This is a genomic window from Actomonas spartinae (assembly GCF_051209155.1).
In the GTDB taxonomy this organism is placed as follows: Bacteria; Verrucomicrobiota; Verrucomicrobiia; order Opitutales; family Opitutaceae; genus Actomonas.
Map to the genome: position 1 here is coordinate 420172 of NZ_JBPJGB010000002.1, position 115343 is coordinate 535514.

At 65.7% G+C, this 115343-nt stretch carries 77 protein-coding genes and 1 tRNA gene (2 of these 78 only partly in view); 40 read left to right on the top strand and 38 right to left on the bottom strand.

Annotated elements, in window-relative coordinates; translation table 11 throughout:
- A protein-coding gene (locus AC0MRV_RS09760) for a CRTAC1 family protein (protein ID WP_472764273.1) crosses the window boundary here: on the top strand, positions 1 to 1996 show its 3' portion. The gene continues 320 nt to the left of window position 1, outside the view; the window shows 1996 of its 2316 coding nt (coding positions 321-2316); its start codon lies off the left edge, out of view; the stop codon is at positions 1994 to 1996.
- A gap of 12 nt (positions 1997 to 2008) precedes the next feature.
- Here the strand turns inward: AC0MRV_RS09760 and AC0MRV_RS09765 are convergent, their stop codons facing one another.
- From AC0MRV_RS09765 to AC0MRV_RS09775, 3 genes are read right to left on the bottom strand one after another with little or no spacing between them, the layout of a single operon-like run.
- Positions 2009 to 3793: a tetratricopeptide repeat protein gene (locus AC0MRV_RS09765; protein ID WP_472764274.1), complete on the bottom strand. Its 1785-nt coding sequence runs from the start codon at positions 3791 to 3793 to the stop codon at positions 2009 to 2011.
- Positions 3778 to 5085 (bottom strand): FG-GAP repeat domain-containing protein, encoded by a 1308-nt coding sequence (locus AC0MRV_RS09770; protein WP_472764275.1) that lies wholly within the window; start codon positions 5083 to 5085, stop codon positions 3778 to 3780. The genes AC0MRV_RS09765 and AC0MRV_RS09770 overlap by 16 nt, the downstream gene beginning before the upstream one ends.
- 6 nt (positions 5086 to 5091) lie before the next feature.
- Entirely contained in the window at positions 5092 to 7539 is a 2448-nt protein-coding gene (locus AC0MRV_RS09775) for a hypothetical protein (RefSeq protein WP_472764276.1), read from the bottom strand.
- Between the two features lie 155 nt (positions 7540 to 7694).
- Between AC0MRV_RS09775 and AC0MRV_RS09780 the strand changes: the two genes are divergently transcribed.
- The 13 genes from AC0MRV_RS09780 to AC0MRV_RS09840 all read left to right on the top strand — a co-directional run bounded on the left by AC0MRV_RS09780 (position 7695) and on the right by AC0MRV_RS09840 (position 30027).
- Entirely contained in the window at positions 7695 to 11336 is a 3642-nt protein-coding gene (locus AC0MRV_RS09780; RefSeq protein WP_472764277.1) for a CRTAC1 family protein, read from the top strand.
- Complete coding sequence (locus tag AC0MRV_RS09785) at positions 11333 to 14596, top strand: VCBS repeat-containing protein (RefSeq protein ID WP_472764278.1); 3264 nt, start codon at positions 11333 to 11335, stop codon at positions 14594 to 14596. Before AC0MRV_RS09780 ends, AC0MRV_RS09785 begins: the two co-directional genes overlap by 4 nt.
- Positions 14597 to 14678: 82 nt before the next feature.
- Positions 14679 to 16457: an ankyrin repeat domain-containing protein gene (locus AC0MRV_RS09790; RefSeq protein WP_472764279.1), complete on the top strand. Its 1779-nt coding sequence runs from the start codon at positions 14679 to 14681 to the stop codon at positions 16455 to 16457.
- 216 nt (positions 16458 to 16673) lie between these two features.
- Complete coding sequence (locus AC0MRV_RS09795) at positions 16674 to 19013, top strand: ATP-binding response regulator (RefSeq protein ID WP_472764280.1); 2340 nt, start codon at positions 16674 to 16676, stop codon at positions 19011 to 19013.
- 36 nt (positions 19014 to 19049) lie between these two features.
- Positions 19050 to 19427: a response regulator gene (locus tag AC0MRV_RS09800; protein ID WP_472764281.1), complete on the top strand. Its 378-nt coding sequence runs from the start codon at positions 19050 to 19052 to the stop codon at positions 19425 to 19427.
- Positions 19424 to 20368 carry an ATP-binding response regulator gene (locus tag AC0MRV_RS09805; protein ID WP_472764282.1) on the top strand — a complete coding sequence of 315 codons (945 nt, stop codon included), beginning with the start codon at positions 19424 to 19426 and terminating at the stop codon, positions 20366 to 20368. The genes AC0MRV_RS09800 and AC0MRV_RS09805 overlap by 4 nt, the downstream gene beginning before the upstream one ends.
- A gap of 202 nt (positions 20369 to 20570) precedes the next feature.
- Complete coding sequence (locus AC0MRV_RS09810; protein ID WP_472764283.1) at positions 20571 to 22100, top strand: DegQ family serine endoprotease; 1530 nt, start codon at positions 20571 to 20573, stop codon at positions 22098 to 22100.
- Positions 22101 to 22261: 161 nt separating this feature from the next.
- Positions 22262 to 22939: a response regulator transcription factor gene (locus AC0MRV_RS09815; protein ID WP_472764284.1), complete on the top strand. Its 678-nt coding sequence runs from the start codon at positions 22262 to 22264 to the stop codon at positions 22937 to 22939.
- A complete protein-coding gene (locus AC0MRV_RS09820; RefSeq protein ID WP_472764285.1) occupies positions 22926 to 24338 on the top strand; it encodes a sensor histidine kinase in 1413 nt (470 codons plus the stop codon). The genes AC0MRV_RS09815 and AC0MRV_RS09820 overlap by 14 nt, the downstream gene beginning before the upstream one ends.
- Before the next feature lie 255 nt (positions 24339 to 24593).
- Entirely contained in the window at positions 24594 to 26600 is a 2007-nt protein-coding gene (locus AC0MRV_RS09825; protein WP_472764286.1) for a glycosyltransferase family 2 protein, read from the top strand.
- A complete protein-coding gene (locus AC0MRV_RS09830; protein ID WP_472764287.1) occupies positions 26597 to 27208 on the top strand; it encodes a TIGR04282 family arsenosugar biosynthesis glycosyltransferase in 612 nt (203 codons plus the stop codon). The genes AC0MRV_RS09825 and AC0MRV_RS09830 overlap by 4 nt, the downstream gene beginning before the upstream one ends.
- Before the next feature lie 30 nt (positions 27209 to 27238).
- A complete protein-coding gene (locus AC0MRV_RS09835; RefSeq protein ID WP_472764288.1) occupies positions 27239 to 28723 on the top strand; it encodes an adenylate/guanylate cyclase domain-containing protein in 1485 nt (494 codons plus the stop codon).
- Positions 28720 to 30027: a hypothetical protein gene (locus AC0MRV_RS09840; RefSeq protein WP_472764289.1), complete on the top strand. Its 1308-nt coding sequence runs from the start codon at positions 28720 to 28722 to the stop codon at positions 30025 to 30027. Before AC0MRV_RS09835 ends, AC0MRV_RS09840 begins: the two co-directional genes overlap by 4 nt.
- Here AC0MRV_RS09840 and AC0MRV_RS09845 read toward each other — a convergent pair.
- From AC0MRV_RS09845 to AC0MRV_RS09860, 4 genes are all read right to left on the bottom strand, one after another.
- Entirely contained in the window at positions 30013 to 30870 is an 858-nt protein-coding gene (locus tag AC0MRV_RS09845) for a hypothetical protein (protein WP_472764290.1), read from the bottom strand. The two genes, AC0MRV_RS09840 and AC0MRV_RS09845, sit on opposite strands and share 15 nt — an antisense overlap.
- The gene (locus AC0MRV_RS09850) at positions 30870 to 31262 is read right to left on the bottom strand and encodes a hypothetical protein (protein ID WP_472764291.1); all 393 of its coding nucleotides are present in this window, start codon (positions 31260 to 31262) and stop codon (positions 30870 to 30872) included. Before AC0MRV_RS09850 ends, AC0MRV_RS09845 begins: the two co-directional genes overlap by 1 nt.
- Before the next feature lie 77 nt (positions 31263 to 31339).
- Positions 31340 to 32776, bottom strand: a complete 1437-nt coding sequence (pyk, locus tag AC0MRV_RS09855) for a pyruvate kinase (RefSeq protein WP_472764292.1) — start codon at positions 32774 to 32776, stop codon at positions 31340 to 31342.
- A gap of 98 nt (positions 32777 to 32874) precedes the next feature.
- Positions 32875 to 33717, bottom strand: a complete 843-nt coding sequence (locus tag AC0MRV_RS09860; protein ID WP_472764293.1) for an MBL fold metallo-hydrolase — start codon at positions 33715 to 33717, stop codon at positions 32875 to 32877.
- 362 nt (positions 33718 to 34079) lie between these two features.
- On the opposite strand from AC0MRV_RS09860, the gene AC0MRV_RS09865 reads away from it, so the two are divergent.
- The 4 genes from AC0MRV_RS09865 to AC0MRV_RS09880 all read left to right on the top strand — a co-directional run bounded on the left by AC0MRV_RS09865 (position 34080) and on the right by AC0MRV_RS09880 (position 37461).
- Complete coding sequence (locus AC0MRV_RS09865; protein ID WP_472764294.1) at positions 34080 to 35054, top strand: DUF6807 domain-containing protein; 975 nt, start codon at positions 34080 to 34082, stop codon at positions 35052 to 35054.
- A 34-nt stretch (positions 35055 to 35088) separates the two neighbouring features.
- On the top strand, positions 35089 to 35562 hold the full coding sequence (locus tag AC0MRV_RS09870) for a 6-pyruvoyl trahydropterin synthase family protein (protein ID WP_472764295.1): 474 nt from the start codon (positions 35089 to 35091) through the stop codon (positions 35560 to 35562).
- A 65-nt stretch (positions 35563 to 35627) separates the two neighbouring features.
- A complete protein-coding gene (folE2, locus tag AC0MRV_RS09875; protein WP_472764296.1) occupies positions 35628 to 36608 on the top strand; it encodes a GTP cyclohydrolase FolE2 in 981 nt (326 codons plus the stop codon).
- Between the two features lie 139 nt (positions 36609 to 36747).
- Complete coding sequence (locus AC0MRV_RS09880) at positions 36748 to 37461, top strand: SDR family oxidoreductase (protein WP_472764297.1); 714 nt, start codon at positions 36748 to 36750, stop codon at positions 37459 to 37461.
- On the opposite strand, the gene AC0MRV_RS09885 is transcribed toward AC0MRV_RS09880, so the two are convergent.
- The 10 genes from AC0MRV_RS09885 to AC0MRV_RS09930 all read right to left on the bottom strand — a co-directional run bounded on the left by AC0MRV_RS09885 (position 37462) and on the right by AC0MRV_RS09930 (position 50836).
- Positions 37462 to 40785: a UTP--glucose-1-phosphate uridylyltransferase gene (locus AC0MRV_RS09885; protein WP_472764298.1), complete on the bottom strand. Its 3324-nt coding sequence runs from the start codon at positions 40783 to 40785 to the stop codon at positions 37462 to 37464. It lies immediately after the preceding gene.
- Between the two features lie 12 nt (positions 40786 to 40797).
- Complete coding sequence (locus AC0MRV_RS09890; RefSeq protein ID WP_472764299.1) at positions 40798 to 41640, bottom strand: sugar phosphate nucleotidyltransferase; 843 nt, start codon at positions 41638 to 41640, stop codon at positions 40798 to 40800.
- 43 nt (positions 41641 to 41683) lie between these two features.
- Positions 41684 to 41896, bottom strand: coding sequence for a hypothetical protein (locus AC0MRV_RS09895; RefSeq protein ID WP_472764300.1), 213 nt, complete (start codon positions 41894 to 41896; stop codon positions 41684 to 41686).
- A gap of 18 nt (positions 41897 to 41914) precedes the next feature.
- Positions 41915 to 42610, bottom strand: a complete 696-nt coding sequence (locus tag AC0MRV_RS09900) for a mechanosensitive ion channel family protein (RefSeq protein ID WP_472764301.1) — start codon at positions 42608 to 42610, stop codon at positions 41915 to 41917.
- Between the two features lie 67 nt (positions 42611 to 42677).
- Positions 42678 to 43544, bottom strand: a complete 867-nt coding sequence (locus AC0MRV_RS09905; RefSeq protein WP_472764302.1) for a PfkB family carbohydrate kinase — start codon at positions 43542 to 43544, stop codon at positions 42678 to 42680.
- 23 nt (positions 43545 to 43567) lie between these two features.
- On the bottom strand, positions 43568 to 45670 hold the full coding sequence (locus AC0MRV_RS09910; RefSeq protein ID WP_472764303.1) for an HAD-IIB family hydrolase: 2103 nt from the start codon (positions 45668 to 45670) through the stop codon (positions 43568 to 43570).
- 128 nt (positions 45671 to 45798) lie between these two features.
- A complete protein-coding gene (locus AC0MRV_RS09915) occupies positions 45799 to 47136 on the bottom strand; it encodes a glycosyltransferase (protein ID WP_472764304.1) in 1338 nt (445 codons plus the stop codon).
- 92 nt (positions 47137 to 47228) lie between these two features.
- The gene (gene ruvB / locus AC0MRV_RS09920) at positions 47229 to 48260 is read right to left on the bottom strand and encodes a Holliday junction branch migration DNA helicase RuvB (protein ID WP_472764305.1); all 1032 of its coding nucleotides are present in this window, start codon (positions 48258 to 48260) and stop codon (positions 47229 to 47231) included.
- A 41-nt stretch (positions 48261 to 48301) separates the two neighbouring features.
- The gene (locus tag AC0MRV_RS09925; RefSeq protein ID WP_472764306.1) at positions 48302 to 49597 is read right to left on the bottom strand and encodes a UDP-N-acetylglucosamine 1-carboxyvinyltransferase; all 1296 of its coding nucleotides are present in this window, start codon (positions 49595 to 49597) and stop codon (positions 48302 to 48304) included.
- A 138-nt stretch (positions 49598 to 49735) separates the two neighbouring features.
- Positions 49736 to 50836, bottom strand: a complete 1101-nt coding sequence (locus AC0MRV_RS09930) for a hypothetical protein (RefSeq protein WP_472764307.1) — start codon at positions 50834 to 50836, stop codon at positions 49736 to 49738.
- Between the two features lie 201 nt (positions 50837 to 51037).
- Between AC0MRV_RS09930 and AC0MRV_RS09935 the strand changes: the two genes are divergently transcribed.
- The 3 genes from AC0MRV_RS09935 to AC0MRV_RS09945 all read left to right on the top strand — a co-directional run bounded on the left by AC0MRV_RS09935 (position 51038) and on the right by AC0MRV_RS09945 (position 55113).
- The gene (locus AC0MRV_RS09935; protein WP_472764308.1) at positions 51038 to 51409 is read left to right on the top strand and encodes a dUTPase; all 372 of its coding nucleotides are present in this window, start codon (positions 51038 to 51040) and stop codon (positions 51407 to 51409) included.
- Between the two features lie 51 nt (positions 51410 to 51460).
- Positions 51461 to 51940 (top strand): redoxin domain-containing protein, encoded by a 480-nt coding sequence (locus tag AC0MRV_RS09940; protein ID WP_472764309.1) that lies wholly within the window; start codon positions 51461 to 51463, stop codon positions 51938 to 51940.
- 86 nt (positions 51941 to 52026) lie between these two features.
- A complete protein-coding gene (locus AC0MRV_RS09945) occupies positions 52027 to 55113 on the top strand; it encodes a DUF748 domain-containing protein (RefSeq protein ID WP_472764310.1) in 3087 nt (1028 codons plus the stop codon).
- 9 nt (positions 55114 to 55122) lie between these two features.
- Here AC0MRV_RS09945 and AC0MRV_RS09950 read toward each other — a convergent pair whose 3' ends face one another.
- Positions 55123 to 59106, bottom strand: a complete 3984-nt coding sequence (locus tag AC0MRV_RS09950) for a PAS domain-containing hybrid sensor histidine kinase/response regulator (RefSeq protein ID WP_472764311.1) — start codon at positions 59104 to 59106, stop codon at positions 55123 to 55125.
- A 169-nt stretch (positions 59107 to 59275) separates the two neighbouring features.
- Here AC0MRV_RS09950 and AC0MRV_RS09955 point away from each other — a divergent pair, with 169 nt between their 5' ends.
- The 5 genes from AC0MRV_RS09955 to AC0MRV_RS09975 all read left to right on the top strand — a co-directional run bounded on the left by AC0MRV_RS09955 (position 59276) and on the right by AC0MRV_RS09975 (position 65373).
- On the top strand, positions 59276 to 59530 hold the full coding sequence (locus tag AC0MRV_RS09955) for a YkgJ family cysteine cluster protein (protein WP_472764312.1): 255 nt from the start codon (positions 59276 to 59278) through the stop codon (positions 59528 to 59530).
- A 12-nt stretch (positions 59531 to 59542) separates the two neighbouring features.
- Positions 59543 to 61228: an energy-dependent translational throttle protein EttA gene (gene ettA, locus AC0MRV_RS09960; protein WP_472764313.1), complete on the top strand. Its 1686-nt coding sequence runs from the start codon at positions 59543 to 59545 to the stop codon at positions 61226 to 61228.
- Positions 61225 to 62034, top strand: a complete 810-nt coding sequence (locus AC0MRV_RS09965) for a hypothetical protein (protein ID WP_472764314.1) — start codon at positions 61225 to 61227, stop codon at positions 62032 to 62034. The genes ettA and AC0MRV_RS09965 overlap by 4 nt, the downstream gene beginning before the upstream one ends.
- Positions 62031 to 62555: a peptide-methionine (S)-S-oxide reductase MsrA gene (msrA, locus tag AC0MRV_RS09970; RefSeq protein WP_472764316.1), complete on the top strand. Its 525-nt coding sequence runs from the start codon at positions 62031 to 62033 to the stop codon at positions 62553 to 62555. The genes AC0MRV_RS09965 and msrA overlap by 4 nt, the downstream gene beginning before the upstream one ends.
- A gap of 130 nt (positions 62556 to 62685) precedes the next feature.
- Positions 62686 to 65373 (top strand): hypothetical protein, encoded by a 2688-nt coding sequence (locus AC0MRV_RS09975; protein WP_472764317.1) that lies wholly within the window; start codon positions 62686 to 62688, stop codon positions 65371 to 65373.
- A gap of 27 nt (positions 65374 to 65400) precedes the next feature.
- On the opposite strand, the gene AC0MRV_RS09980 is transcribed toward AC0MRV_RS09975, so the two are convergent.
- A complete protein-coding gene (locus tag AC0MRV_RS09980) occupies positions 65401 to 65946 on the bottom strand; it encodes an isochorismatase family protein (RefSeq protein ID WP_472764318.1) in 546 nt (181 codons plus the stop codon).
- 54 nt (positions 65947 to 66000) lie between these two features.
- Here AC0MRV_RS09980 and AC0MRV_RS09985 point away from each other — a divergent pair, with 54 nt between their 5' ends.
- The 3 genes from AC0MRV_RS09985 (at position 66001) to AC0MRV_RS09995 (ending at position 69287) form a co-directional block, all read left to right on the top strand.
- Complete coding sequence (locus tag AC0MRV_RS09985) at positions 66001 to 67020, top strand: glycosyltransferase family 2 protein (RefSeq protein WP_472764319.1); 1020 nt, start codon at positions 66001 to 66003, stop codon at positions 67018 to 67020.
- Between the two features lie 216 nt (positions 67021 to 67236).
- Positions 67237 to 67914 (top strand): response regulator, encoded by a 678-nt coding sequence (locus AC0MRV_RS09990; protein ID WP_472764320.1) that lies wholly within the window; start codon positions 67237 to 67239, stop codon positions 67912 to 67914.
- A 5-nt stretch (positions 67915 to 67919) separates the two neighbouring features.
- A complete protein-coding gene (locus tag AC0MRV_RS09995) occupies positions 67920 to 69287 on the top strand; it encodes a sensor histidine kinase (RefSeq protein ID WP_472764321.1) in 1368 nt (455 codons plus the stop codon).
- Between the two features lie 15 nt (positions 69288 to 69302).
- Here the strand turns inward: AC0MRV_RS09995 and AC0MRV_RS10000 are convergent, their stop codons facing one another.
- From AC0MRV_RS10000 to AC0MRV_RS10010, 3 genes are all read right to left on the bottom strand, one after another.
- The gene (locus tag AC0MRV_RS10000) at positions 69303 to 69554 is read right to left on the bottom strand and encodes a hypothetical protein (RefSeq protein ID WP_472764322.1); all 252 of its coding nucleotides are present in this window, start codon (positions 69552 to 69554) and stop codon (positions 69303 to 69305) included.
- 217 nt (positions 69555 to 69771) lie between these two features.
- A complete protein-coding gene (locus tag AC0MRV_RS10005) occupies positions 69772 to 70233 on the bottom strand; it encodes a response regulator (RefSeq protein ID WP_472764323.1) in 462 nt (153 codons plus the stop codon).
- A 42-nt stretch (positions 70234 to 70275) separates the two neighbouring features.
- Positions 70276 to 79020 (bottom strand): beta strand repeat-containing protein, encoded by an 8745-nt coding sequence (locus AC0MRV_RS10010; protein WP_472764324.1) that lies wholly within the window; start codon positions 79018 to 79020, stop codon positions 70276 to 70278.
- A gap of 309 nt (positions 79021 to 79329) precedes the next feature.
- Here AC0MRV_RS10010 and AC0MRV_RS10015 point away from each other — a divergent pair, with 309 nt between their 5' ends.
- The gene (locus AC0MRV_RS10015; RefSeq protein ID WP_472764325.1) at positions 79330 to 81600 is read left to right on the top strand and encodes a response regulator; all 2271 of its coding nucleotides are present in this window, start codon (positions 79330 to 79332) and stop codon (positions 81598 to 81600) included.
- Positions 81601 to 81616: 16 nt separating this feature from the next.
- On the opposite strand, the gene AC0MRV_RS10020 is transcribed toward AC0MRV_RS10015, so the two are convergent.
- Together AC0MRV_RS10020 and AC0MRV_RS10025 are read right to left on the bottom strand one after the other, a co-directional pair.
- A complete protein-coding gene (locus tag AC0MRV_RS10020) occupies positions 81617 to 82162 on the bottom strand; it encodes a hypothetical protein (RefSeq protein WP_472764326.1) in 546 nt (181 codons plus the stop codon).
- Between the two features lie 79 nt (positions 82163 to 82241).
- The gene (locus AC0MRV_RS10025) at positions 82242 to 83210 is read right to left on the bottom strand and encodes a sugar phosphate isomerase/epimerase family protein (protein ID WP_472764327.1); all 969 of its coding nucleotides are present in this window, start codon (positions 83208 to 83210) and stop codon (positions 82242 to 82244) included.
- Between the two features lie 95 nt (positions 83211 to 83305).
- Here AC0MRV_RS10025 and AC0MRV_RS10030 point away from each other — a divergent pair, with 95 nt between their 5' ends.
- Genes AC0MRV_RS10030 through AC0MRV_RS10040 form a run of 3 tightly spaced genes read left to right on the top strand, consistent with a single transcriptional unit; the run spans position 83306 to position 87957 of the window.
- Positions 83306 to 86548 (top strand): hypothetical protein, encoded by a 3243-nt coding sequence (locus tag AC0MRV_RS10030; protein WP_472764328.1) that lies wholly within the window; start codon positions 83306 to 83308, stop codon positions 86546 to 86548.
- A 12-nt stretch (positions 86549 to 86560) separates the two neighbouring features.
- Positions 86561 to 87244, top strand: coding sequence for a hypothetical protein (locus AC0MRV_RS10035; RefSeq protein ID WP_472764329.1), 684 nt, complete (start codon positions 86561 to 86563; stop codon positions 87242 to 87244).
- Positions 87241 to 87957 (top strand): DUF1826 domain-containing protein, encoded by a 717-nt coding sequence (locus AC0MRV_RS10040; protein WP_472764330.1) that lies wholly within the window; start codon positions 87241 to 87243, stop codon positions 87955 to 87957. Before AC0MRV_RS10035 ends, AC0MRV_RS10040 begins: the two co-directional genes overlap by 4 nt.
- A 61-nt stretch (positions 87958 to 88018) precedes the next feature.
- Here AC0MRV_RS10040 and AC0MRV_RS10045 read toward each other — a convergent pair.
- The 13 genes from AC0MRV_RS10045 to AC0MRV_RS10105 all read right to left on the bottom strand — a co-directional run bounded on the left by AC0MRV_RS10045 (position 88019) and on the right by AC0MRV_RS10105 (position 103377).
- Positions 88019 to 88093, bottom strand: a tRNA-Arg gene (locus AC0MRV_RS10045).
- 89 nt (positions 88094 to 88182) lie between these two features.
- Positions 88183 to 88905, bottom strand: a complete 723-nt coding sequence (locus AC0MRV_RS10050; protein ID WP_472764331.1) for a DUF6090 family protein — start codon at positions 88903 to 88905, stop codon at positions 88183 to 88185.
- Positions 88906 to 89305: 400 nt separating this feature from the next.
- Positions 89306 to 92560 (bottom strand): VCBS repeat-containing protein, encoded by a 3255-nt coding sequence (locus AC0MRV_RS10055; protein ID WP_472764332.1) that lies wholly within the window; start codon positions 92558 to 92560, stop codon positions 89306 to 89308.
- A gap of 38 nt (positions 92561 to 92598) precedes the next feature.
- Complete coding sequence (locus tag AC0MRV_RS10060; RefSeq protein ID WP_472764333.1) at positions 92599 to 93450, bottom strand: hypothetical protein; 852 nt, start codon at positions 93448 to 93450, stop codon at positions 92599 to 92601.
- Positions 93451 to 93582: 132 nt separating this feature from the next.
- On the bottom strand, positions 93583 to 94857 hold the full coding sequence (locus AC0MRV_RS10065; protein ID WP_472764334.1) for a vanadium-dependent haloperoxidase: 1275 nt from the start codon (positions 94855 to 94857) through the stop codon (positions 93583 to 93585).
- 269 nt (positions 94858 to 95126) lie between these two features.
- On the bottom strand, positions 95127 to 96395 hold the full coding sequence (locus tag AC0MRV_RS10070) for a vanadium-dependent haloperoxidase (protein WP_472764335.1): 1269 nt from the start codon (positions 96393 to 96395) through the stop codon (positions 95127 to 95129).
- 97 nt (positions 96396 to 96492) lie between these two features.
- Complete coding sequence (locus AC0MRV_RS10075; protein WP_472764336.1) at positions 96493 to 97422, bottom strand: hypothetical protein; 930 nt, start codon at positions 97420 to 97422, stop codon at positions 96493 to 96495.
- 129 nt (positions 97423 to 97551) lie between these two features.
- Complete coding sequence (locus tag AC0MRV_RS10080) at positions 97552 to 98361, bottom strand: fumarylacetoacetate hydrolase family protein (protein ID WP_472764337.1); 810 nt, start codon at positions 98359 to 98361, stop codon at positions 97552 to 97554.
- A 137-nt stretch (positions 98362 to 98498) separates the two neighbouring features.
- Positions 98499 to 99830, bottom strand: a complete 1332-nt coding sequence (locus tag AC0MRV_RS10085; protein ID WP_472764338.1) for an L-fuconate dehydratase — start codon at positions 99828 to 99830, stop codon at positions 98499 to 98501.
- A gap of 153 nt (positions 99831 to 99983) precedes the next feature.
- Positions 99984 to 100739 (bottom strand): SDR family NAD(P)-dependent oxidoreductase, encoded by a 756-nt coding sequence (locus AC0MRV_RS10090; RefSeq protein ID WP_472764339.1) that lies wholly within the window; start codon positions 100737 to 100739, stop codon positions 99984 to 99986.
- Positions 100740 to 100748: 9 nt separating this feature from the next.
- On the bottom strand, positions 100749 to 101540 hold the full coding sequence (locus AC0MRV_RS10095; protein WP_472764340.1) for an L-fucose dehydrogenase: 792 nt from the start codon (positions 101538 to 101540) through the stop codon (positions 100749 to 100751).
- Complete coding sequence (locus tag AC0MRV_RS10100; protein WP_472764341.1) at positions 101537 to 101788, bottom strand: YdeI/OmpD-associated family protein; 252 nt, start codon at positions 101786 to 101788, stop codon at positions 101537 to 101539. The genes AC0MRV_RS10095 and AC0MRV_RS10100 overlap by 4 nt, the downstream gene beginning before the upstream one ends.
- An 8-nt stretch (positions 101789 to 101796) precedes the next feature.
- Complete coding sequence (locus AC0MRV_RS10105) at positions 101797 to 103377, bottom strand: glycoside hydrolase family 43 protein (RefSeq protein WP_472764342.1); 1581 nt, start codon at positions 103375 to 103377, stop codon at positions 101797 to 101799.
- A gap of 197 nt (positions 103378 to 103574) precedes the next feature.
- On the opposite strand from AC0MRV_RS10105, the gene AC0MRV_RS10110 reads away from it, so the two are divergent.
- The 3 genes from AC0MRV_RS10110 to AC0MRV_RS10120 all read left to right on the top strand — a co-directional run bounded on the left by AC0MRV_RS10110 (position 103575) and on the right by AC0MRV_RS10120 (position 108302).
- Entirely contained in the window at positions 103575 to 104186 is a 612-nt protein-coding gene (locus AC0MRV_RS10110) for a hypothetical protein (RefSeq protein WP_472764343.1), read from the top strand.
- Positions 104187 to 104227: 41 nt separating this feature from the next.
- The gene (locus tag AC0MRV_RS10115; RefSeq protein ID WP_472764344.1) at positions 104228 to 106078 is read left to right on the top strand and encodes a hypothetical protein; all 1851 of its coding nucleotides are present in this window, start codon (positions 104228 to 104230) and stop codon (positions 106076 to 106078) included.
- Between the two features lie 142 nt (positions 106079 to 106220).
- On the top strand, positions 106221 to 108302 hold the full coding sequence (locus AC0MRV_RS10120) for a YgiQ family radical SAM protein (RefSeq protein ID WP_472764345.1): 2082 nt from the start codon (positions 106221 to 106223) through the stop codon (positions 108300 to 108302).
- A 115-nt stretch (positions 108303 to 108417) separates the two neighbouring features.
- Here the strand turns inward: AC0MRV_RS10120 and AC0MRV_RS10125 are convergent, their stop codons facing one another.
- The gene (locus tag AC0MRV_RS10125; protein WP_472764346.1) at positions 108418 to 110847 is read right to left on the bottom strand and encodes an ABC transporter permease; all 2430 of its coding nucleotides are present in this window, start codon (positions 110845 to 110847) and stop codon (positions 108418 to 108420) included.
- Positions 110848 to 110930: 83 nt separating this feature from the next.
- Here AC0MRV_RS10125 and AC0MRV_RS10130 point away from each other — a divergent pair, with 83 nt between their 5' ends.
- The 4 genes from AC0MRV_RS10130 to AC0MRV_RS10145 form a co-directional block, all read left to right on the top strand.
- Positions 110931 to 111716, top strand: a complete 786-nt coding sequence (locus tag AC0MRV_RS10130) for a dienelactone hydrolase family protein (protein WP_472764347.1) — start codon at positions 110931 to 110933, stop codon at positions 111714 to 111716.
- An 84-nt stretch (positions 111717 to 111800) separates the two neighbouring features.
- The gene (locus tag AC0MRV_RS10135; RefSeq protein WP_472764348.1) at positions 111801 to 112760 is read left to right on the top strand and encodes a glycoside hydrolase family 43 protein; all 960 of its coding nucleotides are present in this window, start codon (positions 111801 to 111803) and stop codon (positions 112758 to 112760) included.
- Positions 112761 to 112828: 68 nt separating this feature from the next.
- Positions 112829 to 113830 (top strand): 3-dehydro-L-gulonate 2-dehydrogenase, encoded by a 1002-nt coding sequence (yiaK, locus tag AC0MRV_RS10140; RefSeq protein ID WP_472764349.1) that lies wholly within the window; start codon positions 112829 to 112831, stop codon positions 113828 to 113830.
- A gap of 65 nt (positions 113831 to 113895) precedes the next feature.
- Positions 113896 to 115343: the 5' portion of a type IV pilus twitching motility protein PilT gene (locus AC0MRV_RS10145; RefSeq protein ID WP_472764350.1), read on the top strand. It continues 130 nt past the right edge of the window; the window shows 1448 of its 1578 coding nt (coding positions 1-1448); it begins with the start codon at positions 113896 to 113898; its stop codon lies beyond the right edge, outside the window.

Here is a 115343-nt window from a genome sequence, read left to right on the forward strand (position 1 = left end):
GTTTGCCGGCCAGACCGCGGACGCGCTGGCTGAGTTTGAGTCGCTGCAGCAACAACTCGTCGCTTCGGGACGGGAGGTCCCGGCGGGGCTGCGTCGGGAAATGCTCATGTTTGAGGCCATCTGTCACCTGCGTCTCGGCGAGCAACAGAACTGCCTCAACAATCACAACGCCGACTCCTGCCTGTTTCCGATTCAAGGCGGCGGGGTGCACCAACAGCAGGAGGGCTCACGCAATGCCATCAAACTTTTGCGGCAGGTGTTGCGGGAGGATCAAAACGATCTCGAAGCCCGTTGGCTGCTGAACATCGCCTACATGACCCTCGGTGAGTATCCCGACCAGGTTCCGGCGGACTGGCTCATCGCGCCGGAAACCTTCGCTTCGGATTATCCCTTGCCGCGATTTCCCGATGTCGCCGGCGCGTTGGGGCTGGCAGTTGATGATTTGTCGGGCGGTGTGGTGCTGGACGACTTCGACAATGACGGGTTCCTCGACTTGTTCGTTTCCGCATCCGGGCCGCAGAGCCAAGTGCGCCTGTTTCGCAATCGTGGCGATGGCACCTTTGTCGATCGCACCGCCGAAGCTGGACTATCGGGCGTCACGGGCGGGCTGAATCTGGTGCATGCCGACTATGACAACGACGGATATGTCGATGTGCTGCTCCTGCGCACCGGTTGGCTGCGCGGCGAAGGGCTGCACCCCAACTCGCTCTTCCGTAACAACGGCGATTTCACCTTCACCGATGTCACCGAAGCCGCTGGTCTCTTGAGTTACCATCCCACCCAGACGGCGGCCTGGTTCGACTACAATGGCGACGGTTGGATCGACCTGTTCATCGGCAACGAGACCTGGACGACGGGTAACGACCAGCCGTGTGAACTTTACCGCAACAACGGGGACGGCACCTTCACTGAGGTGGCCCGCCAGTTTCGTCTCAATGTCGAACAATACGTCAAAGCCGCCGTTGCCGGCGACTACGACAACGACGGCCGCCCGGACCTTTACCTGTCGCTCATGGGCGGCCGCAACATCCTGCTGCACAACGAAGGCCCGGCCCGTGGCCAGGAGGGCCCGGAGGCGCGGTGGCGCTTTCGCAACGCCGCCAACCGGGCCGGCGTCGTCGCGCCCATGGTGAGTTTTCCCAGCTGGTGGTTCGACTACGATAACGACGGTTGGCTCGATCTCTTCGTCTCGGGCTACAACATTTCCAGCGTCGGTGACGTTGCGGCCGATTATCTCGGACTGCCGCACAATGCCGAGCTGCCAAAATTGTATCGAAACCTTGGTGACGAGACCTTTGCCGACGTCACCGAGGAGGCGGGGGTGGCCACCGTGCTCCTCACCATGGGCTGCAACTTTGGCGACCTCGACAATGACGGTTGGCTCGATTTTTACGCGGCCACCGGGGACCCGGAATACGAATCACTCACCCCTTCTCGCATGTTTCGCAACGACGGTGCCGGGCACTTTCAGGATGTCACCACCGCCGGCGGGTTCGGGCAGTTGCAGAAGGGGCATGGGATCGCCTTCGGTGATATCGATAACGACGGCGACCAGGACATCTATTCCGTCGTGGGCGGCGTGCTCGCGGGGGATCATTACCCCAACCAACTTTTCGCCAATCCGGGCAACGCCAACCACTGGGTGACGCTCCGCCTCGAGGGCGTCACGTCCAACCGTGCCGCGATAGGCGCCCGCCTGACGCTGACCGTCGCCGATGCGGTGGGGCGCACCCGCAAGATCCATCGTGAGGTCAACAGCGGCGGTAGTTTTGGTGGTTCGCCGTTCCGGCAGGAAATCGGTCTGGGCGAATCGAGTGATATTCGATCTGTCGAAATTTTCTGGCCCGTGACGGGACAAACCCAGCGGGTCGAAGGTGTGGCCGCGGACGGGTTTTATCGCATTCGCGAAGACAGTTCTGTGGCCGAGCGACTCAACCTTGGAACCTTCGCCTTGCCGGAGGCCGGGATGGCGGGTGGTGGCCACCACCACCATTGATCGATCCAGCGCCTAGCGGCGCGGGAGTTGGCCGAGGATCTCGCGGCAAAAGGCGGCCAGTTTCTCGTCGCCAGCGGCGGCGGCGGTGTCGGCCGCCTGGGTGAGCAGTTGGCGGGCTTCGGCGAATCGTCGGGTGCGGGCGTAAGCCTGGGCCAGGAGCATGGCGGCTCGCGGTGTGTTGGGCTCCTGGGCGTGATAGGCCTCCAAGGGTGCGACGGCTTGGGCGAACTGACCGGCTTCCAGATAGAGGCCGCCCAGCCGCGGTGCGAGGCCGGGCAACGCGGCGTCGATCTCAAAGGCCTTGGCGAACGCCGCGAGCGCGGCGGACGCATTGCCGGCTCGCTCGGCCCCGAGACCGCGTTGCAGGTGCCATTGCGCCGTGATGCGTCGGACCTCGGGCACGCCGGAGTAGGCGTCAAAGAGTCGTTCGATCCACGGCTGGGCCGCGTCGAGATTGCCGGCCGAAAGTTCGCGGGTGGCCAGGAAGAGCAGCGTCTGCGGATAGGTGGGTTTCCGCTTCAGGGATTGGTGGTAATGGAACAGAGCTTCTTCCTCGGCGCCACGATTGTAGAGCAGGGTGGCGAGGTTGAAGTTGGTGTCGGGGTCGAGCGGGTTGATTTCCAGCGCTGCGCGGAAAGCCTCGATCGCGGCGGTCGATTGATCGGTCATGCGGAGCGCGACGCCCAGGGTGTTGAGCAGTTCGAAAGATTCCGGATGGGTCCTCAAACCTTCCTGCAGGATGGTCACCGCTTCGCCGGCGCGGTCGGTTTCCTGCAGGGCTTGCGCGAGGTTGCTGAAGACGGCGATCGGCACGACTTGCCCGGTTTGGGCGTAGCGAACTTTGGCCTCCTGCGTCAGTTGGGCGGCTTGCGCCGGTTGGCCCGTGTTGAGGTGCACATTGCCCAGCAGTTCATAACCGTTGGGGTCGGTGGGCTGGATCGCGATGGCTCGCTGGAGCATTTCTCGGGCGTTGTCGTAGCGCCGATTCTGGTATTCGCGCATGCCCAGAATGCGCAGGCGACCGGGGTCGTAGCACTCGGCTTCGATCTCCAGCATCCACGGGTCCCGCGCTTGCTCAAAGCGGCCGGCTTGGTGTCCGAGCCAGCGGTGGTGCTGGGCGAGGGCGGTGTTGCCGTCCTCGGTCGCCAGCTGGGCGAAGAGATTGTGGGCGGCGGAGAATTGAGGATGATCGCCGATGATGGCCAGCAACTGGGCCTTGGCGGCGTCGCGATCAAAATCAATCAGGGCCAGCCGGGCCAATCCGAGCCGGGCGTGGGCATCGCCGGGTTCGAGTGCCAGGCGGCGTTCGTAGCTCTGGCGGGCGAGGGCATAGCGGCTGCGCTTGAACGCGAGGTCGGCCTGTTGCAGCCAGGCCGGAGAATAGTCGGGGGACCGACGCACCGTGGCCGCCAGTTGGCGTGAGATTTCGTCTTGGTCGCTGCGAATGCGCGCCAGTTGGGCCAGATAGTGCGTCCAGTGGCCGTCGGTTTCATCTTCTCTGGCCAGCAGGCGCCAGCAGCGGGCGGCGGCCTGGTCGTAACCATTGGCGTGATACAGTCGGCCCAGGGCGGCCACCTTCGCGAGGGTCGGGCTCTCACGCGCGGCCTGCTCGGCGCCCTCAATTTCTTCGTTGAGCCGGGGATTGTTGACCGCCGGCTGAACGGGCTTTGGCAGGCCTTCCCGCAGACGGTCGGTCTGGCGGGGCAGGCTGATGGCCAAAGCCAGTGCCGCGCCGACGACGGCGGCCAGCAGGTGGGCGAGCAGTGCCCGGGAGGTTGAGGCTACTTTCTGCGCCATAGCATGATGCTGCTCATGTTTTCGTAGGGCGGGAAGGCGTGGAAGCCGCCCGTGACCAGCTCTGGCACGCCGTCGCCATCGAGATCGCCGGCGGCGACCGTGATCATCTGGATGGGCGTGCGGGCCAGCACGACGGGGGTGAAGTTTTCCGAGCCGTCGTTGATGAAGGCCATGAGGGCTGGAGTCTGCGGGTCGGACCAATCACCGAATCCGCTGACGGCGACGAGGTCGGTGGCGCCGTCGCCGTTCAGGTCGGCGGGGGCCGGGGCGTAGGCGCCGCCCATGTCACCGATCCGCTGATACGTGAAGGCTCCGTTGCCGTCGTTGCGCAGCCATTGCAGGCCGTGCCAGGGGCGGGGGCCGCGCACCGCGTAATCGAAGCCATCGCCGTTGCTCACCAGCAGGTCGGGCCGGCCGTCGCGATTGAGATCATGCACCCGCATGCCGCTGCCCCCGAAGTCCTCGTTGGTCGATCCCCAGAGGATGCGTTCTTCGAACCGGCCTCCTCCTTGGTTGCTGAACAGGTGCACTTCTTCCCATTCCTGGGTGATGAAAGCGGCGAAGTCCGGGCGGCCGTCGCCGTCGAAATCCGCCACCGGCGTGTGCACGCAACCGGATTGTTCGTTCACGAGGTGGCTGGTGAATGCCCAGTCGCCGTGGTTTTCGAGCCAGCGGGACTCTCCTTGGTCGTAGCCGAACTGGCCGACGATCAGGTCGAGTCGACCGTCTGGATGCGCCATGAGGTTGGCGGCCCGCACATCGGTGACCCGGGCCACGTTCTCGAGCAGGACCCGCGGCTGAAAGCGTTGGTTGTCGAGGTTCTCCAGCACCACCACCGAGCCGATGCGGTCATTGTTGGGCGTGATCTGCCCCATGCTGGCCACGAGCACGTCGAGGCGACCGTTCCCGTAGATGTCGGCCGCGGCGACATGGGCCGGTCCGGCAATGTCCTCGCCGATGATGGCCTCCACGAAGGCGCCTGTTTCATCCTGGCGAATCCAGCGCACGGTGTTGGTCGAGCCTTCGCAGTAGAGCACGTCGAGCCGCCCGTCCTGGTCGAGGTCGATGAGGTCAACATGCGTGACATAGGGCCGACCAAATTCCTCCACCGGGGCACCGATTGGCTCGGGAACAAAGGCCAAGTCTCCCGAACTCAGCCGGGCCAGGCTGGTATTGTCGGCCGGGGCGATGTCAGCCGGTGTCATGAACTTGGCGATACCGAGTCCCACCGCGGCGCCGAGCAGGGCGCTCAGGGACAGGGTGCCGATTCGTTTTCCGCGCGCCGAGGCCATGTCGACTTACTCCTGCGGCTTGAGGTGCAACTTGCGGAGCTCCGGTGTGAGTTGGCGCAAGGCCTCCTCGCGCAGGTAGTCTTCCGGAAAGGGTTCGCCCACAATGTCGCAGAGGATGAGGAAACGGTGCAGGGTGGGCGGGGTGACGGTGCGCAGCAGGTATTCATCGACTTCGTCCATGCAGAACTGCACCTGCTCGGTCGCGTAGTCCTCTTCTTTGGCGAGCATGAGCAGGTTGGCCAGGTTGACGCGGCGATCCCAGATGAGGTCACCGTCGCGGGCGTCCTCGAGATAGGGTAGAATCTGCGCCATGATTTTTTCGAAGGCCGCGCGGTCGCTCATCGCGACTGCGATCTGAGCGCGGGCCACCAAGCCACCGAGGTCGGACGGGAAGGACTCTGCCAGCGTGGTGCTGATCCCATAGGCGAAGCGCATCTGGCCGGTTTCGATGAAATACTCGCCCAAGCGGCTGAGCGCGGTGGCGTTGTCCTGCACGTCCACCACTTCGAAGATGACGGCGCCGCTGTCTTCGAAACCTTCGATTTTGGGCAGGACATGATTGACGGCGCGCAACCAGCGTGGCGGCAACCATTGATGCAGCAGGGCGACGAGGGTGTATTCAGGTTGGGCTGCACCGAGGCGGGCGTATTCGGCGAGAAAGCCATCCCAGTTGGGCATGATGACGTGGGACAGTTCACGCTGGGTAGCCAAGGCTTCCGCTTCGTCCGGCGAGGTCGCGGCCGAGATGCGCAAGGCGGCGCCGAAGCCGTCTTCGTTGCCTTGGAAGGGGGAACCGAGACCGCGCACGCTGCCGTAGTAGTAGAGCGCGGGCACCGATTCCGGCGGGGCGAGCACGACCGAGCGGTAGTCGTCGATGCGCTTCGTGAGCCAATAGGCGAGGTCACGTTCTGTCAGCGCGCGCTGCTCGGCCGTGGTCAGCTGCGCGATGGCTTGGGGGGTCGTTAGCGGCAATACCCGCAGGAGGCTGGGCAGGAGCGCGATGGCAAGGGCGATGGCGAAGCGGCGGCGGGTGCGGCCGGCCGGTTGGTTGGCCGCGAGGGCGCAAAGAAGGAGGGCGGCCAGCGCGCCGACCGTCATCCACCAGGCGACCTGTTTCCAGGCGATCACGATGCCGATGATGACCGGGCCGATGAGCAGCAGCACCGCTTGCGCGCGATCTGGTGAAAGCCTGCGCTGCAGGACCTGCCAGAGGCCGCTGCCCAGGGCGATCAGGATGGGCAGCATCAGGGCCCAGAACGACAGGCGCACGCCCTCCTGCTTTAACCAGTCACCAAAGTCGGCCGCGCGTTCGGAGCCGGGGATTGGCGACATCTGCGCGCTCATGGCATCGCCGGCGAGAAAGCCCGGTTGGTCGGCCAGGTGCATGGCGACCGGCAGGGCGGCCAGGGCGAGGGCGCCCAGCAGCAATTCGACCCAGCCGTTCCATTTCAGGGCTTTACGACCTTCCGCCCAGGCGTGGGACAGCCGGGCGAGCAGCAGGCCGAGCCCGAGCCACGAAACGGCGTAGAGAGGGTGCACGGTGCGCAGCAGCAGGGTCGTGGGGTCGAGCCGGTCCGGCATGTTCTCCACGACCCAGACCAGAACCGTCGCCGCCGCTCCGGTGATGGCCCACCAGCGCCATGGTAAACGCACCAAGGTTTGGGTGGCCTGATCCTCGCCCTCTTTGGCCGACTGGCGGTTCAGCCACCATGCGGCGAACAAGCCCCCCAACCCGACGCCGCCGATCACCGGCGCCAAGCGGTTCGCGTCGAACCACAGACCAAGGGCCGCGAGGAAGCCGGCGATCACGAAGGAGGTGCGCGGCCGCCAACCGGTCGCGCCAACCAGGAGGGCCAACAGGCTCCAGACCACACTCACGGTCGCCAAACCTCGATCATTGGGAGATCCGGGATAAAACGCGCTCAACAGCGGAAACGAAATCGCCAGCAATGGCGCGGCCATGGCCGCGCTGAAGAGTCCGAAACGCCAGGCCACCACCACGACGACACCGACCAGCATCAGCCAGTGCAGCACCGGATCGGCCCACAACAGCCCGTCTTCGATCGCGGCGCCGAGTGGACGGTCTTCGCCGGCGCGCAGTTTGCCGAGGCCCGCCAGCCACCAGCGGTAGGGCGAGGGCGAATAAACCGGCCGGGTGCGGGGAGCGTTGTCGTAGTCCACCTCGCGCAGACGCCATGAGTCGGACGCGGCCATCAACTGGGCCTGGACGATCCATTGAAAACTCTCGGCGTTGTGGTCCAGCGGCACGAGGTAACGTTTGCCGTCAACGTAGCCCGTGGGGGACTCCTCGTCGTAGGCCGGACGCTCGCCGAACTGACTGGAGACCGTCTTGACGTGCTTGACGGCCGCCAGGTCGATCCAGGCGAGCAGAGCCGCCGCCAGCAAAATGAAGGCGAGCCAAACGAGGGAGCGGGGCTGAGAACTCGGGGTCATGGCGAAAATCGGAGCGGGGCAGGGAGGGAAACGCTCACTCAAGGTGGGTGTCGGAAACGAGGCAAGCGCAGTCCCGGTCCGGCTGCCAGCGGGGCTCGTCTACTTTTAGCCTTACCTTGACTCCCCTTGCCGTCGACTCTCCCTTTTTCGCTCCCATGCCCCCTGTCGTTGCCCCCAGTTCCCCGATGGAGTGGATCCTTCCGGGCCGCTTGATTGGTCCTTTGCTCGCGTCCGCCGTGCTCGGTTTGGCCCAGGCGCAGCCCGTCGCCACGCCTTTCAATGCTCGCAGCGCGCGGAGTGGTGACACGATGTTCACCGAATTGCCCGCCTCGCAGACCGGCATCGTGACGGAAAACAACTACGCCGACCCGCGCATGTGGGGCGACCGTTACCAGGAATTTGCGCTGGGTGGCATGGGCACCGGCGTGGCGATCGGGGACTACGACGGTGATGGCCGCCCCGATGTTTTCACGGTCAGCAAGACCGAGTCCTGCCGCCTCTTTCGTAACCTCGGCAATTGGCGCTTCGAGGACGTCACCGATGCCAGCGGCATCACCGCCGGTTCCGCCCCCAAACCCGGCACCGGCTACCTGGGCGGCACCGATGGCAACGGCGCCGATCCCGGCGTCGGCGCTTGGAAACAGGGCGCCACCTTTGCCGACATCGACAACGACGGCGACCTCGACCTCTACGTCTGCCGCTGGGGCGTGCCCAACTGGCTCTTCGTCAACCAGGGTGACGGCACCTTTCGCGAGGAAGCCGCCCAACGCGGACTCGCCCTCGTCGACGCCTCCGGCGTGGGCGCCTTTGCCGACTACGACCGGGACGGCTGGCTCGATGTCTACGTGCAGACCAACATGCTCAATGCCGGCGCCAGTCACGATGGTCAGCGCGACCACCTCATGCGCAATAACGGCGACGGCACCTTTAGCGATGTGAGCGATGCGGCCGGCATTGCGGGCAACAACCTCGCCCACTCCACCACCTGGTGGGATTACAACGAGGACGGCTGGCCCGATATCTACGTCGCCAACGATTTCGCGCTGCCGGATCATCTGTATCGAAATAATGGTGACGGCACCTTCACGGATGTGATTCACGAGGTCATTCCCACCATGGCCTATTCCGCCATGGGCGCCGACATCGGTGATGTGAACAACGATGGTCGCATCGACTTCCTCGTCGCCGACATGGCGACGACCAGCCACGAAAAGGACCAGCGCGGCATGGCCAGTTCCCGCGAGCTCAGCCGCGAGGACGCCGACAGTCCCACCCTCGCGCCGCAGACCCTGCGCAATACGCTCTACCTCAACACCGGCATGGCGCACTTCCAGGAAGCGGCCAACCTCGCCGGACTCGCCCGCACCGACTGGACCTGGTCGATCCGCTTTGAGGATTTCGACAACGACGGTCGGCTCGACCTGCATGTCACCAACGGGATGAATCGTGAATACCAGAACGCGGACCTGCGCGAGAAGATCATCCTGGCCGAGAACCCCATCGTGCGACTGCGCACGATGAAGGACAGCGCGATGCTGAATGAGGCGAACCTAGCCTATCGCAACCGGGGCGACTTGGACTTCGAAGAAGTCGGCGCCGACTGGGGGCTCGACCAAGTCGGAGTGTCCTTTGGTGCCGCCACGGGTGACCTCGACGGCGACGGCGACCTCGATATTGTTTACAGCAACTACGGCGCGGGCGTTACCGTCCTGCGCAACGACAGTGATACCGGCAATGCGATCCAGTTCGTCCTGCGCGGCACTCAATCCAACCGTGAGGGCGTTGGCGCCAAGGTCCGCCTTGCGTCGGAAACCGGGCGACAGGCGCGCGAGTTGGTGCTCGTGCGCGGTTATCTCTCGACCAGCGAACCCATCCTGCACTTTGGCCTGGGCAAAACGGACACGGTGCGCGAGGTCACAATCGAGTGGCCCAGCGGTATCACTCAGCAACTGCCCGAGTTGGCGGCAGGTCACCGCTACGAAATCGTCGAGCCCACCGAATCCACCTCGCTGCCCGGCCCGCCGGTATCCGCGGCGCCCTCGCTCTTCGCCGAGGTCACGGAGACGGCGGGGCTGAAGTTCACCTCCCGGGAGGGCGCTTTCCGCGAGAACTCCCGCCAGCCGCTTGTCCCGACCCGCTTTGGCCGGCTAGGTCCGGCCCTGGCGGTTGGCGATCTCAACGGTGATGGCCTCGACGACCTGGTCATGGGTGGCACCACTGAATCGCCCGCCCGCATCATCGCCGCAACCGGCGAGGGCAAATTCACTTCGGGCTCCATCGCCCAGCTCACCGCTCATTCGACGCTCAACGACGGACCGCTCCTGCTGTTCGACGCCGATGGCGACAACGACCTCGATTTGCTCGTCACCCGCGCGACCGACAGCCTGCCGGCCGGCGATGCCGCCTACCAACCGCTGTTGCTGCTCAACGCGGGCAATGGCGGCCTGAGTCCCGCACCAGCGGGGGTGTTGCCCACCTTGCCGATCAGCGTGGGCGCCGCCGCCGCGGCGGATTTCGACCGCGACGGTCGTTTGGACTTCTTCCTCGGCGGTCGCGTCCAGCCGGGCGATTACCCGCAGTCGCCGCAGAGCGCGCTCCTGCGCAATGAAGGTGGTCGCTTTGCCGACGTTTCCGGCGCGCTGGCTAGCATCGGCATGGTCACGTCGGCCCTGTGGACCGATCTGGATGAAGATGGCTGGCTCGACCTGCTGGTCACGACGGAGTGGGGCCCGGTCCGTGCCTTCCGCAACGACGCTGGCCGCGGCTTCACCGACCAATCCGCCGCGTGGGGCTTTGCCGCCGCCGGCTCCGGCTGGTGGAGCTCGCTGGTGGCCGGAGACTTCAACGGCGACGGTCGCATGGACTACGTCGCGGGTAATGCCGGTCTGAATACACCTTACCCGGCCACTCCGGACGCCCCGGCCGTGCTTTTTCACGGCGACTTTCGCGGGCGTGGGCGTGGCGCCAAGCGCATCATTGAGGCCTATTACGAGGACGGCCGCCTGCTGCCGCGCCGCACCAGCAAGGTGCTGGGGGCGGTGATCCCGACCATTCGCCGCCAGTTTCGCAGCAACAATGATTACGCCGCCGCGACCCTCGCCGAAATCGTGGGCGAGGACAAACTCGAGGCGGCGGATCGCTTCGTTGCCACGGAGCTGCGCAGCGGCGTTTTCCTCAGTCAGCCGTCGGGCGGCTGGGCCTTCACCCCGTTGCCCCGCATCGCCCAGATCGCGCCGGCACAGGGCATGATCGTTTTTGATTACGATGGGGACGGTCACGCCGATCTGCTCATGATGCAGAACAGTTTTGCGCCCATGCCTTTCGTCGGCCGTTTCGATGGCGGCGTGGGGCAGTTGCTCCGGGGTGATGGCGCGGGCGGATTTGTGCCCGTGCCGCCGGCCCAAAGCCTCATCGATCTCAAGGGCGACGCCAAGGCGCTCGTGCGGCTTAACCTGGTCGGGGACGGTCTGCCCGGCTTCGTGGCGACGCGAAACAATGGGGAAACCCTGGCCATGAGGACAGTCGGATCCGTGGCGAAGCTGATGGCGCCGCGTTTGGAAGTGCGGTTGCGCGGCGTCGGTGCGGCGGGCGCGCGAGTGACCCTCGTGGCGCCGGATGGCACCCGCCAAACCGAGGAGATTCATTTTGGCTCGGGCTACTTCAGCCAGTCCAGCGCCAGTGCGTTCTTCACCAAGGTGCCGGGTGCCGGTGGACGGCTGTCCGTGCGCTGGGCCGACGGCACCGTGACCGAACAAGCCGTGCCGGCTGGCGAAACGGTCGTCACCCTGTCGCCATGAAACACGGGCGGCGAACGGGGCGTGCGATTCTCGGGGCGTGGCTGCTCGGCGCCGCCGGTGCGGCGGCTCAGATCGAATCCTTCCCACTCGCCCCGCGTTCCCAACCGGCGGGAGCGACGCTGTTCAGCGCCGTGCCGACCGAACGCTCCGGCATCCTCACCACGAACCATTACGACGACCCGCGCATGTGGGGGGAGTTCTACCGTGAGCTGACCTTCGGCGGCATGGGCACGGGGGTCGCCATCGGCGACGTCGACGGCGATGGCCGGCCGGATGTGTTTGTGGTCAGCAAGACCGAGACCTCCCGCCTGTTTCGCAACCTGGGTGACTGGCGTTTTGAGGACATCACCGCTCGCGCGGGTCTGCCGGCGGCGGAGCCGTCCGACCGCAAACCGTGGGAGCAGGGCGCTTCGTTTGCCGACGTCGACAATGACGGTGACCTCGATCTCTACGTCTGCCGCTACGCCGCGCCCAATCGCCTTTATATCAACCGCGGTGACGGCACCTTCACCGAAGAGGCCGCCGCGCGCGGACTCGCGGTGGTCGATGGTTCCGGGGTGGGTGCCTTTTGCGACTATGACCGCGATGGTTGGCTCGATGTCTACGTCATCACCAACATGATGAACTACGTCGACAATCCGGAAGGGCGGCGTGACTACCTGTTTCGCAACAATGGCGACGGCACCTTCACTGATGTCACGGTGAAGGCGGGGATCCGGGGCGACACCGCCTGCCACGCCGCCACCTGGTTTGATTTCGACGCCGACGGCTGGCCCGACCTGTGGGTCGACAATGACTTTGCCACGCCGGACCGGGTGTATCGAAACAATGGAGACGGAACCTTCGCCGACGCGACCGCGCGGGCGGATCACCAGTCGTTTTACTCCATGGGCGCCGACTTTGCCGATGTGGACAACAACGGCACCTTTGACCTGTTCGTGGCCGACATGGCGACGACCAGTCACGCCAAGGATCAGCGCAGCATGGCCGGCTCGCGGGTGCGCGGGCAGAAGATCGATCCCAACTCGCCCGTGCCGCCGCAGCTCATGCGCAACGCGCTGCACCTCAACCTCGGCGACGGGCAATTCCGCGAAGCGGCCATCCTCGCCGGCCTGCGCGCGACGGACTGGACCTGGTCGGCGCGTTTCGAGGACTTCGACGAGGACGGTCGCGTCGATCTGCACGTGACCAACGGCATGAATCGGGAATACCACGGGGCCGATTTGTTGGAGCGGATCATGATCTCCGAAAACCCCGGCGAGCCGATCCGCATCATGCGCGACAGCCCGGTGATGGCGGAGCAAAATTTCGCCTTTCGCAACGAAGGGGACCTGCGCTTCGCGCCCGTATCCAAGGACTGGGGACTTGACCACGTGGGGGTGAGCTTCGGCTCCGCCACCGGCGACCTCGATGGCGACGGCGACCTCGACCTTGTTTACGGCAACTACCAGGCGGCGCCTTCGGTTTGGCGCAACGACAGCAGCGCCGGCCATCGCGTGACCCTCTCGTTGCGTGGCACCAAATCGAACCGGACGGGCATCGGTGCAACCGTGGTTTTGCGCACGACCGACGGGGAGCAACGGCGGCAACTCATCGCCAATCGCGGTTACCTTTCCGCCAGCCAGCCACTGGTGCACTTCGGGCTCGGGGAAGCGACGCAGATCATCGCCCTGGAGGTGCGTTGGCCGAGTGGCGCGGTGCAGCGTTTTCAGGACCTCGCGGCGGACCGGCACTATGTGATCACCGAAGCCGCCACGGGTGAAGTGATCTCCCCGCGCGAACGGCCGCTCATGTGGCGTGATCGCTCGAGCGAAATGGGATTCGCCTTTTCCACTCGCGAAAACGACGTCGAGGAGCCGAGCCGCCAGCCCTTGCTGCCGTTTCGTTTCAACCGCTCCGGCCCGGACCTCGCGGTGGGTAACTTGAACGGCGATACGCATCCCGACCTGGTGCTGGCGGCGACCTCGAAGGAGCCGGCGCGCATTCTGATCGGCACGGCGGAGGGCCGGTTCAACTCCATCGCCGCTCCGGCCCTCGAATGGTCCAGCTCGCTCGCGATGGGGCCGATCCTCTTGTTCGACGCCGACGGCGACGGATTGGACGACCTGCTCGTCACCCGCACCGGTGCCAATGCGCGGGTGCGCGAAGCGGAATACCAGCCGCGGCTTTATCTCAATCAGGGCGGTTTCAACGTGGCGCCGGAGGACAGCCTGCCGGAGTTGCCGATCAGTGCGGGAGCGGTGGTCGCGGCGGACTTTGACGGTGATGGCGACCAAGACCTTTTCATCGGCGGGCGCGTCATGCCCGGCAGCTATCCGGAAAGCCCGCGCAGTGCGCTGCTGCGCAATGACGCGGGCCGTTTCGTCGACGTGACCCCCGATGCGCTGTCGCGCACCGGCATGGTGACGGCGGCGCAGGTGGTGGATCTGGACGGCGACGACCGTCTTGACCTGGTGTTGGCAACGGATTGGGGCACCGTGCGCTGGTGGCGCAACGAAGGCGGCGGGCACTTCGCCGATGCGACCGAGTCGGCTGGATTTGCGGCGGCGGGGGCGGGCTGGTGGCGTTCGCTGGCAGTGGGAGACTTCAATGGCGATGGTCGTCCCGATGTGGCCGCCGGAAATGTTGGCTTGAATACAGTCTACAGTCCGGGACCGGCGGTGGCGATCCTGGGCAATTTCAGCGGGCGTCGCCGTGGCAGCCCGACCTTGGTCGAGGCCTACTACGAGGACGGCGCGTTGTATCCGCGCCGGGAGCGCAAGGATCTCTCCGCGCAGGTGCGGAGCTTGCAGCGTAAATTCCGCTTCACGGTTGACTATGCGGATAAGCCAATCGAAGCGCTGTTCGACGCCGAAGAACTCGCCGCCGCGCAGCGTTGGGAGGCGACCCAGTTTCAGAGTGGGGTGTTCTTGAGTCAGGCCGATGGAACGTGGCGCTTCCAAGCATGGCCGCGCATTGCGCAGATCGCCCCGACGATGGCTTTGGCGGCAGGCGATCTCGATGGCGACGGGCACCTCGATTTGATTGCCGGGCACAACGACCACAGCCCGGCCGACCTGGTGGGCCCCTTCAGTGGCGGCGTCGGTCAAATCCTGCGCGGTGATGGTCACGGTGATTTTGAGGCCGTGGATCCGGCAACAAACGGTTTCGTTGTGCGCGGCGCGGTGCGGGCCCTGAAATTGATCGACGTGGATGGGGACAAGCGCCCCGAGATTCTGCTCACACGCAGCAACGGCGAGACGCTCTTGTTGGGGCGTTGAAGGGCAAGGGGAACAACCCCTCCTCGCGGGTAGTCCCACCGGGTCATCCGGTCGGTTTGTTTTCCGTCTACCCCGCTCCCCAATGAAGCCTCTGCTGTTTGCCCCGCTGGCCTGTTTGTGCACTTCCGCTGTCATGGCGGTGGAAGGTCCGACCTTTCACATCGCGCCAGTGGAAGTGACGGTGCAGCGGGAAGGTGTTTGGTCGCTGCAGGACCGGTTGTTGGAGGAGTTCGATTTGTTTTTGGTGTCGCCATCGTATTCGGTCACGCACCGGCGTTTTCGCGACACCTCGCAGTCGGAATCCGACCTGCTCATGGTCGACTTCTCCTTGAGCCGCTTGCGGCCGTGGAGCGAAGCCGATCTCGATGGGGCGCAGGTGCACTTCGTGTGGTTGCGGGAAGGTCGCATCGAATGGGTGCACGAAGTCGACGCGGTGGGAAAGTTTCACGCCTCCGGGGCTTATGCCGCGCTGGCGGTGCGGACACTCGAGGGCGGGCAGCAATTGGAGGGCAGTCCCGCGGTGCTGGTGTCCAAGGGCGGTGAATTCATCCCGCCCCGCGCTTGGTTCGGCGGCAATGTGCTCGCCAATCGAGTGGCGTTCAAAATCGCGGCCGGCATCCAAGCTGGTTTGGCGGAGGATATCGCCGCCTTGCCTGACCCCGATGTGCAGTCGGCCCTGTTCCAAGGCGGCACCTTGGCGCATATCGCGGCCGAAGCGGGCAACATCCCGGCGCTGGTTGCCTTGGCTGATGCCGGGGCGAATCTCGACGTTGAGAACAGCAATCGATTCACACCGCTGTGGTGGGCCGTGGACAAAAACCGTGTCGCGGCGGTGGAGTGGTTGTTGGACCGCGGGGTCCGGGCCCGGTCGAATCTCGATGGTGAGCACCTGATTGAGGTGGCGGTGAATCAAGGGCACATTGAGGCGGCGGCGGCGATCTACCGGCGCCAAAGCAGCACCGTGTGGCGCGACGAGATGTTGGGTGGTGCGGCCTTTGCGGGAAATCGGGAGCTGAGTCGGGAGCTGCTCGCCGATTACAGTGATTTTGGTCTCCGCTGGATTGATGCCGAACCGCTTTGGTGGGTGGCGCAGTCGGGCGATGTCGACCTGATGCGACTGATGCTCGATCGCGGCGTGAGTGCCCGTCGCCATCCGCACAGCGTGCCGATGTTGAGTTTGGCAGCCCGGGCCGGCGACCCGGCGATGGTGGAACTTTTGATTGAGCGGGGAGCCAGGCTCAATGCGCGGGATCCGCGTGGGCGCACGGCGCTCATTGAAGCCACCTTCGGCGGTCATGCCGACGTGGCCGCCGCGCTCCTGAAACTCGGCGCCGAACTCGGCCGCGAAGACAAGGAGGGCTTGAGTGCGCTCGACTACGCCGAATTGCGCCACGACGCGCGCCTGCTGGCGGTATTGACCGGAGAGGGTGACGAGGAGGCTCTGCGGGCGGCGGACGAAAAGGTCTTTGCCGAATGGCAGGTGGATTCGCGGCCGCGCCTGCGTCAGCGGCCGGAGTTTCGGCTCATGCGCGAGGACGACCTGGCGTTGCAGGAGAACTATCGGGCGCAGGTGCTGGTCAGCAATCCCCTGGCCTTGGGCGGCGGCCAGGTGTTGGGCGAGTCACCCTCGATCAATTTTTCGCATTCCATCGTCTCGGCGGAGAGCACCGAACATTTTGCCTACTGGACCGGGATCGTGGAAACCGACGGCACTCTTTCGCACGCCCGGGTGCTGAGCGCGGGCCCGGCGCGTTTCCGCACGCAGGTTGAGCGTGCGATGGGGGACTACCGCTTCGAACCGGCCCGGCGCAATGGCGAGGCGGTGCGCACGCGCGTCGTGTGGCTCGAGGACCTGCGCTAGGACCCCGGGGCGGTGTGAAGCGCGCCGGGCCTGCCCGGCCAGTCGTAGCCTGCGCTGCCGATCGCCTGCCAATTCGGTCGAGCGCTAAGTGCATTCCCCCATGAGAAGTTGGCTTGTTGTGTTCAAGGCGGTGTGCAAACCTATGCAAATTGCTCGCTGCCCGCCGGTTTCGGCGCGAAGCGACACGCCAGCCACAGCCTCAGCTCTTCGACTCCGTTGCTAAAATCCCTCCCATTCCGTTGGCGGATCACGCTCTTGGTGACCTCCGTTTCGCTGCTGTCCTTGTGCGCAGCGTTCGGCGGTTTTCTCTTTTGGGAAGTGTTGCGCTACCGTGCGGAAGTGGCGGCGCAGTTGGAATCCACCCAAGCCCTGCTGGTGGAGCGGGTCACGACCCGGCTGGCTGATCGGCCGGACGGTTCCACGCTTTCGTTGGATGACCTCGCGGCGTCTGACTCGATTCTGGCAGGTGCGGTCTACTCGCTGGATTATAAGATTCTCGCCCGCTACGTGAAAGAGGGGCGGGAGGAGTTCATCCCCCGACCGTTTCGCACCAACGTTTATCCGAATGCGGTCACGACCTTTAAGTTTCTTACCCATGAGGGGGAAAACATCGGCATCATTTACCTGAAGGCCGACACCTCGGGACTCGCCCGTGAGCGGCTCGTTGAGCCGTTGCGAGGCATGGTCTTCATCGGCCTTTTCTCGATGCTGTTGGGGATGGTCGCCGCGCGTTTCCTGCAACGCTCGATCACGCGGCCGATCGATGAACTCGCGCGGGTGGCCGACCGGGTGGTGACCGCGGGTGATTACAGTGTGCGGGCCAACCAAGACCGCGCCAGCGGTGAGCTCGGCGCCATGATCGGAGCCTTCAACGCCATGCTGGCCACCGTCGAGAAGCGCACCGCCGAGCTCGACAAGGCCAAACGCGAACTCGAATCCGCCAATCGCAATCTCGAGGCCAAGGTGCAGGAGCGCACCGTTGAGCTCGAGCACGCCATGATCGCGGCCAACGACGCCAACCAGGCCAAGAGCGCGTTTCTCGCCAAGATGAGCCATGAGCTGCGCACGCCGATGAACGCCATCATTGGCTACTCCGAAATCCTGCTCGAAGACGCGGAGGACGATGACAACGAGGACGCCGCCGCCGACCTCAACAAGATCCTCGCCGCCGCCCGTCACCTGCTCGGTCTCATCAATGACGTGCTCGATCTCTCCAAGATCGAAGCCGGGCGCATGGACCTCTTCATCGAAGAGCAGGCCGTCGAAGGCTTGGTGGAACAGGTCCGCAGCACCACCGCGCCGTTGGTCGCCAAGCGCGCCAACGAATTCCAGGTCGTTTTTGCCAGCGAGGTTGGCGTCATCCGCACCGACGCCACCAAACTCCGCCAGATTCTGCTCAACCTCATCAGCAACGCCGCCAAATTCACCGAGCAAGGCACCGTCACGCTGAAGGTTGCCCGCGACGGCGACGGCGACGACGGTCACGTGCATTTCGCCGTGAGCGACACGGGCATCGGCATGACGCCCGAGCAGTGCGAACGCGTATTCGAAGCCTTTTCCCAAGCGGACGCCTCCACCGCCTCCAAATACGGGGGCACCGGTCTCGGTCTTACCATTTCCCGCCAGTTCGCGCGACTGATGGGCGGCGAGATCTCACTCACCAGCGAAGTGGGCAAAGGCACGACCTTTACGCTCACGCTCCCCATCGCCGCCGACGGCGAGGCGGCCAAAAAAGCCGGCGCGTCCGCGGTGAGCGAAGACCACCCGGTGGCCAAGGCCAAAGCCGAGCTCGTTTCGGCGGTCGTGCGCGTCCTGCTGGTCGCCGAGGACGAATCCCTCGCCGCGGGCGTGCAGGCCCAGCTCGCCAATGAGTCCTACGACGTGACCCATGCACGCAGCCGCGCAGATGCTTTCGAGTTTGCCCGGCGCGAGCCGCCCGACGTCATCCTGGTCGATGTTTTGATGGAATCAGAGTCGGCAGAGAGCCTCACTTCGCGTCTCAAGCAGGAGTCATCGCTGGCCACCATCCCGGTGGTGCTGCTCACCCGCGTCGAGGATGGTTCCAAACCCGGCCTCGCGCTCGGCGCGCAGGATTACCTGAGCAAGAACGAGGTCGAAACCGCGCTTGCTCCCATCCTGCAGCGCAACCTTTCCGATCGCTCCAATCTCCGTGTGCTCGTGGCGGAGGACGACGACACGATTCGCCACATGGTTGGCCGTCTGCTCTCCCGGGAAGGTTGGGAAGTTGTGCTCGCGCCCAACGGCCGCGCCGCCATGGAAGCGATGCGTGACACCGCTCCGGCGCTCGTCCTGCTTGATCTCATGATGCCGGAGCTCGACGGCTTTGGCGTGCTGCGTGAGATGCGGGCCGACGAACTCCTGCGCCACGTGCCGGTGGTCGTTCTCACCTCGCTCGACCTCACCGGCAGCGTGCGGCAATTGCTCAAGCAGCAGACCGACCGCGTCCTGCAAAAGGGCAGCTACTCCAAGGAACAACTGCTGGCCGAGGTGCGCGACGCCGTGAGCGAACTCAGTCGACGGCGCGAATCGAAATAACGTGGCAAAATGCCTGATCAACCCTAGGAGATTCCCATGCCCAAGATCCTGCTGGTAGAAGACAACGAGATGAATCGCGACATGCTGAGCCGGCGCCTCAAGAAGCGTGGCTTCGAGGTCGACATCGCGGTGGACGGCATCGCCGGCGCGGAGGCGGGTCTCTCTGGTGCGCACGATCTCATCCTGCTCGATATGAGCCTGCCGGGCCTGACCGGCTGGGAGGTGGCCAAGAAACTCAAGGCCGAACCCGCCGTTGCCGGCGTTCCCATCATTGCGCTCACCGCGCACGCCATGGAGTCCGACCGCCAGCAGGCCCTCGCGGCCGGCTGCGACGAGTTCGAGACCAAGCCGGTCGACCTCAAGGCGCTCCTGGCCAAGATCAACTCCTTGCTCGGCCTGGAGGCGGCGGAGTGAGTGAGGGGGCGGCAGACTCGCCGTCGACGGAGTCGGTTTCCGAACTCGCCAAGTTGCGCCATGACCTGCGCACGCCGCTGAATCAGATTCTTGGATACAGCGAACTTATTTTGGAGACCGTCGAGGATGACGATCTGCCCGATCTCGAGAGTCCGCTCAAGCAGATCAACAAGCTGGGCAACACCCTGCTCACCCGGCTCAACGAGTCGATGAGCCCCTACCGCATCTCCGCCGGCCGCTTCAACTTGGCGGACCTCCAGGAGGAGCTGGCCGGTCCGCTCGATTCCATCGCGCCATTTCACGCATCCTGCCGCGATCGCGCCGCCGGGCTCGGCCGCGAAGACATTGTCGCCGACCTGCACAAGATCATGTCGGCGGTGAGCAACCTGCGGGTGACGCTCGCCAAGGCCATCATGCCCGCTCCGCCCGAGCGCGCCGATGCCGCCCGCGCGGCGACGACGGTTCCGCGCGCCGCTGCTCCCAGCGCGGCCCCGGCCGAACGCCTCAATGGCATGCTCCTGGTGGTCGACGACGACATGATCAACCGCGAGATGATGTCCCGGCGGCTGGAGCACATGGGCTTCGACGTCGTTTTGGCCGAGAGCGGCGCGCAGGCGCTGGAGCTGTTGGCTGACTCCGCTCCGGATCTCATTCTGCTCGATATTCTCATGCCGGAGATGGACGGCTTCGAGACCTTGGAACGCATCAAGGCCAACCCGGCCTGGTCGTTCCTGCCGGTGATCATGCTGACCGCACTCGACGATGCCGAAAGCACCGGCCGCTGCATCGCGGCGGGCGCCGAGGACTACGCCGCCAAACCTTTCAACGCGACCGTGCTGCGGGCGCGTATCAGCTCGGCGCTGGAAAAAAAACGCCTACGCGAAAACGAGGCCCGTCTTCTCGCACGCATCCACGAGCTCGAAGCGAAGCTCGCAGGGTAGTTGCCTGTCGTTCTCCCGGCCTGCTGGTGGGATCGAGAGAACGAGAAGGAGATCGTTGTAGCCGGGGTCGTTGATCCCGGTTCGCCGCCTCACTTCGTCACCCCAAACCTTTCACACGTGTAAGGTTGGCGAAAGGAAGTGGTAAGCGACCTGTGCTATTGTCGTCGGCATACCACGGGAAAACCCACTTTCAACCATCGCCATGAACACTTCTTACCAACGCCACCCCCAGCGCGGTCGGGCCCTGCGGGCCTCCGTGATCGTTTTCGCCGCCGCCGCCCTCGGCTGGACCGGCGCCGCCATTGCTTCCTCCGGCGACAAGGCGGAAACCAAGGTCGTCGTGAAAGTCGACGAGACGCCCCTCAACCGCGAAGCCGACGGCGGCCTGCGCGTCAGCTTTTCACCCATCGTCAAAAAGGTCGCGCCCGCCGTGGTGCAGGTCGAGGTGACCGATGAGGTGCAGAAGGTGTCCGCCGCCCAGTTGCCGCCCTTCCTGCGCGACCCGCGTATGCGCCGCTATTTCGGTCTGCCCGATGGCGACGAGTTTGAGCTCCCCCGCGCCGAACCGCAGCGCGGCGCCGGCTCCGGCGTAATCGTGAGCGAGGATGGCTACATCCTCACCAACAACCACGTCGTGCAGAATGCCGATAAGATCGAGGTCACGCTCGACAACGGTAAGACCCACAAGGCCACCGTCGTGGGCACCGACCCCGACACCGATCTCGCCGTGATCAAGATCGAGGCCGAAAACCTGCCGGCGCTCACCTTCGCCGATTCCAACGCCATCGAAGTCGGCGACACCGTGCTCGCGGTCGGCAATCCCTTTGGCCTCGGTCAGACCGTCACCAGCGGCATGGTCAGCGCGCTCGGCCGCGCCACCATGGGCCTCGCCTACGAAGATTTTATTCAGACCGACGCCGCCATCAATCCCGGCAACTCCGGGGGCGCGCTCGTCGATACCAACGGTCGCCTTGTCGGCATCAACACCGCCATCCTTTCCCGCTCCGGCGGCTTCCAGGGCATCGGCTTCGCCATCCCGGCCAACCTCGCCCGCAACGTCATGCAGCAGCTTGCCACCGACGGCAAAGTCACCCGCGGGTTCCTCGGCGTGTTCCTCGACGAACTCACACCGGAACTGGCTGAACAGTTCGGCCTCGAGGAAAACACCAAGGGCGTGCTCATCAGCGACGTCAGCGAAGACACCCCGGCGGAGAAAGCCGGCCTGGAGCACGGTGACATCATCGTCTCGGTCAATGGTCGCTCCTACAACTCGCTGCGCGAACTGCGCTTCGCGGTCGCGAACCTGCGGCCGGGCGAGGAAGCCGAGTTTAAGATCATCCGCGATGGTGACGAGAAGACCATCGACGTGGAAATCGGCAGCCGCGACGGCGACGTCGCCGCGTTGAATCCCAACGTGGACAAGGCCGATGAAGGCTCCCTCAACGGCGTTCAGGTCGCCAACCTCGATCCGCGTCTGCGCCGCCAGTATGGGGTCCAGTCGCGCACGCAAGGAGCCTTGATCGTCGAGGTCGACCCGGAGTCCGCCTCCTACGAAGCCGGCCTGCGCCCGGGTATGGTGATTCTCGAAATCAATCGCCAGCGCGTGACGGATGCCGACGAGGCCGTGCAGCTCACCGAGAAGTCCTCGCCCGACGGCAAGACCCTCGTGCGAGTCTGGAGTGCCCGCTACGGCTTTGGCTACGTCGTGGTCGACGAATCCGGCGACGAGTAAGCGCCGCGCCCATTTTGCATAGGTATTATCAGTGTTGTGTTAGGTAAGTCAGAGCCCGCCCCGGCGGCGACCGATGCTTCAGGTCATCCGGTTCGCCCCGGGGCGGTTTCTTTTTCCGCCGGGCTTTACGCCCGCGGTCCCTCCGCCCAATCATGGAATCCGTGCGCATACTCGTAGTCGAAGACGACGCCAAGATCGCCTCCTTTGTGGTCAAAGGCCTCAAGCAGGAGGGCTACGCCGTGGACCATGCGCCCGATGGCGACACCGGCCTCACGCTCATCACCACGACGCCCTACGATGCCGCCATCGTCGACATCATGTTACCGGGCCTTGATGGCCTGTCGCTGGTCAAGCGCCTGCGCCTCAACCTGCCGGACTTGCCGGTGCTGTTTCTGAGCGCGCGCTCAAGCGTGGAGGATCGCGTCAAAGGCCTGCAGGCCGGCGGCGACGACTACCTCACCAAACCCTTTGCCTTTGCCGAACTTTCGGCCCGACTCCAAGCGCTGCTGCGGCGGGCGGTGCGCACCCCGGAAACCACCCGCCTTACGGTCGGGGACGTTTCGCTCGATCTGGTTTCGCGGGTCGTGACCGTGGGCGAGAACTCGATCGAGCTGCAGCCGCGCGAGTTCACTTTGCTGGCTTACCTCATGCGCCACCCTGACCGGCCCGTCACCAAGACCATGATCCTCGAGCACGTGTGGGACTACAGTTTTGATCCGCAGACCAACGTGGTCGATGTATTGGTTTCACGCTTACGCGCCAAGGTGGATCCCGACAAGTCGCGCATCGAGACGGTGCGCGGGGTCGGTTACGTGTTGCATGGCCATGGCCGGACTTGAGCAGATTCGTCGCTCGCTGGCGCTGCGTTTCACCCTGTGGTTCGCCGGCTGGTTCACCGTCGGCTTCGTGGCGATCTTCGCCGGGCTTTATTGGTTGCTCGGCCAACAGATCGAGGCCCGCGACTACGAGGACCTGCAGCAGCGGCTGCAGCAGTATTCCAATGTCTATGTCTCCAGCGGCCTGCGTGGACTGCAGCGCCGTATCGCCGAGGACAGCCAGCAGCCCAATGTGCGCTCACTTTTTCTGCGGCTTGTCGGGCCCAACGGCAGCCAGGTCTGGGGCAAGATTCCGCCGGATTGGTTGGAGTCAGACCAAGCGGTCGTCGTCGTGCCCGACGGCTGGGGCCGCTGGCGGGAGCAGACGGTCGAGCGCGTGCGTATCAAGCGCAGTGCCGAGCGGGACATCGCCATCGTTTCACAGGCCCTGTCGGACACGGTGCTGTTGCAGATCGGTCGCTCGACCGACAGCCGCGAAGCCTTGCTGGAGCCCCTGCGGCGGACCTTCGCGTGGGTGGCGGGGGCGGTGGTCCTGATCGGCATCGGCGGCGGTTACCTTTCGGCCCGGCGCACGACCCGACCGCTGCGTGAAGTGGTGGCCATCGCTCGCGGGATCATCGAGACAGGCAGGATCGACGCCCGCGTGCCGGCGCCGCGTAACAACGACGAGGTCGCGGAATTGGTGCGCCACTTCAACAGTGTGCTCGATAAGAACGCCGGGCTCCTCCGCGCGATGCGTGAGGCGCTTGATAACGTCGCGCATGACCTGCGCACGCCGCTGACCGGCCTGCGGCTTTCCGCCGAGACCTCCCTGCAGCGGGGGGGGGTGGATGCGGATACGGCCGAAACGCTGGGCGACGTGATTGAGCGCAGCGATCAATTGCTCGCACTCTTGCGGGCGCTGATGGAAATCTCCGAAGCCGAGGCCGGCATGCTCAAACTCGAGCCTGTCGTGTGTGACTTGGGCGAAATCGCGCGCAACGCGGCCGAGCTTTACGAAGAAGTCGCGGAGGCCGCCGAAGTCAGTCTCACCATCGCCGCCGGTGCCCCCGTGCCGGTGACGGCCGACCCCACGCGTATGCGGCAAGCCGTCGCGAACCTCGTCGACAACGCCATCAAATACACGCCGGCGGGCGGCAGTGTGACGGTGTGGGCCGGCCGCGAAGGCGACGAGCGCGTGGTGCGGGTGAGCGACACGGGCCCCGGCGTGCCGGTGGCCGAACACGGCAAGGTATGGGAGCGGCTTTATCGTTGTGACCAGAGTCGCACTGCCAGCGGCCTGGGCCTCGGCCTCAGTATGGTGCGGGCAATCCTCCGGGCCCACGGCGGCGACGCGACGGTGCAAAACGCCAAAAACGGTGGTGCCGTCTTCGAACTCCGCCTGCCGGGTAACGCGGCCTAGAGGCACAGTTGGATTTAACAGGAGGGAACAGAGGGCAACGGAGCCGTCAGCCTGACGAGTTTTTACAGAAGGCAACAAAGTGAACGAAGGGTTCATCCGGTGAGCTTTCTTACCTTCGTTCCCTTCTGTGAAAACTTCAGTGGAGTGGCTCTGTTGCCCTCTGTTTTCTCCTGTAAAAACAGAACCTTGCGAATGTAGCGATGGTTGCGCCGGGCGGGAAGAAAGGGGACGGTTGGGGCCTCTTGTCTCCGGCCCATGCTCGATACCGTCCAAGTCATCATTCCCGCACTCGATGAAGCGGAAACGATCGGCGGTGTCGTATCCGCTTTGCGGGCACAGGGTCTCACTCGCATCCGGGTGGTCGACAACGGCAGCTCCGACGCCACGGCGCAGGTCGCACGTGAGGCCGGCGCCGAGGTTTTGGCCGAACCGCGGCGCGGTTACGGGCAAGCCTGCTGGACGGGTTACCAACAGCTCGACAAGGCGGTGGAGTGGGTGCTCTTCGCCGACGCTGACGGCAGCGACGACTTGCGGGATGTGGCGCGATTGATCGCGGCGGCGCGCGACGGCGCGGACTTTGTATTGGGTGATCGCCGTGCCCGTCCGGAAGGGCGCGCCGTGATGACGCCGGTGCAACACTTCGGCAACGGTCTGGCGACGACGTTGATGCGGTTGGGCTGGGGACAACGCTACGGCGACCTCGGCCCGCTGCGCCTGATCCGGCGCGCGGTGCTCGAACGCATCGGCATGCGTGATCGTGGTTTCGGTTGGACGATCGAGATGCAGGTGCGGGCGGCAGAGGAAGGTGCCCGCATCGTCGAACTGCCGGTTGGCTATAAGCGCCGCGGGGGCGGCCGCTCCAAGATTTCCGGCACCGTGCGCGGCAGCATCGCCGCCGGCACCATCATCCTGAGCACCCTCGCCACGCTCTGGTGGCGGCGCCTCACTTGTCACGTCCTGCGTGACAAAGGGGCGGGCGCGCTTGTGCTTTTGGGGGCGGGTTTGCTGATGCCGTGGGGGGACTTTGCTGCAGCGGGGACGGTGCCGTGGTTCTTGGCGGCGGTGGCGGTGATGGCCTTGGGGTGGCTGGCGAGCCTCTCGTTGCCATCGGTTTCAGCGGCCTGGTTCTGGGGGGTGGCGATCGGCGCGCGGGTGCTGTTGTTGCCGATGGCGCCGGGCGATGATGTGTGGCGCTACCTGTGGGAAGGGCGCATGCAATCGGCGGGCTTTTCGCCTTACCTGCATGCCCCCGACGATCCTTATCTCGTGACCTGGCGTGATGCCACTTGGGCGTTCATCAACCACAAGGAATTTTCGGCGATCTATCCGCCGCTGGCGCAGATCGCCTTGCGGCTGATCACCGCGGTTTCGACCACGGTGTTGGCGATGAAACTCGCCTTCATTGTTGCGGATCTCGCGGTGTGTCGGCTGTTGGCAAAACGCTTCGGTCTGCCGGCAACCTTGGTCTACGCGTGGAATCCACTGGTCATCTACGTCGGCGCCGGCGGCGCGCACTACGAATCGTTGCTCGTGCTCGCGCTGGTGGCCGGCTGGTTGGCCTGGCCCGAACCAAAGTGTCACCCATTAGGTGACACTTTGGCCGAGGAATCGGGTTGGGGAGGTGGTGCGGCGGGCCGGGGGCGGCGATGGGCGGCGGCCTGGTGGCTGGGGGTGTCGGTGGGCTTGAAGTGGATTTCGGCGCCGCTGGTGGCGTGGTGTGTTTGGGCGCGGCTGCGAGCGCGGGATTGGAAGGGCGCAAGCCAGGTGGGCACGATCGCGGGGGTGCCGTTGATGCTCGGTTTGGCGTGGTTTCACGTGGATTTTGGACGGATCGGCGAGCTGTGGCCACGGGATTATGTGGCGTGGGCGCGCACGGCGGAGTTGGTGCCGTGGTTGGTGGAGCTGGCGTGGCCGGCGAGTGCCTCGCGCAATGGGGTGGCTTTGCTGATCTTTGCCCCGGTGGCGGCGTGGATCTTTTTCCGGGCGCGTTCGCTGACCGGATTCGGTGAGACGTTCCTGTTGGCGGTGCTGGCCTTTTCGCCGTCGGTGCACCCGTGGTATTTCGTGTGGGTGGTGCCTTTTGCGGTGGCGACGCGGAATCGGGGCATCCTGGCGGTGAGCGTGAGTGTGTTTGTTTATTTTTGGCTGTGGGAGCGACAGGCGGTGACCGGTGAATGGCACCAAACTTGGATCGAAAAGGGGATGATGTGGGCGCCCTTGTTGCTCGGCTGGGCGTGGTCACGACGGAGGCTAAAGGCATGAAACCCACGGTGTTGATCTTCCTGAAGGTGCCGGAGGCCGGTGCGGTGAAGACGCGCCTGGCGGCGGTGGTGGGAGAGGTTCGGGCGCTGGCGATTTATCGATGGCTGGTGGAACGGCAGGTCGCGGCGATCCCGCGCGACTGGCCGGTCGAGGTGCATTACGCGCCGGGCACGGCGGCGGCGGAGGCGGCGATGCGGGGGTGGTTGGGTGAGGCGTTGGGGCGCTCGTTCTGGCCGCAGTCGGAGGGCGATCTCGGTGAGCGCTTGCAGAGCGCGACGCAGGCGGCGTTTGGGCGCGGGGCGGAGGCCGTGTTTTTGATTGGAGGGGATTGTCCGGATTTGGATGAAACGCGGTTGCGAGAGGCCGCCGCGGCGATGGTGGCGGCGGATGTAGCGATGGCGCCGGCACGCGATGGAGGGTATTGTTTGCTGGGGATGCGCGCACCGCAGCTCGAGCTGCTGACCGGCATCGCTTGGAGCACAGCGCGGGTGGCGGCGCAAACGCGGGAGCGGGCGCAGGCGGCCGGTCTTGCTCTGGTGGAGCTGGCGGAAATGGCCGATGTGGATACGGCGGAAGATTGGGCGCCGTGGGACTCGCGTTTGCCTTAGTCGCAATATCAGTCGAGCTTGAGCGCGTTCGTGGCTCCTCCCTTTGCCAACACCTCCCCCTTCTCGCACCAGATCAAGTGGTGGCGGCAGCTGCGTTTTCGCGCGACGATGGCAATGGTGGGTCTGTCGCTGCTGGTGACCGGCGCCTTGTTTGTGACCAACTACCTGATGGGGCGGCGGGAGTTGCTCGAGGAGTTTCAGCGCCGCGTGGAAACCATTGCGGGCACGGGTGCGGTGGCGATCGGTGGCGATGGGCTCGAAGTGATTGAATTCCAGCTCGATTACCTGACGGACGAGTTTCAGGCGGCGCGTGATATTTTGAAGCAGATCCAGGTGCGCAATGGCCTGAATGAGCAGGAGATCTACGTGCTGCGGCCCGTGAACGAAGAGGATCCGTTTGAGACCGAGTTTGTCGTGATGACGGCGGCGGAGCCCTACATCGCAAATCGGTATAGTATTCGGGAGCAGAATCGGCAGGCTTACCTCGCCGCGCTCAATGCCGGTGCCATCACGTCGACCGACATTTACGAATCCGATGTGGGCGAGTGGATCAGCGGTTATGCGCCCATTCGCGATTCGTTCGGCGAAATCGTGGCCGTGCTTGAGGTCGATCAACAGGTGCAGCGCTACGATCGGGCCCTGAAGGAGAAGCTGCTCATCGAAGCGCTGGTCACGGCGGCGGCGCTGGCGATTGCGTTGACCGCCATCCTGTTCCTCACCGGGCGGCTGATGCGAGGGATCGAGCAACTCGCGGTGGCGATGAAGCGCTTCGAGCGTGGCGATACCGAGGTGCAGCTCGACCTGAAGTCGGAGGACGAGATCGCGGCGATGGCCGAGACCTTCAACAGCATGGCCTATTCGGTGGGGGAAAAGTTAAAGCTGCTGCCGTTCGTATCCCGATTCACGGCGTCGGCGGTCGAAAAAAGCCGCTACGTGGAGAACTGGCTCGATGGTCAGGAAACCGAGGCGGCGGTGCTGATCACGGATGTGCGCGGTTTCACCTCCTCGGCCGCCGATATGGCGCCGGCCGATCTGCTGCGTCAGCTCAACGACCTCCTCACCCTGCAGACCGAGGTCGTGCATGCCCACGACGGCGATGTGGACAAGTTCATGGGCGACGCCGTTCTGGCCGTGTTCACGGGGGGAGATCCGTTGGAGCGGGCGGTGCGTTGTGCCCGTGAATTGATGTCGCGGGTGCAAAAGCAGACCCACGACTGGCCGCAGGGTTGGGCGCTCGGTGCGGCGGTAAACCGGGGCAAGGTGGTCGTCGGTGCCGTCGGTTCGCCGGCCCGCCGCGACTATACGGTGATCGGCAACACGGTGAATCGGGCGGCCCACCTGTGTGGTGCGGCGCGACCGTGGGAGGTCTTGTTGCCGCCGGACCAGTGGGCTGAGCTCTCGCCCGAGCTGCAGGCGTTGTTTCCGCATGAGGTGCCGGTGAAGACCAAGCATCAGGTGCAGCCCGAGCCGATGCGCTCCCACCGGCGTGACGCGTTGACCGAGACTCCGTGGTGAACCTGGTTGCGCGGAGCACTTGGGTGGTGGGGCTGGCCGGAGGACTGGCCGCGTTGGCCTATGCGTGGCTGGCGTGGTGGGCGGAGGCGACGGACGCACGGGTCTGGCTCGGCACGGCGCATCTGATTGGCTGGTTGGCGATGGCGGCGGTGCTTTGGCGGGGGCGGGACTCGCGGCGGACCTGGTGGCTGATCGCGGGATTTGGGCTGGGTTTCCGGTTGCTCGGGCTGGGGGCGGCGCCGAGTTGGGAGGATGACTACCATCGGTATCTGTGGGACGGATACGTGACCACCACGACTGGCAACCCCTATGCCTTCCCGCCCCTGGCGGGATTTCAGACCGAGGGGGAAGTGCCGGCGGGAGTCGCGGACGCCTTGGATGGCATCAATAATCCGGACCTGACCACGATTTACGGGCCGGTTTCGCAGGGAGTGTTCGCGCTGGCGGCGAGCATGGCGCCGGGGTCCCTGGTTGCCTTGAAGCTCTGGTTGTTGCTGGCCGAGTGCGTGGGGTGGTGGGTGTTGCGCCCGCACCTGGGTTGGCGCGGCTGGCTGCTGGTGTGGTGGTGCCCGCTGGCGGTGACGGAGTTTGCGTTTGCCGGACACCCCGAAGCGGTCGGCGTCGCGCTCGGGGCCGTGGCTTTGGCGGCGTGGCAACGGGCGCGCGGCGGTGGGTCGGCCCTCGCGGTGGCGCTGGCCACGGCGGTGAAACCCTTCGGGGCGGTGCTGGCCCCGTTTGTGGTCTGGCGATTTGGTTGGCGAGCGGTGGCGGTGGGCTTGCTGGGCTGGGTCGCGTGTTACCTACCGTTTTGGCTGCAGGGATCGATGGGCGAATGGCCGGCGGTGCGGGCCATGTCACAGAGTTTCGAATACAACTCGACCGGTTTCGCGGTGTTGGTGGCGGTGCTGCCGGGGAGCTGGGCAAGGGGCGTGGCCGGAGGTTTGACGGTGGGCATCGCGGCGTGGCTGGGGTGGCGGTGGTCACGCGGGCCGCGGGCCGCGTTGCCGCCGGTGGCGCCGATCCTGGGGGTGGCGCTGTTGTTGTCGCCGGTGGTGAATCCCTGGTATGCGCTGTGGTTGCTGCCTTGGCTGGGAGTGCAGCCGCGAGCGTGGGGGATCGGGGTGCTGCTGGCGGTGCCGTTGGCCTACACCCACGGTTGGGGCGGGACGATGGGGGCGGGCGTGGACTACACGCACCCCTGGTGGACGCGGCCGCTGGAGGTGGCGGTGGTGGTTGCGGCGGTGGTGGTGGGCCACTCGCTGACGCTCGCGGCGATGCGGCGACGCGGCTCAGAAGTTGAGTGACGCGGCGCCGACGATGACGTTCTTCTTGGGGGTGTTTTCGCCGTCGAGGGTGCGGGCGTAGCCGAGACTGAGCGTGGAATCCGGGCGCCAGGCCCAGGTGAGCCCGACTTCGATGGTGCGGTTCTTCTCCCGCACATCGGTGAAGCGGGGCAGGCTGAAGCCAGGACCGAGGATGTCGATGCCGCCGACCGATTGTTTCTCGCGCAGGCCCAGCGAGAAGGTGAAAGCGTCGATGGTCTTGTAGGCGCCGAGGCTGGCCTCCCATTCGTCGGGGACTGAGCTGCTGAGGAAGCGATAGGTGAGGTCACCGTAAAGACCGGCGTTGGCGGCGATGAGTTGCTTGCCGAACTTCACGCCGAATTCCCAGCCGTCGGCGCCGTCGGAGACGGCATTAAGGAAGCCGGTGTCGTAGGTGCCGGCAATGATGGCGCCGAGGCGGAGGGTGACCGTGGGGGTGGCCTCGTTGAGGCTGCGGTATTCGTCAATGATGCGCCAGGAGGCGCCGAGGCGGATGTCGGCCAGGCCACTGCGGGTTTCCTTGCCGTTGGTGGTGAGCACGTAGGGGCCGAGGGGGCCGCCTTGGTAGTTTACATTTGAATACGCAAGCGTGGCGTCGAGCCCGAGGTTGGGCGTGAGGCCGTATTCGATTTCGGCGCCGGCGGTGACTTGGGTCAGGTGGCCGGGCAGGGTGGCTTTGTTGTCATCGAACCAGAAGTCCCTGGCCCATTGCACGGAGGCGGTCGGGCGCAGATTGCCGGTGCCGGGGCTGGGAATGTAGGCCGAGGAGGCAAAGCCCGTGGCCGCGGTGATGAGACCGGTGACGGAAAGGAGTAGGTGTCGCATCAGGATACGCCCTCCGTGAGACGGAAGCGAAGTTCCAGGTAGTAAATCAGGGCGTCGACGCCCGAAGCATCGAGGCTGCGGGCGAGTTGGGGCACGTCGAGTTTGGCGCGGGCACGGTCGGGAATCTGGTCCACGACGGCGGAAATTCGTTGTTCGTTGGCCGACGTGGCGGCACTTGCCCTGGCCCCCGACGCGGCGAGGTTGGCGCGACCATTGTAGATGGACTTGCCGAGATTGTAGGCCTCGGGATCGATGCTGCGCACCACGTCGGATCGCAGGCGGGGCGGAGCGGGAGGGTAGGTGCCGGAGGCAATCGCGCTGCAGCTGGAGGCAAGGGCACCGAGCAGGATCAGCGAGAAGAGTCGGGAGTTGGCTCGTAGTCGCGAGGGCATTCGCGGCAAGGGACTCAGCGGGTTGAGCGCCGTCAACCGAGGGATCTACTTATTGCCCGCGTTGGGCCCGTTCGAGCCTACCTGACTGTGCGCAATTGCACGCTGTCGACGAAACGGTCGTTGGAGAGAATGTCGGTGGCGACGATGAGTTTGTCACCGGTCTGCACGCGCCCGTGGCGTTGGAGCATCTTGATCGCGTTTTCAATCGTGTCGTTGGGGTCGGAGGCGAGCGGCATGACGAAGGGATCGACGCCACGCAGGATGCGCAGGTGGCGCAGCGTCTGCACGCTGTTGGTCATGGCGTAGATCGGGGCGCGGGCGGGGCGCAGCGCGGAGAGGGCGGCGGCGTTGAAACCGCGGCGGGTGAAGGTGAGCAGGGCGCTGTTGGGCAACTCGTTGGCGAGGACGACGGCGGATTGCAGGACCTTGACCTTCTCGCCTTCGAGCAAGGCGGGCTCCTCGAAGACCAGGTCGCCCTCTTCCTCGATGCGGCGGGCGATGCGGTCGAGCGTGTTGACGCACTCCAGCGGATATTTGCCGATGGTGGTTTCACCGGAGAGCATGACGCAGTCGGCCTCCTCGTAGACGGCGTTGGCGACATCGGTGATCTCGGCGCGGGTGGGCACGGGGGAGCCGATCATCGATTCGAGCATGTGGGTGGCGATGATGACGGAGCGGCCACGGTCGAAACAGGCGCGAACGGCGCGGCGTTGGATCACGGGCAGGTCTTCGATGGGGCATTCGATGCCGAGGTCGCCACGCGCGACCATGAGGGCGTCGCACTCCTCGATGATTTCCTCGAGGTTGGTGATGGCGGACTGGTCCTCGATCTTGGCGATGATACGGGCCTTGGAGCGGTTCTCCTGCAGGAAGCTGCGCAGCGAGGTGATGTCCTTGCCTTCGCGCACGAAGGAGAGCGCCACGAAGTCGATGCCTTCCTCGATGCCGACGAGGGTGTCGCGGCGGTCTTTTTCGGTGAAGGCCGGCAGGCTGACGCGCACGCCGGGCAGGTTGATGTGGCGGCGGGACGTGAGCTGGCCGTCGATGAGCACCTTGCACCGGATGCGGGGACCGAGCTTTTCGAGGACCTCGAAGCGCATGAGGCCGTTGTCGACGAGCACGATGTCGCCGACGGAGATATCATCGATGAGTTTCTCGTAGTTGACCCCGACGGAGCGGATTTCTTCGGGGCTTTCGCCGGGGGCGCCGGGGCGGACTTTAAAATCGAAGGTTTCGCCGGCCTTGAGTTCGATAGGCGCTTCGACGTCGCCGGTGCGGATCTCCGGGCCCTTGATGTCCATCATGATGGCGATCTCGCGGCCGACCTTTTGCGACACCTTGCGGATGCGCTGGATGATCATGCGGGTCCACTCGTGGTTGGCGTGGGCCATGTTCAAACGGGCGACATCGACGCCGGCGCGCAGCAGTTTTTCGAGGATCTCTTCGCTTTCGGTGGCGGGACCGAGGGTGAAGACGATCTTGGTGCAACGGGGACGGTTGGGCGGGAGATCCATGGGCGGCTCGGATGTTGGCGGCGCCGGTCGGGCCTGCAAATGGCAATCTAAGGCTAACGGGTGACGATTGCTTGCCCGTTAGGTGACCGTTTGCCGGCTCAGGCCAGTTCCAGGGTCGGGGTGCCTTCGCCGGGAGGCACGATGGAAAACATGCAGGAGGCGAGGCGGGTGCGCAGGTCGGCGAAGGTGCGTTCGACGGCGTCGAGGCTGTTGCAGTCGCGCGAGAGATGGGTGAGGCAGATGTGACGCCAGCGCGGGCTCGCGATCTCGGCGAGGATCTCGAGGGCGCCATCGTTGGAGAGGTGGCCGTGGCGGCCGGAGATGCGTTGTTTGGTGGACCAGGGGCGGCGATGGTCGGCTTCGAGGAGTTGGGCGCAGTGGTTGGACTCGATGGCGACAAGATCGACCTCGGCGAGACGGTGACGCACGTGGTGGGGAATGTGCCCGAGGTCGGTCAACCAGGCGAGGGCACGGCGGGGCGAAAACAGATCGCCGTCGTCGCCGGTGCTGAAGGTGAAACCGACCGGCTCCTGGGCGTCGTGGGGCACGGAGAAGGCGTCGACCTCGAGATCGCGAAAGCGGAAACGGGTGCCGGTTTGGAAGACCTGCCAGTTCGCCTTTTGCCGGAGTTTGCCCTGCACGGCGCGCGCGGTGGCGGCATTGGCGAAGAGGGCGAGGTGCGGGTGTTTTTTGGTGAGGGTGTCGAGGCCGGCGGTGTGATCACCGTGTTCGTGGGTGATGAAGACGGCGGAAATCTCGTCAAAACGGGTGCCCGCTTCGTGGAGCAGTTGCGTGAGTTTGCGCGCGGAGAATCCGGCATCGATCAGCACCTGCGCGGACTCGGTCTGCAGCAGGGCCGCATTGCCCGAACTGCCACTGCCAAGAATCCGAAACCGCATCGCCATGCAGAGGGATTGATGGGGCGGGTCGGGCGGCGGCAAGGGTTTTTACGCTAGGGGTGTGTCTGGGAAAGCCGAGGGGCCAGCGTGAGTGGGAAGAGAGCCTCGCGCCAGGCGGGCGCAACGAAGGAGGCCCAGCGGGCCTTGCCGTCGCGGACAACGCCGGGCCAGGCTCTCCTCCTGCTCACCCTTCGGGCTGGGACGGAGCCGGCGGCATGCGGCGTTGTCACCGAACCACTGTGTCCACGGGCACATCCAGCCCGGTTCCGCCTTGCCTGCCTCCGACTGCGTTCCCAGCGATGGCCCCTCGGCTTTCCCAGACACACCCCAGAGCGCGGCGGCGATGCTTGAGAGTGGACGCCAAAGCCGGTGGGGGCTCACTGTGTGGGTCCCCCTTGACCCCTATGAAAACCTTTTGCTGGCGTTCGAGCGGTGTGTTGGCCGCGTTGTGTGTGATGACTCCGCTGCTGGCGCAGCCGCTGCAAGTGCGCGAGGACGCGGCCACGATCACGGTGCGCCGCGGCGACCAGGCCGTGTTGTCTTACCGGAAACTGCCGATCCCGCTGCCAGAGGGCGTCGATCCGGTGTTTGCGCGCACGGGCTACATCCACCCGCTGCGCACTCCGGCGGGCGGCGTCGTCACGAGTATCTATGCACCCGATCACTGGCATCACCTCGGCCTGTGGCACGCGTGGGTGAAGACGCAACATCGTGAGCGGTCGCTTGATTTCTGGAACATTGGCGGGAAAGGCGCAGGCATGCGCTACGTGAAAACCTTGGCGCTGGACCCGGACGGCGAAGAGGTCGGCTTCGCCGTCGAGCAGGAGAGTTTTGCGGCCGACGGCACCACCGGTGTGCCGGTGGAGACGATCCTGCGGGAACGACTCGAGGTGCGGGTGCGGGCTGCGCATGACGTTTACCTCGTCGACTACGATTTTACCCAAACCAATGTCACCGCCGCCCCGCTCGAGTTGGAGGCCTATCGTTACGGTGGCGGCATTGCCTACCGGGGACCGGACAACTGGAACGCGGAGAACAGCCGCTATCTGACCTCTGACGGCTATGGTCGTGCCGACGGCCACACCACTCGCGCGCGTTGGGTTGAAATGGCGGGCGCGCTCGAAGACACCGGGGCGCGCGGCGGGGTGGTGATCCTGTGTCATCCGGCCAACCGCGACGCGCCGCAACACGTGCGCATCTGGGACGATGGTCACGTCTTCTTCAACTATGTGCCGGCGCAGGAACACGCCTTCACGGTGGCGCCGGGTGAGACCATGACCTGGCGTTACCGCGTGGTCACCTTCGACGGTGAGCTCTCCGTTGAACGGATGGATGCGCTCTGGGCCGCCTACGCGGCGGAATCTACGTCCGGCCATTGACGGCGGGGCGGTTGCGATCAGGTTGCGCGCCCTCATGGCCCGCGCATCCCGTCAATCCCGCCCTCCCCAACGCTCGTTGCCCGGCACGGTTTACGTGACGCGGCAGGTGCATTTCAACGCGGCGCACCGGCTGCACAATCCGGACAAAAGCGCGGCCTGGAACAGGCAGACCTTCGGCCCGTGCAACAACGCCAAGTGGCACGGGCACAACTACGTGCTCGAAGTCACCGTCGCGGGCGAAACCGATCCCGAGACCGGCTATGTGATTGATCTGGGCGATTTGAAAAACGTGTTGCAGGAACGCATCCTCAAAGCCTGCGACCACCGTAATCTGAACGAAGAAGTGCCGTGGTTGCGCGGACTCATCCCTTCGGCTGAAAACCTCGCCATCGCGTTCTGGCGCCGCTTGGAACCGGCGCTGCCCGCCGGTCGCTTGCACCGCGTGAGGCTCTTCGAGACGCCGCGCAACTTTGTGGATTATTACGGACCGGAAGGCCGGCCGGACTGATTAACCGTCCGCGCCCGCCCAGGTTTTCGTTCCAACCGGCCGGCGCCCGAAATGTGAAAAACGAAATGAAAAAAAAGCCTCGGAAGACCATGTATCTGCACCGCGCCGGCGGCGAAGCGCCGCGGATGTCGCGCAGCTACGACGCGAAATTCAAGCTGACGCCCGCCTACCGCGACAGCCTGCCCGACATGATGGAGGCGGAGGATGCGATCCAGGGCGCGGTGGTGCCGATCCAGCAGGTGGGCGTATCCAATTTTCGCCTACCCTTGAAATTCAAGACCAAGGCGGGCGAGGTCCATACTTTGGAGACGGCGGTGACTGGCAGCGTGTCGCTCGAGGCGACGCTCAAGGGCATCAACATGAGCCGCATCGTGCGCTCGTTCTACGAGCATCAGGACGAGGTGTTTACGCTCGATCGGCTGAAGCGCATCCTCACGAAATACCAACGCAAGGTCGAAGCGCTCAATGCCCGGATCAAGCTGAGCTTTTCCTATCCGATGCTGCAGCCTTCGCTGCGCAGCGGACTCGAAGGCTGGCAGTATTACCAGGTCGCCTTCGAGGGGGTGATGGATGCGAAGGGCGTCTTCCGGAAGTTTATCGAGTTCGATTTCGTCTACTCGTCGGCCTGCCCATGCAGCGCGGAACTGAGCGAGCACGCCCGCGATGTGCGCGGGGCTTACGCAGTGCCGCACAACCAGCGCTCGAAAGCGCGGGTGCGCATTGAGGTCGCGCCGGGCAAGCGGCTGGCAATCGAGGACCTGCAGCGGCACTGCGCCAACGCGCTCAAGACCGAGACGCAGGTGATGGTGAAGCGCGAGGACGAGCAGGCCTTTGCCGAGCTCAACGGCGCGCACATCAAGTTTGTGGAGGACGCCGCGCGCTTGCTCTACGCGGAGCTGAACGCGGACGCGCGCATCGCCGATTTTGAAGTCGCCTGCTCGCACCTCGAATCGCTGCACTCGCACGACGCGGTGAGTGTCATCTGCAAGGGCGTGCCCGGCGGCATGCGCGCCGACTTCATGAACTTCCGCGACCTAGTTTGTTGAGGAACCGGGAGGTGAAGTTTATCAACCACGAACGGACACGAAGGGCTTCGGCCACCGCCTACGCACCGGACCTGGTTCAATTTGATTGGGCGAAACGGTAGTGTAGCCATTCGTGTCCATTCGTGGTTAATAATGAATCATGCCTAAGCCTGTTGTTTTGATCACTGGCGCCTCGCAGGGAATCGGGGCGCAGATTGCGAAAACCTTTGCCACCGAAATGGGGACCGGCGTGCGGCTCGCTCTCGTGGCCCGCAACGAGAAGAACCTGCAACGCATCGCAGCAGTGTGCGCCCGACGCGGCGCGGAGGTGGAGACCTTCAAGAGCGACGTGAGCAACGAAACCTCGGTCGCGACCATGGCCGTGGCGGTGAATAAGCGCTTCAAGGCCGTGGATGTGTTGATCAACAACGCCGGGCGTTTTCTGCCGACGGAGTTTCTGAGCATGAGCGTCGAGGACTTCGACGGTTTGTTGAATGCCAACCTACGCAGCCTCTTTCTCGTCTCGCGGGCGATCGTGCCCGGCATGGTCAAACGCGGCAAAGGCGACGTCTTCAACATGAGCTCGATTGCGGGGCTCAACGCCTATCCGGGCGGCGCCGGTTACTGCGCGGCGAAGTTCGGCGTGACCGGCTTGTCCAAGGTCATGCGCGAGGAGTTGAAAGACAAAGGCGTGCGGGTGACGACGGTGTATCCCGGCGCGACGGTTTCGCCGTCGTGGGATGGCAGCGGAGCGGACCCCAAGCGCATGATGCCGACCGCCGATGTCGCGCGAGCGTTTTACGACATGTATCGCCTATCGCGCAGCACGGTCGTGGAAGACATCGTGCTGCGGCCGATCGGCGGAGACCTCTGATCAATCGTTCCAGTCGCACAGGCTGGCCACGTGGGCGGCGCTGCCGTCGCGTTGCCAGCCGTCGAGTTGGGCCTGGTCTTTGAGCTGCTGACCGCGTTGGCGGGGCACGAGGGCGAAGACGCTGGGCACGTCGGGCAGGGCGGTCATGTCGCCCCAGAGTTTTTCAAACTGCATGACCGGGAAGATGTCTTCCTGGCCGGCGCCCCAACGCTTCTTGACCTCCTTGATGGTCACGTAGGTGGGCATGCGGGCGGCGACGGCGCGCACGGCCTCGGCGGTGCGTTCGGCGTTGCCCACTTCGTCGCGGGTGAGGCCGAAGAGTGCGAGCAGGCGGTCGATGTCCACCCAGCAGGTGTTGGCGTTGTAGTAGGAGAGGCGGAACTCGTCCTCCTCCTTGGGCAGGGCGAGACCCTCGACGAGGCGCACGCGGCCGTCGATGCGGGCGAGGCCGCCGCCGTGGTCCTCGAGGCGTTTGGTGATGACCTCGCCGCCGAGCGTGGCACCGCTGGCTTGGAACCAGCCGAGCATGGCGGGATCGGCGGTGACGCCGAGGGTGTCGATATTGTGCACCATGAGGGTGCGCAGATTGGGTTGCTGCTGCAGCAGGGCGGCCAGGATGCCGTTCTTGAGCAGGTTGGGGAGTTCGAACCAGTGGCCCACCGGGTGCAGGCATTGGCTCGGCAGGTTGTCGGTGTAGTCGCTCGCCTCTCCGACGGTGCGGGCCCAGTTGGTGAGCGCAGCCCGCACGCTCTCCCGCATCTTTTCCTTCTGCTCGTCGAGTTTTTGCTGGGCGGTTTCCTGCCAGGCGAACTGCAAGTCGCGGACGGTTGGCACGAGGCGCAGGCCGATGGAGCGGCCGGGCGAGAGAAACACGTCGCGTTCCCAAGCCTCGCCGATGAGGGGCCGCAGGTAGCGCTCGGTCGCGCCGTGGGTCAGGTAGCTCGTGGTGAAGACGTGCGGGATCGACGTGCCGGCGGCGCGGGCGATTTGGCGCGTTTTGGCAAGTTGCACTTCAATGAAGCTGCGATGGCGGCCGGCGAATTTGGCGAAGGGGTACAGGCCTTTGACGACGCCGGCGCCCTGTGTCCAGCGACTGCCCACGCCGGCGGCGTAGGTCACGACCGCGAGTTCACCGCGAGCGAGCGCGGCTTCGCCGGCGGCACGAAAGTCGGCGCCACTGGCGGCGAGGTTCCACACGTCTTCGGGAGCAACGTCGCCGATTTGCGTGGTCGAGGGCAGGCGGTTGAGCGCGAGGCCGATGCGGCCGTCGCGCAGGTCGGCGCGGATTTGCTCGTGCTGGGCGCGATCGAAGCCGTTGGCGGCGAGCAGGGCCGGGAGGTTGGAGGTCTTGTCGTCGGCATCGTCGACCTCGGGCAGCAGGCGGTCGAGCAGGCTCGGCAGCGCGGCGGCGAAGTCGGGCCGGTCGCGGGCGGCGCGGGTGAATTGATTGATATCGACCTGCTCGCGGTGGGTCAGCTCCCGCGCGTCGCGGCGCAGGATGCCGGGCGTGACCTGACGGTAGTAAGCGGCGGGCAGGAGGGCTTCGTCGTCGGTGAGCAAGGTGCCGGTGGAGCCGTTCTCGTTGATGGTGAAATCGTAGACCACCGGGTCCATCGCGAAGGGCAGCGAGGCCTCAAGGTCGCGTTTGGCGGCCAGCATGATCTCGAGGAGCTTGGCCTGGCCCTCGGCCTTGCGGTGGGGGGCGAAGATGAAACCCATGCCGCCGCCGGACATGCCGCCGAGCATCCAAAAACCCCAGAAATCCTCGCCGAACGCGGCGCGGGTCTCGGCGATGAGGCGCTCGGTGTAACGGTTGCTGACCCACGGGATGATGGTTTGCAGCGGGCCGGTGAAGTTGGCCTCGAGCTCGGCGCCGAGCGCGCGAATGTCGCCGGCGGCGAGCAGCTCAAGGATGCGGTCGAGGGTGGCGTTGGTGGTCTGGCGGGCGGTCCACTCGGCGGCGCCGCGCAGCAGGTATTTTTCGGTCACCATCTCCAGGATGGGGCCGACGTTTTGCGCCATGCCGCCGTGCACGAGCACGAGCGAGTCCTGCAGGGCTTGGCGTGCGGACGGCGGAATCCGGTCGGCGCCGAGGATGGTGTGGCGGGGCAGCAGGGTGCCGCGGGAAATGCCGTATTCAGCATCCGATGACGAAGCGGGGGCGCCCTCGATGAGTTTGATGCCGGGCCAGAGTCCGCCGGAGTCCTGCCAGCCGCCGCCGGAGCCGCCGATCCATTCGCCGAGGATGGCGCGGGCGGCGACGATGCGGCGTTCGTCCTCGGTCATGGGGCCGTCGAGGGTGGCGATCTGGCCGGTGGCGCGCATGCAGGCGGCGATGAGCGCGCCGAGCAGATTGGTCGAGACGGCGAGGCGCGAGCCCTTCGGGATGCCGTTGACGTTGGACACCAGTTCGAAACCGCGGCCCTTGCCAAAAACGCGCCCGAGCAGGTGGCCCAGCGACGCGCCGGAACGTTCGATGCCGGGCGGCACGATGCCCGCGGCGATGACGGCGGCCTTCAGCAATCCGAGATAGTCACGACCGAAGTCGAAGACCTCGTCGAGGTCGGAGATGCAGACGCTCGCCTCAAGGTCGACCGAGGCGAGGCGGATGACCGGCTCGTCGATGACGCGGAAGAAGGCTTCGACCGGTGGGCGGGTGGTTTCGTCGCGGCCGTGAACGCCGAGGTCGATGGAGACGTTGAGGACGCGAGCGCCCTCGGGGTAGTCCATACCGAGGAAAAAGATGTCGCTCCAGGCGCAGTGGGTGAGGTCCATGCGGACGGCGGTGCGTTCGAGCAGCAGCGAATAGGGCGCGCGGGGCGAGGCGCGCGCGAGCATTTCGCGGCGGACCTTGAGCGGCTGGTCGAGGGGATGACCGAGGCGGAACATCCAGGCATTGCCGCGGGTGGAGCGCACGGTGCGGCGCACTTGCCCGGCGAGGGTTTCGAAGGCCAGCGCGTGGTAACCGGCGGCCAGGGCGGAGCTGAGCGATTCGGACGGCCCGTCCTCGGTCTGGGCGCGGCGCAGGCGGGTAAGGGCCTCCTCGAAGCGGCGCTCAAGTAGGTGCTTGAAAGCTGAATACGGCACGCGGCCGGAGCGGGGCAGGTCGGCGCGGGCGGGCAGGTGGTAGCGGTGGATGGCGCTGAGGAAAAACAGCGCGCGCACGCGGTGGTAGAGGTTGGCGTCGCGCCGGCGGTAGGCCTCGAGCTCCTCGCCGGCGGCGAGCAGGTCGGCGACGGATTTACCGTCGCACCAGGCGTCGAGCGCGGTGTCGCGTGTGGCGGCGTCTTCGCTGCCGATGATGGCGGTGAGGGGGGCGGTCATCGGACGAGCGGCTTAGCGGCCGGTTTGGGCAAGGAGCTCGATGATCTGGGTGAGCACGAGGTCGCGGTCGCGGCCGCCGAGCGAGAGGGCGAGCTGGGCGGTGAGCAGGCCGTAGTCGGCGCCGATGTCGTAGCGGCGGCCGCTGATGTTGAGCGCAAGGTAACGACGGCGGGTGGCGAGGGCAGCCAGAGCCGGCGAGAGACCAAGCGGGGCGTCGGGCAGAGCGGCACGTTGTTCGTCAAGGATAGCGAAGACCTCGGCGTCGAGCACATGCAGGCCGAAGAAGCAGAGGTAGAAGCCGGCGCGCATGCCGGGCACGAGCAGTTCCTGCTCGGCGACGGTCGGGGTGGGCTTTTCGAGCACGGCCTCGATTTCGTAAAGCGGACGGTCACCGCCGAGGAGTTTGCCGCCGACGGCGCCGAAGGAGGTGAGCTGGCTTTCGCGGGTGGGTTGCACGGCGGAGACGGGAGCCTGCTCGGCGGCGGCGATGTCGAGCAATTGACGGGCGCAAGACAGGTCGGTGTCGCTCAGGTGAAGGTGGTCGCCGACGAGGTGAAGGAAAGGTTGATCACCGATGGCGGCGCGACCTTGGAGGATGGCGTCACCGTAGCCGCGGGGTTCGGGTTGCACGGCGAACTGCACCCGCGACTTAAACTCGCCGCAGGCGGCGGCGTAGGCTTGCTCGTCGCCGGGGCAGACCACGACCACGAAGTCCTCGATGCCGGCGCCGTCGGCTTCGCGCAGGATGATTTCGAGCGCGGTGCGCGGCGTGCCGTCGCGATCGATGAGCGACTGGAGGGGGAGGGTGCGCTGGCGCGGGTTGGCCGCGGTGATGAGGGCGTGGCGGACGTTCATGGACGGGCGCCAAGCTCAGGGGCGCCGGACGGCGCGGGCAACTTCAATTACCGGCGGGTGGCGCCTTGAACATGGCGGCATCGATGATCGACCAGAGGTGAATGATCCAGCCCATGAAGATGAACCAAAGCGCAAAGGCGGCGACGAACATGATGCCGGCCTTGAGGGCCCGACCTTGGATGAGTTGACCCAGGCCGGGGATGAAGAAACTGGCGAGGGCGGCGATGACGTTTCCGGCGGAGCCTTGTTGGGACATGGCGGAAATGAAGTGGATTCAGCGCTTCGGCGTCAAGGTGGCGGGATCCGGGATGGCGCGGGCGGCGTCGTCCTCGCTGGCGGGCTTGGGCTTCGGTTCTTCATCCGCATCGTCATCGGGTTTGGGTGGAGGCGGCAGGTCGGCGGGCTGGGGGTTGTTGAGCTGTTGCGCGAGCGTGGTGTGGCGGTCCTGGCGGATGCGGTGAATGACCTTCTGGAAGAACAGGTTGTTGGGAATGCGCCATTGCGACCCCTGGTGATCGAGCACCGTTGTGAAGAAGAAATTGATGTCGATGACACGGCCGGAAACGTTCTCCGACGGCAGCGCGATGTCGTCGCCGACATGGAAGGGGCGCAGGATCACCAGAATCACGGTGGCGGAGGTGTGACTGAGGAGCGACCAGACGGCGACGAAGCCGATCGCGACCATGGCGAGCACGGTGGAGATCATTGCCCACAGACCGCCGAGTTCGAAGCCAAAGACGCCCAGGACGAGCACGAAGGTGATGACCCGCACCAGCCAGCGCAGCACGTTGCGGGCGGGCGCGGTGTCGGTGTTCGTCAGGTGGGTGCGGCGGGCGAGGATGGTCAGGCCGCGGCCGATGAGCAGGTTGACGATGATGCCGCCAAGGATCACGGCGGCGGCGACGGGCAGCGCGGCGAGCAGCTTGGGCAGGATTGAACTGATTTCGTTCCAGAGTTCGTCGAAGGTCATAAGGGTGATGACAGCGGATCGCGTGCCCGGTTTGCGGGCAGGCGGGATAAGACTCGCGGGGACGCGTTCAGTAGGCGGGGGTGGCGCCGCGTTGTGTCGCGACCCATTCGCCGTGGCGGCAGGCGCTCACGAGCGCCTCCGCCGGGGAGCAATCTTCCTTCAGCAGGTGGGAAACGAGTCGGGCCAGGAACGCATCGCCGGCCCCGATGGTGTCGGCCACCTCAACTTTTTTACCGGATTCCCAATGCCAGTCGCCGTCGATGAGCAGACCCGCGCCGCGTTCGGCGGCGGTGATGCACACCATGCGGGCGCCGCGGTCTTGGGCGAGAGTGCGGGCCATGGCCTCCTCGGAACCGGGTTCCTCGGCGTCGGCTCCCAGCACGATGCGCGCGGCCTCCTCGGCGTTGAGTTTGATGAGGGTGGCGGATTTGGCCAACTCGCGGACGAGTTGCAGATCGTCGTGCGGGGGGCGGAGATTGACGTCGAAGATGCGCCAGGCCGTGGGCGGCAGGACGGCCAGCAGGCGGTCCAGTGCGGCGCGGTTGAACTGCGCGCGCTGGGCGAGGGAACCGAAAACGATGGCCTGCGCGTTCATGGCGGCGCGGGTGGCGTCCTCGGCCACGAGAATCTGGTCCCAGGCCACGCTCTGGGTGATTTCGTATCTGGCGTCACCGGAGTCGCCGAGCGAGGCGATGACCGTGCCGGTGGGCAGGCCCTGATGGGTGGCGAGGGTGTCGGTGTTGAGGCCCCAGTATTTGAGCCGCCGCAGCAGTTCGTCGCCCAGCCGGTCGCGGCCGATGCCGGAAATGAGGCGGACGTCGGTATCCAGTTTATGGAGATGGTAGCCGACGTTGAAGGGAGCGCCGCCGGGGAAGAGTCCCTCCGGCAGGAAGTCCCAGAGAATTTCGCCAAAGCAGAGAATGGTGGGACGCATGAGTCGAGTTGGGGTTGGAGGGTTCAGTCGCTGCCGTTCTTGGGGTCGGCCTCGACTTCCTGACAGGCCCGAATGAAGCAGGCGGCGGACCAAGCCTGATAGGCTTTGCCCATCGGGCGGCCGGTCTGGCCGTGAACCCATTCATTGAACTCCCATTCGTGGTCGCGCCCAAGGCGGTTGACCTCGGCGAGGCGGTGGAGTTCGCGGCAGGCCACCTCATGCAAGCCGAGGCGATGAATGAAGCGCACCCACATGCCACCGACGAAGGGCCAGATGCCACCGTTGTGGTAGTGGTGGGGCAGGTTGAGCAGGTTGACGGTGTAGTAGGCGCGCCAATCGGGGTCGCCGGCCTGCACGACCGGATAGAGGTTGGCGACGGGGAAGGGTTCGTTGACGCCGACCCCCCACATGAAGCGAAAGGCTTCGCGGGCGCGGTCGATGTCGAGCAGGTTCATGAGGAAGGCCAATACGTTGCCGAACACATCGCAGCGCCAGTTGAAGGCGAAGGGGGTGATTTCCGCGAGCAGGTAGTGGGTGTCGCCGAGGTTGAACTGGCGGTCGGCGAAGTCGCGGTGCGGGCCGCCGTTGGTCTGCTCCTTGGTGGTGGGCCAGAACATCGAGAGCAGCTTGGCGCGGATGTGTTGCGACCAGCGCAGGTAGTCGGCGGCGCGGGCGTGGTCGCCGCGAAACTCCAGCAGCCGACCGTAGCAGATGTTGGTGCGGAACCAGAGAACTTCGTCGTAGAGCACGTTGTAGCTGCGGCCGAAGAGATCGGTCCAGTCGCCGGCCTCGGGGATTTCGAGCAGGCCGTCGTTGTTGCTGTCGTGGGCGGCCAGCCAGTCCATCGCCCGTTGCAGGGCGGCGGCGTGTGTATTCAGAAAATCAATATCCCCGGTGCGGTCGACGTAGTTGTAGGCGGCGATGATGAGCCAGAGGCCGGAGTCGATGGCGCAGATGTTGCCCACGCCGGAGTAGTCGGGCGTGCCGTCGTCGATGCGGACGTTGGCGGGGATCTGGCCGGTGGGGGAGATGGCGCCGATGAGGGTTTCGAGGGTGCGGCGGGAGCAGGCGCGCACCTCCTCGTCGTCCAAGTCGAGTGAGTTGATGACGGTGATGGCGCCGTCGCGGCCCCAGACGGAGCGGTAGTTCACGTCGGTGCCGGTGACGGAGTTGTCGGCGAGGGAGCAGGCGGAGAAGCCGAGCGGGGTGATGTTGCGTTTCAGCGCCTCGACGGCCTTGCCGTAGGCGGTGTGGACGAAGGCCTTCTCCTCCTCGTTGAGGCCGCCGAGTTTCGTGCCGGTGAAGAGCATCTTGAAGTCGGTGCTCATCTTCCCCTTGGGGATGGCGGTCTCGTTGGCGCCAGGGGGCAGGCAGGCGACGCCGAAATGGCACAGACCTTCGACCACGCCGTCGGCCATGATCTGGTGGGCGTGGAAGAGGTGCGGGTGGCCGATGGTGGCCTCAAGCAGTTCCGGTTGGGCGTTGAGCACCGCGATGGCGTGCACGCCGGGCACGTTGAACATGCTGCTGTCGTTGCCGGTGTCGCCGGCGACGACGACCGAGGAGAGGGGGATGCCGAGATGTTTGCAGAGCCAGCGCAGCGCGCCGCCTTTGGTCGCGGCGGATGGCAGCAGGTCGAGGTCCCGGGCGCTGGAGTAGACGAGTTTCGCCTGAATGCCGTTCTCGGCCACGAGGCGTTCGAGTTCCTGCAGGCGCTCGGTCTTGGCGTTGCGCAGATACCAGCTCGACTTGTGGGCGTTCTGGTAGCGGTCCGGCTGGATCGAGAGATCCGGCTGTTCGTTCAAAATCTCATGCACCCGGTCGCGGTCCCAGCCTTGGTCCAGCTCGGCGAGCCAGTCGTCCAGCAGACGGTCCTCGCGGGCATCGAAAATCTCGGTGCCAACGCCGCCGATGTAGAGATCGGGCCGCGGCAGTTCGCCGTCGGCCACGAGCTGCTGCATGTCCTCGACGAGGCGGCCGCTGTTGTAGACGAGCAGCGGACGTTCATCGGGCGTGAGGGTTTCCCACGCGGAAACGAAACGCTGGGTCGACTCGGGGTTGCCAAGCAATGTGCCGTCGAGATCGGTGCTGAAGAGGCGAATGGGAGCGGAAGTGGAAGCGGCCATGGGACCAGAGCCGGAATTTTGCGGCGGTGGAGAAAAGAGGGCGAAGGCCCGGCAGGGCTAGAGACTGCGCGCTGGAAGGTCGAGCCTTTGTGCGCCGGCCGGGCCGTGTGTATCCGAAAAGTCGCGACTCAATCGCCGTCGTGCCAAGGCTCGTTCCAGTCGTCGTCCTCGAGGCGGTGCGGACTGGGACGGCCTTCGACGAGACCGATGAGTTGCTGGGCGATGCCGGTCCAGGTGAAGAGGCTGCGGGCCTTGTGGGCGCCCATGCGCTTCATGCGGTTGCGCAGCTGCGGGTAGCGCAGCGCCTTCATCATGGTGATGCCAAGGTCCTCGGCGTCGAAGGTGTCGGCTACGAGCGCATGGCGGCCGTAGCTGAGCGCACGGAAGAGACCGCCATGAACGGTCACCACCGTGGGGGTGCCGCAGGCCATGGCCTCGATGGCGGTCATGCCGAAGGGTTCGTAGCGACTCGACAGCACGAAAAGGTCGGCGGCGCGATAATAGTCGGGCAGGTCCTCGTCGGAGATGAAGCCGCCAAATTTAACCCGCTTCTGGAGGCCAAGGTCCTTCACCCGGTCTTTGATGTCGGCGAGGATCTTGCGCTCCTGTTTGTCCATCTTCTTGCCGCCGACGGCGAGGCGCAGCTCGACATCGGGGATGCGTTTGGCGGTGATGGCGAAGGCTTCGACCAGCAGGTCGTAACCCTTGTTGGTGGCGAGGCGACCGAGGGCCACGACCGTGGGTTTCTTGAATCCGAAACGTTTGCGGATGCTCATGCGCGTGGCTTCGGAAACCGGGAAAAAGCGATTGTCGTCGTAACCCGGCGGGATCATCGCGGCGCGGCTGCGCAGGACGCCATAGTCGCTGATGATCATGTCGAGCTGGGGCGGGGTCGTGGCCAGCACCACATCGCAGTTGTTGTAGAGAATGGTCTCTTCGCGGATGCGCACGGAAAAGTTGAACTCCTTTTCGAAGGTGTCGGCCTTGTCCGGGTAGTCCTTCTCCATGCGGTTCTTTTTCCAGATACCCAAGGAGTGCGGCGTATGCACGTGCGGCACCTGCATGGCATCGGCCAGGCGCTGGCCGGCGATGCCGCCGTCCCAATAGTGGCTGTTGATGAATTCGTAACGCAGCTGGTGGCGCTTGATAAAGCGCCGGGCGTTCTCGGCCCACTCCATGAGGTGCTCGTGCAGGTATTCCTTCGGAATAAAGTCGTCGCCGCCGCAGGGCATGCGGATGACGCGCACGCGACCGCTCACCACATCGATCTGAGGCTGGCCCTCGAAACGGCGGGTCCAGACATCGACGTCATAGCCGAGTTGGCCGAGTTTCTTGGCCAGCTCCAACACGTAAACCACCTGGCCGCCGGTATCGGCGGCACCCAGGGGTGGATTGGCGGCGACGTATCCGTGGGTGGATACCATCGCGATGCGCGGTCGTTTCGGATCTACAGTAATCGCGGACATAGGCTTTATGGTAGGGTTAAACCACCATCTTGGCCAATGGTTCGCGTAAATCGTTCTTCTGTTAGCGTCTTACTGGGACGGATACGACGACATCAGAGCAAGTCGCCCTGGTCGGCGAAGCCGGTGAGGCCGATGGCCTGGTAGGCTTTGGCCGTGAGCACGCGGCCCTGCGGGGTGCGCTGCAGGTAGCCTTCCTGGATAAGGAAGGGTTCGTGCACTTCTTCCAGGGTATCAGCTTCCTCGCCGACGGCGATGGCGACCGTGCCAAGGCCGACGGGGCCGCCTTTGTAGTTCTCGGCCATCACCCGCATAACGCGTTTGTCCATCTCATCGAGGCCACGGGCGTCGATCTCCAGCAACTCGAGGGCCTTCTCGGCCACGGGTTTGGTGATTTTTCCGTCGGCGCGTTCCTGGGCGAAGTCGCGGACAAAATTGATGAGATTGTTGGCGATGCGCGGCGTGCCACGGGAGCGGGTGGCGATCTCGCGGGACCCGGCTTCGTCAATCTCCACGCCGAGCAGGCCGCAGGAGCGACGCACGATCCCCATGAGGGTGTCGGTGCCGTAGTAGTCGAGGCGCGTCTGCAACGTGAAGCGCGAGCGCAACGGCGCGGTGAGCAGGCCGGCGCGGGTGGTGGCGCCGACGAGGGTGAAGCGCGGGATGGAGAGACGGACGCTGCGGGCGTTGGGCCCCTGGTCGATCATGATGTCGAGGCGGAAGTCCTCCATCGCGGTGTAGAGGTATTCCTCGACCGTCTTGGGGATGCGGTGAATCTCGTCGATGAAGAGCAAGTCGCCTTCCTCCAAGCTGGTGAGCAGGCCGGCGAGGTCCGAAGCTTTCTCCACCACGGGCCCGGAGGTCACGCGCACGTTCTTGCCGAGCTCGTATCCAAGAATAAAGGACAACGTGGTCTTGCCCAGACCGGGCGGGCCGCTGAGCAGAATGTGGTTGAGGGCGTCGCCGCGGCGGCGGGCGGCGCCGACCATGACCTGCAGGCGTTCGACGGTCTTCGGCTGACCGGTAAAGTCGGCGAAGGAGAGCGGGCGCAGTGCGGCCTCGGCGGCGGTTTCGGGCGCGTTGAGGGTCGAGGCGAGGTAGTCGGTGCCTTTGGGCTGGTCGGGCATGGGCAAGCTATCGGTGTTTGGCCAAGGGCAGTCAGCTCGATTCAGCCGCGCCACTCGAGTTGGGCGCCGAGGGAGTTGAGATTTTCAACGAAGCGGGGGTGGGCGCGTTTGATGATCTCGGCGTGGCGGACGATGCTCTGGCCGGGAATCGAGGCGGCGACCATGGTGAGCGCGACGGCGGCACGGATGACGTAGGGTGAGTCGACCACGGCGGGACGCAGCGGGCGGCCGCCGAAGACGATAAGGCGGTGCGGGTCACTGACGACGGCGTGGGCGCCGAACTTCGCCAGCTCGGGGATCCAGGAGAAGCCGTTTTCGTAGACCTTGTTCCAGAAGTGGATCGTGCCGCTGGCGTGCGTGCTGAGCGCGATCATGAGCGGCAGTAGGTCCACGGAAAAGTAGGGCCACGGAGCGGCTTCGATCTTGGGCAGCAGGTTGCTGGTGTGCGGCTGCTGGATGCGCAGCGATTGGTCGCGGTCGACGATGGCGGTCTTGCCCTCGTGACGCACGGTCACGCCGAGGCGGGCGAAGGCGCGGGTGATGAGGTCGAAGTGTTGCGGCACGGAGTTTTCGACCCGGATCTCGCCGCCGGTGATGGCGCCGAGGGCGAGAAAGGTGACGACCTCGTGGTAGTCGGTGCCGATCGTGATGTCGGCGCCGTGCAGTTTTTCCACGCCGGTGATGGTGAGGCGGCTGGTGCCAAGGCCCTCGATCTGTGCGCCCATGGCGATGAGGGCGCCGACGAGGTCCTGCACGTGGGGTTCACTGGCGGCATTGATCAGTTCGGAACGGCCCTCGGCGAGCGCGGCGGCCATGGCGAAGTTTTCCGTGACGGTGACCGACATGTAGTCGAGCCAGGTGCGGGCGGCCGCGAAGCGTTTGCCGGGCAGGGCGATGGTGAGCGGTTCGGTGCCGGAGATGTCCGCACCGAGGGCGGCGAGGATGTCGAGGTGCGGATCGATTTCGCGCACGCCGAGCGAGCAGCCCTTGGTGTTGGAGCGCACCGTGATGCGGCCGAGGCGGTGCAGCAGGGCGGGGTAGAGCAGGACGGTGGAGCGCATGTCCTGCGGCAACTCGTCGTCGGTGAGCTGCGGGGCGAAACCGGCGTGGTCGATCTGCATCACCCCGGTGGCGCGGTCCCAAGCGATCTTGGAGCCATGGGTGGTGAAGAAATTGACCAGCTTGTTGAGGTCGGTGATGTCCGGCACGTTGCGCAGGGTCACCGGCTCGTCGGTGAGCAGGGTGGCGCAGAAGATGGGCAGAACGGAATTCTTGTTGCCGGAAGGGGTGATGGTGCCGCTGAGCGGCTGGCCGCCTTGGACGATGAGGTCGGACATGGAAGGAGAGGGAAAAGTGAAAGAGAGAGTGAAAGGGGAGGAGACGGGCGCTGGAAAGGGAAGAGTGGGAAAATGGGGCGCAAAAAAAAGCGCCCGTCGGGAAGGACGGGCGCTGAAGGTTGGAACGGTAAACGTGGTTTACTCGGAAGCGGGGCGGCTGCCGGAGTCGCCGTTGCGACGACGTCCGCGGCCATTGCCACCGCGGCCGCCACGACGACGGCGACGACGGTTGCCGCCTTCGCCATCGGAGCCTTGGCTCTGGCCATCACCGCCGCGGGAGCGGGGGTTGCCACCGGCTTCACCCTGGGCGCCTTCGGGGCGGTTGCCCCGGCCGCGACCCCGACCACGTCCGCGGCCACGACCGCCACGGTTGCCGTCGCGGTTGTTGGAGCGGGACTTCTTGGGCTGCTCCTTGGTCTCGGATTCGCCACCGCCGAAGAGGTTCTTGATCCAGCCGAAGAGGCCGCCGGACTTGGCGGACGACTCAATCGTGGGCTTGGGCACATCGACTTCAACGGGCTTGGGGGCGCGAGGGCGACGCTCGCCACGCTCGCGGTTGCCGGAGCGATCGTTGCGATCGCCGCGTGAACCACGCTCGCCGCGTTCACCGCGGTCGTTGCGCTCGCCGCGCTCGCGACGGTTGCTGGGCTTGAAGGCCGGGCGACCGTCGGCGGAAGCGGAACCCTCCGGAAAGCACGGGGCTTCCCAACTCGAAGTCGGTTGGCGGATCTGCTTGGGCGGCAGGATTTCGAGCTCGGCCTTTTCCTCGACCGGGGCGGGGGCCTCGGCTTGAGGGGCGGGGGTGCTTTCCTGTTTGGCGGGGGCGGAGGGTTGCTCCGCAGGAGCCTCGGTCTCGGTTGAGACGGGTTCCGGTTTGGCCGTTTCCGGTTTGGCCTGGACCGCCGCGGGGGCGGCGGGGGCCGGCGTCGCGACCGGAGCCGGGGCGGCGACCTCGGGGGTCGGCTCGGGCTCGGGAGCGAACGGGTTTTTATACTCCGAGGCGGTGGTCACGATTTGGACCGCGGTGGGCTGGTAGTCGCCAGCGGGGGCTTCGGAGTCAGCGGCCGGCGCCGATTTGGCGGGCTTGCGTTTGCCGCGGGCGAGACCGGAGCCGCGGCCGGAGCCGAACGCAAAGGCGGTCTCGGCGGCGGGGGCTTGGGTCTGCTCGCTGGGCGTCTCGGCGGGAGCGGCGGCCGGGTTGGCGGCGCTCTCGGAGCCGGACGGGTTGTTGTCTGACATGTTGTTGTTTATGTTTAGGTTAAACCGCGCTCACTCCGTCGGGAGGGCCGCGGGACAAACGCTCTGGCGGAGGCCGGAGTGGCACTCGACGCGAGCGATAAGTGGCGCAAAGTCAGCAGGGCGGGGCCTGAGGGCAATTCTTTAATGCGGCGGCGGGAAAGGCACTTGCGCTCGGAAAACGGCCGCGCAGCCTCCGGTTTCATGGACAAGCTCGAAGAGATTTTCCGCATGCAGGAAGCCCTGAACGCGCGCATCGGCGTGGAATTGCCGCCGGCGAGCGACGAGGAAAAGGCCAAGTGGATCCTCAACTACACGCGGGCCATGCAGCAGGAAACGGCCGAGCTGATCGACAGCGTGCCGTGGAAGTGGTGGGCGAAATACCAGAAGTTTGACGAGCAGAACGCCAAGGTGGAGGTCGTCGACCTGTTCCACTTTCTCGTCTCGCTGGCGCAGACCCTCGGCATGACGGCGGAGGATGTTTACCAGGCCTACTTGAAGAAGAACGCGGTGAATCACCAACGCCAGGAGACCGGCTACACGGTCAAGGACGAGGACGATTCGAAGCACATCTAGGCCGCGCTGGCGGCGCTGAAATCCCAACGTTCCAAATCCCAAGGAGGACGCATGAAGGGTGTCGGTGATCGGTTGGACCTTTCGTTTGAGGTGCAGGTGGCGAGTGGAATCGGCGTGAAGCCGCCGCCGGTGCCTTTTGCCTCGCTCGTGACCGGGCCGACGGTGGTGTCGATTTTCATGCGCACCAACACGGGGTCCTGCGACAAGCAGAACCATGCGCTGGTGGCCGATGCGGCGAAGATTCGCGAGCGAGGTTACCACCTCATGGCCCTCTCTCGGGATCGCGTGGGGGCCCTGTCGCGTTACGCCGAAAAACTCGGGATCGACTACACCTTGGTGAGCGACCCCAAGGACAAATTTGGCGAGGCGGCGGATGCCATCGTGGAGAAGAAAATGTGTGGGCACGTGTTTGACGGCCCGCAACGCTCGGCGTGGGTGATCGACGCGCAGGGTTTGGTGCTGGCGGTGATTGAGAAAGTCGAGGCGGCGCGCCACGGCGAGCAGGTGCTGGCCACGCTCGATACCTTGTGAGCACCGCGCGTAAGCGGGACGTGAAAGGCAAATCTGTGGCAACGTGTCGCTTGCGAGCGCGACGTCGGTTCGCCTAGCGTGGCGGCGTGACGACTCCGACGATCAAAGACATCCGCGCCGCCGCCGCTGCCCGTCGCTCGCGACGCGTGCGCAACCGCCGTTGGTTGATCGGCGCCGCTGTGGCGCTGGTCGTGCTGGTCGCATTGTCGTGGTGGGTCGTTCCGGCCGTGCTGCGCGGGCAGATCGAACAACGTGGCAGCGAGGCGCTCACCCGCGCGGTGACGGTTGAGAAGGTCGCGTTCAACCCGATCGGGCTGGTGGTGACGGTCGACGGCTTGGTGGTGGCGGAGACGAGTGGCGATACCTGGCTGCGCTGGGATCGGCTGCGCGTGAACCTCCGGCTGTGGTCGCTGCTGCGCGGGCGGCTCGGTTTTGATGCGATCGAGCTCGATGGATTTGATGGGCGGGTGGCGGTCGACGCGAACGGCGACCTGAATTTTGGCGACCTGCTCGCCGGTGATGAAACGGCCGCGACCGAGTCGGATGAAGGGCCGATGGTGATCGAAATCGGCTCACTGGTGGTGGCCGACGCCCGTATCGACTTTTCGGATGCGAGCCGCGCCCGCCCCTTTGCCACCACCTTGGGGCCGGTGAGTTTTCAGCTGGAGGGATTCCACACCGTGGGCGATCCCAATGCGCCGTATGATTTTGTGGCGACGACCGAGGCCGGCGAGCGGCTGAGTTGGAAGGGTCAACTTTCGGCGACGCCGTTGCGGTCGGAGGGCACCCTCGAGTTGAGCGGGGTGCAGCTGGCGAAATACGCGCCCTACACCGGCGAGTTCACGACGGCGGAGATCCGCTCCGGCACGCTGGACCTGAGCACGGCTTATGCGGTGGCGATGCGGGAATCCGGTCTGGAGCTGACCCTGAGTGAGGGCGCCCTGACCTTGAGCGAGGTGGCGGTGGCGCAGCCGGGCGCGGCTGATTCGGCGCTGGCGGCGACGCAGATTGGGGTGAGCGGCTTGAGCCTGGATTGGGCGACGCAGCAACTCGAGATCGGCGAGTTGAACTGGGACGGGGGGCAGGTGAATCTGGTGCGCGACGGCGCCGGCATTGATTTGGTGAGGCTTTTGAGTTCGCCAGCGGGATCGGCGGAACCGGCGGCGGACGCAACGCCCGGGCTGCGGGTGAAGCTGGGCAAAGTGAGCGTCGGCAACCTGGCCGCGACCTGGCGGGACGAGACGCTGGCGGCTCCCGCGGTCGTGGCGGTGGAGCGCATCGGCGTGAGCGTCGATGACTTGGACCTCAGTGATCTGGCCCGGGTGGTGCGCGTGGGCGGCTCGATCGTGTTGGCCGACGGTGGCGGTGGCGTGCAGTTTGGCGGCGAGGCCGGCTTGGTGCCGTTCCAGCCGGCATTGGAAGTCAAAGTTGAGGGGCTCGCGACGCGCGTGGCCTCCGCCTACCTGCAGGACGCCGCGGATCTGGTGGTGACGGATGGCAGCCTTTCCGTAGCGGGTTCACTGGGGCATGCGAACGGCGATCTGGTGTTTCGGGGCGATCTCGGGGTGGCGGGTTTGCGGCTCCTCAACGCGACGGGCGATGCGCTGGCGGCGTGGGAAAACCTGCGCATCGCCGGCGTGAGTGCGGTGGCGAGTTCACCGCTGGCTTTGGATGTGGCGGAGGTGCGTTGGGTGCGACCGGATCTCGCGGTGGCGATCGGCGCGGACGGTTCGCTCAACTGGGCGGGGCGGGCACCGACGGAGGCCGAACTGGAGGTCGCGATGCCGGCCCCCGTGACGGCGACGGCGCCGGCGGCGCCGGTGATCCGGGTCAACCGGGTCGAGCTGGTCGAGGCGCGGGTGGACTTTCGTGATGGTTCGCTGGTGCTGCCGGCCGGCGCGGTGCTGACCGATCTCTCGGGCGAGATGACCGGGCTGTCCTCGGTGGAGCTCGCCAAGGGCAAAGCGGAGTTGCGCGGCAAGGCCAATGGCTCGGCGGCGGTGGCGATCACCGGTGACTTCAATCCCCTGGGCCGACCGGCCTTCACGGACCTGCAGGTGAAGTTTGACCGGGTGGACCTGTCGCCACTCGGCGGATACATCGGCCACTACGCCGGTTTCGCGCTGCAGCGGGGCCGGGTGTCGGTCGACGTCGATTTCAAGTTGAAGGACCGCCGGATCGACAGCGAGACGGTGGTGACGCTCGACGATTTTGAGCTCGGGCGGAAAGTGCAGAGTCCGGATGCAACCAAGCTTCCGGTGGGGCTCGCGCTCAAACTGCTGCGCGACGTGAACGGTCAGATTGTGATCGATCTGCCGGTGCGGGGCAGCCTGGACGACCCGGAGTTCAAGGTGGGTCGCGTGGTGTGGCGGGTGATCACCAACCTGTTGACCAAGGCCGCGACCGCGCCGTTTGCGATGTTGGGCGCGCTGGTGGGCGGCGGCGACGGCGCCCAAGACCTCGACCAACTTGGTTTTGCCCCGGCGAGTGCCGAGCTTTCGGCCAGCGCGGTGGAGAAGTTGGACAAGCTGGCGGAGGCGCTGGCGGCGCGGCCGGCGCTGCAACTCAGTTTACAGGGGCAGTATGCTGCGGCCGCGGACGCGGCGGCGTGGCGCCCGATCGTATTGGAAAATCGTCTACGCGAGCGGGCGGGAGCCGGCCAGTGGGCGGCCGAGACGGGCTGGGCCGCGGGCGCGCGCGAGCGGGCGTTGGTGGCGCAGTATGTGGATATTTTTGGTGAACCGCCGGTGGATTCGGCGGCGACGCTCGCGGCGGTTGCCGCGGCGGCGGAGGCGCAGGGAGATTCGCTCACCGTGACGGCGCCACCGGCCCAATCACCGGCGGGGTCGGAGAATGATGAGACTTTGATCGGACTCCTGCGCCGGTGGTTTGGCGGCGCCCGCGCGTCGACGGCGGCGGAGTCGGCTGAAGCGGTTCAGGAGCCGGCCGCGGCGATGGAAGCGGCGCCGGTGCTCACCTTGTTGCCGCCGGAAGTCATCGAAGCGCGTTTGCTCGAGGCGGTGGAGATCGAGCCGGCGCAGTTGCGTGAGTTGGCTTTGGCGCGGGCGGCGGCGGTCCAAGCGCACCTGATCGAGGCGGGCGTGACCGCCGCTCGTTTGACCGGAGTTGAACCGGTTGCAGGCGAAGCGCAGGTCAAGTTCGAGCTGCGCTGAGGCCGGTGCTCAGTCGCTCTTGTTGAGCCAGTCGTAGCGGGCGTAGATCGCGGCGAGGGCCTGCTCACTTTCCTCTCGGATCTGACGGAGGGTGGCTTCGCGAAACTCAGGATCGGGCGCCTCCAAGGGATCGTGGAGTTTTTTGATGGTGTCGACCACGCCCATGAGGGCGAGCGATCCGGTTGAGCCTTTGAGTTTGTGGAGCAGGCGACGCGTGGCGACGTGGTCGTCCGGCGAGAGCTCGTCGACCTGGGCGAGCAGGGCGGCCATATCGGCCTGGTAGGTGCGGATGATGCGGCGCAACACCTCGGGGTTCTCGGCGGCGCTCGTGAAGGTGAGAATGGATTCGAAGCTGTCCCAATCGACCAGGTGGTCGCCTGGCGTCGAGTCGGTGGAGGTGGGTTCCGGGGGAGTCATGTTGGAGGCCAGACTTTGTCGGGCGGCTGCGGCGTCGAGGCAAGAAGCCTGACGCAAAAGTTCAGTGAGGGTGGAGAAGGTGACGGGCTTGGCGACATATTCGTCCATGCCGGACTCGATACAGCGTTCGCGATCGCCGTGGGTGGCGTTGGCGGTGACGGCGACGAGCTTGGGCGGCGCCCAGTCGGGTGACCATACCCGGCGCACCCAGCGGGCGACGCCAAAACCATCGACGATGGGCATCTGGATGTCGACGAGGGCGATATCGTAGGGTTTGGCCGCCAACATTTCGATCGCGACCTGGCCATTGACGGCGAAGTCGGCGGTGATGCCGAGTTGGTCGAGCATCGTTTTGATCACGTCGCGATTGACCGGGTGGTCTTCGGCCACGAGCACGCGGATCTCCGATTTTTCGTCGCCGGCAGGACGCGCGCCGGCGAAGGGTGGTTTGGAGGCGGGCGTCAGCGGGCGTCCCGCCCGGCGATGCAGATCGACGACGTTGATGAGGTCGCGGCGGCGGATCGGTGCGGAGAGTTGGTTGTCGTAGGGCGAAACCTGGCCGGACTCCGGCGGCGCGGCCTGGATGCCGAGGCAGACCAAAGGCGCGTGATCCTTGGTGAGAGCGGCGGCGAGTTGGCGCGCGGCGTCGCAGGCGCTGGCGCGAAAGGCCCGAGGGAAGATCACCGTGGCGGGGTCCTTCCGGTCGCGGGCGAAAGCGAGAACGTCCTCGAGTGTCTCGCAAGGGAGCAGCGTGGTGTCGGTCTGGTCGAGGGCGTTGGTGAGCGCGGAGAGGTCGTGGGCGTCGGGTTGGAAGACGGGCAGGGTGACGTCGAGCGAGACCTTGTGGTCGGTGTAGCGGCGGCGTTCGCCGTCGGCGGGCGGCAGACTGACCGTGACGATGAACGTGCTGCCGGCGCCCTCGGTGCTGCGGACCTCGATGTCGCCGTGCATGGCGCGGGCGAGTTCGCGGCTGATGGCGAGGCCGAGGCCGGTGCCGCCGTGGACACGGGTGTTCGTGCTGTCGAGCTGGCTGAAGCGATTGAAGAGGGCGCCGAGCCGATCGGCCGGAATGCCGGGGCCGGTGTCCTCGACGGTGAACTCCCAGCGGTCGCGATCGAGGGTGCGGGTGGAGAGGCGCACGAAGCCGGTCTGGGTGAACTTGAGAGCGTTGCCGACAAGGTTGGTCAGGATTTGGCGGAGGCGCAGGGCGTCGCCGATGACCCAGGGGGGGTGGCCGCCGTCGTCGAACTCGTGGTGCAGGGCGATTTCCTTTTCGGTGGCGAGGCGGGAGAAGTGTTCGAGGGCCTGCTCGGTGGCGCGCCGCAATTCGAAGGGCAGGAGCTCGAGCTCGAGGCGGCCGGCTTCGATGCGGGAGAAGTCGAGCACGTCGCTGATGAGGCCGAGGAGCTGCTCGGCGGAGGTGCGCATGGAGCTGACCCAGTCGCGTTGCGAGGGGTTGAGCGAGGAGCGGTCGAGGATGGTGGCGAAGCCGATGACGGAGTTGAGCGGGGTGCGCAGCTCGTGGTTCATGGTGGCGAGGAACTCGCTCTTGGCCTGGTTGGCGCGGGCGGCGGATTCGGCGGCCTCGCGCAGGCGTTCCTCGTATTGATGGCGATGGGTGACGTCGCGATCGAAGCCGAGCGCGCGCTCGGCGGGTCCGTGCACGGTGCGCAGCTCGACGGTGTTGGACTCGATCCAGCGCCAGGAGCCGTCGCGGTGGCGGGCGCGGAATTCGCGGCGGCGGAACTTGCGACCGGGGGAGAGGAGCTCGATGGCGTCGGCGCGCAGTTGTTCGAGGTCGTCGGGTTCGATGAGTTGTTCGAAGGCGTGGCGGTCGGCGGGGTCGGCGGGCGGCTCGTGACCGAGCATCTGCCACCAACGGTCGGAGCGGTAGAATTGATCCCGGGTGTAGTCGGCGTCCCAGAAACCATCGGGACTGGTTTCGATGATGGTGCGCAGGCGTTCCTCCGCGGCGGCGAGGCGTTCACTGCGCTGCTCGCGCACGATGCAGGAGGCGAAGGCGTTGGTGATGGAGCGCAGGGCGGAGCGGATTTCGCCGCGGGCGACAAGGTTGCTGTCGGGAAACACGGTCACGATGGAGCCGTAGAGTTGGCCGTTGACCTCGATGTTTTCGGCGAAGGCCCACGGGGCGGAGTAGGTGCCGGGCACGATGTCGGGCCAGGGGGCGCCGAGGTCGTTGAGGTTTCCCTCGATGCTTTGGCTGCGGGACAGCGCGCCCTGCCAGGCGGGGGGAAGTTCGGAGAGGGCGTGCCAGTGGCTGGAGCTGTTGCCGTGGTGGGCGGGTTCCGAGGCGACGCGGCGGAACCCAAGCACACCGTTGCGCTGGCTGAAAACCCAGAACGAGGCGTGCAACAGGTTGAGCCGTCGCTGCATTTTGCGGGTGAGCCAAGCGGCCACATCGTGTGGTGCGGTGGTTTGCAGGAGTTGTTGCGAGTGCTCGGCGTTGATCTCGAGCAGGATGTCGCGTTGCCACACCCGCACCACGCCCTGGAGGTAGCCGGCGATGCAGCCGTAGACGATCAGTGCGACGAGAAACACGATCGAATCGGTCACGATCATCGAGTCGCCCAGACTCGCGTCGAGCAGCGGCAGAGGCGCGAGCAGACCCACGAAGGCGATGACGAGATCTTCCTCGGGGTCGAGCACCGGCGCCAGCGCGACGTGCCAACGCTCGCCGTCCTCCAGATCGGTGAAGCTTTCGACCACCGAGCGCCGGGCTTGGGCGAACTGGGCGTAGGTCGTGGCCGAAGCCATCGCGGGCACCGGCGTCTTGGTCGGAGACACCGCGCGGCTGAGAAACGCGCGACCCGGGTCCGGGCCCGGCAAGAGAAACGCGCCGGTCACCGGTGCGGAGCTGGAACACATGGCCTCCAGGTTGGCCCGCAGGCGGGTGGAGGGTCGCCGCTGGTCGAGCGCTTCGGTGATTTGGGCCGGATCGAGCAAGTGGGCAAAGGCTTCGACCCGGCTGCGCAGGTCCTCGTCGCGGCTGCGCAGTCCCTGCTCCCGCACCTGCGCCATTGCGATCCAACCCAGCCCCTGACAACCGACTATGGCCACCACCATGCTCCAGTGCAGGAAATGTCCCTGGCGCCGCAGGTCGCGGAGGCTGGCCAACACCAGCCAGACCAGGGCGATGATCGCCAGGGCGGTTGGGACCAGCCGGTCGAGCGAGCCGGTTTGTTTGTCCTGCAAGACGGGCACCACAAAGGACAAAACGAAGTGCACCACCTGGCAGACGCGCACTTTCACGGACCAGGTTTCAACGATCGGCCGGAAACGGCGGTGTTGCCGGAAGGCGACGAACAAGAGCACGCCGGCGACGGTGAGCGCGATGGGCCGCAGCCACGTGAGCGCGATTTCGCCGGCCGGTGAATAAAACGCGGTCCAGCGCACGATTTCGGTGAGCACCACCGTGGCCTGATACAGGCCGAGCGGCAGGAAGCGGCGTTCCGGCGCACCGCGCGGAATGAGGCCAAAATACCACGCTCCCAATCCGGCTGCGGTCACGGCGTGCGCGATGACCAAAAAACGGGATAGGAGGAAGGGATCGAACATGCCGGACTAGTCGGGGCGAAAGACCGGCTAGAATGTTTGGCACGCCTTACGCATGTCGATGGCAAAGACCTGTTTGGATGAGTGCACAACTACGTAGGAGGCCGTTCGAAGGTCCCCTTAGCGAAGTGCGAAATCGACAGGGGGAAGCGGTTGATCTGAGGATCAGGTCATGGACTGCCGAGCCGCTTGCGCGGCGTGTTGCATCGCGCCTTCGATTTCCTCGCCCATTCCCGGCATGCCGCACGGCAAGCCGGCGGGGATCCCGTGCGTGCAACTCGACGACGACTTGCGGTGCCGGCTGTTCGGCCGCCCTGAGCGGCCGCTGGTCTGCGCGAGCTTGCGGCCGTCGGTTGAGATGTGCGGCGCCTCGCGCGAAGAGGCCTTGGATTATCTGCAACGGCTTGAGTCCGCGACAAATCCCTGAATCGCTTGCCCCATGGCCAAAGCCGACGAACCGAAAGTGATTTTTTCCATGATCGGCGTCTCGAAGAAGATCGAGCGCAAGGAGATCCTCCGCGACATCTCGCTGTCGTTTTATTACGGCGCGAAGATCGGCGTGCTCGGCCTCAATGGTGCCGGCAAATCCTCGCTCATGCGCATCCTCGCGGGACGCGATCAGGAAATCGAGGGCCGCGTGCATTTCGACGAGGGTTATACCGTCGGCCTGCTCGAACAGGAACCGCAACTCACCGCCGGCAGCACGGTGCGCGCCTGCGTCGAGGAAGGCGTCAAAGCGCTCACCGATTTGGTTGAGGCCTACGACGCGACGTGGGACGAGATCAACGACGCGGCCGACGACGCCGCGCGCGACGCCATCATGGAACGACAGGGGGAGTTGCAGGAGAAGATCGACGCCCTCGACGCCTGGGACCTCGCGCCGCAGGTCGAGATGGCGATGGATGCCCTGCGTTGCCCAGCCGGCGAAACCATCGTCGACACCCTTTCCGGCGGTGAGCGCCGCCGCGTTGCGCTGGCGCGGCTGCTCCTGCAGAAGCCCGATGTGCTCCTGCTCGACGAGCCGACCAATCATCTCGACGCCGAGAGTGTGCATTGGCTCGAGCAACACCTCGCGCGCTACGCCGGCACGGTCATCGCCGTGACGCACGATCGCTACTTTCTCGACAACGTCGCGGGCTGGATCCTTGAGCTCGACCGCGGTCACGGCATCCCTTGGCAGGGCAACTACTCCGGTTGGCTCGAGCAGAAACAACGCCGCCTGCAGATCGAGCAACGCACCGAGGACCGCCGCCAGAAGGCGATGAAGCGCGAGCTGGAGTGGATCCGCCAATCCGCCCGTGCCCGCCAAGCCAAGGGGCAGGCCCGCATCAACGCCTACGAAGCCATGCTCAAGGAGGACGTGGCGGAGAAGGAGCGGGAATTCGAGATCGTGGTCCCGCCCGGCCCGCGCCTCGGCGACCTCGTGGTCGAGGCCAAGGGCGTGCGCAAAGCCTTCGGCGAGAAACTGCTCTTCGACGGTCTCGAGTTCAACCTGCCGCCCGGCGGCATCGTGGGTGTGGTGGGGCCCAACGGCGCGGGCAAGACGACGTTGTTTCGGATGATTCTCGGCGACGAGAAGCCGGACGCCGGCACCCTGCGCGTGGGCCCGACGGTGCAGATCGCGCACGTCGATCAGTCGCGCGATTCGCTGCCCGATGGGCAGACGATTTACGAAGCGATCAGCGGCGGCGAGGAAACGCTCTCACTCGGCAACCGCGATGTGAACGCCCGCGCCTATTGCGCCCAGTTTGGTTTTACCGGCGCCGACCAGCAGAAAAAGGTCGGCGTGCTTTCCGGCGGTGAGCGCAACCGCGTGCACCTCGCTCGCCTGCTCAAGCGCGGCGCTAATCTCATCCTGCTCGACGAGCCGACCAACGACCTCGACGTGAACTCGATTCGCGCGCTCGAAGAGGGTCTCGAAACCTTCGCCGGTTGCGCCGTCGTCGTGTCCCACGATCGCTGGTTTCTCGATCGCACCGCCACGCACATCCTCGCCTTTGAAGGCGACTCCGAGGTGGTGTGGTATCGCGGCAACTACAGCGCCTACCTTGAGGACTTCCGCCGCCGGAAAGGCCAGGATGCCGAGCGGCCGCACCGCATCAAATACCGCAAACTCGCCCGATGAGCGCGCCCGAGGAGATTGCGCCGCCTGCGCCCGCCGAAGAGCGGGTGTTTTGGCCCGCACCGATGCCCCCGCGTCCGCCGATGCCGGCGCACTTCCAGGCGAGTTTCTATTGGCCGACAATCTTCAAGGAGCATCCGGCGATGGGCATCTCGCTCACCTACGCGATCCTCACGCTGGCCGGCGCCGGTTACGCCGGGTTCTACTTTTGGATCCTCGAGGTGAACTTTTTGCAGCTCACCGATGCGGCCGACTTTCTGGTGATGGTGTTTCAGCACCCGCTGGTGCCGGTGCTGCTCCTGTTGCCGTTCCCCCTCTTCAGCGCCTACATGGCGCTCAGCTATCGGGTCATGTGGTGGGCGCGCTGGCGCTTCCCGCGCCTTGGGGCCAAGTTGCCCGATCCCGCTGGTCCACCCAAATACGGAGCGCGGGTGCAGCGGGTGATGGGTTACCTGTTCTTCTCCCTCTACGCGGTCGCGGGGCTGGAGTTTTACGCCTTGGGTGGCGCGATCAAAGTGCGCAACGGCGAGGGCCAGCGCATCGTGCTGGAGATCCGGCCCTCGGCGCGTTCGGAGTCGATGGACTTCACGGCCAAGGAGGTGCTGCTGCTCGGCACCACGACGCGCTTCACCATCGTCTATGATCCCGACGAACACCGGGCCTGGTCCCTGCCGCACGATTCCATTGCCCGCATCCTGCATCCGGTCCGTAGGACGGCCGATGCCGAGGACGGCGACGTCGAGGACGGGGTCGAAGTGGGGGCTCCGGTTGAAAACCCGCCGGACTCCGCCGAGAGTCCGGGGACATGACCTCGATCACGAAAGCGGAGTCCATCATTCTCGGCGGCGGTTGCTTCTGGTGCACCGAAGCCGCCTACAAGATGTTGCCCGGCGTGCTGTCCGTGGAAAGCGGATACGCCGGCGGTCACGATCCGGCGCCGACCTACGAGGCGGTGTGCGGGGGTAAGACCGGGCATGCCGAGGTGGTGCGGGTGAGCTACGATCCCGACGTGGTGCCGCTCAAGGACGTGCTGGCACTGTTCTGGCGTATCCACGATCCGACGACGCTCAACCGCCAGGGGGCCGACGTGGGCACGCAATACCGTTCCATCATCCTCACCACCGACGATGCCCAGCGGGCCGCCGCCGAGGCCTCGCGGGCAGCGGCGCAGGCGGACTGGGGTGGAGGCATCGTGACGACGATCGAGCCGTTGCAACAGTTCTTCCCCGCGGAAGCTTACCATCAGGATTACTACGAGCGAAACCCGCACCAAGGTTACTGCCAGATGGTCATCCGCCCGAAGCTGGAGAAGCTCCGCGGCAAGCTCTAGTGGCGGCTGCAGACTGTCACGTAATACGTGACAGTTGGTTGTGGCGGGGGAGAGCGGTCTGGACATCGCGCCCGGGTTTCCTGACCGTGCAGGGGTCCCCTCTGGCCGGGGTGCAAAGCTTTCACTCCGCATGCGAAATTCACGAATTTTGGGCGCGGTGTTGGTCTGGGGACTGGCACTGCTGACATTGGGGGGCGGCGCGTTGCGGGCGGCCGCCGCCGAAACGAGTCCGCTCATCGTGGCCTTCGATGATCGTGTGCCTTCCCCGCGATTGGCGGCGGCCTTTACGGGCCTGAGTTCCGCCGATGCGGACGAGCAGGAGCGGGCCCGACAGGAACTGGTCGCGGCGGCGTCTGGGGGGGAGGCGCTGGCGATGCACTGGCTCGGGCAAGCGCTGCGTTGGGGCTGGTGGGGCTTTGCACCGGACCGGCCGCGGGCCCGGCAATGGACGCAGTTGGCGGCGGAGGTGGGCCTGTTTGCGGCCCAGACGGAGCTCGGCTTGGATTACCTTGCAGGGTGGGGTGGTCCGGCGGACAACGCGTCCGCAGCCGCATTGTTTTTGCGCGCTTTGGGAGAAGTCCCCGACCCGGAGCTCGTCCGGCGCGACCAAAAGAAGGAGTCGCGCGATGACCGCGAGGTGACTCCGGACGAAGTTGCGGCGCGTGCCCGGGCGCACTGGGGCTTGGGTTGGGTCGCCCAAGTGGCGCGTCGTCCGGAAGAGTCAGCCGGACATTTTCTGACGGCCCATGAACTCGGACTGGATGTGGCGACGGCAGAGGTGGCTGTGGGGCGTTATTTCGGTCTGGGGGAACGACCGGATGCGGTGGCGGCGCGGGAGGCGTGGGCGGAGCGTGATTCGCGTTGGCTACAGTTGGTGGGGGCGCCGAGTTTTGCCGGTGCGCCGGTGGTGACCACGGAGATGGTGCGGGCCGCGGCCAAGGAACGGGAGGAAGCCGTGCACCAAGCCGTGGCCGCGATCTGGGCGCACTTGCGTCACCCGCTCGTGCGGATCGAGCGTAGCGTGAATGAGAATCGGGCGGAGGAATTGCAGTGGCTGCGGCGCGCGGCGGAGGCGGGGCATCGCTGGGCGGTTGCGCAACGCGGTTTGTTGGAAGCGGCGGGCGCCCGGGATGCCGCGACCGGAACGGCGGCGGTGGCCATCTGGCAAAAGGAGGTGGACGAACAAAGTTGGCCGCAGGTGCAGGCGCTCACGAACCTGGCGATTGCCCTGCAACGAGGTTGGGGGGCGGCGGCGGATACCGCGGCAGCCCAGGCCTTGGCGACGCCTCATCGCGATCGGAGTTGGGGGCTCGAATTGGTGGCCCGGGGGGTCGAAGTCGAGGGCTGGATGGACACCGAGACCGAGGAGCGGTGGCTGCGGGAATGGGCCGAGAATCGCAAAGACGCCGAAGCGCAGCTTCGTTGGGGCGTCGCCTGGGAAGAGGGCATCTGGGCGGAAGCCGACGACAGTCGGGCGCGTTACTGGCTGGATGCGGCGTATCGCCAGGGCTCGCTGGAAGCCGGCCATCGTTTGGCCGCGGCGAAACTAGGCATACATTCCTGGGCCTCCCGGTTTCAGATGGAGGACCTGTTCAACGAAGGTTCGGCCATACTCCGGGCGGTGGCGGACCAAGGATATGTGCCCGCGCAGTTGTGGCTCGGCGAGCGACTTTATCGCGGGTTGGGGAAGGACAGCAGTTGGGAAGAGGCAGTCCAGTGGTTGCAACGGGTGCTGGAGACGGAACCGGGCAACGGTCTCGCGCTGGCCCACCTCGGCCGCCTTTACTACCGGTGGTCAATGCAGGCCAGTTCCCAAAAACGGGCGGGGCGCGCGGCGGCGTTTGCGGAGCAGGCGGAGTTCTATGCGCGCAAGGCGATCGCCGCCGGGGAAATGTCGGCCAACGAGTTGCTGGGCGTGCTGTTGCTCAACCGGGATGAAGTGCCCGATCGCGCCGTGGTTGAACCGCTGTTACGACGGGCGGCGGACGCAGGCGTGCGCGACGCGCAGTTCTCGTTGGGCAAATTGCTCGAACGCACGGCCGAGCATAAGGCCGATTATGAGGCGGCGCTGTTTTATTACCGCTTGGCGGCCAGCAACCGTGTCGTCGGGGCCTTGGCCCGTTGTCTCTCGCTCAAGACTCGGAACTTGGTCGGCGAGCCGACGGTGGCCTGGGAATTGACCATGGCGCAGCGCCTGCTTGAGGCAGGGGACTGGTCGTTGGGTCCGGTGGTCGGCGACTACTATATGCGCGCCGGCCTCTACCAAAAAGCGTTCGCCCTGTGGACGGATCTGCACGAGGCCGACGGAGGCCTGTGGAAGGCGACAGCCAGCGAGCGGCTCAGTCGCTGCTACGAACAGGGCCTGGGCGTGAAACCCAATCCGCGGAAGGGGCGTAAGTGTTTGGAGGAGGCCGCGGAACTGGGCGATGCCTTGGCGCGGCTGCGTCTGGCGCATCGTTTGCTCAAGGAAGAAAACGTGGAGGAAGGCGTGATGATGATGCACCGCGCTGCCCTGGGTTCGGCCGACGCCGCCTATTCGCTCGGGCAGATGTATTATTTTGGTCAATACGTGGAAACCGACTTGGTGAAGGCGGCGGATTTCATGTTGCGCGCGTCGTTGGAGAATCACGCCGGCGCGCTGTATTTCCTCGCGGCGATGGCGGCCAAAGGCGATGCGGGCGCGCCGAGTTTGGCGGAGGGCATCGACTACGCCGAGCGGGCCCAGACCCTGGGCCAAGCCCGGGCGGCCGACGTGCTTGAAATCCTGCAGCGGCGGCAGGCGGAGGCCGAAACCGAGACCCCGGTGGGAGCGCCGTGAGGTGGCCCCGGAGGAGTTTGTCACGTTCTACGTGACAAGTTCGGCGGTGAGCTCGGCGCTGGTGGTGAGCTGGGCTTTGCCGATCATGCGTTTGATGATCAACAGACCGCCGCTGTGCAGCGGCTCGCCGGCGGTGCTGCCGACGAGATCGGTGATCACGACCGGCCGGATGCCGAGGGCCATGAGGTCACCGACGGTCCGCAGGACACACAGGTCCGTGTCGACGCCGACGACATGTGCGGTCGTGACGCCGAGAGACTGAAGCTGGGCTCCGACTTCCGAAGTGATGAGGCCAAACCCCGTCTTATCCACCACGGTGGTGCGCGCGGACGGACGACCGCTGAGATCGACGGCGAGGGCTGACGCGGGATCGGTGGCGGCGGCCGGGAGATAACCTTTCCAGCGATGCATCGGGCTGCCTGCCGCGGGCAGCAGGCGGCTGGCGAAGACCCAGTCGAAGTTCGGCAGCAGGGCGTTGATGCCGGCCGGCAGGTGTTGGGTGTGCTCGCCGACAAATTGATTTTGCATGTCGACGACCAGCAGGCAGGTCGGAACGGAAGGGGCGGCGGACATGGCGACGGGCGGGATGGGGCTTGGAGTAGGCAGTCGCGGCGCTAGGACTGGTGCATGCAACGTCCGTCGGTGTCCATTGTCATGCCCACGCGCAACGCCGCGCGCTCGCTCCAGACAGCGTTGGACTCGTTGAGCGGGCAAACGTATTCGGACTGGGAGGCGCTGGTGATCGACGATGGTTCGACGGACGCATCCGCCGAGATGGTGCAAGATGTCGCGCTTGAGGACCCGCGTTTTCGTCTGTTGCGTCCGGCGGTGCGACCAGGATTGGTGGGGGCGCTCAACCTGGGTCTGGCGGAGGCGCGGGCACCGTTGATCGCGCGGATGGATGCCGACGATGTCATGCATCCGGAGCGGCTCGCGCGCCAGGTGGCGCGGATGCAGGCGAAACCGGAACTGGGTCTGGTCGCCTGCCGCGTGACGTTTGGTGGCGACCGAGCGGCCCAGGCCGGCTACGCGGCGCACGTCGATTGGCTCAATGCCCTTGTCACTCCGGAGCAGATTCGACGGGGCCGCTTTGTGGAGTCGCCGTTGGCGCACCCGAGCGTGATGTTTCGGCGCGAGCTTGTGTCACAATACGGTGGATACCGCGACGGGCCTTGGCCCGAAGACTACGAGCTGTGGCTGCGGTGGCTGGACGCCGGGGTGGCGATGGCCAAGGTGCCGGAAGTGCTGCTGGATTGGCGGGACTCGCCGGGGCGGGCGTCGCGGGTCGAGGCGCGTTATGGCGTCGAGGCGTTTTATGCGATCAAGGCGCGATATCTCGCGGCCGAGCTGGCACGTAGTGCTGACGGTCGGGCGGTGTGGGTGGCCGGGGCGGGCAGGCCGACGCGCAAACGTGCGGCGAGGCTGGAGGAGCACGGCGTGGTGATCGTCGGATATTGTGACGTCGATCCCCGCAAGATTGGCGGGCACGTGGCGGAGCGACCGGTGGTGAAGCTGACCGCGTTGCCTGGAGCAGGAGAGGCCGTTGTGCTCGGTTATGTCGCGAACCGGGGGGCGCGGGAAATGATTCGGGCCGAGCTATCGGCGCAGGGGCGCAGCGAGGGAAAGGATTTTTGGCTCTGCGCGTAGGAGTGGCTTGCTCGGGCGGGTGCGGGTTCCGCGTCGGGGTGAAGACGCCGAGGGAGTATTGAGGCAGCTTGGGGCTGTGTTCTGCAAGGTGTGTCCGATTTGGGGGGCTCAATGTCCGATTCGGTCCGTCTCCCGACCGGTCTAGGGCGGATTTGTCCTCGCGTCGCATCTGACCCCGCCTTCTTTGTTTCGAACCTCGACCCTGTCCCCGCTTTTATGACTCCCGCCAGTTCCCCTTCCTCCGGCCGTGTTGCCGTCGCGGTGGTGGAGGATGATCCGCACTTCTGCCTGTTCCTCGAGTCGATGCTCGAGGCGAGTCCGCGCCATCGTTTGGTGGCGTCGGCGGGATCGGCGGCGGAAGCGTTGGCGTGGCCGGCTGAGGTGAAGCCCCACGTGATGCTCGTGGATGTCGGCTTGCCGGACCAGTCGGGCGCCGAATTGGTGGCGGAGTTGGTAGCCCGGCATCCGCGTTCGCTGGTGCTGATGCTCACGGCGGAAACCGATGCCGCGACGGTGTTGCGGGCGATCCAAGGCGGCGCGGTTGGTTATGTCGTCAAGGGTGGTCGCGAAGAGGACATCCTGGCGGCGATCGACGACGCCCTGGCGGGTGGCGCGCCGATGTCGCCGTCGATCGCGCGCAAAGTGCTGGGATTGATGCGCGGCAACGCGGCCACCAAACCAACGGGTGGCGACCTCGCCATTTTGACCGAACGGGAAGTCGATCTATTGGAACGGGTGGCGTCCGGCGCGGGTGACAAGGAGATCGCCGACGCGATGGGCTTGTCGCGTTCGACGGTGAAGAACGCGTTGCTCGTCATCTACCAAAAGTGGCGGGTGCGCTCGCGCACCGAGGCCGCGGTGAAGTTCACGCGGTTGAAGGACGGACGCGCCTGATGGACGTGCAGGGACATCAAGCGACCTGGCAGCGGGAGTCACGGCGGCTGCGCTTTTCCGATCCGGACTGGGAGGAGCGCTTCCGGACGGAGCGAATCACGCAGAGTCAGACCCGTTCAAGGGTGATGCTGGTGGTCGCGATGTTTGCGGTGGTGGCGATGGGTTGGGGGGACGTGATCGCGAACGCCGAGACCTTTCCTGAGTTTGTGAGCATCTCCCTCGCGCATCGCTTCTTCTACGTCGTGCCGATGTGGATGCTGATGTTGATCTCGACCGGATGGCCGGGGCATCAACGACGGGCGGGGTGGCTTAATCCGGCCGGCACGGTGGTGGTGATGTGGGCGATCGCCCTGCTGAAGTGGCGGCACGGTTTGATGTTCCGTGATGCCTACGTCGCGTCGAACGTGATCGCGGATATCGTGCCCATCATGCTGCTCAGTGCGGTTGGGTTGCCGATGCTGTTTCGGGCCACGCTGGCCATGATTGTGGTCGGTTGCGCCGGTGTTGTGGGTATGTTCGTCGTGTTCGACTATTTGCTGCCGGGCACCAATGCCCCCGTGGTCCTGGGGGGAAGTTTGTTTGGCACGGGTGTCGTGGTGGCCGCGTTGGCCTGGAATCGGGAGGCGAGTGAACGGCGAGAATTTGCCCAACGCGAAATCATGGCGGAGCTGAACCGCGAGCTGGCCCGCCTCAATGCGGAGAAGAACGAATTCATGGCGGCGGCGGCGCACGACCTGCGTTCGCCCTTGGCGGCGGTGCGCGGACTGGCCTCACAAATGCGACTCGGCCGCATGGCCGATCCGGAGCGGCAGGCCAAGGCGCTGAGTGCGATCGACGACCTGAGCGGTCGCATGCTGGAGGTCGTGAACAACTATCTGGGCGAACATGCGCTGGAGTCGGGCACCCTGCCGGTGCGCTTGGAGCAGGTGGACCTGCGCAAAGTGATCACGGAGGCGGCGGCGCGCCACGGCCCGGCGGCGGCGACCAAGGAGCAGCAGGTGCTCGCGCCGGCCGGAGCTCCCCTATGGGCACGGGCCGACGCATCGTTGCTGGGGCAGGTGTTGGACAATTTTTTGAGTAATGCGCTCAAGTTCAGTCCACGCGGCGCGACGGTCCGCCTGGCCCTGGAGCAGGCGGGCGATCGCGTGCGGGTCGAGGTGATTGACACCGGCCCCGGTGTTTCGCCTGAGGATCGTGGCAAGTTGTTCCGCAAATACAGTTCGACGAGCGCGCGCCCGACCGGGGGCGAAAGCAGTCACGGTATCGGTCTCGCGGTCACGAAGCGCGTCGCCGAAGCGATGGGCGGTGAGGTCGGTTGCGACTCCGAGCCGGGGGCGGGTGCGACCTTCTGGTTGGCGCTGCCGGTGCGGTGAAATCGCGCCGCGCGTTTACGAGTTCAGTTTCCGTTTTTCCAGCTCCGCGTGCAGCGCGCGGTGCCGCGTCGATTTTTTCAGCAACAGATAGATCAGGACCAAGGGGATCAAGGCAGTGAAGCCCCAGGCGCTGGCGGCGGCGCCGTAGATCAAAACGCCGACCAGAAAGCCGATGAACAAGGCGTCCAGGATGGGGGCCGGTTTGATCTTCCGCGCCTCTTCCAGCAGCTCGGCGTCAGTGAGTTCGGGGATGGGTTTTGCGCTCATGAGAATCGATGTTCCACGCAGGTGAGACGGTTTGCCGTCGAAACGCAATGGATGGGGCGAGATGCCGTTTCGGATCTTTGGCTGGCTCTACTTTGTCGAATCTCATTTGTGCCACGGATTGCACGGATCCACACGAATAAGATGGCGCGTTTCAGCGGCAGAGATCGGTGGTCCTCCGTGCTGTCCACGGGACTATGTTCCGTCGCAGTGGATAGTGCTAGTTGGGTTGGTCGAAGGGTGGCTGGCTGTCGCGGAGGAGACGGAGGACGTCGCGGGCGACTAGGCGAGAGAGCGGAGCGCCGCCGGTGAGGGCGTCGTCGATCGCTGCGAAGACGGCTTTGCGGCCGTCCGATTTGAGCAGGTAACCGACGGCGCCGGCCCGAATGGCGTCGGCGATGCGGTCGTCGTTCCTTTCGCGGGCCAAAATGAGGAAGAGGGTTTCGGGAAATCGGCGGCGGAGTTCGGTGATAAGTTCTTCCCCGGACCCGTCCGGGAGTTGGGTTTCGACCAGCGCGATGTCGGGGACGTGCAAATCGTTCCAGGCCCGGGCTTCGGCCGCGGTGGTGGCGGTATTCAATAAACGGTGACGCGGGCTCGCGTTGAGGCTGGTGGTGAGAAACAGCCGGTAGTGCAGGTCGGGATCGACGAGCGAAACGCGAATGCGAGGGGCGGCGGGCAAGGTTGAAAAGCTGAAAAGCTGAAAGCGGGAAGCTGAAATGGGTCAGCGCTGGCGGCGTTTGCGCCAGGCGGCGAAGCCGAGCATCGCGAGGCCGGCGAGGGCGGCGTAGGTGGAGGGCTCGGGGACGGCGCTGAGGGAGACCGAAGCGATCGAGAGGTAGCCATTGCCCAGGTTGGACGTGTCCCAGCCGACCGAGCCGGTGAAGCCGCTGCCGCTGTAGTTGATGGCGGCGAAGGAGCCACCGATGGAGGTGGGCGAGCTGAAGAGCTGGAAGGAGTCGCCGACCTGTGGGGTGTATCCATTGTAGCCCGACAGATTGAGGGTGCCGGCGAGGGTGATGGTGCCGGTGGCGACGATCTGGTCGAAGGCGGTGCCGGGTGTGCCGCCGGTGCCATTGGCGGCGAGTTCCATGGCGACGATGGCGGCGCTGTTGAGCACGAGGTTGCCGTCGACGGTGACGATGCCGGGGCTGTTGCCGGGGGCGAGGGTGCCGGCGAAGTCGAGGGTCTGGCCCGCGGCGAGGTTGACCGTGCCGGCGCCGGAGAGGGTCTGGCCGGAGCCGAAGGCGAAACCAGACGTCTTGGCGGTGAGATCGAGGATGCCGCCGGTGCCGAGGGCGACACCGGAGCTGTTGGCGAACGTGCCATTGGCGCCGAGAGCGAGGGTGCCGCCGGAGATGGTGAAGGCACCGTTCATGGTGTTGGCGGCGTTGAGGGTGAGCGTGCCGCTGCCGGACTTGGTTAGGTTGCCCGAGCCGGAGAGGACGCCGGAGACCGCGCCGGCCTGGCCGTTGGTGTCAAAGGTGGAGGTGGTGTTGCTCGCGAGGGTGACATTGCTGGCGACGGTGAGGCTGTGGGTGCCGTTGGATTTGAGGGTGCCACCGGCGAAGTTGACGGTGGCGGTGCCGGCGCCGGAGCTGAGGGCGGTGGCGGTCGCGTCGCTGACGACCAGGGTGCCGCCGGTGTTGAGGTTGAGCGTGCCGGTGGAGCCGGCGTTGTTGGCGATCAGCAGGCGATTGCTGGTGACGGTGCTGCCGTTGCCGATGGTCAGCTGGCCGGTGCCGGAGTTGCCGACGACGAGCCGACCGTTCGTGGTGAGCGCGGAGCCCATGCCGGACAGGTTGACCGTGCCGTTGCCGGTGGCGGAGTTGCCGAGGTAGGAGTCGGAAGTTTGGCTGAAGGTGGCGGTGCCGCCGTCCTGCAGGTTCAGCGTCCCGGTGCCGGAAGACGCGACCCGAAGGCGGCCGCCGGACGTGAGGTTGGAGCCGGAACCGTTGACCGTCACGGTGCCGTTGGCGCCGGCGTTGGTGCCGATGGTGAGGTAGTTCAGACTGCTCGTTGAAGTAAGCGCGTAGGTTCCCCCGGCGGTAACCGTCAGCGACCCCGTGCCGTTGATGCCGATGTCGTTGAATGCCCCGGTATCGGTGAGGGTGGCGGTGTTGCCGGAGACGGTGGCGACGCGGTCGTCGATGTCTGATGCGGAAACGAGGTTGCCGCCGGTGACGTTGATCGGTCCGGTCGAGGTGAAGGTGCTGATGGTCAAGGAGCCGGACCCGGTCTTGGTCAGGCTACCGGAACCGTCGAGCGTGCCGGAGAGGGTGAGGTCGCTGGTGTGATTGAAGGTGAGGGTGCCGTTGTTGGTGATGCCACTCGCGCCGAGGGCGGCGGTCCCGCCGTTGCCGATGTGCAGACCGCCGGCGGCGACGGTGAGCGTGCCGGTGGCGGCGGAGCCTTGGGCGAGGGTGAGCGTGCCGGCGCCGGATTTGGTCAGGTTGCCGGTGCCGGCGGTGCTGCCGGCCACGGTCAGGGTGGTGCCGTCGCCGACCTCGAAGGTGCCACCGGCGGCACCGATGGCGACGCCGCGATTGGCGTCGAGCGTGAAGGTCGCGGTGGTGTTCAAGGTGCCGCCGTCGAGGGTGAGGTGGCCGGCGGTGGCGGTGCCCGGGGCCGCGCCCAGCAGGGCGTCGGAACCGATGACCAGGCTACCGCCGGCGACGGTGGTGCCGCCGGTGTTGGTGGTCGTGCCGGTGAGCGTGAGGCTGCCGGTGCCGGTCTTGGCGAAGCCGACGGAGCCGACGTTGAGGTTGTTGAAGGTGGCGGCACCGCCCGTGGCTTGGGTGGTGTCGAGGCCCAGGCGCGATCCGCTGGCGAAGGTGGCGTTCTGGTAGACGGTGGAGATCTCCGCAGTCGAGAACGAGGACGTGCCGCCGATGCCGACGGCGAGGGTGGCGCCGCTGGCCACGTTGAGCTTGGCGGCGTTGGTGGCGTTGACGGCGCCACCGAGGAACGCGGTGGGGGTGTCGTAGCGCACGGTGCCGGCGAGGATGTCCAAGGTGCCGGATCCGCTGGTGGTGCCGGTGAAAGCGAGGGTGCCGACGCCGGTCTTCTGCAGGTTGGTCGTGCCGGTGCTCAGGCTGTCCAGGGTGGCGATGCCGCCGGTGGCGGAGGTGGTGTCGAGGGCGAGCTTGGCGGTGGCGCCGAAGCTGGCGTTGGCGGCGATGGTGCTGATGTCGGCGGCGGTGAAGGAAGCGGTGCCGCCGACGCCGAGGCCGATGGCGGTGCCGTTGGCGGCGGAAACGCGGGCCGCGGTGGTGGCATTGACGGTGCCGCCGTAGAACGCGTTGGTGGAAGCGAAGGTCAGGTTGCCGGCTTGGACGCTGGTGTTGCCGGTATAGGTGTTGGCGCCGGCGAGGGTGAGGGGGCCGGAGCCGTTTTGCGTGACCGAGCCGGAGCCGGAAATGTTGTTGGCCGCGGTCAGGTTGTCGGAGCGGTTGAAGGCGAGGGCGGCGTTATTGACCACCGCGCCGGTGCCAAGGGTGCCGGTGGTGCCGCCAGCGCCGACCTGGAGGGTGCCGGCGCTGATCGTGGTGGTGCCGGTGTAGGTGTTGGCGCCGGTGAGGATGAGCGAGCCGGCGCCGGCTTTGGTGAGGGCGAAGTTGGCGGCACCCGGGCCGAGGGCGCCGCCGAAGGTGTTGGTGCCGGCGATGTCGAGGGTGAGGTGTCCGCTGTTGCCGCCGAAGCTGTAAACCGTGCCGGTGCCAGTGAGACCGGCGAGGGTGAGGGCGCGGTTGGAGAAATCGAGAATGGAGCCGGATTCGAGGTCGACGGTGGAGGCGGCGGCGAGGCCCTGGTCGACATGGGTGGAGAGGACGAGGTAGGCGCCGGTCTTCACGTTGGTCGGGCCGGTGTAGGTCTGCGCCTTGTCGAAGCGCAGGATGTAGCCGTCGTGGGTGAGTCCGCCGGAGCCGGAGACGACGCCGAGGTAGGAATAATCATTGGACCGGTCGAAGACCACGGTGCCGTGGTTGGTGATGTCGCCGGTAACGTGGCCGGTGGGGGAAATGGTGAGGGTGCCGGCGGAGACGGTGGTGCCGCCGGTGAGGGCGTTGGTGCCGGACAAGGTGAGGTTGCCCGCACCGCTCTTGGTGAGGGAGCCGGTGCCGGAGACGCCGCCGGCGTAGGTGCCATCGCCGGCCTGGTTGAAGACGATGGCGCTGTTGTTGGTGATGTTGCCCTGGAGGCTGGTGGTGTTGCCGGTGAGGGTGCCGGCGGAAACGGTGGTGCCGCCGGTGTGCGTGTTGGTGCCGGTGAGGGTGAGGTTGCCGGCGCCGGCCTTGGTGAGGGCGCCGGTGCCGGAGAGGATGCCGGCGTAGGTGCCGGCGGTGGCTTGGTCGAAGACGACGGCGCTGTTGTTGGTGATGTTGCCCTGGAGGCTGGTGGTGTCGCCGGTGAGGGTGCCGGCGGAGACGGTGGTGCCGCCGGAGTAGGTGTTGGCGCCGGAGAGGGTGAGGTTGCCGGTGCCGATCTTCGTGAGGGAACCGGTGCCGGAGATGACCCCGGTGAGCGTGTGGTTGGCGGCGTCGCCGGTGCTGAGGGTGGCGGAGCCGAGGGCGATGGCACCGGTGCCGGTGGTGTCGAGGTCGGCGATGGTGACCGAGTGATCATTGAGGTCGAGGGTGGCACCCGAGGCGACGTCCACGCTGGCGGTGGAGCCGAGCACCGTGGAAGCGCCGAGCGTGAGGGTGCCGGCGGAAACGGTGGTGCCGCCCGTATAGGTGTTGTTGCCGGACAGCGTGACGGTGCCGGTGCCGGCCTTGGTGAGCGAGCCGGTGCCGGAAACGATGCCGGCGTAGGTGCCGGAGGAGGCCTGGTCGAAGACCACCGCGCTGCTGTTGGTGATGTTGCCCTGGAGGCTGGTGGTGTCGCCGGTGAGGGTGCCGGCCGAGACCGTGGTGCCACCGGAGTAGGTGTTGGCGCCGGATAGGGTCACGTTGCCGGTGCCGGCCTTGGTGAGGGAGCCGGTGCCGGAGAGGATGCCGGCGTAGGTGCCGGAGGAGGTCTGGTCGAAGACCACGGCGCTGCTGTTGGCGATGTTGCCCTGGAGGCTGGTGGTGTTGCCGGTGAGGGTGCCGGTGCTGACGGTGGTGCCGCTGGAGTAGGTGTTGGCGCCCGTGAGGGTGAGGTTGCCGGTGCCGGACTTGGTGAGGGACCCGGTGCCGGAGAGGATGCCGGCGTAGGTGCCAGTGGAGTCCTGGTCGAAGACGACGGTGCTTTCGTTGGCGATGTTGCCCTGGAGGCTGGTGGTGTCGCCGGTGAGCGTGCCGGCGCTGACGGTGGTGCCACCGGAGTAGGTGTTGGCGCCCGTGAGGGTGAGGTTGCCGGCGCCGGCCTTGGTGAGGGAGCCGGTGCCGGAGAGGATGCCCGCGTAGGTGCCGGTGGAGGCTTGGTCGAAAACCACCACGCTGTTATTGGCGATGTTGCCTTGGAGGCTGGTGGTGTTGCCGGTGAGGGTGCCGGCGCTGACGGTGGTGCCACCGGAGTAGGTGTTCGCGCCGGTGAGGATGGCGTTGCCGGTGCCGGACTTGGTGAGGGAGCCGGTGCCGGAAAGGATGCCGGCGTAGGTGCCGGTGGTGGCTTGGTCAAAGTTCACCGCACTGTTGTTCGTGATGTTGCCCTGGAGCGACGTGGTGGTGCCGGCCAGGGTGCCACCGGAAACGATGGTGCCGCCGGAGTGGGTGTTGGCGCCGGAGAGGGTGAGGGTGCCGGCGCCGGTTTTGGTGAGCGAGCCGGTGCCCGCGATGATACCGCCGTAGCCCACCGTTCTTCCGTTGGTGTCGATCGTGCCGTTGTTGTTCGTCAGGAGAATTCCCCGATTCGAATTGAGCGTGAAGGCCGCCCCGTAGCGCAGGGTGCCGCCGTCGAAGATGAGGTGTCCGGCGGTGGGGCTGTCCGGCGCGGTGCCGAAGTTGGAGTCGGCCACCACGTCGACCAACCCGACGCGAATCGTCGTGGAGCCGGTGTAGGTGTTGGCGCCGTAGAGCTGTTTGCCGCTATAGATGTCGCTGCCGATGATGAGATTGCCGGCGCCGGAAAGCACCCCTCGCTGGGCGGAATAGAATCCCTGGGACTGGCCGACCGTGCTCCAGTCGAGGGTGCCCGCGGCGATGTGGATGTTGTTGAACGCGATCGGATGCCAGTAGGTCAGCGCGAGCGTGCCGGTGCCCGACTTGGTGAAGTTGCCGGTGATGGCGCGGTCGTAGGTGAGGGTGGTGCCGCTGGCGACGTCGAGGGTGCCGCTGTTCGCGCCGAAGGTGAGGCCGCGGTTGCTGGACAGGGTGAAGTTGCCCGTGGTGGCGAGGGTGCCGCCGTTGAGAGTGAGGTGGCCGGCGGTGGCGGTGCCGGGTGCAGCGCCGAGGGCGGTGTCGGCAGCGATGGAGAGGCTGCCGGCGTTCAGCGTAGTGGCGCCGGTGTAGGTGTTGGTGCCGGTGAGGGTAACGGTGCCGGCACCGGACTTGGCGAGGGAGCCGCTGCCGGAGATGACGCCTGCATAGGTGCCGGCGACCGCTTGATCGAAGACGAGGGCGCCCTGGTTGACCACGTTGCCCGGGAGCGACGAGGTGGCGGCGGTGAGGGTGCCGGCGGAAACGGTGGTGGCGCCCGCATAAGTATTGGTGCCGGACAGAGTAAAGTTGCCGGTGCCGACCTTGGTGAGCGAGCCGGAGCCGGAAAGGTTGCCGGCGTAGGCGGAGCTGGTGTTGTTGTTGCCCACGGTCAGCGCGACGGCGGCGGTGGAACCGTTGCTGAGGGCGAGGTGATCGGAGCCGCTGAGGCCACCTACAGTGATGGCGGTTAGGGAGCCGAAGTCCACGGTGCCGCCGCTAAGGTTCAGGGTGGAATTCTGCAGGGTGTCACTCCGGCCCAGGGCGAGGGTGCCGGCGGCGGCGGTGGTGGTGCCGGTGTGGGTGTTGGCGCCCGCCAGGGTGAGAGTGCCGGTGCCGGACTTGGTCAGGGAGCCCGATCCGGAGAGGACCCCGGAGTAGGTGGTGGAGCTGTTGTTGCCGCCGACGTTGAGGGCCACAGCGGCGTCGGAGGCGTTGGTGAGGGCGAGGTTCTGGGAACTGCTGAATCCGCCGAGTTTGGCCGCGGTCAGGCTGCCGAAGCTGAGTCCGCTGGCCGTGGTGAGGGTGGACTGCTGCAGGGCGTCGGTGTGGTCGAGGGTGAGGGTGCCGGCGGCGATGGTGGTGTCACCGGTGAAGGTGTTGGCGCCCGCCAGGGAAAAGTTGCCGGTGCCGGCCTTGGTGAGGGAGCCGGTCCCGGAAAGGACGCCGGAGTAGGTGGTGGAGGTGTTGTTGCCGCCGACCGTGAGGGCGACGGCGGCCGGGGTCCCGTTGGCAAGGGCGAGGTTCTGACTGCCGGCGAGGCTGCCCAAAGTGGCGGCGGTGACGCCGTCGAAGGCGAGGCTGCCGCCGCTGAGGTCGACCGCCGCGCTTTGCAGGGCGTTGGCGTGGCCGAGGGCAAGGGTGCCGTTGGCGACGGTGGCGGCGCCATTGAAGGTGTTGTTGCCGGAAAGCGTTAGGGTGCCGGTGCCGGTCTTGGTGAGGGCACCGCCGGCCAGCAGGGTGCCGGAGTAGGTGGTGGAGGCGTTGTTGCCGCCCACCGTGACCGCCACGCCGGCGGCGTTGTCGTTGGTGAAGGCCAGGGTGCTGGATCCGGCGAGTCCGCCGAGCGTCGCCTCGGTCAGGTTGCCGAAGGTGAGAGCGCCCCCGGTCAGGTTGACGGTGGAGTTTTGGGCGGTGAGCGTATCACCGAGGCCGATACTGCCGGCGCTGACGGTGGTGTCGCCCGTGCGGGTGGAGGCTTGGGCGAGAGTGAGCTTGCCGGCCCCGGTCTTGGTGACCGAACCGCTGCCGGACAGCGCGCCGGCGTAGGTGCCATCCGTCGCCTGATTGAAGATCACGGCGGCGTTGTTCGCGATGTTCCCCTGCAGAGAGCCGGTGTTGCCGGTGAGGGTGCCGGCGGACACGGTGGTGCCGCCCGCGTAGGTGTTGGTGCCCGTCAGGGTGAGGTTGCCGGTGCCGTTCTTGGTGAGCGAACCGCTGCCGGACAGCGCGCCGGAGTAGGTGGTGGAGGCGTTGTTGCCGCCGACGGTTAGTGCGATGGCGGCGGCGGAGTCGTTGGTGAGGGCGAGGTTTTGGGAACCGGCCAGGCCACCGAATTGCACGGCGGTCAGGTTGCCAAGCGCGAGGGTGCCGCCGGCGAGGTTGGCGGTGGAGTTCTGCAAGGCCGTGCCTTGGCCGAGCGTCAGGGTTCCGGCGGACAGGGTTGTGTCGCCGGTGAAGGTGTTGGCGCCGTTGAGGGTGAGCGACCCGGTGCCGGTCTTGGTGAGTCCGCCGGCGCCAGCGATGATGCCGTCGTAGGTGAGGGTGGTCGCATCGGCCGTGTTAACGGTGCCGCCGGAGGCCCCCAGAGCGATGCCGCGGTTGGCGGCGAGAGCCAAGGAAGCGGTGGTGGCGAGGGTGCCCCCGTCAAAGGTCAGGTGTCCGGGGGTGGCGGAACCGGGCGCCGCCCCCAAGGCGGAGTCGGCGGCAATGGACAGCGTGCCGCCAGAGAGTGTGGTGGAACCCGTGTAGGTGTTGCTGCCGGTGAGGGTCAGCGAACCCGCTCCGGCCTTGGCGATGGCGAAGTTGGGATGATCGCTGCCGATGACCCCGGAGAAGGTCTGGTTCTGGCCGGTGGCGGTGTTGATGGTGAGGACCCCACTGCTACCGCCGAAGCTATAGACCGCGCCGGAGCCGGTGAGACCGGCGATCGTGGTGGCATGGTTGGAGAAGTCCAGGTAGCCGCCCGCGGCGATATCGACGGTGGTGGTGGCGGCGAGGCCCTGGTCGACATCGGTTGCGAGGACCAAGTAGGCGCCGGACTTAATGTTGGTGGGCCCGGTGTAGGTCTGGGCCTTGGAGAACCGGAGAATGTTGCCGTCCTGGGTGACGCTGCCGGTGCCGCTGATGACTTGGTCGAAGGTGACGTCACCGGAGCGATTGAACACGAGGGCGGCGTTGTTGGTGATGTTGCTGGCCACGGACCCGGTGGTGCCGCCGTTGCCGATGGTCAGAGTGCCCGCGGCGATCGTGGTGCCCCCGCTGTAGGTGTTGGCGCCGGCGAGGATCAGGTGGCCGTCGCCGGACTTGGTGATCGCCTGCGTGCCGGTCAAGATGGTGTTGAACACGGCGGTATTGCCGCTGTTGACCGTGATTTGATCGAGCGCCGTCAGGGCACCGCTATTGAAGGTGATGTCGTTGGAGCTGACGGTGATCGACGCGACGTTGATCGTTCCGCTGACGGAGAGGGTTTTCGAGAAGGTGCTAGAATCGATTGAGAAGACCGCGTGCGAGCCGGAGGAGAAGGCAAACGAAGGCCCTGAACCGGAGGCGAACGGCGACCAAATTTCAGTGGTCAGGTCCCACGTGCCGTCGGTCCCCTCCCAATACCACGTGGTTTGGGCGGACAAGGAACAACCGCCCGCGAACAGTGTGGCTAGGAAAGCGTGGCGAATCGAGGGAAGGTGGGAGTGACGCAGCAAGGTCATGGCGAGACGAAGGTGGGAGGGGGGCGAGGGGCAGCCGAGTGGACAAAGGACCGGGCCTTTTGGCCGGTTGCATTGGTCGAGCTTGTTCTTCGGATGGCCGGAGCAATCCCGGTCATAGGACAGGACCGAATTGGACCAAATAATGTCCGATTTGGACCGCTTGGCTGCGGTGTTGTCCTGCGGCTCCCGCCCGTTACTTGTCTCGATTTTCTACCCTCATTTCTGGCCGCCATGTTTGCATCCCATCCGTTTTGGAACGCTTCGGTTTTGTGTCTGATGATTGTCGACGGCCCTGGCTGGAAACTGGGTAACCCGATCTACTTGGATCGTTTTGGCAACGGCGCCGATGCTCCCGCCGCGTGGACGAAGCGCTTGGGCTTGCAGGAGGAGGGAAATGCTTTGGCCTGGCTGGCGCGGGCGGACTTGCGAGCCGCGCCGCTGGTCGCTGCGGCGACGCTGGGCGGCGAGCGACGTTGGTGGCGCCTGCGGGTGCTCGCGCGGGCGCCTGAGCACGGGACCGAGGCGTGGGTGATCGATGTGGAGGACGTGACGGTCGCCCAGGAGACGATCGAGCGAACTCGATTGGAGGGGCAGCACTTTCACGCGTTGATCGAGCGTTCGGCGGAAGGGATTTCACTGTTCGATACCGGCGCGAACATCCTGTGGGAATCTCCCTCCAATAAACGCATCCATGGCTGGGAGAGCTGGGAGATGGAGGGCAAAAACCTCTTCGACTTCTGCCACGAGGACGACCTCGCCCGCGCCATGCCGCGCTTCCACCACCTCGCGCAGGCCCCGGGCATCGTGGAGACCGAGGTGGTGCGCTTTAAGCACAAGAAGGGTCACTGGATTTACCTCGAGGGCACGGTGATCAACGCGACCGACGACCCGCGCGTGGGGGCGTTGGTGAACAACTTTCGGGAGGTAACCGGACGCCTCGAAGCCGAGCGCGAGTTGCGCCGGGCCAAGGACGCGGCGGAGGAGGCACACCGGTTGCAGCAACACTTCCTCACCAACCTCACCCACGAATTCAAAACCCCGCTCACGCTCATCCGCGGGCCGTTGCTCGATCTGGCCGAGGGACGGGTCGCGTTGAGAGATGCGGGCGGCGTGGTCGGGCGCGTGCTGCGCAATGTCGATCGGTTGGGCGGGTTGATCACCGAACTCATCGATTTGGCGCGGCTCGACGCGGGCACCTTCGCCATGGCGGTGAATCGTCACGATCTGGTGGAGTTTGTGCGGGCCGAAATTGATGCGATCACGCCCGCCGCGGCGGCCAAGGAGGTGCGGGTCGACCTGGTGGCGCCGGCGGTGTGTTCGGTCTTCTTTGATCTGACCAAGCTGGAAAAGGTCGTGATCAACCTGCTGTCCAACGCCGTGCGCTACTCGCCGGAGGGTGGGGTGGTGGCGGTGTGTATTCAAGAAATGGAGACTGAGGCAGGCGCGTCGCCGGAGCGGGTGCGGGTCGAGATCCGCGACGAGGGACCGGGCATGGACGAGGCGACGCGGTTGCGGGTGTTTGAGCGTTTTTTCCAGGCCGACACCAGCATGGCGCGCAGTCATGAAGGCATGGGCATCGGCCTCGCCCTCGCCCGCGAGATGGTGGAGATGCACGGCGGAACCATCGGGGTGGCGAGCGAGCCGGGCCGGGGCAGTGTGTTTTACTTCGAGTTGCTGCTGGGGTGTGAGCACTTCGACCCCGACGATATCGACACGGCGGCGGGCGCGGAGCCGCGACCGCACACGGTGGGGGGCACGGCGGCGACGGCGAAACCGGTGGGATTGGTGGAGTTCGCGGCGCATCGACCGCGGCTGCTGTTGGTGGAGGACAACGAGGACATGCGCGCCTACCTGCGCATGAACCTCGACCCCTACTACACCGTGAGTGAGGCGGTCGACGGGCAGGAAGCGTTGACGAACTTGGAGACGCACGCGCCCGAGATCATCGTGTCGGATGTGATGATGCCGCACGTGGACGGGCTCGAGCTGGTGCGCCGACTGAAGGCCACGCCGCGTTGGCGGGAGGTGCCGGTGCTGCTGCTCTCGGCGAAAGGTTCGGTCGATCACCGGGTCGAAGGGCTCGAAGCGGGTGCCGACGACTACCTCGCCAAACCCTTTTCGGTGGCCGAGCTCCTGCAGCGCCTGCGTTCACGGGTGCCGTGGGGCGTGGAGGCAGAGGTCAATGGCAGCGCCTGGCGCGAGGCGCTGGAAGGCTGCATCGCGGCGCATTTGCCCGAGGTGGATTTCGACGTCGCTGCGATGTCGCGACATCTCGGATACAGCGAGCGGCAGCTTCGTCGACGCGTGCGGGAACACTTCGGGCAGTCGCCCGCCGAGCTGTTGCTGCGCCGCCGCTTGGAACGCGGCCGCGAACTCATTGCCGCCGGCCGGCACCACACCCGGGCGGAGGTCGCCTATGCGGTCGGCTTATCGCCCGGATATTTTTCGCGTCGCTATCGGCGGGCGTTTCCCGACAGCGAGCGCGGGTCGCTTGTAATGTAATACGTTACAAGTGCGGTCAGCCGGTTTTGACCGGACTCTTGATGAATTTGGCCAGGACGAGGCCGATGGTCAGGGCGCCGACCGTCATGTAGACGAGTTCGGTGAGCTGCCAATCGATGGACTTGTGCCACCAGATGGTGTCGCCGAGGCGGGCGCAAAAGGCGCCGGTGAAACCGGCCAGAGTGACAAATCCGACGCGGGCGCCGTAGCCGCTCTTTTTGCAGATTTGTTTGAGCAGGGCGGCCAGCAGCAGGGCGTAGGCCCAGCCGTGGAAGAAACCGGCGGCCATCAGCCCTGGGGCCATGGGGGTGAGGCCTTCGCGGTGGATGTGCACGGTGGCGACGGGTCCGCGGCGCATGAGTTCCTGCGCTTCGGCCATGTTTCCCATGCCGGGCACAAAGTAGGTGCCGCTCTCCGGGAAGGCTTCGTTGAGCATCGGACCGACGTCGGTCGGAGCGGATTTGAGCACGCGGGACGGTGCGCCGGTCACGGTGTAGAACACGGCGCCCCAGACGAAGAACGCGAGCGCGGCGAGAAAGGAACCAAGGATGATCGATTTCATGACGGGGTAGGGGGGTAGGCGATCTGAGCCCGCGCGGTCAGGCAAGGGCGCAGCGTAATCGAACCGGTTTGCGTGAGCATCAAAGCATCAAACCCCGCAGGGCCTCCACCGACGCGCGATGGGCGGGCAGGGCGGCGAGGGTGCGGGGGGAGTTTGCTTCGATGGCTTGCTCGAGCACCAAGAGCGGATCAGCTCCCCGTTCGTGCAGAGCGTTCAGGATCGCCGGATAGTCGAGGTCGCTGATCGGTTGAAAGACTTCGTCCCAGATGCCGCCGGTTGATTGGCGGAGGTGGACTTCGACGACGCGGTCGCCGTAGAGGCGGATGGCGTCCATGACCGCGAGGTTGGAGTCGCCGCAGCCGCGATAGATCCAGTGCGCATCGAAGCAAAACTTCACCACGGCGGGGTCGGTCGCCGCGAGCATGTGGTGAAACTCGCGCGCGCCGAGGCGCAGCTCGGAGTCGTGGTTGTGGTAGGCGAGGGTGAGACCCTCGGAGGCGAGGCCTTGACCGAGGTGGTTGAGCGCCTCGCCTTGGCGACGGATCTCGTCGTCGGTCTTGTTTTCCGGTCCACCCCAGGTGATCGGTCGCGGGTTGGTGACGACGATGCGGGTGTTGGCGACATCCCGGGCGCGGGTGGCGATACGCAGCACTTCCGCGATGCTCGCTTCGACGGCGGCGGGTTCGTGCAGGACGCTGTTCACGTAGATGGATGCCATGCGCACGCCGTGAGCGTCGAGCGCGGCGGCGTAGGCGTCGACGAGGTCGATGGACTCAAGATTCGGTTCGAGACTTTCGATCCCAGCCGCGGCGACGGCGGTCGCGGCCGCATCGAGGTCGGCGTAGAAGTCGCGACCGTCACGCTGGTCGAAGGTGAACCACGGGTAGGTGTTGCAGGCGAGGGGCAGGGGCATGGGGGGACGGGGATTGGCGGTGACGGATTGACTCTTCGCGGCGCTGGTGAGCACCACCGCGATCGATTGGTGGAGAAAGTCGCGACGCGTGAGGGGCACGGGAGGGAGCTGACCGTAGTTGGTCCGCGGGGGCAAGCGAGGGGGGGGGACGGCGGACCCTCAACGGGATCCATCTGTCACGAATTTTCCTTCTGGAGCCGTAGCGGCGGAGCCTTCTTGCTCATTCGCCTATGCCCCTTTTGCAACGTTGGTATCGTGTCGTGACCGTGACGGCGCTCGTTTGGTGTTCTGTCGCCTCTGCGGCGGATGAGGCTCCGGCCCCGCTGAACCGGTGGTTCTTCAACAACGACGCTTGGGAACTGCAGGCGGTGGATGGGCAGGATGCGATGGTATATGTCGGGGCCGAGGATGCGCCGCAGCTCCGCAGTCGCGGCGAGATGGGCGACAACCTCGTGCAGCTGAGCTACCGCCTGCCGGCTGGCGCCGAGGGTCGTGCGGTGCTGATGATGCATGCGCGTTACCCGGTGCCGCTGACCGGCGAACCGGAGGTCTGGCACACCGTGCGGGCGCGGGTGCGTGGCTCGCGTTACGACGAGGCGAACAACAAGTTGCAGGACGCCATGATCCTCGACGCGGTGATCGACGGCGAGACGGTGTTGCACAACCAACTCTTTGCCAAGCAGGACGACGATTCGGAATACGAGTGGGAAAACGGCGAGGGGCCAACGACCCTGCTGGTGACGATGCCCGGCTTTGCTCTGCGCGACTTCGAAGTGCGCCGCGCCGACTTCGAGGCCGTGACCGTCCCGGAGGAATCCGGCGGCGAGAACAACTTTGGTGAGTTGATCGATTTTGTGGCCATGGGCCGCGACAGCTTCAGCAGCGTGGGCTGTGTGGAGTGCCATGCGGTGGGCCAGGACGATGCGTCGGTGAAGGCGGGGCCGAACCTCTGGGGGCTGTTCCGCAATGTGCCGCGCGACCGGGAAATCGCCGACCCCGAGGGCCATCGTTTTTCGGTCACCGCCAACGACACCTACCTGCACAACGCCGTGCGCGATCCGCAGTCGGAGCTGGCCATTGCCGAAAAAGCCCCGGCCATCGTGCCGGTGGGCCAACCCTTCTTTCCGGTCATGGTGCCTTACACGCCGGAGGTCGTCACCGACCAGCAGATCAAGGCGATCGGCGCCTACCTCAAGACGCTCAACCCGCCGTGGCAGCAGGGCCCGGTCGAATACTGGCTCACCGAGACCGGCCCGGAGGATTACGATCCCATGGCCGACCGTTTCCTGCTCCTCGTCGACCAGAAGGTGCGGGTGCAACGCGGCCCGATGTCGGGAGTATCCGGACGAGCGATACACGTGGGGCAGCCCAACCGCGTGCATTACACCTTTGACCCCCGCGTGCTGGGCATTGCCAAGCTCTGGCAGGGCGGCTTTCTCAACATGGCCGGCGAGTGGCGCAATCGCGGCGGCGGCGGTCTTAAGCCCGGCTACGAGAGCCGCGAGATCGGCCTCGGCGAGGACGGCGTGTTGATCGCGCCGCTGCATGCCTCGGGCGAGCCGGTCGATTTCTCCTTCAAGGAAGCCAAGTATGGCGACGTCGAGACGCGTCTGGCCTCGGCTTACAGTGAGATCGATCCGCTCGACCGCCTGGCGCAGGAGGACGCGGCCTTCCTCGGGTATGACCGCGATTCCGCCGATCTGGTGGCGTCACCGGTTTTCCACTACCGGGTGGGCCGTAATGACATCACTTTCACACTCGAGCTGGCCGGCGACGGCGCGACCACGATCACGCTTGGCGGCCACTGGCCGGAGGCGCAGGCCTTCCAGCTTGATGCCGCGGTGCTGACCGGCCTGGAGGTTTCGGCCGGAACGGTCAGCGACGGAGTCTGGACGCTGCCGGCGGGCACGGCGCTGCCGGTCACCGCGACGGCTCGCATCGCGGTTGTCGACGATCCGTGGCGGCCGGAGCCCAGCACCTTTGTGGATCGGGTGCAGCCGCTAGAGATCGCGCCGGCCACGGCCGAGCTGCCGGCGGGTTACACCGTCGAGGATTACCTGCCGCCGCTCGACAACTACGGACGGGCCCTGCTCTTCGAGGCGCTCGGTGTGGACCTCGCACCTGACGGCACGCTCGTGGTCGCCACCCGCACCGCCGGCATCTGGCGCATCGTGGACGGCCAGTGGCACCAGTTTGCCGAAGGTCTCTTCGACAGCCTCGGCGTGTTGAGTGAAGACGAACATGGCCTGGTCGTGGTCGCCGGTCACAAGAGCGGCCTGTCCCGCATCAGCGACACCAACGGCGATGGTCTGGCCGATCGCTACGAAGTGCTCACCGACGCCTTCAGCTACCATGGCAACTATCACTCTTACGTGCACGGTCCGGTGCGCGATCCGGCGACGGGCGACTACTTCATATCGATCAACTTGGCGCACAACACCGACAACGGTTACTACAACGCCGACGGCCTCTACATGGGCACGGCAGGTGGCTACCGCGGTTGGATGGCGCGGGTGCCCAAGACCGGCGGTTTCGAGCCCTACGCCGACGGTCTGCGCAGCCCGGCGGGCCTGGCCTTCGCGCCCGACGGCCGCTTCTGGTATGCCGACAACCAAGGCGAATACGTCGGCACCTCGAAGATCTTCCTTATGCGCGAGGGCGGCTTCTTTGGTCACCCCGCGGGATTGATCGACCTGCCGGGCATGACGCCCGAGTCCCCGGAGATTCAGTGGGACGCCGTCAAGCACACCAAGGAGCGTGCCGTGGTGTTGCTGCCGCAGGTGAAGCTGGCCAACTCCCCTGGCAACATGGCCTGGGACACGACCGGCGGCGCCTTCGGACCGTTTGGCGGAGACATGTTCATCGGCGATCAGACCAAGTCCGTGCTCATGCGCGTCACCACCGAGGTGGTGGGTGGCATCGAGCAAGGCGTGGCCATTCCCTTCGCGCACAATCTGGAGTCGGGCATCATGCGCCCGGTGTTCCTGCGTGACGGCAGCCTGCTCCTCGGCCAGACCGGCCGCGGCTGGCAGGCCAAGGGTGGGCGCATCGCCAGCCTGCAGCGTATTCAGTGGGATGGAACGACCGTCGCGCCGGCCATTCGCGACCTGAAAGCGACGACGTCCGGTTTCAGCGTGCACCTCACGGCGGCCGCGCCGGCGGAGCTCGACGAGGCGGCCCTGCTGGCGGCGCTCTCGCTCGAATCGTGGACCTACCGCGACGCGCCGGATTACGGCTCGGATGAGCTTGGCACCCGCGACGAAACGATCACGGCGCTGACCCTGAACGAGGAACGCACCGTGCTTACCCTGACGCTCGGCACCACGCTACAACCGCAGGTGCACGAGATGCAGACGGCGCGCGTGTATCATCTGGTGCTCGACGGCGCGGCGCTGTGGGGTGAGGACGCTGCTGAGGAACCCGGATTGGAGGCCTACTACACGCTCTACCGCTTCGCTCCGGCGAACCAATGATCCGCCCCGTGCATGAGCCGCGGCGAAACCGATGCCCATCGTGAACTGAAACGTCTCGCGCTCTTGTGGGCGCGAGACCAGGGCTGGGAGATCGCCGCCGCCGAAGTGCGAGTGCCGAAGAGCGGCTACCGCGCCGACGCCGCGGCGATCGGGCGCGGACCGATGGCGAAGTGCGCCGTGTTCGAATGCAAACAGGCGCGGGCTGACCTCCTGAAGGACGCGCACGACGATGCGAAAACGCGGCGCCAACTGGCGGCACTGCTCAAGCGACGGGCGAAACTCGAAGGTCTGCTCGCCACCCACCGCCCGGACCTGCGGCGCGGCGAGTCCTTGTTTCCTGAATACGACGCGTGGGACTTTTCCGGCCTCGAGCACAAGGCTTACCACGACCTGTTGGCCGAGATCGCGACGGTGCAGGGTCGGGTGCTCGCCGGCACCAAGTTCTCCAAAATGCTCCGCTACCGCAGCGCCGATTTTCTCTACCTCGTGGTGGAGGACGACATTTTTGCGGAGACGGAGATTCCGGCGGGTTGGGGACTGCTCGTGCGGGTGGAGGAGGCATTGGAATTGCGGCGGGCGCCGGCGGCGCTGGATGCGGGGGATGTGCAACGACGTGCGCTGCTGGAAGCGATCGCGCTGAAGGCGACGCGAGTCTTGCTGCCGCTCACACCGCGTGATGAACCTGCAACAGAATGATGAGTGCCGAGTGGTCGGGGTTTTCTTGTGTCAAGGTGGTGACGAGTTTCGAGGAACTCGTGGCGACACCGTTTGCGGATGGCGTGAACGCATTGTGCTGGGCGCGACAGCTGGCGGGTGACTTCGTGGAAGTGGCTGCGCAGGTGGTCGCCGTGGCCGGCGACGATGGCATCACGACGCTCGATGAAGACGACCTGAGGGCGCTGACTCTGAGCGCGGCGGGCCGGGCGGCGCGCACCGCGCTCGTTGACGATCTGCGGCGACTCACCCGGCACGGACTGGAACCGTCGCTCGATTGCTTCAGTGCCTTGAAGCGCGACGAGACTGGCGGGCCGGTATCGACCGATGTGCAGTCGTGGCACGTCGACGCGGCGCCGGTGATCGTCGACACCTATCTGTGCAGCTACACAACCGCGGCAAGCGAAGGGTTGCGGCCGGAGGATGCGTTGTGGTGTCCGGCGATCCCGGAGGTGCGGGGGGCGTTGTTGCGCGAATACGGAGGGGCGGACGACGACGGGTTTGCCGCCTACCTGAGCGAACACTTTTACGATCTGCACTATGAAGCGGCGGGCGGCGCGGTGCCGTTTAACTTCGGATTCGGGAACCTGTGGCGGATCGCCAACCGATGTCCGGGCAGTCCCGTGCCACCGTGTGTGCACCGGGCGCCAAGTCCGCCGGTCGGTGCGCCGCCGCGGCTATTGTTGATCAGCTGATTGCGGTCTCAGGAAAAGGCTGGCCCCGCCAGCCGAAGTTCCGCCGAAAGGGAACGAAGGTTGGTAGCCCCGCTGGGAATCGAACCCAGATTAACGGTTTAGGAAACCGCGGTTCTATCCATTGAACTACGGGACCACTGTTGGCGGCGAAGAGAGGCGGACCGGCCGCGAAGCGCAAGCCGGAAGGCCCCGGGGCCTCAAGCCCGGAACGCGGTCGAGGTCGGGTCAGTCGTCGAGGGCCTGATCGATCGCGGCGATGAGGGTTTGGGCTCGGTCTTCGAAGAGTTGGAGTTCGGGGAGGTAGACTTTGTAGGAAATGAAGTGCCAGGTCGCGACGCGGTTGCGGTAGTCGGGATCGGTCAGCGCGTAGGGTATGAAGTCTTCGATGATGCCGTCGTGGATGAAGGCCGACCACCAGGGCTTGGTTTCTTTGAAGTAGGTGAAGTTGGCCATGAAGTCGTCGGCGCGGAGTTTGTCGTCGACGGTGATCTCGAGCTGACGCTCGACGTAGAAGGCGACGATTTCGCCAGCGAGCTCCTGGCGGTCGGCGGGCAGGGTTTCCTTGAAGTCATTGAGGAGTTCAAAGCCGCGGGTGTCGAAAGAGACCTCAGGGTAGCCGATAATCAGGAAGGCGTAGCCCTTGTTGGCGGCGTAGTCCTCGGCAGTGAGTTGGCCGGCGAGGACTTTCTCGGAAATGGGGGCGCGGACGTCGTAGAAGTCCTGCGCTGTTTTGATTTCCTCTAGGTCGTTGAGGAGGTCGGCTTTGACGGTGGCGAGGATCTGGTCGACGGCGGCGGCGGTCTTGCGGGCCTCGTTCCAGTTGTTGATCGAGACGGCGATGAGGATGCCGGCGACGACGAGGATGATTTCGCCCAGCGCGTAGCGGAAGTAACCGGATTTTCCGTCGGGGCTTGGGCCGGAGCCCGCGAGGCGTCGGAAGAGTTTCACGCGGGGAACGTGAGCAGGTTTCCGGCCGGGGTCAGGCTTGAATTCGAGAGTGGCTTAGATCGCGGATGCCGCCGGCGGCACTGCGGCTGATGCTGAGCGGCAGGATGGAAATTTTAACCACAGATTTCACAGATGGCCACAGATCTGGGAGGCAGAGCGTAAGGGAAGGATGGTTAACCGAAGGTAGCGCAGATGAAGCAGACGATGCGGACGCTGAGAGGCCACGGTGGTTAGAACGCTGATCTCCGCTGATGGGAGGAGCAGGGGTGAGCGGAGATTAGCGTGCTGCCTTCGTGACTTCACACAGGCAGGAAGGCCTTTGCCACATCACTTCCGAACGGACCGGGGTCGACGACCCCGGCTACAGTTGGCGGGTAGGCTGAATTTTTCGGCCTTGCATTTACTGCTTCTCAAACAGACGGACGGGGCCCATGGCGGTGGCGGTGAGGATGCGCGGAGTTTCGCCCGGGAGCAGGGTCACGGCGCGGGTGTCGCCGGGGACGACGAGGCCGCTGTTGCCGGGCGTGATGGCGGTGAACTTGCCTTGACCGTCGCCCTTAAAGAGGCGGCCGATGCTGCCGTCGAAGCGGCCCGTGGAAGGTTCCGGACCCCAGTCGTTGCCGGCGACGAAGAGGTCGGCGTAGCCGTCGCCGTCTAGGTCGGCGTGCACGAAGCCGTGGATGGGCGCCATCTGCGCGGCGGTGGGCAGGGGCTCGAAGACAAAGGTGCCGTCGGCCTGCTGCAGGTAGACGCCGCTACGGAGTTCGTTGGCTTCCAGTTTCATTGCCTTGCCGAGGAGCTCGCTGTCGAAGATGTCCTGCACCGGTGCAGCGGCGAAGCGCTCGAAGGTGCGGAACTGGCGCCGCATTTTGGCGAAGGAGTAGGAGAGCTTGCTGCGGCCGCGCATGGGATACAGCTGACCGTCGGTGTCGTATTGGGCTTCGAGGATTTCGAAGCTGCCCGAGCCGTCGAGGTCGCCGGCGAAGACGGTGGTGGGCTGCTCGGGGCTGGCCTTGTATTTGGTGTTGAGGCCGACGTTGCCGGCGAGGATGTCGGCGCGGCCGTCGCCGTTGAAATCGGTCACGGCCACGGCGCTCCACCAGCCGGTGCGGTCGGCGAGGCCGAGGGCGGCGGTGGCGTCGGTGAAGCGGCCGCCGTCGTTGGTGAAGACTTTCACCGGTCCCCACTCGATGGATACGACGAGGTCGGTGTCGCCGTCGGCATCGAGGTCGGCAAAGGCGGCGTCGGTGACCATGCCGAGATCGGCGAAGGCGGTGGTGTCGACGGCGGACAGGCCGTTGGTGCCGGTGGTGTAGAGGAAGGACTTGGGAGCCTTGGGCCACTCGCCGGGGATAGAACGGCCGCCGACGAAGAGCAGGTTGGTTCCATTGAAGGCCACGGCGTCGGTGCTGGTGCCATCGGTCAGCGTTTGGCCGAGGGTGAAGTTGCCCTTGCCGTCGCCGTAGTAGACGCGGTCGTGGAGCAGGGCGTCGCCTTGGGCGGGTTCGACGCCGCCGGCGGCGATGAAAAGGTCGAGATGGCCGTCGGCGTTGGTGTCGAGGAAGAGCGCGCCGGTATCATCGGCGGCGGCTTGCTTGGACCAGGGTTGGCTGGCGGCGGCGGTGAAGGAACCGTCGGCGGCGCCGAGGAAGAGTTGGCCGGCCTGGGCGCGGGCGCCGGAGATGAAGACGTCGGCGACCCCATCGCCGTCAACGTCGGCGGTGGCGACGGCGGGAGCGGTCTGGCCGAGACGGCGGGGGAGCAGACGCTGGCGGGCGAGTTCCTCCAGCGGGTAGGCGTCGCTGGTGTAATCGAGTCCGCGGGCGGCGGCGTTTTCGGTGTAGAGCGCGTCGGAGAGGTCGGCGTGCAACTGGGCGGGGGCGCGGGTGCCGTTGGCGGCAGGTTGGGTGAGCTGGATCAGGCGGTTGGCCGGCAGGTCGCTGAAGGTCTCGGTGGTGCCGTCGGGCCAGCGCACGGTGGCGGTCGTGATGGTGTCGTGCTCGCCGAGGCCGAAGACGATGGGGGCGAGTTCGGAGGAAACGACGCCGCGTTCGCCAAAGTGTTGGCGGATCTGGGTGCCGGCGGCGGTGGTGACGGTGATCTCGGTGCCGATGGCGTCGAGATTGGGGGCGCGGCCCTTGAGCTCGAAGACGACGCGATGACCGGTGGTGGTGTCATTGCGCATGACGGTGGGCGGGCCTTCGAGGTTGGCGTAGACGATGTCGAGGTCGCCGTCGTTGTCGAAGTCGGCGATGGCGCAACCGAACGAGACGCCGGTGTGGTCGAGTCCCCACTCGGTGGATACGTTGGTGAAGCCGAGGTCGCCGTCGTTGCGGAAGGCGAGGTTGGGCTCGGTGCGGACGGGGGCGTCGCGCCAGACGCGGGCGCGGGCGGTGAGGTTGGGGGCGACGTTCTGTTTGTCGACGAGGTCGGCGTCGACGAAGTTGCGCAGCATGCCGTTGGTGTAGAAGAGGTCGGTGCGGCCGTCGTTGTTGAGGTCGGCCATGCGGGTGGCCCAGGTCCAGCCGGTGGCGTTCATGCCGGTGAGGTGGGCGACCTCCTCGTATTTGTCGGTGCCGGTGCCGAGGTAGACGGCGTTCCACATGTATTGGGGAATGAGTTCGGCGACGCGTTCCATTTCCCAAAGGCCGCGGCCCATTTCCTCCATGCCGGTCATGAAGCCGGCGCGGGTCTGGTCGCGCATGTCGGCGACGATGAAGTCGAGCTCGCCGTCGTTGTTGAGATCGCCGGCGTCGGCGCCCATGGAGAAGTAGGTGACGTGGGGCAGGCGCTCGTCGACGACGTCGGTGAAGGTGCCGTCGCCGTTGTTGAGGTAGAAGCGGTCGGGGGTCTCGAAGTCGTTGGCGACGTAGATGTCGGGCCAGCCGTCGCGGTTGGCGTCGAACCAGATGGCGGTGTGGCCCTGGGACTTGCCCCAGATGCCGGCGTCGAGGGCGACGTTCTCAAAGGTCGGGTGACCGTCGGGCCCCGGACCGTTGTTGCGCATGAGGTAGTCGGGCTGGCCCTGGGGGCTGCGGGCGAAATCGAGGATGTTGGTGCACACGTAGGCGTCGAGGTCGCCGTCGCCGTCGTAGTCGGCGAAGGAGGCGTGGACGGAGGCGTCGCGGAGATCGAGGCCGTAGGCGGCGCCCATCTCGGTGAAGGTGCTGTCGCCGTTGTTGATGAAGAGGAGGTTGGGGGCGTCGAGACGGCAGAGGTAGATGTCAGGCCAACCGTCCTGATTGATGTCGACGGCGGCGGCGCCGGTCTGGCCGGCGGGATCGTCGGCGACGTCGACGCGGGCGACGGTGGCGATGTCGTAGAACTTGAGGGGGATGCTTTGGCGGTAGAGCGCGTTGGGGCCGTTTTTGGAGACGGCGTAGATGTCGAGCAGGCCGTCGCGGTCGAAGTCGGCCACGGCGAGGCCGGTCTCGAGGGCACCGAGGGTGTATTCGCGGAAGCGGTCACCCCACATGCGCGGGTCGTTGTAGAGGTTGGGCACGGTGAGCCCGATGGTGGCGGAATCGAGCGCGGTGAAGGCGGGACCGTCGGGGTCGGGGGCCGAGCGGTTGACGAGCGCGCTGACCCTCGGGGCGGCCGTGAGCGGTGCGGCGACGAGGGTGGCGAGGGCGAGGAGGGTAAGATTGCGAGACATGTCTGATGGATGATGGGGGATGTCAGAGGTAAGAGTGCTCAGCGGCGGCGGATGTGGTGGAGGAGGAAGGCGTAGGCGAGGGGGACGCCGTAGCTGCCGAAGCGTTCGATGACTTCCCAGAAGGCATAGCCCGCGAACGGCCAGAGGGACTCGGTGAAGACCTTCCAAGCGCAGACGAAACCGAGCAGGGCGACGCCCGGGCGCAGCAGCACGGCGCCGGCGAGGGCGAACTCGAAGAGGCCGAGCGCAAACTGGGTTTGGGCGGTGGCGGCGGGCCAGACGACCTGGGTCAGTTGCAGAAAAACCGGCTTGGCATCGAAGACGTTGCAGCCGGCGTGACCGACCAACAGCAGCGCGGTGGCGCCGCGTAGGACCCAGCCGAGGTGGTGGACCAGGCGGGTGTTGTCGAGGGCGTCGCGATCGAAGGTGAGGCGGGAGAACAGGCCGCCGCGCCAGCCCGCGAGAGCGAGCAAGGCGAGGGGCGCGCCGTAGTTGCCGCCGCGTTCGAGAAATTCCCAGATGCCCTCGCCGGAGAGGGGCCGCAGGGCGGCGGTCCAGACAGCCCAGACGATGCACCACCAGAAGTTGGCGCGGATGGGCAGGACGAGGGCGAGGATGCCCATGGCGATGTCCATGCTGCCGATCCATGGCATGAGAGGCCAAGCCACCGATTCCGGAATGCCGGCGACGGCGAAGTAGGGCAGCCAGCCGGCCTTGGTGATGATGCCGAAGGCACCGTGGCCGATGAAACAGCCGGCGGTTGCGATGCGCAGGATCCACTCGAGGGTGGGGACGGTGGCGCGGGTCGCGGGGTGGCCAGCGGTGGCGGGGTTATAAACCACTCGCTCGCGCTCGCGGCTACCGGGGTGGGGTAAGGTAGTGGTGGACATGGGGGTAGGGGAGCTGGATCTTTATTCTTTCCTCTTTCTCTTTATCTTTCTCCCTGTTGAGCGGACGGCTTTCGGCCCACGGGGAGAAAGATAAAGAGAAAGAGGAAAGAGAAAGAGGTGCGCCTGGGCCGCTCAGCGCGGCAGCAGGGCGTGGGCGTAGATGTAGTCGGCGACCTTGATGCCGGCTTTCTGGCCTTCGATATTGTCGGACATGACGTGGATGCCGCCCCAGACGCGGCTCATGCCGACCTCGCGACGGGCGTCGGAGAGTTTTTTGTAGGAACGGATCACGCCGGGCAGGCCGTCGGAGGTGACGGTGAACTCGATGTCGTCGGTGCCGATGCAGAGGCTGAGCATGTGCGACATGGCGGCGGTGTAGGTGCTGTGGCCGGAGGTGTAGGACGGGAAGGCCGGCGACGGCATGTTGGGAATGAAGTCGGGATTGGCGGTGGCCTTGGCGTTGTCCGCGGGCGTGATTTCGCGCAGGGCGGTTTCGGGGCGCCAGGTGCTATAGAAGTATTTGGTTTCCCAACACGTGATGCCGGCGTCGGCGCCGGCGATGTTGACCAGCGCGTAGAGGCGGGCGGTCTCGTAGGTGTCGAGCCCGAGCTTTTTGACGATGTCGCTGGCGATGGTGTTCCAGTGACCGGGGGGGGTGGCGCTGCCGAGGTCGTCGGACCAGAAGGGGGTGGAGAGGGTTTGGTATTCGGTGCGCTCGGCGCCGTCGCGGGGTCCAACCTTGTTCACGTAGGCGATTTCCTTGGCGTATTCCGGCGAATCATGCGGCAGGGGTGGCGGGGCGCGGAACTGCGAGGAGGATTCGAGGGTGAAAGGCTCGACCTCGCCGAGGCGGGGAGTAACGGGCGGGCGGAAGCCGGGAGGGGTCTCACGCCATTTGCCGGGATCGGGGCTGGTGTAGTCGCGGTTGCCGGGTTGGAGGGCGGTCTGGGCGCGCTCATACATGACGGCTTCGGCTATGCGCTTGCCCCAGGCAAGACCGGCGGTCTTGGCTTCGCCGTCCGGAATGTCGGCGAGGGCCTCGTCGTAGGCGGTGCGCAGGACGCGAGGATTGGCGGAGTCGGCCCAGAGGGCGGAGAGCACGGTGTAGGCGGCGCTGTGGATGGCGGCCTCGGCGTCGGCGCCGGCGGGAGCGGGGTCGTTGACGAGCCAGCCCTGATACTTGCCTTCAAAGCTGTTGAGCGTGTCGAACATCGACACATAGAGGCTGGCGAAGTGGAGGGCCGCGATGGGCGGCGGGTTGCGGGACAGCCGGGTGGCGTTGACCGCCTGATCGTTCCAGTAAAGGACCGGATTCTGGATTGTCGCGGCGGTGGTGGTGGCCACGGCGGTGAGGAGTGCGAGAGCGGTGCCGATGGCACGGCCCGGAAAGCTGAGGAGACGCTTCATGGAAAGGTAGGGGGAGAGCGGGGTAATAGGGGCTATAAGCCAGGTCAGGAGAAGAGGCGGCCCCCCGGGCGCTTCGAGGCAGCAGGGACGAAGTGCCGTGGGAGTGGGGCGAAGTGCCGGGGCGGCCCACGTGCGCTGTCGGAAAGCTGAAACGCGGAGGTGGCGGGTTTGGGAGGCGCGACCACTTGCTCACGCTCGCGGCCACAGGGGTCGTGAAAAAAAAGGCCGACCCTGATTGGGCCGGCCTAGTGGAAGGGAGTTGGGGAAACCTACTTTCGCGGGCGGAGGGCGTTGGCCCAGACGTAATCGGCGATCTTGATGCCGGCGTTACGGCCTTCGACGACGTCGAGCATGGTGTGAATGCCGCCCCAGACGCGGCTCATGTTGAGCTCAATGCTGGCTTCGGAGAAGCTGGTGTAGGAGCGCACGACGCCGGGCAGTCCGTCGGAAGTGGAGGTGAAGGCGAAGTCGTCGCTGCCGTTGTAGAGAGCGAGGATGCGTGAGGACGCGCCGGTGAAGGTGGAGTGCGCCGAGGTGTAGGTCGGGTGCGCGGGCGAGGCCATGTTGGGAATGAACTCAGGCTCGGCTTCGGCGTGGCTGTTCACCTCGGGGGTGACTTCGCGGATGGCGGTTTCGGGGCGCCAGTGAAGGTAGAAGAACTTGGACTCCCAGGAGGAGATACCGGCGTCGGCGGTGGCGAGGGTGAGGAGGGCGAACAGGTGCGCGGTCTCTTCGACGCTGAGTTCCTTGCGCCGGGCAACGTCCTGGGCGATCACGCACCAGTGGCCGGCGGGGGTGGCGGTGCCAAGGTCGTCGGCCCAGAAAGGCGTGGAGAGGGTCTGGTATTCGTCGCGTTCGGCGTCGTCGCGGGCGCCGACTTTGGCGGTGAAGGCGAGCTCCTCGGCATATTCGGTGGAGTCGAGCGGCAGGGGCGGGGGGGCGCGGAATTGGTCGGGCGATGTGAGCACGAAAGGCTTCACGTGGGCGACGGAAGGGGAGACGGGCGGGCGGAAGGCGGGCGGGGTTTCGCGCCATTTGCCGATCTCGGTGGAGGAGATTTCGCCGGCGTAGGGCTGGTCGAGTCCGGCGGTGGCGCGCTCGTCGAGGATGCGTTGGGCGACGGAGCGGCCCCAGGCGATGCCGGCCTCACGGGCGGCGCCGGCGGGGATGTCGGCGAGGGCTTCGTCGTAGGCCTTTTTCATGACGCGCGGGTTCACCTCGTTGCCCCAGATGTTTTGGAGGACGAGGTAGGCGGCGGCGGCTATGGCGGCCTCGCGGTTGGCGCCGGCGGGCGCGGCCTCGTCGACCAGCCAGGCCTCCCAGCGCTGATCGAAGCCATTGACGGTGTCGTAGATCGCGGCGTGGAACGTGCCCAGATGCAGCGCCGCGACGGGCGGTGGGTTGCGGGAAAGGCGGGTGGCGTGGAGCGCTTGGTCGTTCCAGTAGAGGACCGGATTCTCAATCGCGGCCGCGGCGGTGCCGGCGAGCGCGAGGCCAAGGGTAGCGGTGAGGCAAAGGGTCTTTACAAGTCGCATCATGGATCTGGGTTAAGGGGAAACGCGGTTATAGGGGTTATAAACGCGCTGACGAGGACACTCTGCGCCCTCGTAGATCCAGAATGCAGGGACGAGCTGCCTACTCGTCGGGGTGAGTCGTGTCGGTGGGGCGTTCGCCGCCGAAGTCGTGGGCGATCAGCGTGGTGAGGTCGACGGGCGCGGGCAGCTCGGCGCCGGGTTCGAAGCCGAAGTTGAGGGCGCGAGGGGCGTCCGCTTTTTTGGCTTTGATGCGATTCGGGTAGGCGCCGGAGGAGGCGAGGTAGGGGCCCATCACCTCGATGGCGCGATGCAGGGCTTCTTCGGGTTCGATTTTACGGGCCGGCACCATGCCGCGGGTTTGCCAGAGGAGGACCTCGCGACCTTTGGTGAGATTGTCCCAGTCGAAAGCGCCGACGGAGAGCACGAAGGTGCCGGAACCGCAGATGCGGGCGGTGCGGTCGCGCACGGCGACGGGGGCATCGGGCCACATCTTGGTCGGGTTCACCCAAGCGTCGGGGGTGGGGCGCCATTTCATGGACAGCGCGGGGCGGGCGATAAACTCGAGGGCGGCCTGCGCGGGGATCAGGTCGTTTTTGTTGGGGTTTCGGTCCGCCTTATACTCAGCGTTGTATTGGGGGCGGCGGATCTCGTCCCGCTTGTCTCGGATATTGATGTTCTCGAGGTAAAAGATGCTGCCCCACATGACTCCGATCGCGACCTGAGGCGGGTGTTGGGCATCGGCCGGTAGGTAGCCGATTCGCCGCAGGTGAATGGCGAGGTGTTGCAGGAGGGCGTCACGTTCCGGCGGAACGATGCCGTGCACGTGAAGATCAAAGGATTCGAAACCGCGCGCCAGGATCTGGTAGCGAATGGGGTTGAGCTCCGGATCGGCCGGGGTGCGTTGCTCGCCGAGGAAGGTGACGATGGGATTCACCAACACGTCGATGTCGCGGTATTTTTTGGCGGCGTGGGAGACGGCCGGTGTGAGCAGGGCGAGCAGGAGGAAGATGGACAGGGGCAGACGTTGCATGGAGTCGGGTTTGGGTTTCAGGGCGATGCACTGACCAAAGCGAAGCCGGACTGTTCCACGGTCGACGGGAACCGGCCTCAGGGAGACCGGCTACAGCGGGAAGCGTGTGCCGTGGTGGGGCCTTGGCGTCTAGGCCGATTCTTCGATGACCGAGTTGGTGAGGGTGCCGATGCCTTCGATCTCGATGCTCACCTCATCGCCGGGGCGGAGCCAACGGGGCTCGGGTTTGGCGGCCATGCCAACGCCGTGGGGCGTGCCGGTGAGGATGACGGTGCCGGGCACGAGGGTGGTGCTGCCGCTGAGGTAGGAAATGATGGCGGGCACGTCGAAGATCATGTCGTCGGTGTTCCAGTCCTGCACGCGTTCGCCGTTCAGGATGGTGGCGATTTTGAGGGCGTTGGGGTTGGGGAGCTCGTCGGGCGTGACGAGGCAGGGACCGAGGGGCGCGAAGGTGTCGAAGAACTTGCCGCGGCACCACTGGCCGCCGCCGAGGCGAATCTGATGATCGCGGGCGGAGACGTCGTTGGCGCAGGTGTATCCAGCAACGTAGGACAAGGCGTCCTCGCGGGAGACGTTTTTGCAGGCTTTGCCGATGACGACGGCGAGCTCGCATTCATAGTCGACCTCGTCGGAGCGCAGGGCGCGGGGAAGTTCGATGGGGTCGTGCGGGTTCTGAACCGTGTTGATGCCCTTGATGAAGAGGACGGGACGCTCGGGCGCCTTCATGCCGGCCTCGGCGGCGTGGTGTTTGTAGTTGAGGCCGATGCAGAGGATCTGGGTCGGCTCGACGGGCGCGAGGAGTTTGGCGACGTCGGCGGTTTCCCCGGTGGGCTCGAGGCCGGTGTAAAGGTCGCCGGTGAGGCGCTCGGCCGAGCCGTCGGCGCGCTGGGCGCCGAAGTGAATCGCGGAAGCGGAGTCTTGGTAACGGATGATTTTCATTTGAAAAAGAGGGAAAGGAAATGGTCCCCGGAACACACGGAAGCCGTCAGCCTGAATGGATGCCCACGAAACACACGAAAAAGCACGAAAGGTTGAGGCCGTTTTCGTGTCATTTCGGGTGTTGGGTGGGCTGGAATTTATCGATCGGGATGCTTCAATTCCTGCCAGACGCGGCCGTTGGGGTATGTGTGGTCGGCGAGGGATGACGGTTTCATGGTGATGCTGGTGCCGGGGGCGGTCGGGAGTTGGTAGGCGCCGTTTTTGACCACGCAGGGGTCTTCAAAATGTTCGTGCAGGTGGTCGACGAATTCGGTGATGCGGCCTTCGAGTGAGCCGCTCACGCAGAGGTAGTCGAAGATGGATTCGTGTTGCACGTATTCGCACAGCCCGACGCCGCCGGCGTGGGGGCAGACAGGCACGCCGAACTTGGCGGCGAGCAGGAGCACGGCGACGACTTCGTTCACGCCGGCGAGGCGACAGGAGTCGATCTGACAGTAGTCGATCGCGTCGGCCTGCAGCAGTTGTTTGAACATGACGCGGCTGTGGCAGTGCTCGCCGGTGGCGACGCCGATGCCGAGCGGTCGCACGCCGCGGGCGATGGCGGCGTGACCGAGGATGTCATCGGGCGAGGTGGGTTCCTCAATCCAGAGCGGGCGGCACTCGGCGAGGTCGGTGACCCAGTCGATGGCGGCGGCGACGTCCCAACGCTGGTTGGCGTCGATCATCATGGCGCGATCGGGACCGATGGCGTCGCGCATGACGCGGGCGCGGCGCAGGTCGTCGGCGCGGTCGGCGCCGACCTTCAGTTTGAAGTGGGTGAAGCCCTCCGCGATGCCCTCGGCACAGAGGCGGCGGATCTTGTCGTCGGAGTAGCCGAGCCAGCCGGCCGAGGTGGTGTAGGCCGGATAACCGTGGGCGCGGAGGTGGGCTTCGCGTTCGGCGCGGGTGGGCGCGAGTTTCTCGAGCATCGCGAGCGCTTCGTCGGACGTGAGCGCGTCGGTGAGGTAACGCCAATCGACCAGCTCCACGATTTGGGCGGGCGAGAGGTCGGCGAGGAGTTTCCAGAGTGGTTTGCCTTCGGCCTTGGCCCAGAGGTCCCAGAGGCCGTTGACGACGGCGGCGGTGGCGAGATGGATGACGCCTTTCTCGGGTCCGAGCCAGCGGAGCTGGGAATCGCCGGTGAGGTGTTTCCAAGTGGCGCCGGGGGCGGCGGCGAAGTCGGCGAGGGAGAGGCCAATGACGAACGGGCGCAGGGCGTCGATGGCGGTGGCGACGATGTCGTTGCCGCGGCCGATGGTGAAGGTGAGCCCGTGGCCGGCGAGGCCGTCGGCGCGATCCGTTTCGAGCACGACGTAGGCGGCCGAGTAGTCGGGGTCGGCGTTCATCGCGTCGGAGCCATCGAGCTCGAGCGAAGTGGGGAAACGCACATCGAAAGTGCGCAAGTTGGTGATCTTACCGGAGAGTTTCACGAGTGACGAAACAGGTTGAAGCGGGTTTTAACCACGAATGGACACGAATCGCTTCGCCTACCGGCTACGCACTGAAACGGCGTGGGGCAGCGTGCATTGAAGCGGAACGGTAGTGACGCCCATTCGTGTCCATTCGTGGTTTAAAAAAGAACTCTATTTGCCGGCGCCCCAACCGCCGTCGATTTGGAGGCAGGAGCCGGTGACCATGGCGGAGGCGTCGGTGGCGAGGTAGAGGGCGGCGGCGGCCACTTCGTCGGGTCGCACCATGCGACCGTTGAGCTGAGTGGAGGCCATTTCGCGGTAGGCCTTTTCCGGGTCGGGGTATTCCGCGATGCGGGCCTTCACGAAGGGCGTTTCGACGCGGCCCGGGCAGATGGCGTTGAAGCGCACGCCGGTGTGGGAGTGATCAAGCGCGAGGGCTTTGGTGAGTCCGACGATGGCGAACTTCGAGACGGTGTAGGCGAGGCGCTCGCGGACGGCCACGAGGCCGGCGATCGAGGCCATGTTGATGACGGATCCCGAACCGCGCTCGAGCATGGCGGGCACAAAGGTGTGGCAAAGGTTGAAGGCGCCGCGGACGTTGACGGCGTGCAGGCGGTCGAGGTCGGCGGCGGTGGTCTTGAGCAGGTCGCCGACGTGGCCGACCCCGGCGTTGTTGACGAGGAGGTCGAGCGCTCCGACCTGTTCACCGAGTCGAGCGATGGTGTCGGCGTCGCTCACATCGGCGGCGGCGAAGGTGGCCCGGCCGCCCGCGGCGGTGATGGTGGCGACGGTCGCTTCGCCGGCGGCAGGGTCGCGGTCAACGACCCAGACGTGGGCGCCCTGGGCGGCGAAGAGGGTGGCGATGGCCTCGCCGATGCCGGAACCGGCGCCGGTGACCAAGGCGGTCTTGGAGTCGAGCGTGAACATAGGAACCAATCAGGAAGCGGGGGCGGTGGCGGCGCGGTCGAGGTGGACGTATCCGCCATCTGGATGCAGGAGCTGGCCGGTGGTGTGGCCGGAGCGCGGGGAGGCGAGGAACACGGCGAGGTCGGCGATCTCTGCGCAGGTGGTGAAGCGTTGGCCGAGCGGGATGGTGCGCTCGATCTGCTGCCGGGCGGCAGCGGGGTCGGGGCGGGTGCTGAGCCAACGTTCGTAGAGGGGGGTCATGACCTCGGCGGGCATGATGCAATTGACGCGAATGCCGTGCGGCGCGAGGTCGACGGCCCACTCGCGGGTAAGGGCGTTCATCCCGCCCTTGGCGGCGGCGTAACCGCTGGTGCCGCCCTGGCCGGTGACGGCGCACTTGGTGCCGATGTTGATGATCGCGCCGCGCGCTTTTTTGAGCTGATCAAGGCAACGATGGGTGAGGGCGTAGACGTGGATGAGGTTGCGTTCCAACGAAGCGCGGAAGGCATCTACACCGGCGTCGAGGCCAACGCCGTCGTTGACGCCAGCGTTGTGGACCAGGACGTCGATGCGGCCGAACTGTCGCTCAATGGCGGTGACGGCGGCTTCGAGTTGCACGGAATCGGTGAGCTCGCAGGCGAAGGCCGCGGCGCGGCCACCGCGCGCGGTGACGCCGGCGACAACCTCGAGGGCTTCGTCGTGGCTGCGGCCCACGATGCAGGGGATGGCGCCCTCAGTGGCGAAGGATTCGGCAATGGCGCGGCCGATGCCTTTGGCGCCGCCGGTGACGAGGACGACCTTGTCGGTGAGGCGCAGGTTCATGCGCGTGGAGAGTAGGCCATGTTCATGTAGACGTTGCCCTCGCGCAGCTCAGCAAGCATCTGGTCGAGGCGTTTCCGGCGGGTGGCTTCGCGTTTGGCGCGGGTGATCCAGCCGATGTAGTCATTCTGCTGGTAGGCCGGGCGGGCGTCGTAGCGGGCGCGTAGCTCGTTGCCGGACAACGCGGTCTCAATGTCGGACGGCATCGGGTAGCGCTCGCGTTTCAAACGGGAGAAGTCGGTGGAGGCCATGGTCGGAATCAGGTGTCGAGTTCCTGATAGTCGAAGAAGTCGAAATCGGCCGGATGCTTTTGGCCGGTCAGATCCTGCGCGCAGAGGCCGATGAAACAGCCGGTGAAGCCGAGTTTGTGGTAGTCGTCGGAGAGGATGGTGGCGTCGAGCTCGGGGCCAACCGGTGTCCAGTCGGTGCCGTTGAGCGAGTAGGCGAATTGCAGCGCCTCACGGCGAATGGTGACCCGCAGATGGACGGGGCCGGAGTCGGGCAGGGCGGTTTCGGTGTCGAGCATTTCACCATTTTCGCCGGCGTCGCAGCGGATGATGCCGACGTGGCGGCCGAGTTCCTCGTCGCGGGAGATGCGCAGGTAGTAGTGGTTGGACGTGTCGTAGTAGGCGATGAGGCCGGCCATGTGTTTGAAGTCAACCGGCGTGAAGTCGACGCAGGTCGTGACCTCGACGTCGAAGGCCTGCTGGCGGCGGGCGATGAGGGCTTGGCGGAAGTTGGAGGTGGTCGGTTCCTCGCCGTAGAGACGCAACCAACCCGGGCGGGCGGTGAGGTCCAGCCAGTCCGTCGTGATGGGGCGGCGCAGGCTCTGGAAGTGAATCGAGAGCTCGACCGAGTCGAAGTCCTCGCGGTGGGACCGCGACGGCGGCGTGGGGGAGGTCAGCGGCAGCCCGTCGCCGGCGACCTCGACGGCGGGCACATGGCCGCCGTGGCTCAGGCGCGGCCAGCCGTCGGTGTTCCATTCGAAGCGTTGGATGGCGGTCTCGCGGCCGAGGGTGCAGCGGCGGTCGCGCAGGGGACGGCCGCAGAGGTGGACAACATACCAGGCGCCGGACTGGGTTTGCACGAGCGAGGCGTGGCCGGCCTTTTGCAGGGCGGCGGACTCGTCGTCGGCGGATGTGAGGAAGGGGTTTTCGGGGTCGACCTCGTAGGGTCCGTCGATCGAGCGGGAGCGCGCCATGGTGGCGGCGTGGGTATACCAGGTGCCGCCCTCCGCCACGAGGAGGTAGTAGTATCCGTCTTTCTTATACAGATGCGGCCCCTCGGTGAAAACGAGGTTGGTGCCTTTGAAGATGTTCTTCCGCGGGCCGACGAGGGTGCGGGTCTGGGGGTTGAATTCCTGCAGGAGCGTGCCGGTGAACTGGTTTCGTTCGACGCGGTGGTCCCAAATCATGGAGAGATACCATTTGCGGCCGTCGTCGTCGTGGAAGAGCGAGGCGTCGAAACCGGAGGAATCGAGGTAGGTGGGTTCGGACCACGGACCGGTGATTGACGGGGCGGTGACGAGGTAGTTGTGGGTGATCTTGTGGCGGGTGCCGGTCCACTGCTTGACGTCGGTGTAGATGAGCCAGAAGAGGCCGTCGCTGTAGGACAGGCAGGGGGCCCAGATGCCGCCGGAATCGGGGTTGCCGATCATGTCGAGTTGTGAGGGACGATCGAGCGGGCGGGCGACCAGCTCCCAATTGACGAGATCGCGGGAGTGGTGGATCTGCACACCGGGGAACCACTCGAAGGTGGAGGTGGCGATGTAGTAGTCATCGCCGACGCGGACGATGGAAGGATCGGGGTTAAAGCCGGGGAGAATGGGGTTCTGGATCATGGCGTAAGGGAGCTGACTAGAAGGTCGGCGGGGTGACCGCAAAACAAAGCATGGCGCTTCTGGGGATTTGGGGAGTGCCCTCAAGTGCGGGCGCTCTACGCACGTATGCGTATGGAGGGGGGGAGGGGGAAAAACTAGGATGCGCGGCGTCTTCGGACCTAGCTCACTTCGACTCCCAAACCACGATCCATCCTCCCATGAAACGTTTCCTTCGTTCTTCCGCCCTCCTGTTGGCCGCCGCCGTCTTCGTGGCGCCGCTCACCTCCTCCGCGATCTCCCCCAGCCTGGCCGGCGACTTGGTCAAGGCTCAGGTCATGATCGGTAAGGTGGAGCAATTCATGCAAAAATACCGGGAGCTCACGGTTGAGCTCGAGGCGCCCGAGCCGCGCTGGGACACCGATGGCAAATACCTGTTGCCCTACCTCAGCGATGGTGAGCCCACCGAGTGGGCGCAGAAGGCACTGAGCGCCCAGGCCGGCAAGATGATCGGCGAGAAGGTCGGCGAAAAGGCCGCCGGTGCGCTCGCCTCGAAGGTGCCGTTCGGTGGTCTCGCCAGCGGTTTCCTGAAGAAAAAGGCCAAGGAATCCGCCGCGGTGATGGCGCTCGGCGGCAAGGATTTCATCAAGGAAACCTCCGACCAGTCCTTCAAGAGCATCGACGACTACTGCGTGTTCCTGCACGTCCGCCACTCCGGTGATCCGGACTACCAGGAAGTTCTCGCCGCCGCCGTGGCGGTTTATCCGGACCTCGAAGGGCGCTTCCCGTCGGCCATCCAGAAGGCCTACAAAAAGCAGGCCAAGCGCAAGTAGGCGCCGCCCGCCTCCCTGGAACTCCTGGCCTTCTCCGCGCCATGAAACACCTGCGTCTTCGCACCGCGACCGCCCTGTTGGTCGCCGCTGGATTCACCGCCGGCCCGCTGTCCGCCGACCTCGATCCCAACGATCTCGCGAAGGCCGCCAAAGTCCTGCGCGAGATTCAGGAGCTCTCCGGTTACATCAACGCCGTTGCGCCGACGGCAGAAATCACCGTCCCGACGCCGCGTCAGGACACCGACGGACAATACATCAGTCCCTACCGGTCCGACGGCACGCTCGCCGAATGGGCCCGCAAGGCCGTCGGCGGTGCCGCCGGTGCCGCCCTCGGCAACCTGGCCGGCGATCAGCTCGGCAAGGCAGCGACCAAGGAACTCGCGGCCAAGGTGCCGGGGGGCGCCCTGATTGGCGGACTCTTTGGCAAGAAGGCCAAAAAGGCGCTGGCCGAAACCGCGGCGGTCAAGGCCATCGGCGGTTGGGACTACATCAAGGAGACGTCCGACCTGTCCTTCGACAACACCATGGATCTGGCGGTGTATTTGCATGCCAACTACGCCAGCGCCGACCCCGACTATGCGCAGGCCCTCGCCGCGGCGATGGGGGTGTATCCGCGACTGCAGGGTGCCTATGAGCCCGCCATCAAGCGCGCCTATGGCCGCGAGGTGGTGATGAAGGCGCAGGATGCCAAGAAGCAGGGCATCCTGCCGAAGCTCCCGGAGCTACCCGGCAGTATCAATTCCCTTGTGGCCGCCGGCGGCGGCACGGCCGAGGAACAGGCGGTGCAGGGGGCGTTCCTTGCGACCGCAGTCGATGCGAACACGATGGACGCCAATGGCGGCACCGGTGGCAGCGCCGCCGAGCTGGGGGCGCAGCAGGTGAGCGAGCCGGCGCCGGACGTGCCGGACATCGCCATCGACGCGAAAAAGAGTTTTGGCGGCAAGGTGAAGCAGTTGAGTCGCAGTCAGCGGGTGATCGTGGCGGGCTTCCGTGTCGGCTTCATCGTGCGCGACAGTGTCACGGCCAGTGTGGCGGCGGGCTACCAGTTTGGCGGCACGCACACCTCGGGTGCCCGCAGCAAGACGGCGGTCGAGCTCGCCGGGGTTGACAACAGCACCCTGCAGCACATCGCCGACGCGTTGTATGACGACTTTCTGGCCGAGTTGACCGCGACCGGTCGCGAAGTGGTCACGGTTGAGGAACTGAAAGCGACGTCGCGCTGGAAGGATCTCGATGTGACCCCCGCCAGCGTGGCCGCGCCCTACGTGAAGGAAGCCAAGTGGCTGCAGGATCGTATCCTTACTGTGTATACGCCGAGTGCGCTGCCGCTGTGGTGGACGCAGGGCGAGCAGATGGGCGACAAGAGCCCCTTTGCGCTCAACAACTGGAAGGTCATGACCGCGATCTCGCACGAGCTCGACGCGGTGGTGGTTGTGCCGACCTACCTGCTCAGTTTCGCCGAGCTGGAATCGAGCGGCAACAAGCGCGGCCTCTTCGCCGGCTACGGCTCCGGTCGCGCAAGCACCGCGGCCAAGCCGAACATGGTGCTGCAGGCCAACGAAAACCGTCTCTACGTTTTGCACGCCAAGAACACGGTGGCCGGCGACGTCGGCCAGGTGACCTTGAAGAAGAACGTCGTGGTCGGCGATTTCGGCGCGGAGATGATCACGCTCGACGAGCGTGACAACAACAACGCCTCGCGGGCTGCACTGCTCGGTCTGGCCCAAGCTTCGGGCAACCAAGGTATTTTCGCCGCCGCCGGCGCTTCCAAGTCGGAGCAGACTCTCGCCGTGCAAACGAATCCCGAGTGGTTCAGCGCCTTCTCGCTGGCCGCGCTGCGCGGCGTGAACGATGCGTTCATTTCTTTGGTGAAAGCCAACCCGGCCCGCTGAAGATACCTCTGCTGAAGCGAAGCCCAATGTTCGTAATACGAACATTGCGCTTTTCGTTCTGAGGGGAGGCGCGGTGAGGGGGGCGCGCGATCGGGGTTGCGGCCCGACGGGAATCGCCAATGTTGCGCGGTCAATCCGCCGCATGAATCCGTCACCGCAACCCAACACTGTCTACTCGCGTGAGCCCGTCTGGGACCCCGCGCGCTGGTTGCCGACGACGCGCGACGAGGTCGAGGCGCGGGGCTGGGATTATTTGGATGTCATTATCGTGTCGGGGGATGCCTACGTGGATCACCCGGCCTTCGGCACGGCGGTGATCGGGCGCATGCTGGAGGCCGAGGGGCTGCGCGTGGCCATCATCGCCCAGCCCAACTGGCGGGATGACCTGCGCGACTTCAAAAAGCTCGGCGCGCCGCGGATGTTTTTTGGCGTCACCGCCGGCTGCATGGATTCGATGGTCAACCGCTACACGGCCGCGAAGAAGTTGCGCAGCGAAGACGCCTACACGCCGGGCGGTCAGCACGGCTTCCGGCCTGACTACGCGACCGTGGTTTATTCGCGCATTCTGAAGGAGCTCTTTCCCGAGGTGCCGGTGATGATCGGTGGCATTGAGGCCAGCCTGCGGCGCGTGACGCATTTCGACTACTGGTCCGATGAACTGAAACCGAGCATCCTGGCGGACAGTGGCGCCGACCTGCTCGTCTACGGCATGGGTGAACTGCCGCTCAAGGAAACCGTGCGCCTGCTCAAGCGCGGCGTGCCCTTTTCTTCGCTCGGCACCATCCCGCAGACCGCCGTGCTGCTGCCGCCCGGTGAGCAGCCGCCGAAAAACAAGAACTGGGACGACTTTGAACTGCACAGTCACGAGGCCTGTCTCGAGGACCGCGAGCGCTACTCCAAAAACTTTAAGGACATCGAAACCGAGTCCAACCGCGTGAAGGCGCGCCGCCTCTTTCAGCAGATCGGCGACCGCACACTGGTGGTCAATCCGCCGTTCCCGACCATGAACGAGGAGCAGATCGACCGCGCCTTCGACCTGCCCTACACGCGGCTGCCGCACCCGAAGTATCGCAAGCGTGGACCGATTCCGGCCTACGAGATGATCAAGCACTCGATCAACATGCACCGCGGCTGTTTTGGCGGCTGCAGCTTCTGCACGATCTCGGCCCATCAGGGTAAGTTTGTCGCCTCGCGCTCCAAGGAATCGATTCTCAAGGAGGTGGAGTCGATCAAGCAGATGCCGGACTTCCGCGGCACGATCAGCGACCTCGGCGGCCCGTCCGGCAACATGTATAAGATGAAGGGCAAGGAGCAGTGGATCTGCGACGAGTGCGTGCGCCCGAGCTGCATCTGGCCCGATGTCTGCCGCAATCTCGACACCGATCACACGGCGCTGCTCGACATCTACAAGTCGGTCCGCGAGACCGAGGGCGTCAACCACGCCTACGTGGCCAGCGGTATCCGCTACGACCTATTCCTGCACGACAAGGGCACCACGCCCGAAGTGAAGGCGAACCACGAAAAATACATCGAGGAGCTCGCCGCCCACCACGTGCCGGGCCGCATCAAGGTCGCGCCCGAACACACCAGCGATCACGTGCTGCGCGTGATGCGCAAACCGAGCTTCAACCTCTTCTACAAGTTTAAGGAGAAGTTCGAAAAGGCCGGCGAGAAGGCGGGCAAAAAGAAGCAGCCCGTCATCCCGTATTTCATCAGCTCGCATCCCGGTTCACGACCGGAGGACATGGCCGAGCTCGCGCTCAAGACCAAGGACCTCGGTTTCCGCCTCGAGCAGGTGCAGGACTTCACCCCGACGCCGATGACGGTCGCGACCGAGATCTACGCCACGGGCATGCACCCCTATGACGGCAAAGAGGTCAGCGTGGCGCGTTCACCCGATGAAAAGCAGACTCAGCGCAGCTTCTTCTTTTGGTATAAGCCGGAGATGAAAAAGGCGCTGCGTGCGTCGATGAAGCGCCTCGGGCTCGACGGCATCGCCAAGCGGCTGCTCGACGACAAGCAGGTCACCGAAGACGTGACCCCGCCGCCGCACATTGCGCCCTGCGGCATGCAGGTGCCGGGGCAGCGCCTCGCCGCGGCGACGAAGGGGGCGAAGCGTCCGGTGAATCCGAAGCGCAAAGCCAAACCGGCCGCGAAGCCCGAGTCGAAGGGGAAGCCGGCATCCAAACCGAAACCCTTCGAGAAGTTCTTCAAGAAGCGGTAGGAGAGGACGGCGTTCTTGAGCGAGGTGGATCGTGGTCACCGGACGCGGTCGCTGCGGTGGTCGGGAACGGGACTGGGCTAACGCACGGTGAGGCCCGACGTTTGAGACGGCTCCGCTACTCCGTCCGCAGCGCCTCGGTGGGCGCGACTTTGGTGGCGCGGCGGGCGGGGAGCCAGCAGGCGGTGAGGCCGGTGAGGAGCAGCAGGCTGATGATGCTGCCAAAAAGGATCGGATCGTGCGCGCTCATGCCGACGAGGGTGCCGGCGTTGGCGAGCAACTGGATTGCGCCGTAGGCGCCGGCGAGGCCCAGCACGAGCCCGATGGCGAGTTGGCGGAGTCCGCGACCCAGCACGAGGCGGGCGATGTTGCTGGCGGTCGCGCCGAGCGCCATGCGGATGCCGATCTCGCGCGTGCGCCGGGCGGTTTGGTGGGCAATCACGCCGTAGATGCCCACGGCGGCCATCAGCAGACCGGTGGCCGCGAAGACGGAGAACACGGTGCCGAAAACCCGCAGGAACCAGATCGAACGATCCAGGCCGACCACGAGCGGCTGCACCTGGAAGAGAGGCAGGTCGGCGTCGATGGTCTGCACCGCGCTGCGCACGGGCAGGGCCAGGGCGGCCGGATCGGTGCTGGTGCGGGCGATGATGCCGGCCCAGCCCCAGGGTTGCTGGCGGTAGGTGATGAAGAAGGCGGGTGGGGCGTCGGCGTTGGATGGGTTCTGGTCGAGATCGCCGGAGACGCCGACGACGGTCATCCACGGCTGCGCCTCGCCGTCGCTGGGTTCGACGAAGCGGAAGCGTTGGCCGATGGGATCGGCGTCGGGCCAGTGGCGTTGGGCAAAGGCCTGGGTGATGATGGCGGCTTCGCGGCCGGTTTCGCCGTCGGTTTCGTTGAACGCGCGGCCCCGCAGGAGCGGCAGGTTGATGACCTGCAGGTAGTCGGGGGAGGCGACGATCATGGTGCCCTGCAATTTCGCGGTCGCATCCTCGGGTTGGGGGCGTCCCTCGATTTCCAGTTCCCGTTGGTGGTTATCCATGCCGGGGAAGACGTTGGTCACGGCGATGGCGGTCACGCCGGGCAGCGCGCGCAGCTCGGGCAACAGGGTATCCACAAATTGGCGACGCGTGTCGGGCTGTTGGTAGCGCTCGCCCTCACCCTCGGGGAGCTGAATGCGGGCGGTGAGCAGGGTATCAGGCTGGACGAAGGCGTTGAGCTCCCGGGCAAGGAAGAGGCTGCGGATCATCGCGCCGGCACCGGCGAGCAGCACGACGGTGAGGGCGAACTGCATGATGACGAGGGCGCCGCTGAGGCGGTTGCGCCCGGCGCCGGCGCCGGGCGTGCCGTCCTTCATCGCGGTGGAAAGGTCGACGCGCGAGGAGCGCAGGGCGGGCGCGAGGCCGAAGAGAATGCCGCTGGCGATGGTGAGGACGGCAAAGTAGCCGACGGCGACCCAATCGAGTTGGAATTGAATCCAGTAGGGCCGACCGACGTTGGTGGTGGCTTCATCGAAGAGGCCAACGCCGATGCCGGTGAAGGCGAAACCGAGCAGGCCGCCGATGATGCTGAGCACGACGCTCTCGATAAGGAGCTGGCGGATGAGTTGGCGGCGGGAGGCGCCGAGCGCGGCGCGCACGGCGATCTCGCGGCCGCGGGTGATGGCGCGGGCGAGCATCATGTTGGCGACGTTGGCGCAGGCGATGAGGAGCACGAAGCCGACGGCGCCGAGCATCATGAGGAAGATGACCTTGATGGGGCCGCCGTTGAAGGTCTCGTGGAAGGTGCGTACGGTGACGCCGAGGTTCTCGTTGGTGTCGGGGTGCTCGGCGGCGAGGCGGCCGGCGATGACGTTGAGATCGGCGTTGGCTTCGGCGACGGACACGCCGGGCTGGCGGATGCCATAGAGCATGAGCGAGCGATTGTCGCGTTTGTCGACGGCCGGGGTGGGGCGGAGCGGTGCCCAGAGTTGTTGGTTGTTGGGGAAACGGAAGCCCGGCGGCATGACACCGACGATGGTGGCGGGTTGGCCGTTGAGTTGAACGCCGCGGCCGATCACGCCGGGGTCGCCGCCGTAGCGGCTTTGCCAGAGGCCGTCGGAGAGCATGAGCACGATCTCGGCGTCGGCTTCGCCATCGGCCGGGTTGAAACCGCGGCCCAGGGCCGGAGGTTGCCCGATCATGTCGAAGAGACCGGCGGACACCCACGCAAAGTTGGTGCGTTCCGGCGGCACTTCGGTTTCGGTGAGAACTCCCTGCACGTCGTTGATGGCCTCAAGCGCGGCAAAGGTGTGGTTGGCCGCGCGCATCTCCTGAAAGTCGGGCCAGGAAACGGCGCGGCGCTGGGACGGGTCCTCGGTGTTTTGATTGAGCACCGTGACGATGCGATCTCCGCCTTCGACCGGAACCGGTTTGAAGAGCACGGCGTTGACCAGGGTGAAGACGGTGGAGTTGATGCCGATCCCGAGGGCGAGGGTGGCGATGATGGCGGCGGAAAACCAGCGATGCTTAAGCAGCATGCGCAGCGCGAAGCGGAGGTCTTGGAGCATGTCGGATAACACCCGGCGCGCGGCGCGGTGGTCGCAATTTTCTGCTGAGCTTGCGAAAATCGTGAACCGGTTATCTTGGCGGGATGCGTCGTCCCCTACGTTTTTCTCTGCTCGCCCTGACCCTGGCCGCCGGTGGAGTCCGGGCTGAATTGACCACCAAAACGGTCCGCTATGACCTCGGTGACACCACGTTTGAGAGCACGATCGTGTATGACCCGGCGGTGAGTGCCGCCCAACCGGGAATCCTCATGGTGCCGAACTGGATGGGGCCGACCGAAAGCTCGCTGGAGAAGGCCAAGAAAGTCGCGGCCTACGGTTACGTGGTGATGATGACCGACATGTATGGGGTGGACGTGCGCCCTTCCAACGGCGGCGAAGCAGCGCAGGCGGCAGGGGCAGTGCGCGGCGACCGCGCGATGATGCGGGCGCGGGCGGCCAAGGGGTTGGAGGTGCTGCGCGGCGAGGCGGACGCGGTGGGGCTTGATCCGGCCAAGATGGCGGCGATCGGTTTTTGTTTTGGCGGCGGCTCGGTTTTGGAACTCGGCCGCAGCGGCGCCGATCTCGACGCGGTGGTTTCGTTTCACGGTGACCTGGCGTCGCCGACGTTGGAGGCCGACGCGGCCAAGACGCAGGCCAAGGTGCTGGTGTTGCACGGCGCGGCCGATCCTTATGTGCCACGTGCTGACGTGGAACGGTTTACGGCCGCGATGCTGCAGACGGAGGTCGATTGGCAGTTGGTTGAATACAGCCAAACGGTGCATTCGTTTACCAATCCGGAGGCAGCGGCGGCCGGTCAGTCGGAGTATAACCCACGCAGCTCCGAGCGGGCCTTTGCGGCCATGCGGGCGCTGTTCGATGAGATCTGGTGAGGACGGCGAACAGGCGGACGGTTCGAACAATAGACGAAATTCGTTCTAGCCATCGCCCGGGATCATTGGAGCGTTGACGGTCCCATGTCGGACAAACCTCTCGTTGATCACATCTTCACGGCCGATCCCTCGGCGCACGTCTTTAACGGTCGCATCTACGTCTACCCGTCCCACGACGAGGACTCGGGTCTCGAGAGCAATGACAACGGCGACCAGTATGACATGGATGACTACCACGTCCTGTCGATGGACGAGGTGGGCGGTGAGGTCACCGACCACGGCCCGGCCCTGAAGCTCGAGGACATCCCCTGGGCCAGCAAACAACTGTGGGCGCCGGACGCCGCGACCAAGAACGGCAAGTATTACCTTTATTTCCCGGCCCGCGATCAGAACGGCATCTTCCGCATCGGCGTCGCGGTCGGGGACAAACCCGAAGGCCCCTTCACGCCCGAGCCCGATTACATCAAGGGCAGCTACTCGATCGACCCGGCGGTCTTCGTCGACGACGACGGCGCGGCCTACATGTATTTCGGTGGCATCTGGGGCGGCCAGCTCCAGCAATGGACCTCGGACAATCAGCACAACCCGGATGGCCAGGAGCCGACCGGGGCGACGCCCGCGCTCTTCCCGCGCGTGGCCAAGATGACCGAGGACATGCTCCAGTTCGATGGTGCCGTGCAAGAGATCCAGATCCTCGATGAAAACGGCCAGCCGCTGCGCGGCGACGATCACGACCGCCGTTTCTTCGAGGCGTCATGGCTGCACAAATACAACGGCCTTTACTATTTCTCCTACTCGACCGGCGACACCCACTACCTCGCCTACGCGACGAGCGAGAGTCCGCTGGGACCTTTCACCTACCGCGGCCGTATTCTGGAGCCGGTGATCGGCTGGACCACGCATCACTCCATCGTGGAGCACAAGGGCCGCTGGTGGCTCTTCCATCACGACTCCTCGTTGTCGAACGGGGTGAACCACCTGCGCTGCGTAAAGGTGAAGGAGCTCTTCTACGACGAAGCCGGCAACATCAAGCCGGTGAGCTGAGGGTTCCGGCGCGAGTCGCTCAACAGCCGACCGAAAGCGGGTTTGGCGTTTGTCCGGCGGGGCGTAGCATGACCGTCATGCTGCGCATTCCCTACGACCAGTTCGTCGCCACCGTCACCCGGCTCTTCACGGCTGAAGGGGTGGCCGAGCCGCGGGCGCGGCGGGTGGCCGAGCTTTACACGCAGGCCAGTATGGACGGCGTGCATTCGCATGGGGCCAACCGGGTGCCGCACATCCTCGCCTGGTTGCGCGAGGGCGAGATCATCAACCATGGCCGCGATCCGGAGCGGGTGGCGGGGTTTGGTGGCTTGGAGCGTTACGAAGGCCATCGCAGTTTCGGCGCGCTCAATGCCGAATTTTGCATGGACCGGGCCATGGCGCTGGCCGACGACCATGGCATTGGCTGCGTGGCGCTGCGCAACACCGGTCACTGGGGCCGCCCCGGCAACTACGGCTGGCGGGCGGCCGAGCGCGGTTACCTTGGTATTTGCTGGTCGAATACAGAACCGATGATGCCGGCGTGGGGCGGCACGGAGGATTCGGTTGGCAACAACCCGCTGGTGCTGGCCGTGCCGGGCACGGATGGCGCCCACCTCGTGCTCGATATCGCCATGAGCCAATATTCGTGGGGTCGGCTCGATTCGCATCGTGCCTCGGGGGAGCCGTTGCCGGTGGCCGGCGGACTCGATGCGGCGGGCAACATCACGTCCGATCCCGACGAGATTCTCGAACGCGGCACGATGTTGCCGATGGGATTTTGGAAAGGCTCGGGTCTGGCCATCCTGCTCGACACCTTCGCCGCCATATTGGCCGACGGCGCGGGCACGCGGGATCTCACCGATGGGCTCGGCGTCAGCCAGGTCTTCATTGCACTGCGAGCCGATGCGCTGGGAGGGCGCTCGATCGCCAGCCGCACGCGTGAGGCGATCGAGGCGCTGGCGGCGGCGAATCCCGCGGCGCGTTATCCGGGCCAAGCGGTGCTGCGGGCGCGACTTGAGAGCCGGGAGCACGGCGTGCCAGTGCGTGAGGACGTCTGGGCGAAAATATCCGGCGCGGCGGCGGAGATTTGAGCGGCTTAGCGCTTGGCAGGACTTCAGGCCTACCGCAGCTTGTTGGCGCTTTCCCCTTTGCGCTTATGGATCCTGCGATCAGCTGGCTGGTGCGACTCGGTGTCGACCAAGGACTCTTTACCGTCGAACAGGCAAAAACTGTGCGCGACAAGCTGGGCGACGGCGCCGAGCTCATCGACTTCGCGCAGGAGTTGATCGACGAAGGTTTTGTCGAAGATGAGCGACTGGGTGAGCTCGAGAAACTCGCCGGCAAGGCCATGCAGGAAGGGGCCAACGGTCCGCCCGCGCTCGACCCCTTTCCGGCCGAGCCGAAAGCCGAACCCAAACTGTCGTTGCGCAAAGAGGACAAGGCCGAGCCGCCGCCCGCCGTGATTTTGGACGAGCCGGCTCCAGCGCAGACCCCCGCGCCGGCCGCCCCAGCGGCGCCGACTCCAGCACCGGCTCCCGTTCCCGCGCCGGAACCGGCCCCTGCCCCGATTGCGGCAAGTGCGCCAGCGATGGCGATGGGGCTGCCGCCGTCGGCGACCGTGATTGAGCCGGGCGAACTCGATTTCGAAAATCTGGGTGCGCTCAACGATACGCAATTGGCCGATGCCTTGCGCGGCTTCCTGGTGCTCTGCGGTGACGAGGGCGTGAGCGACCTGCACCTGTCGGCGGGCGCGACGCCGTTTGTGCGCAAGCAACGGGCGCTTTCGCCGTTGAGTGAACACATTCTCACCGAAGAAGAGGCCCTGCGGCTCAACACCGTGTTGCTTTCGCAGGGACAGAAAGCGATCTACTTACAGCGCAAGGACTACGACTTCGCCTTGGCGCTGGATGCGACCCACCGCTACCGCGTGAACCTCATGTTTCACAAGGATGGTCCGGCGGGCTCCTACCGCATGGTGTCGGCCGACGTGCCGACGCTCGATTCGCTCGGTCTACGCAACGTGGAGACCATCCGCAAAATGTTGTCCTACCACAACGGGCTCATGCTCGTGACGGGACCGGTGGGCGCGGGCAAGACCACGACCTTGGCGGCCTGTGTGGCCGAGCTGAACAAGAAGCGGAAGGATCACATCATCACGGTCGAAGACCCGGTCGAGATCGTGCAGGAGTCGACCAACTGCAACATCACCCAACGCCAGGTCGGTGAGCACACGCGCTCCTTCGGTTCGGCGCTGAAGGGGGCGTTGCGTGAGGACCCGGACATCATCGTCATCGGCGAACTGCGCGACCTCGAAACCATCGAGATGGCGATCAGTGCTTCGGAGACCGGTCACTTGGTGATCGGCACGATGCACACCAGCGATGCGGCCACCACGCTCAACCGGCTGCTCGATGTGTTTCCGCCGGCACAACAGACGCAGATTCGTGCGAGTGTATCGGAGAGCCTGCGCGGCATCGTCTGTCAGCGCCTCGTCCCGGGCGTGGGGGGCAAACTCGTGCTCGGCTGCGAGATCCTCGTGTCCAATCCCGCGGTCGCCTCGCTCATCCGCGAAGGCAAAACCCAGGGCCTGCGCAACGTGATGGA

Coding starts and splice junctions, on each gene's coding strand:
- AC0MRV_RS09765 (WP_472764274.1), bottom strand. CDS start 3,793: ATGGCGCAGAAAGTAGCCTCAACCTCCCGGGCACTGCTCGCCCACCTG.
- AC0MRV_RS09770 (WP_472764275.1), bottom strand. CDS start 5,085: ATGGCCTCGGCGCGCGGAAAACGAATCGGCACCCTGTCCCTGAGCGCC.
- AC0MRV_RS09775 (WP_472764276.1), bottom strand. CDS start 7,539: ATGACCCCGAGTTCTCAGCCCCGCTCCCTCGTTTGGCTCGCCTTCATT.
- AC0MRV_RS09780 (WP_472764277.1), top strand. CDS start 7,695: ATGCCCCCTGTCGTTGCCCCCAGTTCCCCGATGGAGTGGATCCTTCCG.
- AC0MRV_RS09785 (WP_472764278.1), top strand. CDS start 11,333: ATGAAACACGGGCGGCGAACGGGGCGTGCGATTCTCGGGGCGTGGCTG.
- AC0MRV_RS09790 (WP_472764279.1), top strand. CDS start 14,679: ATGAAGCCTCTGCTGTTTGCCCCGCTGGCCTGTTTGTGCACTTCCGCT.
- AC0MRV_RS09800 (WP_472764281.1), top strand. CDS start 19,050: ATGCCCAAGATCCTGCTGGTAGAAGACAACGAGATGAATCGCGACATG.
- AC0MRV_RS09810 (WP_472764283.1), top strand. CDS start 20,571: ATGAACACTTCTTACCAACGCCACCCCCAGCGCGGTCGGGCCCTGCGG.
- AC0MRV_RS09820 (WP_472764285.1), top strand. CDS start 22,926: ATGGCCGGACTTGAGCAGATTCGTCGCTCGCTGGCGCTGCGTTTCACC.
- AC0MRV_RS09825 (WP_472764286.1), top strand. CDS start 24,594: ATGCTCGATACCGTCCAAGTCATCATTCCCGCACTCGATGAAGCGGAA.
- AC0MRV_RS09830 (WP_472764287.1), top strand. CDS start 26,597: ATGAAACCCACGGTGTTGATCTTCCTGAAGGTGCCGGAGGCCGGTGCG.
- AC0MRV_RS09845 (WP_472764290.1), bottom strand. CDS start 30,870: ATGCGACACCTACTCCTTTCCGTCACCGGTCTCATCACCGCGGCCACG.
- AC0MRV_RS09850 (WP_472764291.1), bottom strand. CDS start 31,262: ATGCCCTCGCGACTACGAGCCAACTCCCGACTCTTCTCGCTGATCCTG.
- pyk (WP_472764292.1), bottom strand. CDS start 32,776: ATGGATCTCCCGCCCAACCGTCCCCGTTGCACCAAGATCGTCTTCACC.
- AC0MRV_RS09865 (WP_472764294.1), top strand. CDS start 34,080: ATGAAAACCTTTTGCTGGCGTTCGAGCGGTGTGTTGGCCGCGTTGTGT.
- AC0MRV_RS09870 (WP_472764295.1), top strand. CDS start 35,089: ATGGCCCGCGCATCCCGTCAATCCCGCCCTCCCCAACGCTCGTTGCCC.
- folE2 (WP_472764296.1), top strand. CDS start 35,628: ATGAAAAAAAAGCCTCGGAAGACCATGTATCTGCACCGCGCCGGCGGC.
- AC0MRV_RS09880 (WP_472764297.1), top strand. CDS start 36,748: ATGCCTAAGCCTGTTGTTTTGATCACTGGCGCCTCGCAGGGAATCGGG.
- AC0MRV_RS09885 (WP_472764298.1), bottom strand. CDS start 40,785: ATGACCGCCCCCCTCACCGCCATCATCGGCAGCGAAGACGCCGCCACA.
- AC0MRV_RS09890 (WP_472764299.1), bottom strand. CDS start 41,640: ATGAACGTCCGCCACGCCCTCATCACCGCGGCCAACCCGCGCCAGCGC.
- AC0MRV_RS09895 (WP_472764300.1), bottom strand. CDS start 41,896: ATGTCCCAACAAGGCTCCGCCGGAAACGTCATCGCCGCCCTCGCCAGT.
- AC0MRV_RS09900 (WP_472764301.1), bottom strand. CDS start 42,610: ATGACCTTCGACGAACTCTGGAACGAAATCAGTTCAATCCTGCCCAAG.
- AC0MRV_RS09905 (WP_472764302.1), bottom strand. CDS start 43,544: ATGCGTCCCACCATTCTCTGCTTTGGCGAAATTCTCTGGGACTTCCTG.
- AC0MRV_RS09910 (WP_472764303.1), bottom strand. CDS start 45,670: ATGGCCGCTTCCACTTCCGCTCCCATTCGCCTCTTCAGCACCGATCTC.
- AC0MRV_RS09915 (WP_472764304.1), bottom strand. CDS start 47,136: ATGTCCGCGATTACTGTAGATCCGAAACGACCGCGCATCGCGATGGTA.
- ruvB (WP_472764305.1), bottom strand. CDS start 48,260: ATGCCCGACCAGCCCAAAGGCACCGACTACCTCGCCTCGACCCTCAAC.
- AC0MRV_RS09925 (WP_472764306.1), bottom strand. CDS start 49,597: ATGTCCGACCTCATCGTCCAAGGCGGCCAGCCGCTCAGCGGCACCATC.
- AC0MRV_RS09930 (WP_472764307.1), bottom strand. CDS start 50,836: ATGTCAGACAACAACCCGTCCGGCTCCGAGAGCGCCGCCAACCCGGCC.
- AC0MRV_RS09935 (WP_472764308.1), top strand. CDS start 51,038: ATGGACAAGCTCGAAGAGATTTTCCGCATGCAGGAAGCCCTGAACGCG.
- AC0MRV_RS09940 (WP_472764309.1), top strand. CDS start 51,461: ATGAAGGGTGTCGGTGATCGGTTGGACCTTTCGTTTGAGGTGCAGGTG.
- AC0MRV_RS09950 (WP_472764311.1), bottom strand. CDS start 59,106: ATGTTCGATCCCTTCCTCCTATCCCGTTTTTTGGTCATCGCGCACGCC.
- AC0MRV_RS09955 (WP_472764312.1), top strand. CDS start 59,276: ATGGACTGCCGAGCCGCTTGCGCGGCGTGTTGCATCGCGCCTTCGATT.
- ettA (WP_472764313.1), top strand. CDS start 59,543: ATGGCCAAAGCCGACGAACCGAAAGTGATTTTTTCCATGATCGGCGTC.
- AC0MRV_RS09965 (WP_472764314.1), top strand. CDS start 61,225: ATGAGCGCGCCCGAGGAGATTGCGCCGCCTGCGCCCGCCGAAGAGCGG.
- msrA (WP_472764316.1), top strand. CDS start 62,031: ATGACCTCGATCACGAAAGCGGAGTCCATCATTCTCGGCGGCGGTTGC.
- AC0MRV_RS09975 (WP_472764317.1), top strand. CDS start 62,686: ATGCGAAATTCACGAATTTTGGGCGCGGTGTTGGTCTGGGGACTGGCA.
- AC0MRV_RS09980 (WP_472764318.1), bottom strand. CDS start 65,946: ATGTCCGCCGCCCCTTCCGTTCCGACCTGCCTGCTGGTCGTCGACATG.
- AC0MRV_RS09985 (WP_472764319.1), top strand. CDS start 66,001: ATGCAACGTCCGTCGGTGTCCATTGTCATGCCCACGCGCAACGCCGCG.
- AC0MRV_RS09990 (WP_472764320.1), top strand. CDS start 67,237: ATGACTCCCGCCAGTTCCCCTTCCTCCGGCCGTGTTGCCGTCGCGGTG.
- AC0MRV_RS10000 (WP_472764322.1), bottom strand. CDS start 69,554: ATGAGCGCAAAACCCATCCCCGAACTCACTGACGCCGAGCTGCTGGAA.
- AC0MRV_RS10015 (WP_472764325.1), top strand. CDS start 79,330: ATGTTTGCATCCCATCCGTTTTGGAACGCTTCGGTTTTGTGTCTGATG.
- AC0MRV_RS10020 (WP_472764326.1), bottom strand. CDS start 82,162: ATGAAATCGATCATCCTTGGTTCCTTTCTCGCCGCGCTCGCGTTCTTC.
- AC0MRV_RS10030 (WP_472764328.1), top strand. CDS start 83,306: ATGCCCCTTTTGCAACGTTGGTATCGTGTCGTGACCGTGACGGCGCTC.
- AC0MRV_RS10035 (WP_472764329.1), top strand. CDS start 86,561: ATGAGCCGCGGCGAAACCGATGCCCATCGTGAACTGAAACGTCTCGCG.
- AC0MRV_RS10040 (WP_472764330.1), top strand. CDS start 87,241: ATGATGAGTGCCGAGTGGTCGGGGTTTTCTTGTGTCAAGGTGGTGACG.
- AC0MRV_RS10055 (WP_472764332.1), bottom strand. CDS start 92,560: ATGTCTCGCAATCTTACCCTCCTCGCCCTCGCCACCCTCGTCGCCGCA.
- AC0MRV_RS10060 (WP_472764333.1), bottom strand. CDS start 93,450: ATGTCCACCACTACCTTACCCCACCCCGGTAGCCGCGAGCGCGAGCGA.
- AC0MRV_RS10065 (WP_472764334.1), bottom strand. CDS start 94,857: ATGAAGCGTCTCCTCAGCTTTCCGGGCCGTGCCATCGGCACCGCTCTC.
- AC0MRV_RS10070 (WP_472764335.1), bottom strand. CDS start 96,395: ATGATGCGACTTGTAAAGACCCTTTGCCTCACCGCTACCCTTGGCCTC.
- AC0MRV_RS10075 (WP_472764336.1), bottom strand. CDS start 97,422: ATGCAACGTCTGCCCCTGTCCATCTTCCTCCTGCTCGCCCTGCTCACA.
- AC0MRV_RS10080 (WP_472764337.1), bottom strand. CDS start 98,361: ATGAAAATCATCCGTTACCAAGACTCCGCTTCCGCGATTCACTTCGGC.
- AC0MRV_RS10090 (WP_472764339.1), bottom strand. CDS start 100,739: ATGTTCACGCTCGACTCCAAGACCGCCTTGGTCACCGGCGCCGGTTCC.
- AC0MRV_RS10095 (WP_472764340.1), bottom strand. CDS start 101,540: ATGAACCTGCGCCTCACCGACAAGGTCGTCCTCGTCACCGGCGGCGCC.
- AC0MRV_RS10100 (WP_472764341.1), bottom strand. CDS start 101,788: ATGGCCTCCACCGACTTCTCCCGTTTGAAACGCGAGCGCTACCCGATG.
- AC0MRV_RS10105 (WP_472764342.1), bottom strand. CDS start 103,377: ATGATCCAGAACCCCATTCTCCCCGGCTTTAACCCCGATCCTTCCATC.
- AC0MRV_RS10110 (WP_472764343.1), top strand. CDS start 103,575: ATGAAACGTTTCCTTCGTTCTTCCGCCCTCCTGTTGGCCGCCGCCGTC.
- AC0MRV_RS10115 (WP_472764344.1), top strand. CDS start 104,228: ATGAAACACCTGCGTCTTCGCACCGCGACCGCCCTGTTGGTCGCCGCT.
- AC0MRV_RS10120 (WP_472764345.1), top strand. CDS start 106,221: ATGAATCCGTCACCGCAACCCAACACTGTCTACTCGCGTGAGCCCGTC.
- AC0MRV_RS10125 (WP_472764346.1), bottom strand. CDS start 110,847: ATGCTCCAAGACCTCCGCTTCGCGCTGCGCATGCTGCTTAAGCATCGC.
- AC0MRV_RS10130 (WP_472764347.1), top strand. CDS start 110,931: ATGCGTCGTCCCCTACGTTTTTCTCTGCTCGCCCTGACCCTGGCCGCC.
- AC0MRV_RS10135 (WP_472764348.1), top strand. CDS start 111,801: ATGTCGGACAAACCTCTCGTTGATCACATCTTCACGGCCGATCCCTCG.
- yiaK (WP_472764349.1), top strand. CDS start 112,829: ATGACCGTCATGCTGCGCATTCCCTACGACCAGTTCGTCGCCACCGTC.